94 protein-coding genes and 2 pseudogenes are annotated in these 101,042 nt (G+C 53.4%); 50 read left to right on the top strand and 46 right to left on the bottom strand.

Going from position 1 to position 101,042, the window contains the following annotated elements; all coding sequences use genetic code 11:
- Positions 1-218: pseudogene (locus ACIQ2T_RS00480) on the top strand (arylsulfatase); the annotation flags it as partial.
- A gap of 128 nt (positions 219-346) precedes the next feature.
- Positions 347-1,456 carry a hypothetical protein gene (locus tag ACIQ2T_RS00475; protein ID WP_397589083.1) on the top strand — a complete coding sequence of 370 codons (1,110 nt, stop codon included), beginning with the start codon at positions 347-349 and terminating at the stop codon, positions 1,454-1,456.
- Positions 1,457-1,471: 15 nt separating this feature from the next.
- Here the strand turns inward: ACIQ2T_RS00475 and ACIQ2T_RS00470 are convergent, their stop codons facing one another.
- Genes ACIQ2T_RS00470 through ACIQ2T_RS00455 form a run of 4 tightly spaced genes read right to left on the bottom strand, consistent with a single transcriptional unit; the run spans position 1,472 to position 4,857 of the window.
- Positions 1,472-2,374 (bottom strand): haloalkane dehalogenase, encoded by a 903-nt coding sequence (locus ACIQ2T_RS00470; RefSeq protein WP_397589082.1) that lies wholly within the window; start codon positions 2,372-2,374, stop codon positions 1,472-1,474.
- Positions 2,375-2,376: 2 nt separating this feature from the next.
- On the bottom strand, positions 2,377-3,267 hold the full coding sequence (locus ACIQ2T_RS00465; RefSeq protein ID WP_397589081.1) for a haloalkane dehalogenase: 891 nt from the start codon (positions 3,265-3,267) through the stop codon (positions 2,377-2,379).
- 58 nt (positions 3,268-3,325) lie between these two features.
- Positions 3,326-4,237: a formylglycine-generating enzyme family protein gene (locus tag ACIQ2T_RS00460; RefSeq protein WP_397589080.1), complete on the bottom strand. Its 912-nt coding sequence runs from the start codon at positions 4,235-4,237 to the stop codon at positions 3,326-3,328.
- Positions 4,237-4,857 carry a TetR/AcrR family transcriptional regulator gene (locus tag ACIQ2T_RS00455; protein ID WP_397589079.1) on the bottom strand — a complete coding sequence of 207 codons (621 nt, stop codon included), beginning with the start codon at positions 4,855-4,857 and terminating at the stop codon, positions 4,237-4,239. Before ACIQ2T_RS00455 ends, ACIQ2T_RS00460 begins: the two co-directional genes overlap by 1 nt.
- Positions 4,858-4,978: 121 nt before the next feature.
- Here ACIQ2T_RS00455 and ACIQ2T_RS00450 point away from each other — a divergent pair, with 121 nt between their 5' ends.
- The 8 genes from ACIQ2T_RS00450 to ACIQ2T_RS00415 all read left to right on the top strand — a co-directional run bounded on the left by ACIQ2T_RS00450 (position 4,979) and on the right by ACIQ2T_RS00415 (position 13,605).
- Positions 4,979-5,230: a hypothetical protein gene (locus tag ACIQ2T_RS00450; RefSeq protein WP_397589078.1), complete on the top strand. Its 252-nt coding sequence runs from the start codon at positions 4,979-4,981 to the stop codon at positions 5,228-5,230.
- Between the two features lie 4 nt (positions 5,231-5,234).
- Entirely contained in the window at positions 5,235-5,867 is a 633-nt protein-coding gene (locus tag ACIQ2T_RS00445) for a hypothetical protein (RefSeq protein WP_397589077.1), read from the top strand.
- 26 nt (positions 5,868-5,893) lie between these two features.
- The gene (locus ACIQ2T_RS00440; protein ID WP_397589076.1) at positions 5,894-6,256 is read left to right on the top strand and encodes a hypothetical protein; all 363 of its coding nucleotides are present in this window, start codon (positions 5,894-5,896) and stop codon (positions 6,254-6,256) included.
- Between the two features lie 42 nt (positions 6,257-6,298).
- Entirely contained in the window at positions 6,299-6,802 is a 504-nt protein-coding gene (locus ACIQ2T_RS00435; RefSeq protein ID WP_397589075.1) for a hypothetical protein, read from the top strand.
- Complete coding sequence (locus ACIQ2T_RS00430; protein WP_397589074.1) at positions 6,799-8,427, top strand: sulfatase-like hydrolase/transferase; 1,629 nt, start codon at positions 6,799-6,801, stop codon at positions 8,425-8,427. The genes ACIQ2T_RS00435 and ACIQ2T_RS00430 overlap by 4 nt, the downstream gene beginning before the upstream one ends.
- Before the next feature lie 165 nt (positions 8,428-8,592).
- Positions 8,593-10,590, top strand: coding sequence for a betaine-aldehyde dehydrogenase (gene betB, locus ACIQ2T_RS00425; protein ID WP_397589073.1), 1,998 nt, complete (start codon positions 8,593-8,595; stop codon positions 10,588-10,590).
- Positions 10,577-12,244 carry a choline dehydrogenase gene (betA, locus tag ACIQ2T_RS00420; RefSeq protein WP_397589072.1) on the top strand — a complete coding sequence of 556 codons (1,668 nt, stop codon included), beginning with the start codon at positions 10,577-10,579 and terminating at the stop codon, positions 12,242-12,244. The genes betB and betA overlap by 14 nt, the downstream gene beginning before the upstream one ends.
- Positions 12,241-13,605 (top strand): FAD-dependent oxidoreductase, encoded by a 1,365-nt coding sequence (locus tag ACIQ2T_RS00415; protein ID WP_397589071.1) that lies wholly within the window; start codon positions 12,241-12,243, stop codon positions 13,603-13,605. The genes betA and ACIQ2T_RS00415 overlap by 4 nt, the downstream gene beginning before the upstream one ends.
- A gap of 140 nt (positions 13,606-13,745) precedes the next feature.
- Here ACIQ2T_RS00415 and ACIQ2T_RS00410 read toward each other — a convergent pair whose 3' ends face one another.
- The 3 genes from ACIQ2T_RS00410 to ACIQ2T_RS00400 form a co-directional block, all read right to left on the bottom strand.
- Complete coding sequence (locus ACIQ2T_RS00410; protein ID WP_397589070.1) at positions 13,746-16,016, bottom strand: TonB-dependent receptor; 2,271 nt, start codon at positions 16,014-16,016, stop codon at positions 13,746-13,748.
- A 180-nt stretch (positions 16,017-16,196) separates the two neighbouring features.
- Positions 16,197-17,555, bottom strand: coding sequence for a peptide MFS transporter (locus ACIQ2T_RS00405; RefSeq protein ID WP_397589069.1), 1,359 nt, complete (start codon positions 17,553-17,555; stop codon positions 16,197-16,199).
- A gap of 247 nt (positions 17,556-17,802) precedes the next feature.
- The gene (locus ACIQ2T_RS00400) at positions 17,803-18,588 is read right to left on the bottom strand and encodes an enoyl-CoA hydratase-related protein (protein ID WP_397589068.1); all 786 of its coding nucleotides are present in this window, start codon (positions 18,586-18,588) and stop codon (positions 17,803-17,805) included.
- A gap of 228 nt (positions 18,589-18,816) precedes the next feature.
- On the opposite strand from ACIQ2T_RS00400, the gene ACIQ2T_RS00395 reads away from it, so the two are divergent.
- Together ACIQ2T_RS00395 and ACIQ2T_RS00390 are read left to right on the top strand one after the other, a co-directional pair.
- Complete coding sequence (locus ACIQ2T_RS00395) at positions 18,817-19,494, top strand: TetR/AcrR family transcriptional regulator (RefSeq protein ID WP_397589067.1); 678 nt, start codon at positions 18,817-18,819, stop codon at positions 19,492-19,494.
- Positions 19,495-19,516: 22 nt separating this feature from the next.
- Entirely contained in the window at positions 19,517-21,796 is a 2,280-nt protein-coding gene (locus ACIQ2T_RS00390) for an arylsulfatase (RefSeq protein WP_397589066.1), read from the top strand.
- Here the strand turns inward: ACIQ2T_RS00390 and ACIQ2T_RS00385 are convergent, their stop codons facing one another.
- Together ACIQ2T_RS00385 and ACIQ2T_RS00380 are read right to left on the bottom strand one after the other, a co-directional pair.
- The gene (locus ACIQ2T_RS00385) at positions 21,797-22,699 is read right to left on the bottom strand and encodes a formylglycine-generating enzyme family protein (RefSeq protein WP_397589065.1); all 903 of its coding nucleotides are present in this window, start codon (positions 22,697-22,699) and stop codon (positions 21,797-21,799) included. It abuts the gene before it with no gap.
- 31 nt (positions 22,700-22,730) lie between these two features.
- On the bottom strand, positions 22,731-23,585 hold the full coding sequence (locus ACIQ2T_RS00380; protein ID WP_397589064.1) for an SGNH/GDSL hydrolase family protein: 855 nt from the start codon (positions 23,583-23,585) through the stop codon (positions 22,731-22,733).
- Positions 23,586-23,748: 163 nt separating this feature from the next.
- Between ACIQ2T_RS00380 and ACIQ2T_RS00375 the strand changes: the two genes are divergently transcribed.
- From ACIQ2T_RS00375 to ACIQ2T_RS00365, 3 genes are all read left to right on the top strand, one after another.
- Positions 23,749-24,357, top strand: coding sequence for a TetR/AcrR family transcriptional regulator (locus ACIQ2T_RS00375; RefSeq protein WP_397589063.1), 609 nt, complete (start codon positions 23,749-23,751; stop codon positions 24,355-24,357).
- An 85-nt stretch (positions 24,358-24,442) separates the two neighbouring features.
- Positions 24,443-26,068, top strand: coding sequence for a GMC family oxidoreductase (locus ACIQ2T_RS00370; protein WP_397589062.1), 1,626 nt, complete (start codon positions 24,443-24,445; stop codon positions 26,066-26,068).
- A gap of 59 nt (positions 26,069-26,127) precedes the next feature.
- Positions 26,128-27,603 (top strand): aldehyde dehydrogenase family protein, encoded by a 1,476-nt coding sequence (locus tag ACIQ2T_RS00365; RefSeq protein ID WP_397589061.1) that lies wholly within the window; start codon positions 26,128-26,130, stop codon positions 27,601-27,603.
- A 64-nt stretch (positions 27,604-27,667) separates the two neighbouring features.
- Here ACIQ2T_RS00365 and ACIQ2T_RS00360 read toward each other — a convergent pair whose 3' ends face one another.
- Positions 27,668-28,762, bottom strand: a complete 1,095-nt coding sequence (locus tag ACIQ2T_RS00360; RefSeq protein WP_397589060.1) for a zinc-binding dehydrogenase — start codon at positions 28,760-28,762, stop codon at positions 27,668-27,670.
- 192 nt (positions 28,763-28,954) lie between these two features.
- Between ACIQ2T_RS00360 and ACIQ2T_RS00355 the strand changes: the two genes are divergently transcribed.
- Positions 28,955-30,028: a phosphotransferase family protein gene (locus ACIQ2T_RS00355; RefSeq protein ID WP_397589059.1), complete on the top strand. Its 1,074-nt coding sequence runs from the start codon at positions 28,955-28,957 to the stop codon at positions 30,026-30,028.
- Between the two features lie 147 nt (positions 30,029-30,175).
- Here the strand turns inward: ACIQ2T_RS00355 and ACIQ2T_RS00350 are convergent, their stop codons facing one another.
- On the bottom strand, positions 30,176-32,206 hold the full coding sequence (locus ACIQ2T_RS00350; RefSeq protein ID WP_397589058.1) for an FAD-dependent oxidoreductase: 2,031 nt from the start codon (positions 32,204-32,206) through the stop codon (positions 30,176-30,178).
- A gap of 14 nt (positions 32,207-32,220) precedes the next feature.
- The gene (locus ACIQ2T_RS00345; protein ID WP_397589057.1) at positions 32,221-33,027 is read right to left on the bottom strand and encodes an enoyl-CoA hydratase/isomerase family protein; all 807 of its coding nucleotides are present in this window, start codon (positions 33,025-33,027) and stop codon (positions 32,221-32,223) included.
- A 129-nt stretch (positions 33,028-33,156) separates the two neighbouring features.
- Between ACIQ2T_RS00345 and ACIQ2T_RS00340 the strand changes: the two genes are divergently transcribed.
- Complete coding sequence (locus tag ACIQ2T_RS00340; RefSeq protein WP_397589056.1) at positions 33,157-33,939, top strand: SDR family NAD(P)-dependent oxidoreductase; 783 nt, start codon at positions 33,157-33,159, stop codon at positions 33,937-33,939.
- Here the strand turns inward: ACIQ2T_RS00340 and ACIQ2T_RS00335 are convergent.
- Both ACIQ2T_RS00335 and ACIQ2T_RS00330 read right to left on the bottom strand, forming a co-directional pair.
- On the bottom strand, positions 33,928-34,572 hold the full coding sequence (locus ACIQ2T_RS00335) for a TetR/AcrR family transcriptional regulator (RefSeq protein ID WP_397589055.1): 645 nt from the start codon (positions 34,570-34,572) through the stop codon (positions 33,928-33,930). The two genes, ACIQ2T_RS00340 and ACIQ2T_RS00335, sit on opposite strands and share 12 nt — an antisense overlap.
- Positions 34,573-34,625: 53 nt before the next feature.
- On the bottom strand, positions 34,626-35,786 hold the full coding sequence (locus tag ACIQ2T_RS00330; protein ID WP_397589054.1) for an acyl-CoA dehydrogenase family protein: 1,161 nt from the start codon (positions 35,784-35,786) through the stop codon (positions 34,626-34,628).
- A 149-nt stretch (positions 35,787-35,935) separates the two neighbouring features.
- Between ACIQ2T_RS00330 and ACIQ2T_RS00325 the strand changes: the two genes are divergently transcribed.
- The 3 genes from ACIQ2T_RS00325 to ACIQ2T_RS00315 all read left to right on the top strand — a co-directional run bounded on the left by ACIQ2T_RS00325 (position 35,936) and on the right by ACIQ2T_RS00315 (position 37,514).
- The gene (locus tag ACIQ2T_RS00325; protein WP_397589053.1) at positions 35,936-36,718 is read left to right on the top strand and encodes an enoyl-CoA hydratase; all 783 of its coding nucleotides are present in this window, start codon (positions 35,936-35,938) and stop codon (positions 36,716-36,718) included.
- Between the two features lie 73 nt (positions 36,719-36,791).
- Positions 36,792-37,202, top strand: a complete 411-nt coding sequence (locus ACIQ2T_RS00320; protein WP_397589052.1) for a GFA family protein — start codon at positions 36,792-36,794, stop codon at positions 37,200-37,202.
- Between the two features lie 69 nt (positions 37,203-37,271).
- Positions 37,272-37,514, top strand: a complete 243-nt coding sequence (locus ACIQ2T_RS00315) for a hypothetical protein (protein WP_397589051.1) — start codon at positions 37,272-37,274, stop codon at positions 37,512-37,514.
- 150 nt (positions 37,515-37,664) lie between these two features.
- On the opposite strand, the gene ACIQ2T_RS00310 is transcribed toward ACIQ2T_RS00315, so the two are convergent.
- The 4 genes from ACIQ2T_RS00310 to ACIQ2T_RS00295 form a co-directional block, all read right to left on the bottom strand.
- On the bottom strand, positions 37,665-38,609 hold the full coding sequence (locus ACIQ2T_RS00310; protein WP_397589050.1) for an alpha/beta hydrolase: 945 nt from the start codon (positions 38,607-38,609) through the stop codon (positions 37,665-37,667).
- 43 nt (positions 38,610-38,652) lie between these two features.
- Positions 38,653-39,636: an alpha/beta fold hydrolase gene (locus ACIQ2T_RS00305; RefSeq protein WP_397589049.1), complete on the bottom strand. Its 984-nt coding sequence runs from the start codon at positions 39,634-39,636 to the stop codon at positions 38,653-38,655.
- A gap of 33 nt (positions 39,637-39,669) precedes the next feature.
- The gene (locus ACIQ2T_RS00300; RefSeq protein ID WP_397589048.1) at positions 39,670-40,623 is read right to left on the bottom strand and encodes an SDR family NAD(P)-dependent oxidoreductase; all 954 of its coding nucleotides are present in this window, start codon (positions 40,621-40,623) and stop codon (positions 39,670-39,672) included.
- A gap of 252 nt (positions 40,624-40,875) precedes the next feature.
- Positions 40,876-41,985, bottom strand: coding sequence for a helix-turn-helix transcriptional regulator (locus ACIQ2T_RS00295; RefSeq protein ID WP_397589047.1), 1,110 nt, complete (start codon positions 41,983-41,985; stop codon positions 40,876-40,878).
- 137 nt (positions 41,986-42,122) lie between these two features.
- Here ACIQ2T_RS00295 and ACIQ2T_RS00290 point away from each other — a divergent pair, with 137 nt between their 5' ends.
- The 4 genes from ACIQ2T_RS00290 (at position 42,123) to ACIQ2T_RS00275 (ending at position 46,068) form a co-directional block, all read left to right on the top strand.
- A complete protein-coding gene (locus ACIQ2T_RS00290; protein ID WP_397589046.1) occupies positions 42,123-43,133 on the top strand; it encodes an alcohol dehydrogenase catalytic domain-containing protein in 1,011 nt (336 codons plus the stop codon).
- A gap of 2 nt (positions 43,134-43,135) precedes the next feature.
- Positions 43,136-44,278: a sulfotransferase family protein gene (locus ACIQ2T_RS00285; protein ID WP_397589045.1), complete on the top strand. Its 1,143-nt coding sequence runs from the start codon at positions 43,136-43,138 to the stop codon at positions 44,276-44,278.
- Between the two features lie 13 nt (positions 44,279-44,291).
- Positions 44,292-44,771 (top strand): hypothetical protein, encoded by a 480-nt coding sequence (locus ACIQ2T_RS00280; RefSeq protein ID WP_397589044.1) that lies wholly within the window; start codon positions 44,292-44,294, stop codon positions 44,769-44,771.
- A 112-nt stretch (positions 44,772-44,883) separates the two neighbouring features.
- Positions 44,884-46,068, top strand: a complete 1,185-nt coding sequence (locus ACIQ2T_RS00275; RefSeq protein ID WP_397589043.1) for a DUF1214 domain-containing protein — start codon at positions 44,884-44,886, stop codon at positions 46,066-46,068.
- A gap of 18 nt (positions 46,069-46,086) precedes the next feature.
- Here the strand turns inward: ACIQ2T_RS00275 and ACIQ2T_RS00270 are convergent, their stop codons facing one another.
- Positions 46,087-46,887, bottom strand: a complete 801-nt coding sequence (locus ACIQ2T_RS00270; protein ID WP_397589042.1) for an acyl-CoA thioesterase — start codon at positions 46,885-46,887, stop codon at positions 46,087-46,089.
- 26 nt (positions 46,888-46,913) lie between these two features.
- Complete coding sequence (locus tag ACIQ2T_RS00265; RefSeq protein ID WP_397589041.1) at positions 46,914-47,627, bottom strand: 2-oxo acid dehydrogenase subunit E2; 714 nt, start codon at positions 47,625-47,627, stop codon at positions 46,914-46,916.
- 126 nt (positions 47,628-47,753) lie between these two features.
- Between ACIQ2T_RS00265 and ACIQ2T_RS00260 the strand changes: the two genes are divergently transcribed.
- The 5 genes from ACIQ2T_RS00260 to ACIQ2T_RS00240 all read left to right on the top strand — a co-directional run bounded on the left by ACIQ2T_RS00260 (position 47,754) and on the right by ACIQ2T_RS00240 (position 52,461).
- Complete coding sequence (locus ACIQ2T_RS00260) at positions 47,754-49,364, top strand: class I adenylate-forming enzyme family protein (RefSeq protein ID WP_397589040.1); 1,611 nt, start codon at positions 47,754-47,756, stop codon at positions 49,362-49,364.
- Positions 49,365-49,403: 39 nt separating this feature from the next.
- Positions 49,404-50,240 carry an SDR family NAD(P)-dependent oxidoreductase gene (locus ACIQ2T_RS00255; protein WP_397589039.1) on the top strand — a complete coding sequence of 279 codons (837 nt, stop codon included), beginning with the start codon at positions 49,404-49,406 and terminating at the stop codon, positions 50,238-50,240.
- 14 nt (positions 50,241-50,254) lie between these two features.
- On the top strand, positions 50,255-51,070 hold the full coding sequence (locus tag ACIQ2T_RS00250; RefSeq protein ID WP_397589038.1) for an acyl-CoA thioesterase: 816 nt from the start codon (positions 50,255-50,257) through the stop codon (positions 51,068-51,070).
- A gap of 111 nt (positions 51,071-51,181) precedes the next feature.
- On the top strand, positions 51,182-51,964 hold the full coding sequence (locus ACIQ2T_RS00245; protein WP_397589037.1) for an SDR family NAD(P)-dependent oxidoreductase: 783 nt from the start codon (positions 51,182-51,184) through the stop codon (positions 51,962-51,964).
- Entirely contained in the window at positions 51,964-52,461 is a 498-nt protein-coding gene (locus tag ACIQ2T_RS00240; RefSeq protein WP_397589036.1) for a VOC family protein, read from the top strand. The genes ACIQ2T_RS00245 and ACIQ2T_RS00240 overlap by 1 nt, the downstream gene beginning before the upstream one ends.
- Here the strand turns inward: ACIQ2T_RS00240 and ACIQ2T_RS00235 are convergent.
- Positions 52,458-53,009, bottom strand: coding sequence for a TetR/AcrR family transcriptional regulator (locus ACIQ2T_RS00235; protein ID WP_397589035.1), 552 nt, complete (start codon positions 53,007-53,009; stop codon positions 52,458-52,460). The two genes, ACIQ2T_RS00240 and ACIQ2T_RS00235, sit on opposite strands and share 4 nt — an antisense overlap.
- A 156-nt stretch (positions 53,010-53,165) precedes the next feature.
- Between ACIQ2T_RS00235 and ACIQ2T_RS00230 the strand changes: the two genes are divergently transcribed.
- Positions 53,166-53,423, top strand: a complete 258-nt coding sequence (locus ACIQ2T_RS00230) for a hypothetical protein (protein ID WP_397589034.1) — start codon at positions 53,166-53,168, stop codon at positions 53,421-53,423.
- A 363-nt stretch (positions 53,424-53,786) separates the two neighbouring features.
- On the opposite strand, the gene ACIQ2T_RS00225 is transcribed toward ACIQ2T_RS00230, so the two are convergent.
- Together ACIQ2T_RS00225 and ACIQ2T_RS00220 are read right to left on the bottom strand one after the other, a co-directional pair.
- Positions 53,787-54,611, bottom strand: coding sequence for an enoyl-CoA hydratase/isomerase family protein (locus ACIQ2T_RS00225; protein WP_397589033.1), 825 nt, complete (start codon positions 54,609-54,611; stop codon positions 53,787-53,789).
- Between the two features lie 64 nt (positions 54,612-54,675).
- The gene (locus ACIQ2T_RS00220) at positions 54,676-55,680 is read right to left on the bottom strand and encodes an NAD(P)H-dependent flavin oxidoreductase (protein ID WP_397589032.1); all 1,005 of its coding nucleotides are present in this window, start codon (positions 55,678-55,680) and stop codon (positions 54,676-54,678) included.
- 172 nt (positions 55,681-55,852) lie between these two features.
- On the opposite strand from ACIQ2T_RS00220, the gene ACIQ2T_RS00215 reads away from it, so the two are divergent.
- Positions 55,853-56,509: a nitroreductase family protein gene (locus tag ACIQ2T_RS00215; RefSeq protein WP_397589085.1), complete on the top strand. Its 657-nt coding sequence runs from the start codon at positions 55,853-55,855 to the stop codon at positions 56,507-56,509.
- 9 nt (positions 56,510-56,518) lie between these two features.
- Here the strand turns inward: ACIQ2T_RS00215 and ACIQ2T_RS00210 are convergent, their stop codons facing one another.
- Genes ACIQ2T_RS00210 through ACIQ2T_RS00160 form a run of 11 tightly spaced genes read right to left on the bottom strand, consistent with a single transcriptional unit; the run spans position 56,519 to position 65,179 of the window.
- Entirely contained in the window at positions 56,519-57,349 is an 831-nt protein-coding gene (locus ACIQ2T_RS00210; RefSeq protein WP_397589031.1) for an SDR family oxidoreductase, read from the bottom strand.
- 14 nt (positions 57,350-57,363) lie between these two features.
- Positions 57,364-58,176 (bottom strand): hypothetical protein, encoded by an 813-nt coding sequence (locus ACIQ2T_RS00205; protein ID WP_397589030.1) that lies wholly within the window; start codon positions 58,174-58,176, stop codon positions 57,364-57,366.
- Positions 58,173-58,904: a nickel insertion protein gene (gene larC / locus ACIQ2T_RS00200; protein ID WP_397589029.1), complete on the bottom strand. Its 732-nt coding sequence runs from the start codon at positions 58,902-58,904 to the stop codon at positions 58,173-58,175. Before larC ends, ACIQ2T_RS00205 begins: the two co-directional genes overlap by 4 nt.
- Entirely contained in the window at positions 58,901-59,569 is a 669-nt protein-coding gene (larB, locus tag ACIQ2T_RS00195; protein ID WP_397589028.1) for a nickel pincer cofactor biosynthesis protein LarB, read from the bottom strand. The genes larC and larB overlap by 4 nt, the downstream gene beginning before the upstream one ends.
- Positions 59,566-60,372, bottom strand: coding sequence for an ATP-dependent sacrificial sulfur transferase LarE (gene larE / locus ACIQ2T_RS00190; protein ID WP_397589027.1), 807 nt, complete (start codon positions 60,370-60,372; stop codon positions 59,566-59,568). Before larE ends, larB begins: the two co-directional genes overlap by 4 nt.
- The gene (nadD, locus tag ACIQ2T_RS00185) at positions 60,359-60,961 is read right to left on the bottom strand and encodes a nicotinate-nucleotide adenylyltransferase (RefSeq protein WP_397589026.1); all 603 of its coding nucleotides are present in this window, start codon (positions 60,959-60,961) and stop codon (positions 60,359-60,361) included. The genes larE and nadD overlap by 14 nt, the downstream gene beginning before the upstream one ends.
- A 2-nt stretch (positions 60,962-60,963) precedes the next feature.
- Positions 60,964-61,575: a hypothetical protein gene (locus ACIQ2T_RS00180; protein ID WP_397589025.1), complete on the bottom strand. Its 612-nt coding sequence runs from the start codon at positions 61,573-61,575 to the stop codon at positions 60,964-60,966.
- A complete protein-coding gene (locus ACIQ2T_RS00175) occupies positions 61,572-62,474 on the bottom strand; it encodes a molybdopterin-binding protein (protein WP_397589024.1) in 903 nt (300 codons plus the stop codon). Before ACIQ2T_RS00175 ends, ACIQ2T_RS00180 begins: the two co-directional genes overlap by 4 nt.
- 3 nt (positions 62,475-62,477) lie before the next feature.
- Positions 62,478-63,890, bottom strand: a complete 1,413-nt coding sequence (locus ACIQ2T_RS00170; protein WP_397589023.1) for a hypothetical protein — start codon at positions 63,888-63,890, stop codon at positions 62,478-62,480.
- Positions 63,890-64,501 carry a 4Fe-4S binding protein gene (locus tag ACIQ2T_RS00165; protein ID WP_397589022.1) on the bottom strand — a complete coding sequence of 204 codons (612 nt, stop codon included), beginning with the start codon at positions 64,499-64,501 and terminating at the stop codon, positions 63,890-63,892. Before ACIQ2T_RS00165 ends, ACIQ2T_RS00170 begins: the two co-directional genes overlap by 1 nt.
- 12 nt (positions 64,502-64,513) lie before the next feature.
- On the bottom strand, positions 64,514-65,179 hold the full coding sequence (locus ACIQ2T_RS00160) for a TetR/AcrR family transcriptional regulator (RefSeq protein ID WP_397589084.1): 666 nt from the start codon (positions 65,177-65,179) through the stop codon (positions 64,514-64,516).
- 125 nt (positions 65,180-65,304) lie between these two features.
- Between ACIQ2T_RS00160 and ACIQ2T_RS00155 the strand changes: the two genes are divergently transcribed.
- The 8 genes from ACIQ2T_RS00155 to ACIQ2T_RS00120 are packed head-to-tail and all read left to right on the top strand — an operon-like array spanning position 65,305 to position 72,601.
- On the top strand, positions 65,305-65,955 hold the full coding sequence (locus ACIQ2T_RS00155) for a 4Fe-4S dicluster domain-containing protein (protein ID WP_397589021.1): 651 nt from the start codon (positions 65,305-65,307) through the stop codon (positions 65,953-65,955).
- 2 nt (positions 65,956-65,957) lie between these two features.
- Positions 65,958-67,385 carry a hypothetical protein gene (locus ACIQ2T_RS00150; protein ID WP_397589020.1) on the top strand — a complete coding sequence of 476 codons (1,428 nt, stop codon included), beginning with the start codon at positions 65,958-65,960 and terminating at the stop codon, positions 67,383-67,385.
- Positions 67,385-68,272, top strand: coding sequence for a molybdopterin-binding protein (locus tag ACIQ2T_RS00145; RefSeq protein ID WP_397589019.1), 888 nt, complete (start codon positions 67,385-67,387; stop codon positions 68,270-68,272). The genes ACIQ2T_RS00150 and ACIQ2T_RS00145 overlap by 1 nt, the downstream gene beginning before the upstream one ends.
- Before the next feature lie 24 nt (positions 68,273-68,296).
- The gene (locus tag ACIQ2T_RS00140; protein WP_397589018.1) at positions 68,297-69,169 is read left to right on the top strand and encodes an SDR family NAD(P)-dependent oxidoreductase; all 873 of its coding nucleotides are present in this window, start codon (positions 68,297-68,299) and stop codon (positions 69,167-69,169) included.
- On the top strand, positions 69,166-69,639 hold the full coding sequence (locus ACIQ2T_RS00135; RefSeq protein WP_397589017.1) for a hotdog fold thioesterase: 474 nt from the start codon (positions 69,166-69,168) through the stop codon (positions 69,637-69,639). The genes ACIQ2T_RS00140 and ACIQ2T_RS00135 overlap by 4 nt, the downstream gene beginning before the upstream one ends.
- A gap of 9 nt (positions 69,640-69,648) precedes the next feature.
- Positions 69,649-70,674: an aldo/keto reductase gene (locus tag ACIQ2T_RS00130; protein WP_397589016.1), complete on the top strand. Its 1,026-nt coding sequence runs from the start codon at positions 69,649-69,651 to the stop codon at positions 70,672-70,674.
- On the top strand, positions 70,674-71,837 hold the full coding sequence (locus ACIQ2T_RS00125; protein WP_397589015.1) for an NADH:flavin oxidoreductase/NADH oxidase: 1,164 nt from the start codon (positions 70,674-70,676) through the stop codon (positions 71,835-71,837). Before ACIQ2T_RS00130 ends, ACIQ2T_RS00125 begins: the two co-directional genes overlap by 1 nt.
- Before the next feature lie 26 nt (positions 71,838-71,863).
- Positions 71,864-72,601: an enoyl-CoA hydratase/isomerase family protein gene (locus tag ACIQ2T_RS00120; RefSeq protein WP_397589014.1), complete on the top strand. Its 738-nt coding sequence runs from the start codon at positions 71,864-71,866 to the stop codon at positions 72,599-72,601.
- A 19-nt stretch (positions 72,602-72,620) separates the two neighbouring features.
- Here the strand turns inward: ACIQ2T_RS00120 and ACIQ2T_RS00115 are convergent, their stop codons facing one another.
- The 8 genes from ACIQ2T_RS00115 to ACIQ2T_RS00080 form a co-directional block, all read right to left on the bottom strand.
- On the bottom strand, positions 72,621-73,379 hold the full coding sequence (locus ACIQ2T_RS00115; protein ID WP_397589013.1) for an N-acyl homoserine lactonase family protein: 759 nt from the start codon (positions 73,377-73,379) through the stop codon (positions 72,621-72,623).
- A gap of 564 nt (positions 73,380-73,943) precedes the next feature.
- Complete coding sequence (locus tag ACIQ2T_RS00110; RefSeq protein ID WP_397589012.1) at positions 73,944-74,405, bottom strand: lipocalin-like domain-containing protein; 462 nt, start codon at positions 74,403-74,405, stop codon at positions 73,944-73,946.
- 23 nt (positions 74,406-74,428) lie between these two features.
- Positions 74,429-75,760 carry an MmgE/PrpD family protein gene (locus ACIQ2T_RS00105; protein ID WP_397589011.1) on the bottom strand — a complete coding sequence of 444 codons (1,332 nt, stop codon included), beginning with the start codon at positions 75,758-75,760 and terminating at the stop codon, positions 74,429-74,431.
- Positions 75,757-76,386, bottom strand: a complete 630-nt coding sequence (gene leuD / locus ACIQ2T_RS00100) for a 3-isopropylmalate dehydratase small subunit (RefSeq protein WP_397589010.1) — start codon at positions 76,384-76,386, stop codon at positions 75,757-75,759. Before leuD ends, ACIQ2T_RS00105 begins: the two co-directional genes overlap by 4 nt.
- Positions 76,379-77,809 carry a 3-isopropylmalate dehydratase large subunit gene (gene leuC, locus ACIQ2T_RS00095; RefSeq protein ID WP_397589009.1) on the bottom strand — a complete coding sequence of 477 codons (1,431 nt, stop codon included), beginning with the start codon at positions 77,807-77,809 and terminating at the stop codon, positions 76,379-76,381. The genes leuD and leuC overlap by 8 nt, the downstream gene beginning before the upstream one ends.
- On the bottom strand, positions 77,806-78,357 hold the full coding sequence (locus ACIQ2T_RS00090) for a MarR family winged helix-turn-helix transcriptional regulator (RefSeq protein ID WP_397589008.1): 552 nt from the start codon (positions 78,355-78,357) through the stop codon (positions 77,806-77,808). The genes leuC and ACIQ2T_RS00090 overlap by 4 nt, the downstream gene beginning before the upstream one ends.
- 1 nt (position 78,358) lies before the next feature.
- On the bottom strand, positions 78,359-79,393 hold the full coding sequence (locus ACIQ2T_RS00085) for a TauD/TfdA family dioxygenase (RefSeq protein ID WP_397589007.1): 1,035 nt from the start codon (positions 79,391-79,393) through the stop codon (positions 78,359-78,361).
- Positions 79,393-81,135: an amidohydrolase family protein gene (locus ACIQ2T_RS00080; protein WP_397589006.1), complete on the bottom strand. Its 1,743-nt coding sequence runs from the start codon at positions 81,133-81,135 to the stop codon at positions 79,393-79,395. The genes ACIQ2T_RS00085 and ACIQ2T_RS00080 overlap by 1 nt, the downstream gene beginning before the upstream one ends.
- Positions 81,136-81,393: 258 nt before the next feature.
- Here ACIQ2T_RS00080 and ACIQ2T_RS00075 point away from each other — a divergent pair, with 258 nt between their 5' ends.
- Positions 81,394-83,553: a TonB-dependent receptor gene (locus tag ACIQ2T_RS00075; RefSeq protein WP_397589005.1), complete on the top strand. Its 2,160-nt coding sequence runs from the start codon at positions 81,394-81,396 to the stop codon at positions 83,551-83,553.
- A 12-nt stretch (positions 83,554-83,565) separates the two neighbouring features.
- Positions 83,566-84,894 (top strand): MFS transporter, encoded by a 1,329-nt coding sequence (locus ACIQ2T_RS00070; RefSeq protein WP_397589004.1) that lies wholly within the window; start codon positions 83,566-83,568, stop codon positions 84,892-84,894.
- Between the two features lie 284 nt (positions 84,895-85,178).
- Here the strand turns inward: ACIQ2T_RS00070 and ACIQ2T_RS00065 are convergent, their stop codons facing one another.
- Positions 85,179-86,399 carry an MFS transporter gene (locus ACIQ2T_RS00065; protein ID WP_397589003.1) on the bottom strand — a complete coding sequence of 407 codons (1,221 nt, stop codon included), beginning with the start codon at positions 86,397-86,399 and terminating at the stop codon, positions 85,179-85,181.
- Positions 86,400-86,709: 310 nt separating this feature from the next.
- Entirely contained in the window at positions 86,710-87,603 is an 894-nt protein-coding gene (locus ACIQ2T_RS00060; RefSeq protein ID WP_397589002.1) for a LysR family transcriptional regulator, read from the bottom strand.
- A 103-nt stretch (positions 87,604-87,706) separates the two neighbouring features.
- On the opposite strand from ACIQ2T_RS00060, the gene ACIQ2T_RS00055 reads away from it, so the two are divergent.
- The 5 genes from ACIQ2T_RS00055 to ACIQ2T_RS00035 are packed head-to-tail and all read left to right on the top strand — an operon-like array spanning position 87,707 to position 93,492.
- Positions 87,707-88,921, top strand: coding sequence for a cytochrome P450 (locus tag ACIQ2T_RS00055; RefSeq protein ID WP_397589001.1), 1,215 nt, complete (start codon positions 87,707-87,709; stop codon positions 88,919-88,921).
- A gap of 12 nt (positions 88,922-88,933) precedes the next feature.
- Complete coding sequence (locus tag ACIQ2T_RS00050; protein ID WP_397589000.1) at positions 88,934-89,734, top strand: SDR family NAD(P)-dependent oxidoreductase; 801 nt, start codon at positions 88,934-88,936, stop codon at positions 89,732-89,734.
- A gap of 6 nt (positions 89,735-89,740) precedes the next feature.
- Positions 89,741-91,189, top strand: a complete 1,449-nt coding sequence (locus ACIQ2T_RS00045; protein ID WP_397588999.1) for an aldehyde dehydrogenase family protein — start codon at positions 89,741-89,743, stop codon at positions 91,187-91,189.
- A 12-nt stretch (positions 91,190-91,201) separates the two neighbouring features.
- Positions 91,202-92,806 carry a GMC family oxidoreductase gene (locus ACIQ2T_RS00040; protein ID WP_397588998.1) on the top strand — a complete coding sequence of 535 codons (1,605 nt, stop codon included), beginning with the start codon at positions 91,202-91,204 and terminating at the stop codon, positions 92,804-92,806.
- Complete coding sequence (locus tag ACIQ2T_RS00035; RefSeq protein WP_397588997.1) at positions 92,803-93,492, top strand: SDR family NAD(P)-dependent oxidoreductase; 690 nt, start codon at positions 92,803-92,805, stop codon at positions 93,490-93,492. The genes ACIQ2T_RS00040 and ACIQ2T_RS00035 overlap by 4 nt, the downstream gene beginning before the upstream one ends.
- A gap of 217 nt (positions 93,493-93,709) precedes the next feature.
- On the opposite strand, the gene ACIQ2T_RS00030 is transcribed toward ACIQ2T_RS00035, so the two are convergent.
- A complete protein-coding gene (locus ACIQ2T_RS00030) occupies positions 93,710-96,094 on the bottom strand; it encodes a TonB-dependent receptor (RefSeq protein WP_397588996.1) in 2,385 nt (794 codons plus the stop codon).
- 229 nt (positions 96,095-96,323) lie between these two features.
- On the opposite strand from ACIQ2T_RS00030, the gene ACIQ2T_RS00025 reads away from it, so the two are divergent.
- From ACIQ2T_RS00025 to ACIQ2T_RS00010, 4 genes are read left to right on the top strand one after another with little or no spacing between them, the layout of a single operon-like run.
- On the top strand, positions 96,324-97,124 hold the full coding sequence (locus tag ACIQ2T_RS00025) for an enoyl-CoA hydratase/isomerase family protein (RefSeq protein WP_397588995.1): 801 nt from the start codon (positions 96,324-96,326) through the stop codon (positions 97,122-97,124).
- An 18-nt stretch (positions 97,125-97,142) separates the two neighbouring features.
- Positions 97,143-98,216, top strand: a complete 1,074-nt coding sequence (locus ACIQ2T_RS00020; protein WP_397588994.1) for an acyl-CoA dehydrogenase family protein — start codon at positions 97,143-97,145, stop codon at positions 98,214-98,216.
- Positions 98,216-99,418, top strand: coding sequence for an acyl-CoA dehydrogenase family protein (locus ACIQ2T_RS00015; protein ID WP_397588993.1), 1,203 nt, complete (start codon positions 98,216-98,218; stop codon positions 99,416-99,418). Before ACIQ2T_RS00020 ends, ACIQ2T_RS00015 begins: the two co-directional genes overlap by 1 nt.
- 59 nt (positions 99,419-99,477) lie before the next feature.
- Positions 99,478-100,899 (top strand): MFS transporter, encoded by a 1,422-nt coding sequence (locus ACIQ2T_RS00010; protein WP_397588992.1) that lies wholly within the window; start codon positions 99,478-99,480, stop codon positions 100,897-100,899.
- Positions 100,900-100,930: 31 nt separating this feature from the next.
- Here the strand turns inward: ACIQ2T_RS00010 and ACIQ2T_RS00005 are convergent.
- Positions 100,931-101,042, bottom strand: a pseudogene (locus tag ACIQ2T_RS00005) (IS5/IS1182 family transposase); the annotation flags it as partial.

The raw sequence follows: 101,042 nt of genomic DNA, 5'->3' as shown, positions 1-101,042 counted from the left end.
AACGCTTTGTCGCCATGCAAAAGGATTATGCCGCATTTGCCAAGGCAAATAAAGTGTTGCCAATGCCTGAAGGTTTTACAGCGCCTGACCAGATTTTGGCCAACGCATTGCGTACTTTACTGATACCTCGGCTGCTCAGGTTATGGCCGGTGGGTGCGGCCTTGATGATGGCGACAGCAGCCTTGATCTGGTGGCGCAGACGGCGGACTCCCCGGTGAAGGGCTATTGGCCGAGCCCCTGGCCCAGCGAGGACGGCGGCCCTTGCCGGTTACAGTCGACTCCCGATCCTCAGCCTCTTACAGAACCTGGCAGTCTGCGGCTCGCGGCGACCTCGCGGCGGCGGTTGATGACGACGATGACCGTGCTCGGCGATCCGGGCGAGATTTTCGTGATGACCCATCAGGCGCTGCGATCGCAGATCGGACTGCCGACGACCGCGCAGGTCGAGCGTATCGATCCGTTGACGCTGCGCGCCCTCGCCCGCAGTCCCCGCCTTGATGGCGGACCGATGTGGCCGGGCGGGATGGCTATTCACCGCAATGGCGATCTATACACCGTCTATGGGCGCCACATCCATCGCCTAGCCCGCGCGGATCTAACTGTCCGCGCGGCAGCGAGATTGCCGATCAATCAACCCTATAACAGTTTCGTGATCCTCGATTGCGGGTTGATTGTAACGAAGAATCTTTCGGTTAGCACCTCAGCACAGCTTTGCGTGATCGATCCGGACGATTTGGCTCTGGTCTGCCCACCGCTCGATTGTGCCGAGCCATCGGTGGCGCGACTCAGCGCCGTTGGAAACACCGTCTATGTGGTCGGTGTGCGGACATTAACCCGCTATCGTTGGGATGGCACTGCCCTGCGGCGCGACGATAGCTGGTCCTGCCCCTATATCGGCGACAGCCAACGCAGCCATGGCTGGGATGCGGTAATCGGGGACCGGCACCTTTGGCTGATGGACAACGGCCAGCATCGCTATCGTACAAATATGATTGGGCGCGGCGTTGCGCAGGCACCCAACCGGCTCATCCGCGTTTCACTTGCCGATGCTGAAGACTGGCAGTCCATCGACGTCAGCGGTTTGCCGGGTGGCAGCGTCACCAACCCGCGGCTTTGGGACGAAGCACGGCAAATTGTCATCGCATATGACAGCGCCAATCGCGTCATCTGCGGCTTCCGCTTCGAGGAAGAGAAACGCGCGCTCGTGCCACTGTGGCGGCAAGATGGTTTGGGCTGCGCCAGCCACATGCTGCATTTCCCCGAAAGTGGCCTGATTTGCACTAATGATTATCAGCGCCGCGAAGCAATCGTTCTGCTCGATATCTCCAGCGGAGCGACCGTTGCGCGGGTTGAAACAGGTGGGTTGATGCAAGGCGTGGTGTTTCCCTCACCAGGCTGGAATCAAGATTTCTATTGGTGCTCGATGGATCAGCTGACGCGGATCGCGTTGACGTGATCCGCGCAGCCGAACTTATGTCTGTGCAGCGATAAAATTGAGGATGAGATCGACAAGCTGTTCCGGCTGATCTTCCTGACAAAAATGGCTGGCGTCAATCCGGCAATGTGGTTGCCCCTTAGCGCCCGGAATGCGCCGCTGAATTTCCGTATCAAGATGACCTAGCACTTTGTCCTGATCGCCAAAGCAAGTGAGCACCGGCTTTTCGAAGCGTTCGAGCTGTGCCCAAGCCGCAGAATTTTCGGCGACAGACAGATGGTCAGGGGTCACAGGCACGAGCAAGGGAAACTGGCGCGCGCCGGCCTTGAAACGCTCATCGGGGAACGGCGCATCATAGGCTGCGATCTCGGCGCTGGTCAGTCCGCGATTACAGCCGCCATCAACGATCCGGCCGATTTTGAATTCGGGCGTGGCCTGGCTGAATGCAGACCAGCCATCGAAACCCGAACCAATATTCTCGCCAACGGGCAGATAGGTGTTTGAAATCACTAACCGGGCAAAACGATCCGGAAAAGCGGCGACCAATCGCAGCCCGATCAACCCGCCCCAATCCTGACAGAACAGCGTGATGTTATGCAGATCAAGCTGCGTCAGCCAGTCGCTTATCCAAGCGACATGGCGTTCATAGCTATAATCGTCACGACTGGCAGGCTTGTCAGACTTGCCAAAGCCAATCAAATCAGGTGCCAGCACGCGATGGCAAGCGGCGGCGAGCGGTGGTATAAATTTGCGGTAGAGATATGACCAGGTCGGCTCTCCATGCAGCAGCAGGATTGGCGAAGCGTTGCGGGGGCCTTCATCGACATAATGAAGCCGCAAGGGTGGTGTGCCCTGCGTATTAACCTCAACATAATGTGCAGCGAAGGGATAGTCCGGAAGGTCCGCGAAAGCGGCCTCGGGGGTGCGCAAGACCTTCATCGCTAAAGCACTTTTAGGATGCAGTCGACGAAGCCTTGAGGATCATTTTCTTGGATGAAATGGCCGCCCTTCAACGTGCAATGCGGCTGACCCGCAGTACCAGGAACGCGGCCAATGAACCTGCTCTCGCCGCCGCGTGTCACTGGGTCGCCATCACTAAAGCAGCACAGGAACGGCTTGTCCCATTGCTCAAACACCTGCCAGGCGCGCTTCTGATCGGGGATCGCGACATTGTTCTCGAACGGAACGAAGGTCGGGAATATCCGGGCCCCAGCCTTGTAGCTGCTGTCCGGAAACGGTGCGTCATAAGCGGCAATCTCGGCAGCACTAAGCGCGCGCTTTGACCCAGCGTTGACAATTTTACCAATCGGAAAGAATGGGCTCCATTGCGAAAAAGCACGCCAAATGGCAAACGCGCGTGGTGCGGGGCCGCCTTCGGGCAAGCCGCCATTGGACAATACCACACTGCCAAAGCGATCCGGCATTTCCGCGACAAGACGCAGACCGATTAGCGAGCCCCAATCCTGACAGACGAGCGTCATGTTGCTAAGGTCAAGCGCCTCTATCCATTGGCGCATCCAGCCAACGTGGCGGGCATAGCTATAATCTTTTTTCTTGGTTGGCTTGTCCGATTTTCCAAATCCAATCAGGTCAGGCGCGACCACGCGAAAGCCTGCCGCGACCACCGGGCCAATCATATGGCGGTAGAGATAGCTCCAGCTTGGCTCACCATGCATCATCAGCACCACCGGCGCATCGCGCAGCCCTTCATCGACGTAATGCACGCGCAATGGCGTGCCGTCGGAGGGATCGGCAATCTCCAGATAGTTTGGCGCAAAAGGGAAATCGTCAATTGCCGCAAAGGCGCTTTCGGGTGTGCGAAGGACTTTCAAGAGATACTCCCTAAGATAATGTTATTGGCACTTTGAGTGCCATATTATAAGTGACGGGTCAAGAAGCCGGCCCAGCCTTCTTCGTGTCAACTAACCGAAACCCGATATGGTCGGTTCCTAGCCCGCGTTCCTGAAACTGGCGCGCGGCGGGACGATAGCGGGCGCAATAATTGGCAGCGCAGAGGTAGGAGCCGCCTTTAATGACGTTTACCGGTTCGCTGGCGTCGGCGCGCGATCCGCTGGCGCTCGTCCATTCCCAGACATTTCCGATCATATCATAAAGTCCAAATCCGTTTGGTTTGAAGCAACCCACGGGCGCACGACCGATATAGCCATCGGTGTTTACGTTTTTGACCGGAAAAACCCCCTGATAATAATTTGCTTGCGGCTGGCCCTTCGCATCAAGTGGCTCCGGCAAAGCTCCCGCGCCGCCGCGCGCGGCGTATTCCCATTGCGCCTCGCTCGGCAATTCCTTTCCGACCCATTGCGCATAGGCCTCTGCGTCCTGATAGGCGATCTGGACAACGGGTTCGCGATCTCGCCCGACAATACTTTCCTTCAACCCCGAAGGGTGCCGCCACTGCGCGCCCGGCACCCAGCGCCACCAGCGCGAGTCTGCGTCCGACGGAATATTGAATACAGCTGAACCAGGCACCAGCATTTCTGGCGGCGCATTGGGCAGATTGGGTGGATTACGTTCCGACATGGTCTTGTAACCCGTCGCCTTTACAAAGGTTGCGAATTCGGCGTTGGTCACTTCATACGCGTCGATCCAGAAGCCCTTGACCGTAACGGTCTGCGGAGGGCCTTCTTCAGCGTAATGCGGATTGTCACCCATCACGAAACTGCCGCTGGGTACCCACAACATCTTGTTGCCGGACTGGCCAGTGCAGACTGTTTTGGGCGGCCCAGATGCATCACCGCAAGCAGACAACAGCAGCAGAGCTAGAGCAAAGCCAAAGCGCTGCATCAATCCTCCGGCATTCCGGTCATAGCATCGCCGAGCAAACGCCGCACAACAGACTTGGCATCCTCAAAAGGCAATTCCTGATCATGCCGCAGCAGCCGCCATGTCTGGAAGCTCAGGATGACATTTAGACCATGGGTACCCGCAACATCGGCCTTTACCGTCGCTGGCAAATATGACCTAATGGTATCAGATTCGAGCCGCAGCATCCGGCGATAGTCCTGCATCAGATAGGGCGACTGGAAACGTTTGAGATTGGCTGAAATCCGATAAGGCAGAATGGTTTCGAAAACCATCGCTCGACGATCAGCGATGTCGAACAGCTTTTCCCGCCAAGTAGCGCCCGTTGGCGGCTGGAGGATGATGGGCATGACCTGCGCCTCAATCACCTCGCCCATTTCGCGGTAAAGTTCATCCATATCGTCAAAGTGTCGAAAAACCGAACGGAGACCGACGCCTGCCACCTCCGCAACCCGCGCAGCACTTGGTGCAACATCACCTTTACCGACAAGATCGAGCATCGCTGCGACAATCTTACTCCGGCTGGATCGGCTTCGTTCGCGCCGACCATCAGTCAGTGGCACTTCCGATCGTGATGTCATTTTATACGATACGTTGGTCATAGACCCCTGTTTTGCGGCAAATAGGCGCCGGCGCAAGCGACAAAAGCGATTGCAAATATATTTTGGCACAATTAATGCCAATAACATTCCGCCAAGCTATTTGGGAAGAATGAGGATAAAGATGCCAAGAATAGTGCTCATTTTGGGGGCGTCTGCCCTGCTTCTTTCTGCCGTTCCCGTGTCGGCGCAAGACAATGTGCGCGAAGCGTGCATGCCCGACATCGTTAAATATTGCTCCGCAGAATTGAGAACGTTTAACCGCGAAAATGTCCGCGCTTGTCTGATCAAGAATATCAAAAAAACATCACCCGCCTGCCAGAAGGCCGCAAAGGCGCGGCGCGATGCCGAGCGCGCCAAGAAAAGGAGCAATTAAAGACATGACTACATGGATAATCTGGGGCACCGCATTGCTCGCTTATGGCATATTTCGGCTCTGGTATGACAATTGGTCCGGTCCGCTGAAACCTGCCGAGATTGATGCGTTTCTGGCACAAGTGGCGGGTCGTTTCGAGGGCACAGGCAATCGCGCGGATGTTATGCGGGCTTTCCTTGAAGCCGATGACGGCCGCGAGTTTGTCATGCTCAATCTGGTCAAGGCGCAGATGGAGCAGGTTGAGGACCCAAAAACGGGGCAAATGGTTCAAGGCTTTGACCTGCTCAAGCGCTATTCGAAACGCTTCATATCGGTTCTGTTCCGCACGGGCGGCCATCCCGGCATGGTCGGACGCAAGGTTGGCGGCTATATTGATGCGTGGAACACCGAGGCGGATCCCGACTGGACGATCTTTGGCCTGATGCGCTACCGCAGTCGCCGCGACATGATGAAGCTGGTGATGGACCCCCTATTTACCGAAGGTCATTCCGATAAGTTACTCGGTACGCTTGCTACGTTCTCGTTCCCCACGCAGCGCATTGTGTCTTTTTATCTCAGTCCGCGGGTAACTGTCGCGCTGGTTCTGGCTCTGCTTGCGGCGCTGACACACATTGCACTGCTGACAAGCGCAGGATGAATGTGCGACCGACAGAGCCACAAATAATGCGCTGGACACGGCGATCATGGATGCGGCTTGCCACGATCAATGCTCTTATATCGATTACCGCACTTATTCTCTCCACTCATCTGTCTGAGCATATGTCCGCGCTCGTGCGCCTCGGCGCCCAAATTCAATTCATGCACAGCATGGCCAGCATAGCTTGCGCCACTTTTATGAATGTCGGGGCCAGTTCCGCGCGGCACGCCCCGGCCTTCTTACTGGGCGGATCGCTTTTGTTTGCGTTGCTTCACTATGGCGTCGCGTTGGATTTTTGGGGTTTGGCCAACTGGATGACCGCTATTGCAGGAGTCTTGATGGCAAGTGGCTGGGCGATCATGTTTTTTGCCGGACGGGATATCGATTAATAAAGTGAGGATTGGGAAGATATTGGGAATGCGCACACTCACATGGATAAAGGCATTGGCATCTATTGCCCTTACGGGCTTTGCAGGATGAGCGTTTTCCTACCTCCGAGTAACAACGAGCAGTATCATGGCTCGCGCTACTCTGCGTGGTTTTTGGCATTATATGGTATCGTATGGATCGTTCCGGGGATGATCCACAGTTTCCTGCCCGACGGTGGCGCGGGCGTTATTGCAGGGCTGGATCTCAGCCATAATCCCACAATGATTTTCGGCATGTTTGCGTGGGCGGGGGCAACTCAGATTGCACATGGCATCGTCACGCTGGTTGTCGCTTTGCGCTACCGCGCATTGGTGCCGCTGTTTCTTATTGTGTCTTTCATTGAGCGCCTGTTGCTCAGCTGGTCGGGTTGGATAAAGCATATACCCGTCAACGGCCATCACCCGCCCGAACATTATAGCAGCCTAGTTTTTCTACCCGTTATATTGCTGTTTCTGTGGCTTTCAGTGCGGCGCTCGAGCCTACACCAACCGGAGATTTCTGTATGAAAAAACGCACATGGATCGGGGCCTTAGTTCTATTGATCGGCGCGGGCTATTTGGGTTTTCAGCAGTATAAAATCTATCTGCCCGGTATCATTGGCGAATGGGTTGAACCCATTGCCGAAAATCGTCCAATTGAATGGGCGCAAGGCCCTGCGGTGGCACCCGCAGGCAAACGTCCGCCCAACGTCATCCTGATTGTCGCCGATGATCTGGGGATGAACGACATTTCGCTGTACGGCGGCGGCGTTGCCGGTGGCGCAGTGCCCACCCCCAATATCGATTCGATTGCCAAACAGGGTGTCAGCTTTGCCAATGGCTATGCCGCCAACGCCACCTGCTCGCCGTCGCGCGCGGCCTTGATGACGGGGCGTTATCCGACGCGGTTCGGTTTTGAATTTACCGCCGTTCCAGCGGCTTTTGTTTCAAGCCTGGCGCATAACAACGGCACGTCGCCTTATCCAACCATCTATCATAAAGAACTGAACCACGACCTGCCCGCTTATGCCGACATGGGGGTGCCCAATGCGGAAATCATGTTGCCCGAGATACTGAAAGCCAAGGGGTATCATAATATCCACATCGGCAAATGGCATCTGGGTGAAGCCAAACCATTGCGGCCAACGTCACAGGGTTTTGACGAAAGTCTTGGCATGCGTGCGGGTGGAGATTTGTTTATGGCTGAAGATGACCCTCAAGTCGTCAATGCAAAGTTGCCATGGGATCCCATCGATCGCTTTTTATGGGCAAATCTTCCGCATGCCATCTATTGGGGGGACAGTCAGCGCTTTCGTCCCAAAGGCCATCTGACTGACTATTTCACCGACAATGCACTGGCCGCGATTGACGCAAACAAGAACCGGCCCTTCTTCATGTACCTCGCCTATAATGCACCACACACACCATTGCAGGCGCTGAAATCGGATTATGACGCTCTGCCGCAGATTAAGGATCATACCCAGCGCGTCTATGGCGCGATGATGCGCCAACTTGACCGGCGGATTGGCGATGTCCTGCAAAAACTGAAGGATACAGGCCTCGACAACAATACGCTGGTTATCTTTACCAGCGACAATGGCGGCGCGTGGTACACAGGCATAAAGGACCACAACACGCCCTATCGCGGGTATAAAGGCACCTTCTTCGAAGGAGGCATCCATGTACCGATGCTGATGCGCTGGCCCGGCAGAATCACGCCGGGTACCGTGCGCAACGATGTCGCCCAGCATCTCGATATGTTTGCAACGATTGCAGCGGCAACTGGTGCAAGCCTACCCAGTGATCGCAAGATGGACAGCTTCAATCTATTTGGCACGGGGCCAAAACGCGACATCACCTTCTGGCGTTCGGGGCATTACCGCGTTGTCCGCGCGGGCGACTGGAAATTGCAAATTTCCAAACGTCCCGAAAAGGCATGGCTGTTCAACCTCGCCACCGACCCAACCGAGCAAATCAACTTGGCCGCCAAGGAACCCGCACGCGTGGCGGAACTGCGTAAGTTGATCGATGCACAAAATGCAGGTTTACCCACGCCATTATGGCCCGGCCTACTCGAGGGCGCGATCCGGATCGACGTTCCGCTCAACGCCCAATGGAAGAAGGATCAGGAATATGTCTATTGGGCGAACTAAGCGCGCAGTGATGTTGGGGTCATGTTGTTAGCCATTACCGGAGCCTTCCTCTCACGCCACGTATAATGTGCCGAGAATGGCTCCGGTCCAAAGCCTTTTCTAGTACGGTGGCGTGGATCTGCAGTCGCTATTGAATCAACGTTCAATATTTGATACACCTATGTTATGCCCCGACATTCTAACGCGCGTCACCAAAATATTATTGCTTCGGCAATCGTTGTTATAGCTGAATATGGAATAGTTGAATTCACGTTCAATAAGGTGGCGAGACAAGCACATGTCTCGGCCGCGCTGATTGTGCATTATTTTGGCAGTAAAGAAGCCCTTCTCGAAGCTGCCTTCCGATCCGTGGTGCGTCAGCTGAACAATCAGGCAACAGTGCGCATCGGGCTTGCTGCGGGGCCGCGTGCGCGCATAGAGGCACTGGTGGATTCGCATCTGGGGCATAATGTATATGCGGAGGATAGTGCCCGGATTTGGCTGTCCTTTTGGGGGCAGGCCCTGCATGTGCCGCAACTTGCCCGCGTGCAGCGCGCGCATCAAAAGCGCATGTTGTCCAACCTGAAATTTGATTTGCGTCAGCTGGTCGATGCGCGTGATGTATCGCCCATGGCGGACACCATAGCCGCGATGATTGATGGCGTTTGGCTGCGCGCAGCGATGAATGGCGGCGGGGCATTACAAAACGGCTTAGCGCGGGATCTTATCTTTGATTTCATCGCGCGAAATTTAGAATCCCCTCGACCTTTGCCGGTTGCATCGCATTTTGACACGATCAACCCGGCGACAGGGCAACTGCTTGCGACGATCCGGATAGACGGACAGGCAGAGGTCGACAATGCTGTGTGTCGCGCGGCCGAAGCACAAAAACTGTGGGCAAAAACGCCAGGTGTGGAACGTGGGCGTATCCTCCACCGCGCTTCTGCGCTGCTTGTTGAGCGCAACGAAACGCTCGCCCGACTTGAGACGCAAGATACAGGCAAGCCCATTCAAGAAACAATTGCTGTGGATGTTCTATCCGGCGCGGATTGCATCGAATATTATGCTGGCCTTGCACGGACGATAGCAGGTGAACATCATGATCTTGGCACGGGTGCATTCGGCTATTCCCGGCGCGAACCCTTGGGTGTGGTCGCTGGCATTGGCGCTTGGAACTACCCCATCCAGATCGCATGCTGGAAATCCGGACCAGCGCTGGCTTGCGGAAACGCTATGATCTTCAAACCGGCCGAGCTTACCCCGCTGACCGCGATTGAGCTGGAAAAGGCCTATCGCGATGCTGGCCTGCCGGATGGACTATTCCAAGTGGTGCAAGGCAAGGCAGACACCGGCCGCTTGCTGAGCCTGCATCCCGGCATTGCCAAAGTGTCGCTGACAGGCGAAGTCGGTACTGGCAAAAAGGTTATGGTCGATGCGGCAGGCACGCTAAAATATGTGACCTTTGAACTTGGCGGAAAATCCGCGCTGATCGTCTTCGAGGACGCAGATCTCGACGAAGCCGTTTCCGGCGCTCTGCTCGCAAATTTCTATTCTGCGGGCGAGGTTTGCACCAACGGCACGCGGGTATTTGTTCATAGAAATGTCCGTGATGCGTTTCTTGCAAAACTGAAGGCGCGCACTGAGGCGATAGTGATTGGCGATCCGCTCCATCCCGCAACCCAAATGGGCGCGCTGATTTCTCCGGCGCATATGGAAAAAGTACTGAGGTATATTGCGCTTGGTCAGCAGCAGGGCGCAACCCTGCTGACCGGTGGCAAGCGGGTGATAAATGGAAATCTTGCGCAGGGGTCCTTTGTCGAACCAACGATCTTCGCCGGCTGTACTGACGAGATGGCCATCGTCCGCGAAGAGATTTTCGGCCCCGTGATGGCAGTGCTCGATTTTGAAGATGAAGCAGAGGTTATTGCGCGGGCCAACAATACAGATTTTGGTCTGGCTGCAGGTATTTTTACGAATAACTTGCCCCGCGCGCACCGTGTTATCGCGGCGCTGGAGGCAGGCACCTGCTGGATCAACACCTACAATATTACGCCTATTGAAATGCCATTTGGCGGCAATAAGCAGTCCGGTCTTGGCCGCGAAAATGGCAAAGCGGCGATTGAACATTATACCCAGTTAAAGAGCGTCTATATTGCGATGGAGCCAATCGATGCCCCTTATTGAGGCTGCCGATTATATCATCGTCGGTGCAGGGTCTGCCGGTTGTGTGCTGGCGGACCGGTTGAGTGCCGATGGCACGCATCAAGTGGTATTGCTTGAATATGGCGGCAGTGACCGCTCAATCTTCATTCAGATGCCAGCAGCGCTTGCCTATCCCATGAATACCAAGCGTTGGAACTGGGGCTATGAAAGCGAGCCGGAGCCGCATTTGAATAACCGACGCCTGAACTGCCCGCGCGGCAAGGGTCTAGGCGGATCCTCTTCGATTAACGGACTTGTCTACGTCCGCGGCAACGCGCTCGATTTTGAACGCTGGAAAGAGGATGAGGGCGCCACCGGTTGGGGCTATGCCGACGTTTTACCCTATTTCAAACGCGCCGAAGGCCGCGCCGAAGGAGGCAACGAGTATCGGGGCGGCGATGGTCCACTGTCGACCAGCTATGGCCCGCTCGACAACCCGCTGCATCAGGCGTGGCTCGATGCCGCGCAACAGGCGGGCTATGCCCTGACCGAAGACTATAATGGCTATGCCCAAGAAGGCTTTGGCCGAATGGATATGACGGTGCGTGACGGCACGCGCTGTTCGGCGGCCAAGGCCTATCTTTACGAAGCCCGTAAGCGGCCCAATATGACAGTTATTGAACAGGCGCTTGTCACGCGCATCCTGTTTGAAGGCACGCGCGCGGTTGGCGTGGAATATGAACAAGCGGGGCAGATGCATCAGCTGCACGCTACGCGCGAAGTCATCCTGTCGGGCGGCCCTATCAATTCCGTGCAGCTGCTCAAGCTTTCCGGCATTGGCCCCGCAGACGAGTTACAAGCGAATGGCATAGAAGTGCGCGCTGACCGCCCCGGTGTCGGCGCAAACTTACAGGATCATCTGGAATTCTATTTTCAAATGGCCTGCACCCAACCCATCACTCTTTACGGCAAGGCAAATCTTCTCGGTAAAGCGATGGTCGGCGCGCAATGGCTATTTGGTCGATCAGGCTTGGGGGCGTCAAACCAGTTTGAAAGCTGCGGCTTTATCCGCAGCCGTGCGGGTATAAAATATCCTGATGTCCAATATCATTTCTTTCCAATGGCAATCAATTATGACGGATCGTCGCTGGCAACCGAACATGGCTTTCAAGCCCATGTCGGCCCCATGCGCTCGAAAAGCCGAGGCACAGTGACGCTCAAAAGCGCAGACCCGCACGACAAGCCCAAAATCCTGTTCAATTATATGAGCCATCCCGACGACTGGGCGGAGATGCGGGCCTGTGTGCGGCTGACCCGCGAGATTTTTCAACAACCGGCCTTTGCGCCATTCCGTGGACGTGAAATTCAGCCCGGCGCTGACACTGTCACCGATGCGCAGATTGATGCCTTCATTGCCGAACATGTTGAAAGCGCATTACATCCCAGCTGCACATGCAAGATGGGCAGCCCGCGTGATCCAATGGCGGTCGTAGACCCTGAATTGCGCGTCATCGGTGTCCAAGGACTTCGCGTTGTCGATAGCGGCGTTATGCCGACCATCACCACAGGCAATCTTAATGCGCCGACGATCATGATTGGTGAAAAGGGCGCCGATCACATCCTTGGAAAGCCAATGCTTGCCCCGTCCAACGCGCCTTTTTATGTCGCGCCAAATTGGGAAGTTGCCCAGAGATGATGAATACTATCCTCGAACCCGCTCGCAAAATTGATGTAATCCGCCAGACGGATGTCCTTGTCATTGGCTCCGGCCCTGGCGGCCTTGCCGCCGCGTTGGCATCGGCGCGGGCGGGCGTCGAAACGACGTTGCTGGAACGTTATGGCTGCTTCGGCGGCAATATCACCCAAGTTGGGGTCGAGGGTTTTGCTTGGTATCGGCATCCGGCAACCATCGACAGTGAAGGCATCGGACGTGAGTTCGAAGACCGCGCAAAGTTGATGGGCGCAGCCATGCCTGAGCCCCAATCCATCAGCCACAGTCTGGATGCCGAAGCCTTCAAATTTGTAGCAGACACGCTGGTGGAAGAAGCAGGCGTCATCCCGATGCTCCACAGATTATGCGTTGCGCCGATCATGGACGGAAACACGATCCGCGGCGTGATTGTGGAGAGCAAGGCGGGACGAGAAGCTATCCTCGCCAAACGCGTGATTGACGCAACGGGAGATGCCGACATTGCCCACCGGGCCGGGGCCCCGACGCATATGCATCCGGTCGACGAGATGATGTCCGTCTCGGTCATGTTTTCGATGTGCGGCGTCAATAAGACCCGGTTTATTGACGCCGTAAAGGCCGACCCGCAGACCTATGGTGACTGGGCTGTGGGTGGTGAGTGGGAAGTGATCACCAGCGGCAAAGAGGATGAGATGTTTTCGCCCTTTTTGCGTAAGCCGTTTCAAAAGGCATTGGAAGCAGGGCTGATCCCAGACAGCGTGAAAACAATGGCGGGCACTTGGGGTACAGTCTCGGATCAGGGGGACCTGACCTATCTCAACATGTGCCACCTCTATCTCGACGGTACCAACCCCGATGCGCTAACGCATGGCGAGATGGCAGGGCGTAAGCAGGCGATGCATGCCATTGCGGCGTTGCAGGCGTTCATGCCCGGCTGTGAGGAGGCCAAGCTACGAAACTTCGGTATGACGCTCGGCATTCGCGATACGCGCAAGATTGATGCGGTGTACAATATGACGGCAGACGACGTGATGGAACAAGGCCGGTTTGACGATAGCATTGGCATCTTCCCGGAATTTATCGACGGCTACGGCTATCTTATTTTACCAACTACAGGCCGCTATTTCCATCTGCCCTACCGGTCGATGTTGCCCAAGAGTGTGAAGCATTTGATTACCGCCGGCCGCGTGATTGGTGGCGACAAGGTCAGCCATGCGGCCGTACGAAACATGATGTGCTGCGCGGTTTCAGGGCAAGGCGCCGGCGTTGCAGCCGCGTTGGCGGTCAAGTCGGACCGGGATTTTTGTGACGTTGATATCAGCGCTGTGCAACAGGAACTGATCCGCCAAGGCGCGAGAATTGGTTAGAGCACTTTGAGAGTGATTAGCCAATCCTTGGCCCACCCCTCCTGTGTTCCGGCAAATGCAACGCTTGGCCAGCGTCTGCACTGGCCAAGCGTTTTTCGAAATCTACAGCACAAGCGTGATCGTTCCTATTTTATCACGCTTCAGAATTTTGCGCTCATTTTCAATCCATAGAACCGTGGTTCACCGGGGATAAAGCTAGGGATGCCAAAGGCTCCCCCGGTGTTTCCGGCGTCGAGCAAGTAGCGACTGTTGAAAATGTTGCGCGCAAAGGCAGAGATTTCGTAGCGATTATCGGCGAACCGAACGCCACCGACGATATTGACGAGCGTAACCGGTCCTTGGCTCCGCGCTTCAAGGTTAGGCGTTTCGAAATACAGCTTGCTGCGATACGTGATGCTAGGCGTTGCGAACACATTAACGTTACCGAGCGGAGCATCAATGATCAAACCTGCCGATGCCTGATAGTCAGGCTGCAACCGGAATTTGGCACCGCGGAAGTTTGCCGCAATATCTGCTCGGTTGTCGATGCCACCATCAATGTAAGCGCCGTTGGCGAACATTGTCAGCCATGATGTTGGGCGGACATTAACTTCTGCCTCAACGCCTTTGTTTGTCGCCGTGCCTGCGCTTTGCGTTACGCCGACAATGCTTGGTGGGATGATGATGCTCACCTGAAAATTATCATATGTCAGATAGTAAACACCGATTGATCCTGAAAGGATACCCACAGTGCCCTTTACCCCGAGCTCATAGTTCCAGAGAACTTCCTCTAGAACTGGCGATATATTGGCAACGGGGCCACCTGATGTAGAGCGCGCAGAGACATTGACGATTGCCGAGCGGCGTCCTTTTGATACGGTGGCGTAGGCATTGAAATTGTCCGAGAATTTATACAGCAGGTTAAAGCGCGGAAGCACGTCGGCATAACTATCCTCAGACTTGAATGTCTGCCCTGCCGTATCGACTTGTCCGGGTACAACTGACGCGCCCCCGGTCAATCCCGAACGCGGCACGCCAGCCCGGAACCCTGAGAGTCGTTTTTCTATCTGCACGCGAACACCTGCTGTAATCTCGAGACTTGGCGTCGGGATCCACGTGCCGTCGGCAAACATGGAATAGCTGGTGTTACGGCCCTGATTTTCGAAGAATGACCGATAGTCGATGCGCGGTTTGGCGGCGGCAGGAACGCTACCATCTGGAGCTACGCACTGCGCCCGCGTTGCGGCGGTTGCGGTGAGGCAAGCAAAAAACGTGTTTTCATTCGTTGAGAAGGGTACGTTTTGCACCCCGTTTTCGTGGAAGTAGTTAAATCCGAACGACCCGCGGAATTTGTCGCTGTTGTAGGAGAAACGGGTTTCCTGATTAAACTGGTCACCTTGGGCAAGCTCAGCGAACTCAAGATATTCGGCAGCTGTGCCATCCGCATCAAACACTTCTAGCGAGTCAAACTTGCGGTAGCCGTTGACCATAGTGAGCACCCAATCATCTGCGATATCCCAGTTGACCGTCAGATTGGCATCATAGACATCGCGCTTGAGACCAAGTTTGCTCAGCCCGAGATCCCGGAGTGCGTTGGGTGTGCCGCCAAGGGCTGCATCGCCAAAAGCGTTGGGCGCGCCCGACGCGGTTGGATACGTAAGGGAGATAAAGGGTGTGCCTGAATTCCGCTGACGGTCATAGGTAAGGATCAAGTCGGCGGTAAACGCGTCACTGGGTTTAAACCGCAGCGAACCGCGCGTACCAAACTGGTCTTGAGCGTATAAGTCGTCTTGGCTGGCAGCCAAATTGTTTACATAACCGTCACGCTTTTTGTAGGCAAAGGCAACGCGTCCAGCGACCTTTTCCGAGCCTGCGTTGATAAACCCAGTGGCTGAATGTTGATTGAAGTTACCATATGTGCCGCCCAATTCGCCGCTGAAGCCATCTTCTGGCCGCGCGGAGATCAAGCTGATCGCGCCGACCGCAGAGGCGGTGCCAAAGAGGGTCGCTTGTGGTCCCTTGACCACCTCAATACGCTCCATGTCGAATATGTCCTGATAAGAACCGCGCGAACGAGAGATATCAACGCCGTTATAATAAAGCGTAACGCGCGCGCCTTGCTGGGCAGAGCCGGAGTCAGATGTAATACCACGAATAACGATGCCAGGGTTGTTCGCACTCTGCTCCTGGATGTTGAGCCCAGGGACATAGTTTGAAAGCTCGTCTAGGTCATTAACGCCAATTTCGCGCAAGCGTGTTCCCGTAACCGCGGTAATCGTTAATGGGACATCAATCTGACGTTCTTCGCGCTTTTGGGCCGTAACGATAATTTCGTCTTCTCTCGAAGCCTCATTTGTCGGCACACCTTGGGCAAAGGCGGGCAGTATTGTGGTTGAGGACAATAAAATAGCAAGTAATGACAAACGGCGCATGAAAGAACTCCTAGTTAGAAGTTCATGCCCACTAACGAACGTTAAAGGCTACTAGGGGTCGGAACGGGGTCTACAGCAAGTCACTTTGATGAAGCCTTTATGATGGCCAGGGCGCGCGCATTTCTTAAAGCGGCCACGCATTCCGGCACAGAATTAGAATAAGGGAATTACGCGGCACTATTACGGCGCAAGATCAGGGTCCAGCGCAGCTTGAAGGCGCTTGCGGAACAGCAAAATGAGCATGCCGCCTACAAACGCGATGCCGGCATCCATCGCCCAGAAAACGGACGGGTGCATTTGGTCAAAATAGCTGCCAACCCATCCCGCGAGCACATGTCCGACAAAGGGAGACAGGAACGCAACTCCCATCAGGAAAGAGCCCATCCCCGCAGGCGCGGCCCTGCTAACAATGGCCAGCGTCGTTGGCCAATAATACATCCAGGCCAACCCCATGATCAGCCAGCCGGCGATAGCCCACCCCGCGCCCACACTATCCGGTTCACTCAGTCCTAAATTGCCATAAGCAAAAAGAAGTGCGGCAATGGCAATAATGCATGTTCCAATACCTACTTTGGTAACGCTACTTGGCTCGCGGCCACGCTTGGCCTGCCATGCCCAGAATGCAATCAACGCGGGCGCGGCAAGAATGGCGCCAATCGAGTCCATTGATGCAAACCAACTCGATGGCACCGCGCCAAGCGACGTGGCCAAGTTCACATATTGATCGACCCACAATATGCCGATGCTCCATACCATCGGATAGGCAATTTCAGCGGGTATGGTCAGCGCAATAACGAGCAAAAGCACCGCCACACGTTTCCGTTCGGCAGCGGTCATGACGGGCGCCTTCTCCCGTTTGCGGGCCACTGGGCGGTCATCAGGCAAATGCCGCTGGCCCAAAATGTAAGCGACGAGAGCAATCAACATCAAAGCTGCGGCAACTGCAAACCCTGCGTGCCAACCATAGATAGCGGCAACCAGCGCAGTCACCAGCGGCCCACTTGCAGCACCAATGCAAATCCCGGTCGAGAAAATGGTGAATCCCCGCGAGCGCATGGACTCATCAGACCGAGGATACAGCGCGCCGACCTGCGCGGAGATATTCCCCTTGAGAAATCCAGACCCGAGGATCAGCAGCAACAGCGCGAACAGAAAGGTTGAATAAAAGGACATGGCCACATGCCCAGCACTCATCAGGAGTACACCAATCATCACCGTGCGCTTTGCACCCAGTATACGGTCGGCAACCCAACCCCCAACCATAGGCGTGAAATAGACAAGGCCCGCATACCAGCCATAAATGATTGCCGAAAACGCCACATCGCTCATCGGCCCGCGAAATTCGAACATATTGCGGAGAGCGGCGAGACCAATCACCTGCACCGCATTTTCCGGCAGCAGTAGCTCTTTCACCATGTAAAGCGTCAGCAGCGCAGACATTCCGTAAAAGGAAAAGCGCTCCCACATTTCGGTAAAGGACAGATAGTACAGGCCCTTGGGGTGACCGTGAAGTTGGCCATCGGCAGTTTGTTCGACCATGCCCAAATTCGCTCCCCTATCGTTCCACGCCGCCGCGCCTTTGGACGCTTCTATCCCTGCTCGAGCGAAAGGCGCAAGGGAATGATGCGCTCTGCCCACGTATGCTCTTCACGCAGCGCTGGGGTTCTCTGCATTCGAGGCTACCCTGCATCAGCTAATCATCAGGTCGCTGGTTGGAACCCATCAGGGATCACCATCGTTATGATGGTGCGCCACAACGATGGCCCAATCTCGGCCAGTCCCCCGATCACTGCCCCGTAAACGCGGCTTTGCGCTTTTCAACAAAGGCTTTCGAGCCTTCTGCCGCGTCTAGTGAACTGCCAGCGATGCGCTGTCCTTCGGCTTCGGCAAGCAATTGTTCGGCGTAGGAGTTTTCCAGCGCGGTCAGGATATTTTTGCGTGTCACCGCATAAGCCACCGTTGGACCATTGGCGAGGCGGGTTGCAAGAGCGCGGGCTTCGGCCTGAAGCGCTTCATCTTCAACACATTTGTAGATCATACCCCAATCCGCGGCCTTTTCTCCGCTAATCTTCTCACCGAGCATCATCATTTCGGTCGCACGGGCTTTGCCAACCAAGCGTGGAAGCATCCAAGATGCGCCGCCGTCTGGCACAAGGCCGATGTTGACGAAAGCCTGAAGAAAATAGCCTGATTTACCAGCTATGACAAAATCACCGCACAGCCCGATTGAGCAGCCTACCCCAGCAGCTGCACCATTTATGGCAGTGATAATAGGGATTTGCAGACGCGCCAGATTAATCATCAGCGGGTTATAATGACGGGTAAGCGCAATATAACTACCCTCACCGCCTGAAATTGAACGCGCGCCGCGCGCTGATAGATCGGCACCTGAACAAAAACCGCGGCCTGCGCCTGTAATAACGAGGCAACGTGCGTCTTCTATACCACTGGCAAGCGCGTCGTTAATTTCACCCGCCATTTCCAGCGAGCAAGCGTTCATGCGCTCCGGACGGTTGAGTGTGATTGTCGCGATCTTATCGGCCACATCTAAGGTAATTGTTTCATACGTCATAAATATTCGTCCTCCTTCGACAAATCCATAATCCCGACATCCCTTCCCTGCAAATTTTTGGAATGCAACTTAAAATCTGTGTGTCCTCAACATCGTTGCCTCACTCATTTCATAGCCCAGTCTCCAATCTGGTGCGGGCTTTTCAAAATAGTTGGTGGACAAATTTGCGAACTGGCATATATTTAATATTATTAAATTAATTATGCTATTTTAGGAATTAGGTCAAACGTGCGCAGAATTGGATCTGTTACTGGGTTCGCAGGCAGAGTTGATGATCCTCGCGGGCGCAGTACACGGGCGCTATTGATCGAATGTGCGGAAAATATGGTTGCCGAATATGGCGTGCATGGGGCTTCAGTCCGGCAAATCGTAAAAGCTAGTCGTTCGGCCAACAGCAGTGTTGTTGCCTATCATTTTGGGAGTAAAGACGCGTTGTTGCAGGCGGTTATTAACCACCGCCTGCCTGGGATAGAGCAGCGGCGAACAGAGCTTTTGGCCGAAGCAAGGGGCCGCCATCGCGCGCCTCCTGTCTCAGATTTGGTTGAAGCCTTATATCGTCCATTTTTCGAACAACGCAATGCAGAGGGTCGACGCAGCTATGCAGCCTTTGTCGACGAATTGTCGCGTGCAAACCTGATTGATATTCGCACATCATTGGACAGCGACTATCCGGTGACAGCACAAATTCTGCGCGAAATGCTAAACGGAGCGAATGGCAATGGAACCAAGAGCTTCGGTCACCGCATCTTCCTTTCTTCGGCTTTGATCTTCGCCGCGATCAAACAGATCGATAAACTCGCCCTGGAAAATGATGAAGGTGAAAGCCAGTTTGTGGACGCTTTGGCTGCAGCGACATCCGTAATCGAAGCAAAAAAAGAGGCTCGCAGGGCAACGTCAACGATGTAAGCACGAGATCAGGAGAAGCAAGATGAGAAGTTGGGCATATCGGCCGATGATAACATTGGCAATATTGGCATCGATAGATGCATCTGCGCTTGCGCAAGTGCAGATGCAGGATTCAGGTCACACACAGCCAGCTCCGGCTAATGAAACACGACCGAATGTTCTTATTTGGATGATGGATGATGTCGGCTTTGCGCAGCTTTCCTCTTATGGCGGACTGGTACAGACACCTAATATCGACCGCGTTGCACAAAAGGGCGTTCGTTTTGCCAATTACCGCACTCCACCCATCTGTTCGGCGAGCCGGGCAGCCATGCTAACAGGTCGTAATCCGCATAGCGTGCATATGGGTGGCCATGCAGGCGCGACCTTGCCCCATCCAGGCTATGACGCCAAAGTTCCAGCCGAGGATGGCACGATTGCCGCGAACTTAAGAGCGGCGGGATATCTGACGCTTGCTCTTGGTAAATGGGATCATATGCCCAGCGGTGAAATGACGCAGGCAGGACCATTTACGCGTTGGCCAACTGGCCAAGGCTTTGATAAATTTTATGGCTTTATTGCGGCCGACGCTGATAATTGGTCACCTGTGCTAATCGATGGAACAAGCCCCATTAGCACGCCCCGCACAACCGATTATCACCTGAATAATGATATGGCCAATCAAGCAATCAAGCTTTTATCAGCCCGAAGCGTCAGGGAGACTGCTCCTCCGGTGTTTATCTACTTTGCGACCGGTACCGCCCATGCCCCTCACCACGCGCCGAAGGCATGGATTGACCGTTATAAGGGCAAGTTCGATATGGGTTGGGACGTCGCCCGTGAGACAATCCTGAAAGACCAAATCGCAAAGGGTATGATGCCGAAAAGTGCAAAGCTGGCTCCTCGGCCTGATGGCATGCCTGAATGGAAAAGCTTAAGTGCCGATCAGAAACGCCTCTATGTAAAACAAATGGAGGTGTTTGCCGCATCCCTGAGCCATGCGGACGAACAATTTGGCCGGATCCTTGACGCGTTGGAGACCCGAGGAGAATTCGACAACACTATCATTGCAATCACGTCCGACAATGGTGCGAGCGCCGAAGGCGCCTATCACGGCACTCACAATGAAACGCTGTTCATGAATGGCCATTATCCTTCGGCTGAAGAAAACATGCAGTTCATCGACAAATGGGGTGGTCCCGAGACACAACCCCATTATTCCTTCGGGTGGGCGGTGGCGGGAAACACCCCTTTTCGTTATTTCAAACAGACCACGCATGAAGGCGGAATTCGCGTGCCGCTTGTGCTTTCATGGCCCAAGGGCGTTGCCGCGCGCGGCGAAGTGCGTCATCAGTTCGCAGGCGCCGCCGACGTTGCCCCTACAATTCTTGATCTAGCGCGGGTGCCGCTTGCCACAATGGTCAACAATGTAGCTCAGTCCCCCATGGAGGGGATAAGCTTGCGTTATGCGCTGGACGCAAAGGACGCTCCGAACCGCACAAAGGCGCAATATTATGAGTTATATGGAAATAAGGGGCTCTGGTCCGATGGCTGGACGATTGTCACATCGCATCGGCTTGACCCGTGGCGGATGAATCAAAGTGGACCGATTAACGAACCGTGGGAGTTGTATAATGTTGATAAAGACCCAGGGCAAACCCATGATCTAGCAGCTAAATATCCCGATAAGGTAAAAGCGCTCAGTACGCTTTTTGATGCGCAGGCTGATCTGTATGGCGTCGGTCCGATATCTAACTTTGGCGATTCACGCGCTTTTGGCGCCAAGAATTTCATGGCTGAAATGGCACGGCGCAAGGGCCTGTGGGCCTATGATGGTGCGGTGAGCAATATAGGCTTTGGCGCGATGCCACCTTTGACAGCAAGGCCGTTCAAGATGGAAGCTGAGATCACTCTGTTGACAGGCAATGAGAGTGGTCCGATTTTTGCGGCAGGCGGTTCAAGTGGCGGCATGGCGGCCTATTTGATCGACGGTATTCCCGCAGTTACCTTTACCGATCTTTCAGGCCAGCAGACGGCGGTTAAAGCCAAAGCGACATTGCCTGTGGGACCAAGTCGGCTATCCGTCCTGATCGATCGCCCAGCGTTCAAGCCCATGACACCGGAACTGGTAACTGTGACAATCTCAGCAGGCGATCAAGTGTTATTGCAGGAGCAAGTGACAACCACTCTGCCCCTTCAGGGTTACGGTGTGGCCGAGACGTTTGATTTGGGCGTCGACCGTGGCAGCGCGGTCAGTTCGGCCTATTCCGCCGATCAGCCCTTTTCAGGAACGCTCGGCAAGGTAACGTTTCAGATGCGGTAGTCAGTCGTCATCAACCGATTGCGCACAGCGAAAGCCAACATGTGATGTCGAGGTATCAACCGGCTGGAACCATTTAGCAGCCGGTCGATATCGCTGACAGTAATTGGGGGCACACAAATGAGACCCGCCCTTCAGCACTTTGTGACTTTCAGGTGCGGGTACGAAACGACTGTCAACCGAATGGCAGCAACTGTTATTGCCAACCGGCCCGCTCGCGTCGCTCGATGTCCATTCCCAGACATTGGCGATCAAGTCATACAAGCCATATGAATTGGGGGGATAATGGGTGACTGGGCTCGTGTAGGGCGGCCGGGAGCGCTGCGGATGTTTGAAAGGGAAACCTTCAGACCAGAAATTGGCCATCATCTTGCCGCCGGGAAACAGCTCGTCCCCCCAAGCAAAGGCCGCCCCTTTGAGCCCACCGCGTGCTGCAAACTCCAACTCGACCTCGGTCGGCAGGCGTTTTCCCGCCCAAAGTGCATATGCGAGCGCATCGCCGTAAGCGATATGGACCACCGGATGATCGTCAGGGGCAATGGAACCATATTCCGGTCCATAAGGGTGGCGCCAGTCTGCGCCCGGAACATAGTTCCACCAGCTTTCCGGACCAAAAGGCTGTCCCTTTGGCGGCGCGGCAAAGACAATCGATCCAGCAACAATCATTTCGGGCAAAATACCGGGATAGTCAGCAGGGTTCGGAACGGTCTCGGCCAACGTAACATAGCCGGTATCGTCGACAAATGCGGCGAACTGGGTATTGGTAACCGGCGTAGTATTCAGAAGGAACGGCTTTACTACGGCCTGCTGAACAGGGGATTCCTCGGGATAAAAGTCCGCGCAGCCGATGGTGAATGTACCGCCATCAATGTGCATCATGCCGTTCAACGATTTTGCTGTTGGCATCGTCAAAAACCCTTATGCATTGTTGGTATAGTCACAAAGCTGATCCATTTGTGGCACGCATCGAATATGCTTTTATAACTAAATCCGCAGTTGCTGCGGCACCGACGGCATTGGGATGAAAGGCCGTTCCAGTTTGCACCGAAGCACCATTAACCCATGGCATTTTGGAACACACGTCATGCCCAATACTGGCCTTTGCGATATCAACAAGCTGCGCACCAGTCTCATCCGCTGCACGCTTCGTTGCCAGTGCCAATTGCTGCGCAAGGTCGCGACTGATGGCGGCTTGCGCTTTGCTGATACCTAATGCAGCGCAACTTCCAATTGGCGGAATAATCGCAGGATAATTGACGATGAGAATCTTAGCACTCGGAGCCGTTTGACGGACCGAGGTGATGATCGCGTTCAGATTAGCGGTTACGACATCATAAGGTCGTGCATCGGCGGACTTGATATCACCATGCCACCAAGCGCCGAACCATCCCATATTACCAGACGCAGCCATCAGGTCCCCGATATAGCCTACGTCATTGCCACCCGATGTAATAGTAACAAGTTTCGTTGCAGGTCCAATTGCTGCCAATTGCGGACCAAGCAGAAGTTGCCCGCCAGACAAAATATGCTTTGTCGTTGAACCCGAACAGGACATATCAACAAGCCGGAGCTCGGCTTTCTGTGCGACCAGCGCAGGATAACCTCCCGCCGTCCGAAAACAATGAACTGGGCTGCCGGCGATTCTGGGACCAAGCCCTATGCCGGCTGAAAATGAACTCCCAAGCGCAACATATTCACCCGAAACATCCGGAGTTTGGGCACCCTGCCAATAAAGAAAGCTGCTTAAGGAGACTACTCCCAAACCCGTTATAGCGAGTATCAAGAAAATCATACGCCTGAATATCCCGCGCCTCCGTGTTGCAGATCTATTATTTGTCTTCAATGCCCTGCCCCTCAATTTCAACTGGCAATAATAGTTTCGAATATGTGAACCACGAACATGCATCAATGCAAGACTGGACTTTCCAATCGTCTAAATGCGATATGCTTTAACTATGCCAATCACCAAACCTCTATCGTCAAAAGTGCGTGCCCCCCAACGGGCTAACGGAATCAGGCGCCGCGAAACAATTTTGAACGCGGCGGCAGCGATTATTTCAGAAGCCGGAATCGCTGGCTTAACACTTCACGCGACAGCCCGACGTGCCAAGTCTTCGATAGGTTCGATGTATCACTTTTTCAGTGACAAAGATGAGTTGCTGGAGACGTTACGCGAAAAACATCGCACCTGCATGAATGATATGATGGAAAATGTGGTGGCCATAAACACGGGTGAATGGCAAAAAATGTCAGCCTCCGAAGTGATCGAATCTCTATTTGGAAAGCCGATCCGCTACTATTCTGCCAATCCTTTTGCACTAGAACTGCATCAAATACATGAGGGCCAGGCTGTCGACACTTTCTTGGAGCTCTTGGAGTCAGTCATTACGCTCCGATTGGGGGAGCTACGTGGCCAAAAGGTAGCAAAGGTTCTCTATGCAATTTCCACGGGAACACTATCGTTTGCTTTGGACGTTCGTGACACACGTCAACGTCCAATAATTACAGAAATTCCATATGTTTTAGAGGCTTATCTTGCATCGCAGGAAGCAATCGACGAGTAGCTTCACTTGATAAAAATGGGAATTATCTCCCTTGCCATACTAGACAGTTTTTTCTAATAAATAATGGGTACGGGAGAGAAATAGGATGTCACAAAAGTCCGAGGAAATAACCCCGGTTGCTGATTATATCATCGTCGGTTCAGGTTCGGCGGGCGCTGTTCTTGCAGATCGCTTGTCGGCAGATGGCCGCCATTCGGTGATACTGATTGAAGAGGGCGGCGGTGATAACTGGCTAAGCCGGATGCCTAAGGGCTTTGGCAAATTGATTGCCGATCCAGTCCGTGCGCACTTTTACCAAACCAATCCTCGGCCCGATGCCATGGTGAACCCACAAGTATGGATTCGCGGCAAAATGCTGGGCGGGTCAAGCGCGATAAACGGCATGGTTTGGAATCGTGGTGTCGCCGAAGACTATGACGGCCTTGAGGCTTTAGGAAATCCAGGTTGGGGCTGGAAAGACATGTTGCGCTGCCTGCGCGCGCTTGAGGATCACAATTTGGGTGAAAGCGAATATCGCGGCGCGGGCGGCCCGATTGCGATAACCACAAACCCTAACCAAAATGCTCTCTGGGCAGCAACTATCGCGGCGGGTAACAGCCTGCAACTGCGGACCAAGGATGACCAGAACGGTCCCGATCTGGAAGGCATTGGTTACGCACAATGGAACATCGACAAATCCGGCCGCCGGATCAGTTCGGCGCGGGTGTTACTGGACAAGGCAAAGGGGCGATCTAATCTAGCCATACGTACCGGTACCCGCATCAACCGCGTGTTGATCGAAAATGGCAAGGCAGTGGGCGTTGTAGGTGTAACTGACGGCCAAGAGGTTTCCTTGTATGCGCGGCGTGAAGTCATATTGTCGGCAGGCGCGCTGATTTCGCCAAAAATCCTACAGTTGTCGGGTATTGGCGATGGTGCGTTGTTACAAAGCCTTGGCATTGAAACCATCCACCACAGTCCAAATGTCGGGCGCCGCCTCCGCGAGCATAATGTTATGGCTCTGCACTATCGACTACGCGACTGGAAATACAGCGATAACCGAGAATATAGCGGCGCGCGACTGTTCGGCAATGTGTTAAACTATATGGTGCGCGGCAAAGGGCCAATGGCACGCGGTGCAGCAGAAGCCATCGCCTTTGTAAAGGCGCATCCCGCGACCACCCGCCCAGATACGCAGATTATGTTCAACCCATATTCGATGGGCGATACCAGTAAAGGTATCGCATTTGAGAATGAGCCGGGCATGCAAACTTATTCCTATATTCTTCGGCCAAAAAGCGAAGGGCATGCGTTGATCACGTCGGCTGATCCGAATGCGCCGCTCGATATCGACCCTGCATTTTATCAGGCCGATATCGACCGCGAAACCGCCGTTGAGGGCACACGGGCCATCCGCAGAATTATGGAGCAGGACGCGCTGAAGCCCTATGTTGTTGGCGAAACCGAAAAAACCAGCTGGGCGAAAAGCGATAAAGATATTCTGGAACTTTACAAAACCACTGGCAACTGCGGGCAGCATACTGTCGGCACTGCTGCAATGGGTCCAGATGAAACCGATGTGCTAGATAGCCATTGCCGGGTACGTGGCATCGAGGGCTTAAGGGTGATCGACTGCTCTATTTTTCGGGAAATGCCGTCGGGTAACACCAATGCTCCAACAATGGCGGCGGCATGGCGGCTGTCCGAACTGATGCAAGAAGAAATACGATAATCCATTGCATGCGTGCGATTTTCTTTTTCTAAAGATCAAAATTATGAAGGATTAGAGATATGACATTGATTGACAGGCACAAAAAGGCCGCAGAAATACTGCCCGTAGTCAGCTCGGTAATTGGCGGCGAACGCTACACAGTTGGCTCTGTCGGAACATTCGACCATATCAATCCTGCCACCGCACAGGCGCAGGCCAGCATCCCTTTGTCCGGAACGGATTCGGTCGATGCGGCTGTCGCAGCGGCACGCGCTGCAGCCCCGGGCTGGCGCAACACACCCGGCCCGCGTCGTCGCGAAATTCTTGAAAAGCTCGCGGCATTACTTATCGAAAATGGCTCAGAGTTGGCTACAATTTCAACGCTCGAAAACGGCGCCACAATGGGTTTTGGCGCAAACCGGTTTGTCACTATGGCATCGGATTGGACACGCTATTATGCTGGATGGGCAGACAAGCTTGATGGTCTTGTTGTCGATACTGCCCGCGATGAGGCTTTCGTTTACACGATACCTGAACCATTCGGCGTAGTCGGAATAATCATCACATGGAACGCACCTTTACTATCGTTAGCGATGAAAATTCCACCGGCACTCGCAGCGGGCAACACGATCGTCCTTAAGCCCGCAGAGTTCACGCCGTTCACTTCAATCCGCTTCCTTGAACTGGCGAAAGAAGCAGGGCTGCCAGATGGCGTGCTTAATCTTGTGATCGGCGGCCCAGAAACGGGTGCGGCCATTTCGGCCCACCCCGGCATTAACAAAATCAGCTTCACCGGAGGGCCCGCAACAGCAACGAAGATCATGCAGTCGGCTGCAAACAACCTCGTTCCTGTCCTGTTTGAGCTGGGAGGTAAGGGAGCCAATTTAGTGTTTGACGACGCCAATTTGGCAGAGGCTATTCCATATTCCGCAACATTCTCGCTTGTCAACACAGGCCAAGGCTGCGCCTTACCCACTCGGCTTTTGGTGCAGCGTGGCGTTTATGACGAAGTGGTTGAGGGCGTAACTGCTGTGGTCTCGCAGTATATTACGGGTGATCCACTTGAATTAACTACTTTTGCAGGACCGCTCGTGAACGACGCCGCCTTGCAAAGAGTGAGTGGCATCATCGAAAAGGCAAAATCCGAAAAGGCTGGTCGTCTTGTCTTGGGTGGCGGACGTCCAGGCGGCGAGCTTGCCGATGGCTTTTTTGTCGACACAACGATTTTTGCGGATGTCGATCCGCAAAGCAGCCTTGCACAGAATGAAGTATTCGGACCAGTGCTTTCGATCATTCCTTTCGATACTGAAGAGCAGGCCGTAGAAATCGCGAACAGTACTGCTTATGGTCTGACCAACTATGTGCAAACGGCAGATATGCGCCGCGCACGCCGTTTGGCCCGTGACCTTCATTCCGGAACGGTCGGGATTAACGGTACGGGTAATATGCACGTCGGCGCACCGTTCGGCGGAGTTGGTATTTCTGGCTTTGGTCGCGAAGGCGGCCGCGAAGGCGTCATGGAATTTGTCAGCACCAAGACTGTGTTGATCGGATAAACTTCCGACTTAGCGAAAGTAGAAAGGCCGGAGATACACATATCGTCTCTCCGGCCTTTTGATTTTAGAATATCACTACCGTGCGGATTGCTTGCCCGGATTTCATCAGGTCAAAGCCGCTGTTAATCTCTTCAAGCGAAATCCGGTGGGTAATGAGGCGGTCAATAGCCAACCTACCTTGGTGGTAATGCTCCAGAATTTTCGGCGTATCGGTCACTGGATTGCAATCACCAATAAATGTGCCGCGTATCGAACGGCCAAAGTAAAAGGTCGCGGCTGGCAGAGTGATTTGTTCGGTTACCGGTGCAATGCCGACAGCGACCATCACGCCCCAATAGGGGTTCACCAAGCCAACTGCTTGTTTTACGATTGCGGGATGCCCCACACAATCGAACGCATAGTCAGCATAACCGCCAAGCAACGCTTTTATCCGCTTATCAAGCGGTACAACATCATCTGCAGGATTGATAAAATCAGTGGCACCAAATTCGCGCGCGACCGCTTCTTTGGCAGGATTGGTATCAAGCGCGACAATGACGGACGCGCCCGCCAGTTTGCACGCTTGCAAGACGTTTAAACCAATGGACCCCATACCGAACACCAGCACTTTGCTGCCCAGCTCAACCTTGGCAACATTGTTGACGGCACCAAAGCCCGTCATCACGCCGCAAGGGACAAGCGATGCTGTTTCGAAAGACATGGCCGGATCAATGTGCGTTAGCCGCGCAGGATCGATGATTGTATGCGCGGAGAAACTGGCTGACGGTCCCATTCGGCCAAGTGGCTCCCCACGCCACGTAAACGGCGACGGCGCGCGGGCATCCTGCCCCATGCTATCGCAGTAACCGGTCTTTTTTGAAAGACAGGGTGGGCAGGTTCCACAATGTGCAGTGTTGCTTAGGATAACGGGATCGCCAAGCTTAACAGAAGTGACGCCCGGACCACATTCCACGACAATTCCAGCTCCTTCATGGCCAAGCACTGCCGGCAGCTTCACCGGAAATTTACCCTCCATTGCGGAAAGATCAGTATGGCAAAGACCAGACGCCTTCATCTCTACCAATACTTCACCTTGACCCGGTGCACGCACCTCAATTTCATCTATGATAAGCCGCTCGCCATTGCCTGGCGCGATGGCTGCTCTAGTCTTAATGCTCATGCTGCGATTTATCTCCTTTACTTAGATGGATGGTAAGCAGCTAAATGGAAACAGACAGTTCAATCTCTTGCCTGACCGCGCGAGTGGCGTATGGAAGCACATGACTGGGTCTCGATCTGATGTCCAATCTCTGAATAATAGACAATTGGCAACTTGAAATGCCGGAGACATGAGGGAAAAATGGAAAATGCGGTGCGTAAAGTTGACATACCTTCTGAGGTAGAGGGGTTGACCGCAACGTGGCTAACAGCTGCATTTAACCTAAAGTTCCCAGGCACGATTGTGGACAGCGCCCTTCATGAACTGAGGATTGCCGGGGCGGGTACGAAGGTTAGACTGCGGCTCAGTTATACTCGTAATCCGCATGATCTTCCGAGCGTGGTCTGGGCAAAAGGGGGCTGGGAACCACATAGTGCCTCTGCCCGAGCAATGGGCATCTATGCCAGAGAAGCCCAGTTCTATTCAGAATGGGCCTCTTTGATTTCGATTAAAGCTCCGGCCAGCTACTTTTCCGCCTGGCAGGGTGATGGCGATGGCCTGGTGTTGATGGAGGATATCCCATATTCTGGCGGTACAATGTGGGACGGCCGTGTCACACGAAGTGTCGATGACGTTGCTTCCCTGATTGACAGCCTTGCTTCTCTACATGCCCTGCGCTGGCGTGACCCTACGCTAGCGGAAGACCACCGTGTCTCTCTGCCAGTCTGCTCTACGGGACCACTCAGTGAATGGGCAATAGCTAATGGTGGCGAGCGGGTCCGTCAAATTATGGCGGGACCACGTGCCGAAGGCTTGCCCCAAAGTGTTCGAGACGGTGGCCGGATCGAAGCCGCATTTTGGAAGATGGTGAGACAAGTTGAGGCGGGCACAGACTATTGCCTCCTTCACGCCGATCCGCATCCGGGGAACTGCTACACGACCGCAGATGGCGCTGCGGGTCTTTACGACTGGCAGACCCTTTCGCGCGGCCCTTGGGCACATGATATCAGTTATTCAGTTGTAACAGCCCTTGAACCTGCGGATCGCAGGATTGCAGAAAGAGACCTGCTTATCCATTATCTCGATTGCCTGAAGAAGCACGGCTGTCGGCAAGTGCCGAAGTTTACCGATGCCTGGGATGAATATCGCAGGTACATCGCCATGCCACTTTTTATCTGGCCAACTAATCATGTTTCGCACCAGCCTGAAGATGTAATCCGCGCGCTTACATTTCGACTCGGCATGGCAGCGGCAGATTTTGATTTTTTCTCTCTTTGGGATGTGTGAGTATATAGTTACACTCCTCTGATATGACAGCTAGCCTTCCTTGACTTCTGAGGTCGAACTAGACTCGACCCCGATCCTGCAGCCGCTTTGCTCTGAAGACTAGGGCGTCATTTCCTCTGCTAATCCACCTTGATAGAGGGATCTCTGTTAAACGACGACCGCCAGTTCAGTCGCCTGCTTAATCGCCCGCTTCGCATCAAGTTCAGAAGCTTCATATGCGCCGCCAATCAAATGAGTGCTTTGCCCCGTGGCCAGTAACGCATCATATAGTTGGCGCGCAGGTTCCTGACCGGCGCATATGATCACCGTATCGACGTCAAGTAAGCGTGGCGTGCCGTTCAGCCGGATATGCAAACCGGCATCATCGATTGCAACATACTCAACGCCAGCCAACATATGCACCCCACGCCTCTGCAGGGTGATCCGGTGGGCCCATCCCGTCGTCTTGCCCAAGCCCTTGCCTACCGTACTTGCTTTGCGCTGGAGCAAGAAAACTTCTCGTCCGTTGCTGGCTACCACAGGCTCTACGCCCGTAACCCCGCCCCGCGGATGGTTCTCAAAATCGATGCCCCATTCCTTTGCAAATATATTGATATCCAGCGCCGCAGACACGCCCGCATGGGTAATCAACTCCGCAACATCAAAGCCTATGCCGCCAGCACCTATGATAGCGACCTTTTGTCCAACAACGGCTTTGCCGGTAATCACATCAAAATAGCTGACGGCCTTGGCATGATCGATACCGTCTATTTTTAGACTGCGCGGAGTGATGCCTGTCGCAACAACAACTTCGTCATAGCCTGCGGCAATCAGGGCATCGGCCGTGACGCGGGTATTCAACCGCAGGTCCACATTGTGTACTTCGATCATCCGTCCAAAGTAACGAAGCGTTTCGTCAAACTCTTCCTTGCCGGGAATTTTTCGCGCCAGATTAAACTGCCCGCCAATTGCACTGCTGGCGTCGAATAAGGTTACATGATGCCCCCGTTCCGCAGCGATCGTCGCAAAAGCCAAACCAGCGGGACCGGCACCCACAACGGCAATCCGTTTGGCGGTTTTTGTGGGACGAATGTCGATTTCAGTCTCACGGCAGGCACGGGCATTGACAAGGCACGAGACCGTCTGACCAGTAAATGTATGGTCGAGGCAGGCTTGATTGCAACCGATGCATGTGTTGATTTCGTTAACTCGGTCCTCAAACGCCTTATTGACCAATTCAGGATCGGCCAGCATTGGCCGCGCCATAGACACCAGATCGGCGTCTCCGCGTGCAAGCACAGCCTCTGCTATATCGGGCATGTTGATGCGGTTACTGGTAATCAGTGGTACCGAAACCTCCTTGCGTAGCCGTCCAGTTACCCCGGCAAAGGCAGCGCGCGGCACCATAGTAGCAATGGTGGGTACCTGGCTTTCATGCCAGCAAAAATGGGTGCTAATTGCATCTACGCCCTCGGCCTCTAATGCTTTGGCAAGGCTCACCACCTCATCCCAAGCCAAGCCGCCTTGCAACATGTCCATTGCGGCAATGCGAAAGATTAAAATCATGTCCGGGCCAATCGCAATGCGTACCCGGCGGACCACTTCGATAGCGAAACGCATACGGTTTTCCCAGCTACCGCCCCATTCATCATTACGCTGGTTCGTTTTTTCGACGAGGAAAGTAGAAATGAGATAGCCGGCAGAACCAATCACTTCGACGCCGTCATAGCCTGCTTCTTTCGCCAACGCGGCACAATTGGCAAAGGCAGCAATCTGTTCTTCTATACCATCCGCATCGAGTTCAACCGGCGCTTGCCTTGCTATGCGGGACTGAACCGGCGATGGGCCAACAGGTTCATCAACATTGGCGATGGAACCCGAATGCAGTATTTGCATGCAAATTTTGACCTGCGGGTCAGCGGCATGCACTGCGTCCGTAACCGCGCGGTGCATGGGGACTTCGGACAGTTCGCTTAATTTTGCGCCCTTGCCGCCGCTCGCATGCGGCGTAATGCCCCCTGTAATGATCATGCCAACGCCGCCGCGGACGCGTTCAACAAAGTAAGCGGAGAGCCGTTCCGCAGCATTTGGCACGTCTTCAAGACCGGAATGCATAGATCCCATGATGATGCGGTTCTTGAGCAGGTGATGCCCAACCTGAAGCGGTGCAAAAATATGCGGATATTTCGAATGAGCCAATTTGGTATCCTAGGTTAATCTGGCGTGTATTGCGGACGGCGCTTTTCCAGAAATGCATTCATGCCTTCGTTGAAATTGGGGCTGGCGGCCGTCATCAACTGGTTGCGGTTTTCTATCGCCATCGCTGCTTCAAGATTACCGGCATCGACCGCGAGGTTCAGTCCCTCTTTCGTCATCCGTAGCCCCATAGGCGAAGCAGCAATCAAATCATCAACATAGGATTGGGCCGCCGCTTCTAATTGATCGTCTGGCACCACCTCACTAACGAGGCCCGTCGCCAGAGCACGCGGGGCATTGATGAAACGGCCCGTGAGCATTAATTCAGACGCGACCGAAAGTCCGACAAGCCGCGGCAGAAAATAGCTAGTGCCCATATCGCAAGACGAGAGGCCAATCTTGATAAAGGCCGCATTCATTCGCGCGCTTTCCCCCGCAATACGAATGTCCGAAGCCAGAGCAAAGGCAAAGCCGCCGCCGCATGCTGCTCCGTGTACAAGGGCAATGATCGGCTGCGGACAACGGCGCATCTTCACATATATCTCGGCAATATGGCCTTGAAAGCCAAAGCCACCACCGAAAGGCGCTTCTGACGGATCGCCTTCGCTGCGGTCTTTGATATCCAACCCTGCACAGAAAGCGCGCCCTGCCCCGCGCATGACCACCACTCGGGTAGAACGGTCATGAAAAAGCTTGCCGAAATAATCGTTAAGTTCATCGACCATTTCAAGTGAGAGCGCGTTGAGTGCTTCTGGCCGATTAAAAGTCAGCCAGTCGGCGTCGCCTCGTTTTTCAATGATGATGTTGCGATAATCACTGGACATGGAATTCCACTCCTATCTCATGTTTCAACTTGCGTAGCGAACAGTGTTTAGTATAGCAACATCTCTGTGCTTGGTGAACCAACCAACTTGCGCAAACAACTCATTTTTTAGTTTTTGGAGGCGCAGACCATGACGGATTTTGATCTCACGGGTAGGGTTGCACTTGTAACCGGCGGAACCAGTGGAATTGGACGGGGTATAGCGCATCAGTTTGCGCGCGCGGGTGCCACCGTTGCAGTGTGCGGCAACCGCAATGTCGAGGCGGGAGCGCAGACCGCGGCTGAGCTCGAAGCCCTCGGGGTTAAGGCCAAATTCTACCAATGTGATGTCCGCGATCCCGAACGCGTCGATGCCATGATAGCCAGCGTTGTCCAAGATTTTGGCGGACTTCACATTGCTGTTAACAATGCCATGCAGCCTGCCGGGGCTTCAGGGATTTTCGATGATCGTGCGGTTGATGGATGGAAACGCTCGATCGACGGCTTTCTCTCGGCACCATTCTGGTGCTGTCGCGCCGAAGCTCGACATATGAAGGATAATGGCGGCGGATCGATTATCAACATTGCATCGATTGGCGGCCACCGCGTTGGTCGGTTGCGCGCAACCACTGGTTTGGTAGCGTACGGTACCTCGAAAGCTGCTCTGCTGTTTATGACCAAGGCGCTTGCCCGGGATTGGTCGCGCTATGGCATACGCGTCAATTCAATCAGCCCAGGCTTGATTGAAACACCCGCCACTGAAGTGCTCACGAGCAAACCGGAATCGGTTGAGCGTGAAGTAAAACAGATTCCCCTAGGCCGGGTCGGCGCCCCGGAAGATATTGCCGGGGCCGCGCTGTATCTAGCGTCGGATGCGTCATCTTATACGACCGGAATTGACATATTGGTCGATGGCGGGGCGTTAATCGGCTGATATCGCAACGACAACAGATACTTTATCATCCCGCCCTCCCGCTCGCACTCCCCGCATTACCATTCGTACAGCGGCGTCGCGCAGCACATCGAACGATGGAGAATCGTCGAGTTTTCCGGACATCCGGAGGACCACCAACCCGTGCATTGCTGCCCACCACGCATGGGCAATAAGTTCGGGATCCCCTTCTAAAAGGCCTTCGCAAACCATATCGCGCACATAAGTCGTGAGCGTTTTTTTCGACCGATACTCGGCTGTTTTTAGCTGCGCTGATTTGTGCGCATCCTCTTGTTCATAAGCAAAAATCAACTGGTACGCTGCAGGCTCAGTTTCAGCAAAATTGACATAGGCGTCGCCAATTGCGCGCGACCGCTGCCACAGGTCGCTGCTGCTGTTATATGCTGCTTCAATTGCCGATGAAAAACGATCGTTTGCAACCGCGCGCACAGAATCAAGTAGCTCGGCCTTGCTTGTAAAATAGCGGTACAGCGACGCTGCAGTCCAACCCATTTCGCTCGCGATAGAACGAAGCGAAACAGCGTTAACCCCATGCGAGACGATTTGGCGCTCGGCAATGCTGCGGATGCGATCACGCACATCAAATAATTGCGCTTCGGTAAGAAGGACGGCCATACCACCTAATTACCAAACGGCGTTAAGCATGCAACCGCAGTTATTCAGTTTCGTTAAGCAAGCATGCTTTGATATTTCTGCGAGAATACGTCACGCCCGATAATCAACCGCATCACTTCGCTGGTTCCGGCATAGATCCTGTTGATACGGGCATCGGTAAACATCCTGCTGATCGGATATTCGTCCATATAGCCGGCACCGCCATGCAATTGCACACCAAGGTCAAGCATCTTCCATTCGATCTCTGAGCACAGCATTTTCGCCTTTGCTCCCATTGTCGATGTTAACCGACCAGCATTATGTTCGGTAACACAGTGATCGACATAAACTTGCGCCATATCAATCTCAGAATCCATTTCGGCCATTTTAAACTGCGTGTTTTGCTGTTCCGACAGCGCCTTACCAAATAGATTGCGCTGCATGACAAAATCACGCGTAATGTCGAATGCACGGCGCGCGTTTGCAATATAACCAACTGCGCCAATCAGGCGTTCCTCGGCCAGTCCTTCCATTAAATAATAAAAGCCCTTGCCGGGCTCGCCCAAGACATTTGCCTTTGGCACCTTTACGTTGTTAAAGAACAGCTCCGCTGTATCCTGCGCTGGAAGGCCCATTTTCTTAAGTTTACGGCCGCGCTCAAAGCCCGGCATTCCCCGCTCAACGATTAAAAGCACCATGGCATGTTTGCTGTCCGCTCCAACTTGCTTTGCGGCGACGATCACAACATCGGCATTGATGCCGTTGGAAATATACGTCTTCGAACCATTCAGGAGGAAATGGTCACCCTTATCTTCAGCAGTAGTCCGAATTCCGGCAAGATCTGATCCTGCCCCCGGCTCGGTCATAGCTACGGCCAAGATTGTTTCACCGCTGACGCATTTAGGCAGGAAGCGCTCGCGCTGCTCGGGCGTTCCAAATCGCTCGAAATAGGGACCAACTAGACGGCTGTGCAATGTGTTGAAGAATTCAAGGCAGCCTACGCGGGCGGTTTCTTCGATGATAATCTGTTCATAGCGGAAATCATTGTCCCCCATGCCGCCATATTTTTCGTCGGGCCACACCATAAGAAAACCGAGATCACCGGCTTTTTTGTAAGCCGCGCGGTCAACAATGCCTGCTTCCCGCCACTCTTCCATATACGGAGCGATTTCAGTTGCCAGAAACTTGCGATAGGCATCGCGGAACATGATTTGATCTTCTGTAAAAGTGCGCATGATTTCCTGCCTCTTTGGTCGTGACTTTTGATTGCTTGCAAAAGATTTTGCCGCAACCTGCCAAAAAGTCTGTAGCGTAAAAACATCATAATAGGATACAGGATTAATGCGCAGTTTTTGCAAACACACCGGGCGTCTGGAGGTTATTCATGGCAGAAAATATCGTCGAAATCGAATATGATGGTGCCGTAGCCGTCGTCACGCTCAATCGCCCCCATGCAATGAACGCTTTGTCTGTTGCATTAAGGGCAAGCCTTTACCACGCGATCAAAGCGCTCGATGCCGACGAAGCGGTGCGCGTCGTGATTTTGACGGGATCGGGTGACCGCGCCTTTACGGCTGGGCTTGACCTCAAAGAATTAGGGTCAACTGAAGGGGCGCTGGGCGCAGCAAATGCGCAAGGGGCTGATGAAAATCCGGTGAAAGCCATCGAACTTTGCCGCAAGCCCCTTATCGGCGCAATTAACGGTGTGGCCATTACTGGCGGGTTTGAACTTGCCCTTGCCTGCGATATCCTCATAGCTTCAACGCATGCCCGCTTCGCCGATACCCATGCCCGTGTAGGTATAATGCCCGGTTGGGGACTATCTCAAAAACTGTCCCGCATTGTAGGTATGAGCAGAGCGAAAGAATTATCATTCACCGGCAATTTTCTCGATGCGTCAACTGCGGAACGTTGGGGGTTGGTCAACCATGTCGTTGCACCCGAAGAACTTATGCCATTGGCCCGCAAAATGGCTACTGACATTGCGTCCATCGATCCCGTATTTTTGATCGATTACAAGGCGCTGATCAATGATGGATATGCATCGAATCTGCGCGAAGGGCTTCAAACCGAACATGAGATTTCGTCTGCTCGAAACGCGGCAGTACGTCCCGACCAAGTCGAAGCGCGTAGGGCGGAAGTACAAGCGAGAGGTCGAAGCCAATAGCAGTCGTCGTTGACACAAACGTTCAGTGATGTAAGTTTTAAGTGTATAAAGTTTTGATAAGAAATGGATTGATATGATTGTCACTGGAGGATGCTATTGTGGCGCACTGCGTTACGAGGCGACGGGCGAATTTCTAGCCAAAGGCATGTGTTTCTGCCGGGAATGCCGACACATATCGGGCGGTGGAGCTAACGTTATTTTGGGCATGCCAGCGGCTGGTTTTACCTATATTGCAGGACAACCGAGCGCGTTCACTCGTGATGATTTTGAAGGCTCAGTAACACGTGAATTCTGCGGGACATGTGGGACACACATCCTCACAAAAAGCCCGCGCATGGTCGGTGCAGTGCTCATCAAAGTGGGTAGCCTCGACGATCAGAATGTCTACGATATGCCGAGCATGGCTGTCTATTGTTGTGAGAAAAAGCCTTATCACGTTGTACCCGACGGTGTTGCTAGCTTCGATAAATTTCCTACGCGCTAAGGCGAGGTAAAACACATCATGTTGGCCAATCAACTGGCTGACATATCATGCAAAATCGGATACATTCAAATGAATATAGCGCTATCATTATTGGTCGCATTTGTGATTATCGCTGGCAGCGCTGCCCATTTTGCAAAGCCTGCCGATTTTGCAGCACTCGTGCCTTCTTTCTTGCAAACAAACTTGGTCAATTATACCACAGGTGGGCTGCAAATCATCATCGGCATTCTCGCCTTGTTTCCGCTTACGCGCGCACTGGGAGGCCTGGCTTTCGCAGTTCTTTGTTCCGCGTATTTGCCCGTTCTCCTATAGGATTATTTTCGGCCTAGCCCAGCCTTCGCGCCGCCGGTTGCCGCAACTATCCAGGCCGTGATAAAACTGTTTTGATCTTAGCAGGCTTCACCTTATGGAAGCGAGCGAGCTTAGCAAAGGCTTGGCCGATCGGGGAACTGGGTACTAGGTTTAAACCAAGAGCCGCACCAAGGCTGAATCAAGGTTGGCGGCAAAAACCTTAGAAACAGCTGCTTCAGTGAAAAAGTTAAAGCCATGAAATCCACCAGCGTAGCTATGCAACTCGGTTTTTACGCCAGACTGACATAGCCGTTGAGCATAATCCAGGCTCTCATCGAAGAAGAGGTCGAGTGTTCCTGTAGCAATGTATGCAGGCGGCAAGTCTGCAAGATCCGACGCCAGCGACGGCGAAAACCAACCAACGCGCTCATCATCCACCCCATAATCACCCTTTAAGCAAGTCCAACCGAACTGATTTTTCTCTCGCGTCCAGACAAATTCACCAACACTGGGGTTTTTGTAGGGGTCGTCGCTGCCTCCGGTTCGATAGTCGATCATCGGATAGACCAATATTTGCGCGCATAAATTGTGAGCGCCCCGGTCCCTGACCATCTGCGCCAGTGCGGCAGCAAGGCCGCCGCCCGCGCTTTCGCCCATGACAGCGATGCGTGCAGGATCAACCCCAAGCGACCCCGCCTCCGCCATCAGCCATTCAAGAGCTGCGTAACAATCTTCCTGCGGCCCGGGAAACGGAGCTTCAGGCGCCAGCCGATAATCAACAGACACGATAACAACATCGTGCTTGGCTGCAAAACTGGATGGTCCAGAGCGCAGGCCATAAGCCGAGCCCATCACCATGCCGCCGCCATGAATATGCAGGATAGCCGGACGCTGCTTTTCGCCTTCTGGCTTGAATACTAGCACTGGAACCGAAGGTGCACCATCGCGCCCTGCCGCCAAATGACGGACTGGTTCGATCGGTGGCGGAGGGTGCATTTCCGATAGTGCATTACTTTCGGCACGCGCCTTCTCCAACGTCGCATGCGAAAGATCTATATTGGGAAACAGACCTAGTAAGGGAACCAACTCAGGATCAACGAGGTGCAGTGTAGACATGCTTTTTACCTAAAGACGCTTTCAGTTTATGGAAGGCGTGACCCTAACCCCAGCTATCACGAATGCCGACTGCCCAATTTTCTAGCCGCTTCCATAAAATTTCCCTTGTTCCCGCAAAATTATGCATGTGCGACGAACGCGGCAGCACCATAGTCGTGATGTCGGATGACATTGGATAAGCCTCTGGTTCGGTACGTGGGTCGGGTGCCACATCAATCTCGCCATTACCAATGAACACGGGGACATCGATCGCAGCGGCTTCATCGGTAACCACGCCGGGGCCCAACGGACCGCGCTCAGGGGCAAAGTTGGGGCCACCCGGCATGAACGAGGCGCCCCAGACCGGCACGGGCACTCCGATGCGTGCAGGATATCCAAGCAGGTCCTCCGCCACGATATCTTCCGGAACATCATCAAAATGAAAGGAACGACGATAAGGATGGTTCAGGCCGTCTCGCAAAGCTTCTGTGCCCTCGAGTTCAGCAGGAGGGGCGACATTACCCTGCCCGCTGACATCTTTGACCATTGTGCAGATGCCACTCCAGCCAAGCATTGCGACGCCTTTGAACAAGCCGTGCTCTGCCTGCAAATGCGTCAGCAGCAACCCGCCATAGGACTGGCCCATCGCAACGGGGAAAGGATTATCAATTGCAGGCAACTCGGTCATCAAGCTGCCATCCCGCAGACCCGTCAAAACGGAACGAGCGACGGCAGCGTTAATGCGCGCAATGTCCGAATGATTAAAGGCCCCTTCGGGTATGGAAGAATCGCCCACGCCAATATGATCGCAAGCTACAAAGATAGAGCCCTTGCCCACATGAAACTCGGCTTCGCTATATCCCGAGCGACCCGGCAGTTGGAGATCGAAATAGTGCCGGTTATAGCCTCCGCCAGGCCAACCGAACCAAACCAAAGGCCTACTAGCCAACAATACAGGATCGGGCGTAACAACTGTAACCATTGCGAAAAGTTTTTCACCTTTGGCTTCGGCAGGTTCAACGTTGATCCGAATGTCCTTACGCAACATAAATTGTTACCTCTCTGATGCTCATATCAGTATTCAAGCGGGGTTCACTGAGTTAGCAATCACCGCTTCGCTCCAATCCCAAAGTCGCGCGGCAAGCTCAGGATCAATAGCCCAAGGTTTCACGCCGTCATGCATACCAAGCTCGTTCGGCGCCGCCTCGGCAACATCTTCGAGATATAGGCCACCGGTTCCGTCAAGCTCCCGGCCCAGCGCCGCCCAGATCGTGGTTGCGCTGCCCTGCTCAATTGTTTTCCAGCGGATATTTTTTGCACTCACCGGGTCTACACCCAGTTTCGTCCTGACGTCATCGGTCATTGATCGGCCGAGATTGGTCATAATGCCGCCTGGCATAAGGGAAAAGGCACGGATTCCATCCGCGTTATAACGCCTATCCAATTCAACCGCGAACAAGGCGTTGGCGCTCTTTGAGCGACCATAAGCAACTAACGGATCATAGGTTACATTTTCAAAATTTGGATCATCGAAATCAAAAGCCCCCCAATGGTGACCAGAAGACGACACAGACACCACGCGCGAACCGTTTGCCGCCTTGAGCGCGGGAAGCAGCGCCTTCGTGAGATGAAAGTGGCCCAGATGATTGACCCCTATCTGCAATTCAAAGCCTTGTTTAGTAAGTCCAAATGGACATGCCATTATGCCCGCATTGTTGATAAGTAGATGCAGCGGCAAGCCGCCCTCTGTAGCAGCAAATGCTTCTACAGAGCGCAGATCGGCCAGATCCAGCGCAACCGCATAGGCCTTGCCGCCTGCTGCCGTAATTTCTTCGACAAGCGGCTTCGCTTCACTGATGTTACGCCCCGCCAAAACGACCTGCGCCCCGCAGCCCGCCAAGACGCGCGCAGTTTCAATGCCCAACCCGCTAGTAGCACCCGTCACGATTGCCCGTTTGCCGGACAGGTCATATCCAGTAGCAACTTCGGCAGCCGTTGAGCTCCATCCAAAAGCAGAGATGATACGTTTATTCATAAACCAACGCTTTCCATGTTTATTGAGTATATACCGCCCAGACGCATAAAAATAAGTGGGCAAAAAAAAGGCTTTCGGTCAATCCAAATCCACAAAAAGGGGCAACCTAACACGCCCCGACTTTCTATGCCCTTTAAAGCAATATATCTAAAACATTAAGATGATTAATTTAACTATTAGCAAATCTTACTGGCAAAATTCCCTAGAGGGCCTCGTTAGGTAAAAATCTTCCTCAGGTGCCGGCATCGCTCATCAACAAACTGCGCCTATGCTGCCATGGACGTGAAGAATGAGTTCCGATTGCCTGCTGATGCCAGCCTTCTGGAATATCTGCTTTAGATAGGCTCGGCCTGTTTGCTCCGAAATACCAAGATCTACGGCGGCTTGGCCGATCGTCAACCCTCGGGCAATCAGGATTGCGAGGGCCGCTTCACGCCGTGTCAACCCGAACTTGACCCGCAAGCGATGAGGAGAAGGAAGCAATTCCTGCCCTTTCATGCGCATATAGGCTATTGCGCGTGGTACATGTGTCCAAGCAGGTTCAAATGGCTCACTCACTTTAAAAAGCAGAACCTCCAAGCTTTCTTCGCTTCCGGCCTTCAAAACGAGAAACTCCTCGTCAACTTCGCCCGTCATAATCCTCGAAACCGCTTCTTTAAGAGTTGCTTCGTCCGAAGGATCAACGGCACTAAGACGGTTGGCAAAAATCCGAATAATGCGCCCTTCATCCAGCCACCTCTGTGCTATGGAATCGACGTGAATTACTTCTCCGTCTTTGTCGAGCCTAGCCATCCCAGAAGCCCCAGCATGAACAACCCGGGCATATGCGTCGCGGTCGTCCTCAGCTTCTCGGAGACGCCCAAATAGATCAAGCGCCAGGGCAAAGTGCCGGGAAATCCCGGTTAAGCTGCTGTGCTCCATTGCAGAGAATCCATGGGAACCAGAGCGCGTGACAGAGAGCCATGCTTGCATTCCACTCGGAGTTTTGACGCGACAGATCGAGAGTTGCTCCATCCCGATGGGACGAAGAAAGTTCTTAACGAACGGGTGTTCTTCAGCTTTCTGTCCGTGAAGAAAATCCTCAATCTCGTAACACCGGAAGGGCTGCATTTCAAAATACGGGATCGGATCTGTTGTAGCATCGTAGAGCTTGGTCAGATCGCCATGTTGTTTTATTTCTGCACTAGACGACTGCGCCATAAAAACCTGACTGGAACCATTCGTCCGAAAGATCAGGTTTGCATGCGTAGCTGCGAACATATCTCGCAAATTTTCTGTAAACGCCGTCCATGGTGGATGAGATGTGATACCTTCGACCATTGCAGCGTAGAGCGCGTCATGCGGGGCAAGCAGTTCTGCCATTCCTTCTCCGGTTTGCCCTCAAATGAGGGTATAAAGCTCAGCCAATTATGCTTAGTCTGGTTGACCAAGCAGTGGGTGCAGCATTAAGTCAACCATCAATACTGGAAAGACATCCGCGCTGATATGGAGAGAGATGCATGAAAGCCTTGTTGTTCAAGGCGGCAGGAGAGCCGCTTGTTGTGGAAAACCTTCCAGATCCCGAGCCTGAAGCGGGCGAGGTGATTATCCGCGTTTCGCATTGCGGTGTATGTGGGACCGATCTGCATTCCACCAGCGGGCATGGCATGCAGCTTCCGGCTGACAGCCAGCTTGGGCATGAATATGCCGGAGAAATTGTTGCTCTGGGCAAGGATGTAGAGCGCCTTAAAGTCGGCGATAATATTGCCGCAATTCCTGTCGTAGGTTGCGGTCAGTGCGAGGCATGTAAAACCGGAATCGACGTATTGTGCAGCCATTGGAAAGGCTATGGTGCTGGACTGGCGCAATATGCTCGTGTGCATGAACGCGGCGCTATCCAATTACCGAAAACGGTTAGCCTTGCAGATGGGGCCTTAATCGAACCGCTGGCAGTAGGTGCACGCGCCGTTCGTTTGACCAATCCAGGGCGCCACGCACGTGTCCTCATCATCGGCCCCGGCCCCATTGGTCTTTCGGTACTTTTCTGGCTGCGTCAGAGGGGAGTGGAAAACATAGTTTTGCTTGCGACGAGCAACCGCAGGCAAAAGCTGGCGGCAGGGGTAGGCGGAACATCGTTCGTTATTGAAAGCGATGCCGCGGCCGAAGAAATAAATGCGGTACTTGGCGGCACACCCGACCTCGTGTTTGAAGCGGCAGGAACACCCGGCGTCTTTTCCCGCGCAATTGATCTGGTTAAGCCGCAAGGGACGATCATCGCGTTGGGCTTTTGCATGCAGCCGGATACCATCGTGCCGGCGATGGCATTGATGAAAGACGTCACTATTCGTTGGTCTATTACCTACACGCGCGAGGATTACCAAGCATGCGCCGATGCTCTGGACCGCGATGGCGACGCCGCGAGCGCCATGGTAACCGATATTGTTGGGCTTGATGCAGCGCCGATTGCTTTCGAAAACTTCCGCGGCGGCAAAGGTGGTGGCGGCAAGCTCTTGATCGATCCATGGGGTTGACGATGACTGACCCGCAATGGACATTACGCTTCGACGCCTTGCATGGATCAGCAAGATCGCAGACAGGCTTAGCAGATTTTGGCGACACTGCCTATGAGGACGGGCTTAGAGCGCTTTTGTTGGCGCTTGATACCAACCCACCAGCAGGTCCCGGCAAAATCGCGACGGCGGAATCCCTGATCGTCTCCGCGCTCGCTGCACGGCTGCACACCCAAGCGCAATGGCAAGCAAACCCCAAGTTCCAATTGCGCGAGATTGTAGCTCCCCTGATTGTCATTGGTGTGCCGCGAACTGGCACCACCGCTTTGCATAACCTGCTCAGTCAGGACCCGCAATTTCAAGGCATGGAGAAATGGCTTACCGCCGCCCCGATAGTGCGCCCTCCGCGAACTGAATGGGAGGCACATCCGCAATATCAGGCCAGCGCCAAGGCGGTTAAGCAAATGATCAACTTCGCTCCAGAAGTCATGCAGGCCCATGGCGTGATGGCGGATGAGGTTGATGAATGTCTCATGCCGATGGCACAAGATTTCACAAGCAACTGGTTCCCATCCCAGCTGGATGTTCCGCAATATGACCAATGGCTATTGAAGGCCGACGAAACCGCTGCGTTCAAGCGGTACAAAGATGTGTTGCGATTGGTGGGACTGAATGATGATCGGCGTTGGCTGTTGAAGAACCCCAGCCATGTCTTTGGTGTGGAAGCAATGATGGCGGTCTTTCCTGATGCCTGCGTGGTTCAAACGCATCGCCATCCTGCGGCGTCGCTAGCATCATTAGTTAACATTCTGGCTAATATAATTCGGCTTTATACCGGCGAAGAAATTGATCGTTCTGCTCGCCTTGCGCGCGAAACCGCATTCTGGGCGGAAGCAATGCATCGCACTATGAAGGTGCAGGATCGCTTTCCGGACCGCTTTGTTAATGTCATGCAGCCCGATATACGCCGCGATCCAATCGGCGTGGTCCGCAAAATATACCACCAATTCGGCCTGCTACTCTCGGCCGAAGCCGAAACCGCGATACTCGCTTGGTCAACAAAAAATGCCACAAAATCAAACGGTGGCCATAACTATGCGGCCATTGATGAAAAAGGCCCGATCAACGAGGCATTTGCGACATACATTGCGCGCTACGGACTTTGAGGAGATTAGGTCTATGACGATTTTGTTCAAACGCCATTTTCAAACTGCATATGTGGTTGACGATGTTAAGCAGTCGGCAGCCGTTTTGGCAGCAAATTATGGCATAAAGCATTGGGACATCATGGACATGGTCGCGCTGGTGGGGCCCGGCCAGCCGTTAATGTTTATTGCCAATGCGTGGGTGGGCGACATGATGATTGAGTTAATGCAGCCCGATGAAAATGTGACCTCAATTTATACCGGCTGGCAAAAGCAATCTAACGCAACTTTTCGACTGCATCATTTGGGTTTTCTCGTCGACAGCGATGCGCAAATGACGGAGCATAAGCAGCAGTTGATCGGTAACGGTCAGCCCATTGTTTCAGAAGGCAGCTTTGGAGATGTGCTCGATTTTGCGTACGCTGACACAACGCTTGAAATGGGCCATTTTTACGAACTTATCCACCTAAAAGCGGAAGGCAAAAGCTTTTTCGATCGAATTCCGGTCAACTAGAGCAACGATGGATTGGACAGAAGCCAATCGCCGTTACTTTATTCGTGGGGCAGCTGCCCTGCCCGCAGCTCATCTTTTATTTCCGTTCGATGCCATTGCAAAGGAAGCTAATATGTCAACCGGCCCCGCAGTCCCCATGGAATGGGAACATTTTATTGATCTGATCCGTGGTATCGACAAAACACTGGAGCACGTCATCGACCCCGATGATGCTTGGCTGAAACAAGAGGCCATTCAGCAAATGGCAATGAGCCTCGCACAAGGCTATACCGCAATCTTCCATTCGGACCCTCAGCATCCGGTGTTCTACTCTTTCCTGAACCCAGTATTCAAATCTGCCGCACCCAATCCAGACTATATGTACCGAAGCGCCTTTGTCGAAGGCTCTGGCACCTATCGATTGTCGGGCAAACGCGGCACAACGCTTTTTGTCCATATCGGCGTTGGGTCGGGCTACATCGGGGTGGACGATGTACCGGGCCCAAGCGTCGGTGACATTGATCTGGACAGCCTTACAATTGATCCAAAAGGCGAATTCTCGATCATTCTGTCGGCGGAACGCCCAGCTGGGTACAAAGGGGATTTTTACAAATTGGACCCACGTGCCCGGACAATCGGTATTCGCGAGGCAAGCTATGACTGGCTGAATGAAGTGGATAGCACTATTGCCATCGAACGTCTGGACGGCCCTGCAACCTATCGTCGTTGGCCGATGGAAGAAATCGCGTATCGTATGGAAAGATTAGCAGGTTTTCCAGAGCGTTATGCAAAGTTATTCGTCCATTTTGTTAAAAGCTTAAAGCAGAATCCAGTGAATACCGTAGCGCTTAACGATTGGGCCAACATTGGCGGACTAGCCAAGCAAACTTATTATGAAGGCTTGTTTGAATTCCACGACGGAGAATGCCTGTTGATTGAGACCGATGTGCCCGATGAAGTGCGGTACTGGTCGATCCTGCTCGCAGACCAGTTGTTCAACACCATCGAATGGGAAAAATGTCAGTCTAGCTTAAATGGTCATCAGGCCACTCTGGATAGTGACGGAAAATTCCGGGCAGTCATCTGTGATACCGACCCTGGTGTGCCTAACTGGCTCGATACGGCGGGACGGTTTAAGGGGGTTATTCAGGGCCGCTGGTTCGAAGCTTCATCAGCGCCGATACCCAATGTGAAGCGAATCAATCTGCGCGATTTGAAAGATCATCTGCCTGCCGACACGAAAGTCATCGACGAGGATGAACGCAAGCACCGGCTTCTAGAACGTTTCAGGGGAGCACAATTCCGCAAAAAGTGGTGAATGTGATCAGATGCGCACTCACTCAGGCTTGGGATGAACCCGCATAATCATCGATTGGCTGGCGGTGGCCATCAAGACCCCATCGGGCGAGTAGAGGCGCATGCGGCCATGCACGATACCCCGCACGAGTGCTTCGATCTGAACGTCGCATAATATCCATTCGCACGGGACGATGCGGCCGTAACGGATCGTATTGTCTAGACTGTTACCACCCGCGTGAAGTCCGGTCGCGCTGGCAATCCCCGAAGCGACGTAATCAGCGGCAATAGCCAGCATACGGGCATCAGCCTCATGCCCTTCGCGCGAACGGAGCCAAAAAACCAATCGCCCATCGCTTCGCTCGTTGATCGTTTTATCGCCATGAAAATGCCCTTTCGCAACGCGGATTTCCAGACGTGCGTTCAAGCCTGAGCCGTCACCACGCCAATAATTGGCCTCTGGGCAATCATCCGGCTGATTAACAACCGGCATATGCACCCATTGATCTAATTCCGGAGCATCTCTCGCGCCTAATGCAGCATTAACGGTAATGATTTTCTGATCGTCAATATGGAGCAGGACATTGGCCTGTGTTGTCATTCGACCAGCGACAGGAACAACTACGTCCAGATCAACAATCTTGCCCGGACGAGCGAAGGACAAATATTGCGCAGTTGCCCAAATAACAGGGCGCTCGCATGTTTGCTCCATAGCTTGGATCGACGCGGCCATACCAACGCCGCCAAACAAAAATTGCCTATCAGATGGGCCGGTGCACAAATTGCGCTCAACCCGAATATACCAACGGTGCGGGTTATGTGTCGCGTTTAACTCAAACATTTTAAATTCCGGATTGAAGTGTGTATTTACAACGCAGCCGGATCATTTAGGAGCGCTTCGAGACGACGAACGAAACGTGCAGCGTCGGCGCCGTTAATCACGCGATGATCATAACTAAGTGATAGCGGCATCATTAGCCGCGGTTGGAAGGCAGCGCCATCCCAAACAGGCATTATGCGCGATTTCGTAACTCCAAGAATTGCAACTTCAGGTTGATTAACTATCGGCGTGAACCCGGTTCCGCCAATCCCGCCCAGCGATGAGATAGTCATACAGCCGCCGGTCATCGCGCTCATGGGCAACCCCTTGTCGCGCGCAAGTGCGCTCAATTCAGCCAATTCAGCACTTAACGATTGCAAGTCTTTCGTGTCCACATCGCGCAACACTGGCACCAAAAGACCCAGTGGCCCATCTACAGCTATTCCGATATTAAAATATTTTTTGAGCACCAGCGTCTTGCCGTCATCCGCTAAGGAAGAGTTAAAGGACGGGAATTCACCCAGCGCTATCGCCAACGCTTTGGCAAGGAATATCAGTGGCGAGAGTTTGACATCTTTCGCAAGTGACTTTCGAAATACCTCTAACGCCGTGACATCTACGTCATCATTATGCGTGACGTGGGGTATCTCCGTCCAGCTTTTCGTCAAACGGCGCGCCACGACTTTTTGGAAATTGGTTAAAGCCACGCTTTCAATCGAACCAAATGGAGCAAATTGGTCCTCAAATTTTGGTTCAGTCATTGTCTTCCTTTCAACAGTCGTCATAGTTTTACCTTTTGCGCAGCTGCGCTTGCAACACTTGCGTACATACATCATAATCATATACACTTTAAATTCAAACGAAGATGACAAGGATCCGGGAGAGTGATGACAGATAATGAGTATGCCGCGCTTGGTCTCCAGGCGCCGCTATCGCGAATCGACCCTCCCGGTGCGCCCCGGGACGTTGCGTCCTTGATCGAGCGAGCTGCTAAATTGTGCCCTGATGATGAAGCTCTCGATGACGGACAATTAAACTATACATTTAGACAACTTAATAACGCTGTAGTGTCCGCAACGTCACTTTTGAGTGCAGCAGGCATTCAAAGCGGTGACCGCGTTGCCGCTTCACTGGGCAACGAAGCAGGTTTGATTATAGCGTTTTTCGCTACCATGCGTCTTGGGGCTGTTTGGGTCGGGATCAACAAAATCCTGCCGCTCGACGATAAGCGCTATATTCTCGACCATAGCGGCACCAAATTGTTGCTCACCGATACATCGCTTCAAGACCAAGTCGAAAGTATAAAAGCGCAAATCCCGTCGCTGGAAGCAATATGGTACCTGGACACAGATGATCGCAACGGCGGTTGGGCAGATGTATCGAGAGGTAATCCGAACGAAAATGCTCTGAGACCGGGGATAGACCCGTTCGCACCCGCAGCTATCATGTATACGAGTGGCACTACTGGGGTTCCCAAAGGCGTCGTGCATAGCCAGCATAACATGGTCACGTACCCAGCTGCCACATTTGCACATGGCCTTATGCAGCCTGACGCGAGGCGAGGTTCTTGCCTGCCATTAACCATAACTAATGTGATGATCCTTGGTCCTATTTCGGCATATCTTGTAAACAAGCCGTTTCTGTTTGGTGTGTCGCCCAAAGTTGATCCCTTAATCGACTGGTTCTTCGCTAAAAATATTGAGCAGATCGCTTTGGTACCAACTATGGTTTATGATTTGTTACAATCGGATCGGGATCTGCCCGAGAACCTAAGGCTGGGTTGTGGTGGCGCGCCCCTCCCTCATGTCCTGCGCGAGGCGTTTTTTAAGCGATATGGCTATCATATCATGACGAGTTACGGACTGACTGAAGCTCCCACAGTTGTAGCCCACCCAATGGACGAGGTTGCGCCGGAAGGAGCAAGCGGAAGGGCGTTACCTCATCTAGAAATTTCCATTCGCAATGAAGAAGGAAACATCCTGCCAACAGGTGAAGTGGGTGAAGTCTGTTTCGGTGCAGTATCCACCGGGCCATGGGCGAATGTCTATACGCCACCGCTTGGCTACTGGCGTGATTCCGAGAAGACCACGGCTCTTTTACGCGGAGGCGTCGTTCATTCCGGCGACCATGGCAAGCTGGATGATAATGGATGGCTGAGCATTGCCGATCGTAGCTCGGAACTTATCTTGCGAGGAGGTTCTAATGTTTATCCGGCAGAGATTGAACGCGTTTTGCACACTCACGATGGTGTCGCAGATTGCGCGATTGTGGGCAAACCCGACATTCGGATGGGCATGTTGACCGTGGCTTGTATTCAACCCGCTACAGGAAACATTAATGTCGACGATCTTCAGAACGAACTGCGGGCTTTGTGCTCAGAAAAGCTAGTCCGCTATAAAATGCCTGACGAATGGCGCTTTATGGAAAGCCTTCCCCGCAACGCCATGGGCAAGGTGATCAAACCAAAACTGCGCGAAATCATTGTTGGTTCAGACTGACGATTTGAAGCAAATAATTAATCAGCGTAGGAGAATACAATGCCTCAGCCTCAGACATTTCACGGACGTATGCGCGGCTGGCGCGCAATCGTCACCGGCGCGGGAACTCTTGGTGAAGGCGTAGGCACTGGCAAAGCAATCGCCACACTCTTCGCCGCCGAGGGTGCAAAGGTTGCCCTGTTCGATTTGGATGAAGCCCGCGCTCAAACCACTCTCGACCTTATCACCGGCATGAATGGCGAAGCCCGTGTTTTCACCGGGAATGTCGCTGATCCGCAAGACGCGCAGCGAATGACAAAAGAGGCGCTTCAATGGCTAGGCGGACTAGATACACTCGTCAATAACATCGGTATTGGCGCCGGGGCCGGTCAGTTGCACTTGGTGCCCTCTGCCGATATTGACAAGGTGCTGTCCGTCAACCTTGGCACGGTAATAAATATGTGCCGTGAGGCGATGCCTGCGCTTCTTAAAGGCAATGGCAGATCGATCATCAACATTGCATCTGTTGCCGGGATATTGGCGCATGGCAACTCAGCATATGGCCCAAGCAAAGCTGCAGTCATCCAACTGACCGCTGAGCTGGCAGTGATGTACGGTCGCGATGGCATCCGCGCTAACTGTGTTGCACCAGGCCACATTCTGACGCCGATGGTCGAAGCCTATGTCAAGGGCGAGGGCCGACGAGTTCGTAGTGCCATTGCTCCAATCGGTGTCGAAGGCGATGCATGGGATATCGCGCAAGCCGCGCTTTTCCTCGCGGGACCAGAAAGCCGTTTTATCACCGGCATAACTTTGCCCGTTGATGGCGGCGTAACAATTGTTGGACCACTGGCCGCATATGAAAGCGTTACACAGGAAGCCTCGGCGCAAGGTTGAACAAAGCGGACCCGATGACCAAAACAATAACCTTTCCGCAACTTGAACAGGATGATGGCAAAGAAGATCTTCAAGCCGTAATTCCAGAACATCTCTGCGTCGGTGGAACAACTGATCCGTTCCTATATGGCGGAAGTGGTTTTGCCGCCTGCATTGCAGCCATGGAGCGCCTGACAGGGCTACCCGCGATCTACGCAACGATCCAGTTTGTCAGCATGGGAAGGAGCGGTGAAACAATCCGTTTTACTCTTGAAAATGTTTCCGGTGGGAACAGTATCAAACAATGCAGATTGTCGGCTAGCATTGGCGGCAAGCCCTTTGCCACACTCATGGGCGCAGCAGGTGATCGTTCGGATCCGACGGTGCATCAAGGTAGTCATGCGCCAATTGTGCCGCCTGTCGATCACTGTGTGGAACGATCCGTAGCTCGGCAGATTTCGAGCAACCTAAATGATCTTTTTGAATTCCGTATGGCCAAAGGGCAAATGCCCGACCGGCGGGACTGGAAAGGAGAGGTTGGTCTGGACACCGCTTTCTGGATACGAAAGCGATCAGCCTTGACCTTGTCGAAGTTGGATTTGTCCGTGATTGCGGATTTGGCAGCGATGGCGCTACCAAGCGCACTTGGCAAACCTGCTAGCGGCAACAGCCTGGACAATATGATACGATTCATCGCAGAACCAGACGGAGAATGGGTGCTGTCCTGCACGCAGGTAGCCTCGGTTTATCGGGGGATTACGCACATCAACACGCACATCTACTCCGAGAGCGGAAGCTTGTTGGCGGTCGCAAGCCAGTCGATGGCATTAAGGGTTCGACCGCCCTCTTGAGGGTTGACAAATTTGCCTTCAAACAAGGGTAGTCTGCTATTCTGGTTTGGTATATTCGTCGGATGAACAGTCGGCTATTTCACGAGTTTGCAAAAGTAGGAGAGCGCAGCAATGCTATTTGGAAAAGTGGCTTATGTTACTGGAGGCGCCAGCGGGATTGGCTTGGCCATTGCTGAACGCTTCGCCGCCGATGGGGCGTCTGTTGCTATTGCAGATCTCGCCCGTTCAAAGGGCGCGCAATTGGCTAAGCAGATTACTACCAAAGGGTCTGGCAAGGTAATCTTCGTCGAATGCGATACGACCAACGAAGAGCAAGTCGAGTCGACAGTTTCAGAGACCGAACAGTCACTTGGTCCAATCGACATTGCAGTCTGTTCGGCGGGACGGGGTCACAAGCCAGAAATGTTCCATGAATCAAGCGCAGATACGTTGCGTAAGGTACTGGATGTCAACCTTATAGGCCCCTTCTTGGTCGGCAAGGCTGTCACTAATCGGATGCTTGCGGCGGGTCGGGGTGGTTCCATCATCAACATTTCGTCAGTCGGCGCTGTCCTGGCTGTGCCGGAAACCTATGGTTATATGGTAAGCAAGGCCGCCCTTTCGATGCTCACAAAAACACAAGCTTTGGCGCTGGCCGACAAGGGGATTCGTGTGAACGCGATCGGCCCGGGCCCTACACGCACACCGATGACCGATGGTTTTACCGACGATACGATGAGCATGATCCTATCCCGCACACCGCTCGGTCGACTCGCTGAACCTTCGGATATCGCCGGCGTCGCGGCTTTCCTCGCAGGTCCAGATTCAGCTTATATCACAGGACAGACCATCTTTGCGGATGGCGGCCGTCTTGTCCTAAACTATTTAGCAGGCAACAAGATTGAGAGGGCATAATGCTAATCAACACAGGCTCATTGCCCGTTGACGGATCAATCTACCAGATTGGCGTGGTCGTTCCAGATCTTGAAAAAGGCATAGATAACTATAGCCGCTTACTCGGCCTGAAGAACTGGAAACGGCTCGATACCGATTACATCGGACGATACCGTGACTGGGAGGGCCGCATCGCCAACCATAATGCTTTCGCGCAATGGGGGGCAATTCATCTAGAGATGATCGAACCGTGCGTCGGCGAAACCAATGCGATGGAATGGCTAAGGACAAAGGGCACCGGAATGTTTCATATCGGTGTTGCTGTAGACGATGTCCGTATTCGGCCCGAAGATTTTGAGGTTGTTTTCGAAGTCAAGAGCCAGACCCAGCCGGATGGAAGCCCCGCTATCATTCATCTCGATACGGTAAACTTGCTGGGCTACTTTATCGAACTAACTTATCGCCCCTTGGCCGACGCGCTGTCATCCAAGGTCGCATCATCGGCTCCGTGGGATTAGGGTTCAACTTTAATCAAACTGCCGCACAATAATGCCGTGTGTAACCGGATCATGCGGCCAAACTCGCCCGAACTTTGAGCTACATTCCGCAATCCGCGCGCTCCGTAAAGCATAACCCGCGCAATTTCGACCGCAGGGGCTGTGCCTATCACTCCTCCCTCAACGAGTATTATTGAAAAAAAATCGACAAACATGGCGTAGATTTCTCGGACTACCGGAAAGGCAAGATCATCCATATCTCGTGCATCAGGAGCAGCCCTTTGAAGCTCGTACACATTTACGAGTAGCATCTCGCACGCCAATGTCAGCTTCTTTTCCACTCCTTCACAAGACGAGACTGCCGCTTTTATCTCTTCCAATCGTTGCTTTGCCAGAAACAATGTTGCAGCAGCAAAAACCTGTTCCTTTCCAGGAAACAGAAGATACAAAGACGGTCGCGATATGCCTGCCGCCTTGGCTATGTCGCCCATAGTTGTGCGAGCATATCCATAACGGAGAAAAACTTCACCCGCTGCAATTACTGTCCGCTTTAGTTTCTGGTCTGACATCGTGCATCCGAAATTTTGTTGCCTAGCGCAGGCAGGCTTGGACTCCAGAATACAACAAGACTAATTTTGTCAAAACGTCAATTGTCGTTTCAGTGCGCAGAAGTCTTCCGGCGGTAGATGATCCTCGGCCAAGCATGATCAAATATATGTAACTACATGAACGCTATCGTAACTGAAAAGGATGCCGCTGCTGCAATCCGCCTTATGACAGAAGCTCCCGCATCCGATTGCCCTATGGATCTCGGTGTCAAGTTGTTGTGGTATCAAGAAGAAGCAGCCAGAGCCGCAGCCGCCTTTTGGTCGCCAATGGTTCTGGAGCAGCACGCCGTTGCGGGAGCTGGCTGGCATGTATTCCCCAACCTAATCTTCTTACCAAGCGGCACGGGTACGATGGCCTATCGCTCTCGCCCATGAGGCGATGGGACGGACCCCGACTGGTGCATGTTTAACGCCTGGTCGTTGGAGCAATATACGCCTGTCGCCGAACTACTAATCAGCCACAATCTAATCTACAGCGTGGGTGGCTGGAGAGCGATTGGCGGGGTTAGCGAAATCCTTGAGCAGGACTTTTCAATATGGAGCAGGTGCTGCGCGGTATTAAGCAGGCTGGCTTCCCGGGAAGCCAGACGAGCCCTGTGCAAGAAGTTGCCATATCGAACATGCACAGCGTGCTGCACGTTTATTTGAATAGCTGAAACGTACAACAGACCGTGCACCAAAAAACGGGTGCACGGCCACGTTGCCATTCATCTGCAAAACCGGGAAGGCAGAGTGCAATCATTCGCCCGTAAATGTTGGCTTTTCTTTTGATCCAAATACGCGGATGGCAGCAACGTTATCTTTGGTCCGCGATGTCCGCCCAACGGCCTGCGCTTCGGTTTCAAAGGCAGAATGCAAGTCAATCCGCTGCGCAAGGCCAACTATCTGCTTAATTTCAGAAAGTGCAATCGTCGCATCATTGGCAATTTCCAACGCGACTTCACGAGCGCGGGCCGCGAACGCATCCGTTGACGCAACCTCACTCACCATGCCCCAATCGAGAGCAGTGGCTGCATCGATGCGTTCGGCACGCATCAAAACCCGTTTTGTCCGCAGAATGCCGATATTGCGGGACAGAAGCCAACCAAGGCCTGAATCGGTAGCCGATGCAAGATTCTTGAATGGGGCCTGGAACCAGGCTTTATCCGAAGCGATTACATAATCAGCTGCAAGACACATTCCGAGACCAATTCCAACGGCGAGTCCATTCGGTGCCGCAATCACTGGAATGGACACGGCGTGTAATCGGCGAAGCAAGGGATGGAAGAAAGTCTCCACCCCTCCCATCACGGGAAGTTTGTTGTTACCTTCGGCCAAAGCCTTACGATTACCCATCAGATTTACGCCAGCGCAGAAAGCGCGGCCTTCTCCTGTAATGAGCAAAGCCCGACAGTTGCGGCGCGGCTTGGCTATTTCATTCAGCACAGTAGCGATGGATTCCCCCATATCCGGCCCCATCGCATTCAATCGTTCCGGGTCATTTAGTGTCATGACCGCCAATGGGCCATCAAACTCCAGTCTGACAAAGGGGTAGTCGATTGTTTCAACTGCTGCGTTTTCCAAAGCTTCAATCCTTCATTAGTTTTATCTTGCCGGCATTTAGTATTTTATTAGGCTAACGGCATTTTCAATCAACAGGCTTAGCGTCAAGGACCTCATCAACCAGACGGGCGACATCAGCATAACTTGGTCCTTCGCAAGCTGCGACATATTCGCGGCGCAAGCGTCTGATCAACTCAGCCACAGTTGGAATGTCGTCAATTAGTTCAACCCCCTGCCCCGCGCTCCAGATCGTTACCCATGGCAGCGCACCTTCGGGGAGGACGGGGCGTATTGCTCCCGGTGGTATCTCGGGAAGGTTGTCGGGATCGATGCCGACCTTCACCAACGATTTCTTAAGCCAGTTTGCTGCACCGCCGGCAACTTGCGGCGTAAAGATCACGTCATTGGACGCACTTGAAACCAACATAGCCTTATAATCGTCAGGTGCGTTCGATTCCTGTGTCGCAATGAAACGGGTACCAAGATAGGCAAGGTCAGCGCCAAGAACCTCCGCTGCGCGGATTGCCGCCCCGTTGCCAATGCAGCCAGCCATAATGATCGTACCATCAAACATTGCGCGCACCTTGGGAATGAAGGCCAAATGGTTTATCTGTCCCGAATGGCCGCCACCGCCCGAGCCGATACAAGTCAGCCCGTCCGCCTTCGCTGCGATCGCCTTTTCAGCAAAGCGGATGTTGGTGACATCGTGAAATACCTTCCCGCCCCAGTCATGCACCTGGCGGATCAGTTCAGTGGGATCGCCCATCGCGCTAATGATAACTTCCACCCCATGCTTCGCGCATACCTCAAGATGCCTCACCATCTCGTCATCTGGAAGGCGCGAAAGGTTTACCGCGACTGGCCCAATACGCGCATCCGGATGTTCCCCTTGATGGATTTTCAGCGCTTCACTAATCTGCCCCAGCCATGCCTCAAAAGTTGCGAAGTCCTTAGCATTCTGCCTGGGCAGCGCGCCGACAAGCCCCCCCTTGCACGCTTCGCGCACCAACGCCGGACTTGAGACCCGAAACATCGGCGCGCACACGGCAGGGAGTGTCAGACGGTTCCGCATTGACTGTTCAATGGCCATATGCTCGACATTCCTTCCAATTACTAATCTGATTTATTCGGCTTAATTATATAGATAATTACACATCACTATGGCAAGTGAATATGAAATGCATGGAGCGCGTGCATCAGATTAAAGGAGAATAACATTGAGCTCTCAATCGGAAATCGCTTTAGCTTATCAGAGCGTGGTGATGGGCCGCCGAAGCATTCGCGGCTACAAGCCTGATCGTGTTCCCCAAAAGTTAATACTTGAAGTGCTGGCAATGGCGATCCGATCACCCTCCTCACTCAACACCCAGCCCTGGAACTTTACCGTCGTCAGTGGTGCAGCTCTTGATGCCATCCGCAAAGGCAACACCGAACGCAATCTTGCTGGCGTGCCATCGTCGCGGGAATTTACCGCCAGCGAAGGCTATGAAGGCGCGCACCGCGAACGACAAATTGGCGTAGCCAAGCAATTATTCGCGGCAATGGACATTGCCCGCGATGACAAAGTTAAACGCAAGGAATGGGTGTTGCGGGGTTTCCGTCAGTTCGACGCCCCGGTTTCAATCATCGTAACCTATGACAAGGTGCTAAAAGGCAATGACATCGCGCCCTTTGACTGCGGCGCGGTGATTAATGCTCTGGTCAACGCAGCATGGTCACGCGGACTAGGCTGCGTCATCAACAGCCAAGGCATCATGCAATCACCCGTCGTGCGCGAACATGCGCGCATTCCAGACGACCAACTGATCATGATGTGCGTTGCCATGGGCTGGCCAGACGATAGTTTTCCGGCGAATGCGGTTAAATCAGAACGCAAATCCTTGGAAGAAGCTGTTACATTTATCGGCTTCGACGAGTAAATACCTGCTTCAACCTTTTGGTATGAAATCGGAAAAGGCCTGCTTATAATCCGGATGCCAGCGTGAGAGTGCGGGACGGTTCTCGGTTATATCGCCAGCGTTCCACAGAACGCGTGCGTTATCAACCTCGCGGGTTGTTTCGTTGTCGAGGCACCACAAATAAAAATCGCTGCGCGAAAGACCCGCCATCATGACATCGACGACTTCCTCCGGCGCCCACGCTCCATCAGGCTTCGTAGTAAAATGGGCCTTCATCATGCCCGTATAGGTAAATCCGGGGACCAGCAGATGTGCACTCACTCGTCCCTGCGTTTCTTCGCGCAAGCTGTGTGCCAGCCCTTCAGTCAGAGCTTTAACGCCTGATTTGCTCACATTATAGGCGGTGTCACCGGGTGGTTGAGTGATACCCTGCTTCGATCCGGTATTGATGACTAAGCCGGGGGCATGCCCTGCGACCATCGCAGGGACAAACGCTTGCACGCCATATACAACACCCATCAGATTGGTGCCGATCACCCGATCCCAACCTTCAGGATTGGAGTAAGCGTTTCCGCCCCGCCCGGTTCCAGCATTGTTCATCAGCACAGATACAGGCCCCACATTCTGCGACACGTGCGTCGCCAAGGCATTGACCGCATCACGGTCCGACACATCGGTGGCTATGGCAACCGCGTTACCGCCTACCGCATCCCGCGCTGCCGAGAGCTTGTCAGCATCGCGGTCTACAAGCACGACAACCATGCCCAGACCGGCGAGCCGGTGCGCAGCGGCAAGGCCAATGCCATCGGCGGCTCCGGTAATGACGGCTATGTTGTGGGGGGCAATGGCGGGGTGGTTCATGGCTAGATCCTTTGTCAGGCAGGGTGCTTGGAAACAACGCGAAGGCGCAGGTCGAGCAAGGGCGCATCCAATATCGCGCGGCCGACATCGACTGCATCGGCCCCTGCCTCTGCCGCTGGCACCAGATCCTGCAGACGGACACCGCCGCCAAATGCGAGTTGCACGTCCCGCCGCAATCCAAGCCGCGTGAGTTCCGCGTGCACGTCGGCTAAATCAGCTAAATCGGCGGTATCAACCATGATGATCCCTGCGCCCGTACGCACCGACGAAACGGCTTCGGCGACTGATTTAACCTGCACGGCCACCGGACCATGACCAACGGCCACGCCCGCTTTAATCGCGGCATCCACACCACCCAGCATGATAACAGCGTTTTTGCCGACATAGACAAAATCGCCGGCAACAAGCCGCGGTAAGATACCAGAAACAGCAAGCCCGGCGCGCAGCAATGGCTTCAACGCCAACGGCAGTTTCTTCCACCCGCCGCAAGCAATGGAAAGGCCGGCAGGCGCGGCTTCCCGAAAGGTCTTCGCGCGCGTCGCAATTCCTGACGCAAAACCGAGAGGCCCAAGCACATAGTCTTCCGCAACGCCCAAATGCGCTGCCTCACCGATCAGTTCGATAAGTGGTTGCCCTGCGGATATGGCATCTCCTTCCACTACCAGCAATCTCCACGATCCGTTCGGTCCTAACGAGCCCGATGGGTCGACAAAGCCAGTGCCCGCAATGATGCCATCCTCGCAGGCTTCGACAATGGCAAGATAAAGGCCCGTTGCGCCGCCAAGCAGGCTTCCGGCAATGTCTGCTGCCGCAGGCGCTGGGTTCACATTGTCACCAAAAAGAAATTCGCCCCATTGGGGAGGTTTTCAAACACCTTGCCGCCATAAGCACGCGCAGAGGTGACCACTTCACATTGCGGCCACTTGCCAAAGCGCGCACCAGCCGCTTTCAAAAATGCCAATGCCGTGGGCGTGACCGTTTCGCCGCTAGCGTCCGCTCCGTATACAGGAACGCCGTTGAGCATCTCCTGAACCGCTGGTGGCGGACTGGAAAGTAGCCCATGTTCACAACGGATTATGCCATCACACATCGGCAGAGGGCTGCAATGGAACTCAGCCGGATCAATTTGGGTGAACAACGCAGCCGCAACGCAAGTATCTAAAATAGAATCGAGCGCGCCAACTTCATGGAAATGGACTTCGTCCACTGAACACCCATGCACTGTAGCTTCTGCTTCGGCCAATATCGCAAACGCTTTTGTCGCGAGTGACTTTGCCGCATCGGTTAACCCGCTGCGTTCTATGATGTCATAAATCGTTTTTGGCGTGCGGTGATGGTGCTCATGCGGAAGAGTGATCCGCGCCTGAAATCCGGTGATCCAATTCACATGATGTGGCTCAATTGTTACACAATCGTGCAGCGCCTCGACGCCGATGCTATCCACCATAGCTGAAAGTTCTGCGTTGCTGATCCCCGCCAGACGCGCGAGGCCGGTCAGCAACATATCGCCGCTAATCCCCGAAGGTGTGCGCAAAACGATCGATTGGCGCTTCATGTCGTGTTCCTTGAAATCATATTGAGTATCCGGATCGCGCCGCACGCCGCACCAAAGCCGTTGTCGATGTTGGTCACCAAAACGCCCTGCCCGCAGCTTGATAACATGGAATGCAATGCGCTCGTTCCGCCTGCTGCCACACCATATCCAGTCGAAGACGGAACCGCGATAATTGGTTGCCCAGTTAATCCGCCCATCACAGAGGCAAGAGCAGCATCCCATCCAGCCACAACGATCACAAGATCGAATGTTTTAATATGGTCTATCCGCGCCAACAAACGGTGGATACCCGCGACGCCAACATCGGCAATACGTTCCGCATGGATACCCGAAAACTGCAATGTGCGCAGCGCCTCACCCGCCACGCGCAGGTCCGATGTTCCTGCTGTTACAACAGCAACTGAAAATGGCCGCTTTGGAAGAGTGCCATGCAAATAGGCTGTATGCGATTGCACATCATAATCCAAAGATGCCGCGCTATTGATAGAGAGATCTGAATATTGATCAGGCAACAGCCTTGTAAACAGAACTGGCGCGCTGCTGTTCTTCGAAAGCTCCTGATAGATGGCCTTTAACGCAATTGGGTCTTTACCCTCGCAAAAAATTGCTTCTGGCATTCCCAATCTTGTTAGGCGGTCTTCATCATGCACAAATCCGCTATTCATTTTGCCCCCACAAAAGCCCGGCCAGGCTTATACGACTGCGCATCCAAGTTCGCCAATTGAATGCTTGGTTCGAACGTTGCCGCAAGTTCGCCCAATTCGCGAAGCAATAGCGCCGTTATCAAACTCTGATCATCATCGGTCACTTCAACGATAAGCTGATCATCTTTCACGCGGCACCTTACGACACTGATACCTGTCACTTCTTTCACCCGCTTTTCGCAAGCGTGCACGGCACGCAGGCGTTCTGCGGTCACCCTTGTGCCTGTATACAAGCGACTGGCAAGGCAAGGCGACGAAGGAAGCTCGGCAAAGGGCACGCCAAGTTCCCGTGCAAGTGTCCGAATATCTGTCTTCGTAAAGCTGGCTTCTATCCATGGATGCCTGACACCACGTTCTGCCGCGGCGTCGAGTCCAGGGCGATATTCGCCCAAGTCATCCAAATTAGCGCCACTTAGAACTGTACCACTGTCATGCGCCAGAACAATCTGTGTCAGGCTTTCATAAAGATTGGACTTACAGAAGTAGCAGCGATTGACGGGGTTAGAGAGGTAGTTCTCGTCCTGAAACTCACCCGACTGCACAATGGAAAGCGCCCAACCCTCCTGTCCCGCCAGCATTCGTACCCGATCGGTAGCCTCAGGCGGCACTGCAGGGCTCACTGCATGCGCAACGGTCACTTTGCCCGGGGCTCGGCGATGCGCGACGAGCGCTAGCAAGGTAGAGTCGATCCCGCCGCTACATGCAATGATTGCATGACCGATGCTATCCAACTTATCATGGATCTTCTGGTTAATTTTGGACACGGGCGCGCTCCGGGTGTTTTGTAAAAAGATGATGGCGATCAATATACTCCGCGACATCCGGATGGAGCAAGGCTGCTGGAGGCCTTTTGCCTGATGCAAGCGTTTCCCTGATTTGGGTTGAAGACACCGCTACACGAGGAATATTGATAAAGATCATGTTTTTATCATGAATATCTAACATGATTTCTAATCTCGGCAGTATGGCGAAGCGCAGCAATTGGTGGAGTTCTTCGATGCCTTTCCAGTGCGGCAGGCGCTTGATACAATCATCGCCCAGCAGAAAAAAAACCTCTGTATCTGCTTGAAATGTCTTTCTTAATGTACGGACTGTATCGACAGTGAAACTAGGGCCATCCCGATCAAGCTCGATATTTGAGACACTCATGCCAGGTTGGTTCGAGATTGCTCGCTCGAGCATAGCAGCACGGTGAAATCCATCGGCAAGGCCATAGTTACCCTTAAGCGGTGGATGCCCGGAAGGAATGAAGATCACTTGATCCAGCTGGAGAGCCTTTTGAGCGCCGCGCGCCACGGCGATATGGCCTTCGTGCACGGGGTTAAAACACCCCCCATAAAGACCTATACGCACAATCAGGCGCCTACGAGCCAATAGCTTCCCATACCGATGGCGAGCACTGCCACACCGCCGCGCAGTGGCCTCACAAAAGCCTGTCCGCGCTTTGAGATCAATGTCTGGATCCGGTCAAAACCATGACCAAAGCCCATCATTCCCACAAGCACGCCAAAGGAGAACACGAGTATGTAAAACACACCTTGGATCGGCGATAGCATTCCGATTGGAAGCAGGGCAAAGACCGCGGCACTTCCTGCTGTTCCGTGGACCATGCCGATCAAGAACGGCGCCCTTGTTCTAGTCGCTGATGGCTCCGGCGTTGAGCCACGCCAGAGTGCCAGTGCCAGACTGCCTCCTGCCGCGATCAGAATTACCCCAACTATCCGTTCAGCGCCCTTTGGTAAGGTCTCTGGCATGGGCGCTTCAAAAACCAGCAACGCAAGCGCGGCAATTACCAAGATGCCTCCGTGGCCGATGCCCCATGAAAAAGCATAACGCTTTGTTGCTCCGCGCGAGTCAGGCCGAGCGCCGAGCGACGACATGGTCATCACGTGATCTGGATCAAAGGCGTGCAAAATGCCCATACCTAAACCAGCAACCAAAACCGACAAAAATCCGAATGACATCATGTGTGAGCATGCCCCATCTTATGGGCTTTCCAAAGCGCGCGGATGGGCGTGGCTATTTCCTCAGCCAGCACTGCCGGCGGCAGCCCTTTGGATATGGCGTCGATCAAAACAGGCAACGCGGCCAGCACTTCGCGGGTCGGGCCAGGCAGGGCAACAAGCAAAATATCACCAATGCGTCCGCACGCAACGCGGACATGCGGTTTCACATGCCGCCCGTGCCCAACTTTATATTCTGCCAGAATCGCAGTTGTAAGATCCGGGACAAGGCGTTGCATGGCTTCGATGGTTTTGTCTTTATCTTCGGCGCCAACGCCGCCTGTGGTAATGATCATACCGTAGCCTTCTTCAAGTAAATGGCCGATCCGTGCCGCGATTAAAGCTTCGTCGTCTTCGACCACACCCGCATGCTCGACCAGATACCCATGGCCGCTCAATATGGATTTAACCGCCGCGTAATTTGTATCTTCAATCTCGCCGCGCGCCACTTCGCCGCCCGTCGATAAGACAACAACCGATCGCGCAACATAGGCTTGCAAGCCCGCCTCCAGCTTGGCGGCATTCGCCAAAATGTCTGCCGCTTGTTCCGCTGGCGCCCCGATCACTCCTAGCACTCCGAAGCTATGCACTGACGCACGGGCGCCCAAGGTGACACCAGAAAATGCCGCCAATTTGCTGAGCAATGCAGCTTCCTTACCGGCGATCGCTTCTAGACTAACGCTCTGGGAAACAACATCAAATACCACCCGCCGTTCGCGGACATCGGTGACAAAAATATCCTCCGTCCCTAGGCCCAGAACGCCCCCCGCACAAATTGCAAGCTGGGTAAGGTCTACATCATCGAGCAGTATGTCCTCAACCCAGAGTTCGGTCTTGGAAAGAAGGTCGAGGTCTGTTGCCACCGGTCAGGAAAGCCCACGTTGGGCCAGCCATTTCGGCAGCAGTTCATCACCGACCATTTTATCCACTGCAGGCGCACGTTCCTTTAGCAGGTCGGCCAGTGCCTGATTGCAGGTCAAATGGCCGTAGCTTCCATCAAACACGATCAGCTTGTCCGTCTGCCCCTTTTCGCATGCCATTGCGACGCCCTGCTGAAGACTATCAACAACTTTGGCGCGATCCATCAATAAAGGGTTGGTTGGATCTTCGCGCCACATTTGGGCCTGCTCCTCACCAACAATATACATTGGCGTGGTAAAAGGCATCGTCACATACGGGATCCCTGCCCCTACCCAAGCCTGATTGACAACAATCCCACGCAAATTCCTATTCTTTGAAAAGTTCACCGGAGCGGAGGGAGATTGCAAGAAACCAGCAACAACTGGCTGATCAAGATCAAACGCATCTGAATGATTGGTCAGCAGCGTGCCAAAAATCAAACCTCCGCCATGCAGATAATAGCCCCACCGGCCGCCATCCCAGATCGCGACGCAATCCTTGATTTCGGCAAACAGCCGCTGCATCCTGCCATAGGTTTCCAAATGGCTTTTGGTTATCCGCCGATCGATCGCATATAAATCTGTTGTCGCATCAACACCGATTACTCCCATCGGAGTCGTGCACAGAACAGAGCTGAATGTGTAACGCTGCTGGATGAAGTCTGAATCGAATAAAGCCCGGGGGATCACGCTGCCGCTACGATTGCCGAAAAGGCTGTGATAAACCGAACGTGTTTCATAGCGCGCATAAGACATGCAGAACGATTTAAATGACTTGTAGAGCAGCCGATTAAAATACATTTCGCGCGGATCATCATAATATGCGTGGATGAATTTCTGGGAATCAAATGCGCGCTTTATAAGATACATTGGGCCAACTGCGGTTTCGACTTCAACGCCTTGGTCGAATGGGCCTAGACCTTTGACCCGGCCTTCAAATACTTCGTTGAAACCGAAATGCTCCGCGACCTCGTCCGCTTCTTTAAATCCACGGTAAATGGCTAAGCGCAGATGGATTTTGCTGCATCCGGTGCGCTCCATGACCACTTCGCGGATTGTCTTGATCATCTCGGCATAGGGCCAACCGCCCATCAGTCCGAAGCCGTGTTCGGACGCAAGAATGTTAACACTGTCAGTGACTGCAATGTTCGACATATCAACAAGCGCCAACGATTTGCGGGTTTCCGCGCGCACACGCTCGAGATCGGCTTCAAGTGTTTCTGGATATCCCGAAGTGATAGCAGGCGCAAAATCAGGGAAAAAATCAGTCAACGGCACCGAAATCATGGAATCAATCGTCTCGGAAACATGCGGCTGAAGCGCCGGCCCGTAATCCGAGTGCATGAATGCAGGAGGTTTGATCGCGGTATGAGCGTTCATTACAATGTCTCCTTTGAAAGTGGGCCATATTTATGTTCAGGATCAAATACCGCCCTGTCTTCTGCAATATAGGCGTCAGGGTATTTCGCACACACTTCATCGCTTAGATCATAAAGCGAAAGCGTCGAGGGATACCATCGGTACTGACCCGGCGGCGTCATATCGCATCCTGCCGCTTCCAGCAGGCGGAGTGCAGGAGCAACGCAATAGATGCCACATCCAGAACGCATGCCCGTGGCTGCACAGACCTCTTCAAGGTTTTTCGCACCTTTGATAATAGAAGCTGCGATTTCCGATCCCGGCGTCAATGTGCACACACATACTGACATGGCGGCTTCAATACCCGCTTTCTTGAGTAGAGCGGTCACAGCTTCCTGATCCACTTCGTCAGGATGAACGGTTGTCACCAGTGGTTCGGCACGCAGTTTCATCCACATGATATCTTCGGGGCAGCGATCAACGCAGCGTCCACAGCCAATACACAAAGCCTCGTCAATAACAGGCTTGCGCGCTTCCATTTTAATGGCGCCGCTTGGGCAGACGATGTCACATAATTTGCAACCAGTACATGGATCCGCGTCATAATCTGCGACAAGCTTAATCGTGGCCACTTTCGCTCTCCCTTACAATTTCTCGGGCGTTCGAAGCGCCTCTAGCAAAACATGAATTTGTTCGAAGGCGGCAGCTATAGGCTTGCTACCTTTCGGATTTGCAAACAAAGCCTGTGCCAGTCCCCATATGGAGTGAACATGCAGGATTGCCAACGCATGAGGATCGGAGTTAACCGGAATAAAATTTGCTTTGCGGCAAATTTCAAACAAGCGTTCTATCCGCGCGATTAAATCAACGGTCAGATTATGCACGCGGGCAGACAAAACGGCATCAGCATGCATAAGCGCCGCTGCATGCAAGGCCATTTCGCCGCGTACAACAATACTGTGATCGCATGCCCCATGGAGCTTGCCATAATATTCACTGACAGAATCCAGATGGCGTATGAGGCAATCCCAAGCTCCTTGCGCGCTTAAACCATCGGCGCAATTCAAGAGCTCCAAATGATTGTCACGCCGAATGCGTTCATCGAGAAGTTCTAGAGCTAGGTCGGATTTCTCAGGATAATGATATTGTGCAAGCGTCCGGCTAAATCCTGCTTTTAGACTGATGGCCGCTAATGTTGTCGCATCATATCCGTTTTCACCAAATAACAACAATGCAGTGTCGCGAATCCGCTCCTTTGCAGCTTCTGTGCGCTCTTCTTGCGTACGAGAGATAACGGCAACACTAACCATATTCACCTGACCCGAATCCTCTTGCTCTCATCAACCTACAAACTTACTGTCAGACAGTAAATAAAATTGATTGATTCCTTTTTTGGCTGCATCAGCCAAATTTAGGACTTTGACAGGAGTAGCGCTTGCCCAAACGCGTTCGCATGGTAGCACAAATCATTGTCGATAAATGCACAGGCTGCCGACTGTGTGAACAGGTGTGTCCAACGGTAGCGATTGGTATGCGGCCCCGTCGAGAAGACGAACCCGGAACAAGCCGCAACATTGCTATTTTGGAACCAGAAGCCTGCTACAACGCACAGGCTTGTGTTGAAATCTGCCCAGATGACGCCATTGAAATGATAGAACTGCCAGAACCGTTTGAAGTTGGCTTTGACTTGCCCTCAGTCGATACTGAGGCAGTAAAGGCGCTTTGCCGCAAGGCAGGATTTGGTCGTAACATGCAGTTGTGTGTTTGCACCGACACCAAGGCGGGAGAAATAGCGACCGCCATCATTGCGGGGGCGCATTCGCCGGAAGCCGTGTCTTTGGCCACTGGGGCCCGCACGGGATGTGTTGAGATGTGTTTGCAGCCGATACTGCATCTATTGGCTTGCGCGGGACATGGGGATGCCCCGCGCAATCCCAAAAACGGGTTCCAATGGTACGGTGAATCCGCAACGTTATGGCAGCATGTGCAGCCCGATGGAACGCTGCCTGACGCAATCCGCAATGCCTTCCCAGAATATCCGCTTGATAAGGAATTTGGTGATATGGCTAAGTTGAAAAGGCGATAATCATGGCGATGCTCTCTCCCTTCATGGATGCTCTGCGTCCGCCCGCTTTTCACCGCACATGGAATAAGCGTGAACCTGCAAAGGTAGTCGCGATGCGCGCTGCCGATCTTCCAGGTATGACCGCACTTCCCATCCGCGCCCTGATGCCGGACCTGCCCCAAACAATCTGGTCCGAAGATGCATTACTTGGTCCGACTAACCTTGATGAAGTGCGCCGCCAAGCACAGGCAAAGGCGGACACCATGGATTGGTCAAAAATTGAGCCTGGCCGCATGGTCAATCTTCTCGCGAATCCGCATGGATTACAACTTTGCGGCGAAGCATATGTAACTATGCTCGAAGTAATTGCCGAACATGTTAAAAAAACTTGTGGCGCCAAAGTCAGGCTAAGGATCGCGGAATCCATGGGCCACATCGAAAATCCCGACTGGGTTAAAATCTATCGGTTAGAAGAACGCTTCGGCGACGTAGAGGAGTGCCCGCAAATTGGTGCTGGGACCAAGGTAGGCACCAAGCTTGGCGATATGTATGTTACCAAAAAGCTTTTTGACGCCCCATATTTTATACACACCCATGTGACCGAAATGCGCGAAGGTTATCTACATCGCATGATGGACAGACTAATGAAGCCTTTCGGCATGGCATATGCCCGTTTGGAATCTCGCTCGGCCTATCATTTCGGATTTGGTCCACGGACCGGCCAGATTGTGTCGCGCTGCATTTTTGAAAGCGACTTTATCCAGCAACGATATGTCGGCACGATGGTACTAGACACCACATCAGAAGGGGTCGTCAGTGTTGAGGCCGATAATGATCTAAAAGCGCTTGATCGTCGTCTCGCCGCCGGAATCATGCGCAATTATGCAATGGCGATGAAAATACTGGGCGAAATTGAAGATTGCGTAGTGGTTTTCGACGACCATGGCTGCGGCGTTTATTGCTACGCCGGCGGCATAGCGTTTGACAACATGTTATGCGCCGACATCGATTTCATGGATCTAGATAATCTTTCTCTGTTGGCAGCAGATCGGCACGAAAGTTCGGAGCCGGGGCTAACAATGGGTAAGAATAACGCAATAAAAGCTATTGTTATCAACTATATGGCAGGCGGTGTACCTCAGCCATGGCTGTGGGATAACTATCCGATCCATGTCGTCGGTGACACAGTCAATCGTTGGATGCTGAATGATCCGTCGAACTATCATTTCGATCGTGCCAAAGCGCCCGTCTGGTCGACTTTAAACGAAGCGGTAGCAGCAGCTTGCCGCGATGGCGGCACAGAAAACATCATTGTGTTTGACCGTACTCCCGGGGCATTCCGTGTCAGCCGAAAATTAGGTGAGCATCTAATGTCACGTGCGCCCCAGGTTCGCGACAAGGTCGAAAATGAATTTCTGCCTAAATGGTTGCGGCAACGCGGACTGACCTGATGACATCAGTTCAACTGCTTGAGAAGACCGAAATCTGGCTACACGGCATTAGCTTGGATAGCGCCAATCTCCCCAATCTGGCCAACGTGGTGGCCGATGTACTGATGCTACCTCGCGAGAAAGTCTTTGTTACCGATGTTCGCGAAAATCTTGTGGTGCTCGATATTTTGGTACCACGAGTTGAGCTTGAGAATGTGACAGGCAAACAGGATGAAATTCTTGGCGCAATCGGCGATTTAATAGGCGTCACCGTGGCTAAGGATGCGACAATTCATTCCGAGGGAATTTTGGGCGTTATCGGGACACCGCGCGCGCAAATCGAACGCTATCTCGCCGATGCCCGCAAGCTGGAAACCCAGATCGCAAACTACGCATCGGGCCGCGTCGCAGTTGTGAGCACCGGCAGCGAACTTCTGGCAGGCGAGATCGAAGATACAAATTATCAAGCTATCCGTAACGCCATGGAAGCAGCTGATTTCGAAGTTGAGTTCGGCGGCATTGCGGGCGACAGTGAAGCGGAAATCGCGGGCATCGTTGCGCGGCTTTCGGGTGAAGGTTTCGGCATCATTATCACGACCGGCGGTGTCGGAGCAGAAGATAAGGACCACACAGTCGAGGCATTAGAGCGCCTTGACCCTAAACTTTCAACTGCAGTTCTGGCCCATTACAAACGAGGCCATGGCCGGCACGTTAAGGACTCGGTTCGCATCGCTATCGCAAGGCTTGGTTGGTCAACCGTTTTTGCACTTCCAGGTCCCACGCATGAGGTAAAACTAGCTCTTCCAATTATCATCGAGGGTCTGGCTGCAAAGACCGATCAGGCAGATCTGGTGGAGGCTATTGCTTCTCCGCTAAGATCAACCCTTCCCCATCATCAACACCATTGATTCCGACAGACACAGGAGGCGCATATGTCATTAAAGCTAGAGAACACCCGAGCCGTCGTTACTGGCGGAGCGTCCGGTATTGGCCGGGCTATTGCGCAGGAACTTTCAGCATGCGGTGCAAGAGTTATCGTGGCAGACGTAAATGAAGCCGGGCTTACAGAAACGCTCGCCAGTTTGAACTCCGGCTGCAGCAGCTTCGTCTGCGACGTTTCCAAGCATGAACAGGTTGAAGCTTTAGCGGCGTATACTTCAGAAACGCTCGGCGGATGCGACATGCTATTTGCGAACGCGGGTGTCATTGCCGCCGGTCGCTTCACCAAAATGACAGTCGCTGAAGCTGACTGGATATTGGGGGTCAATGTGCGCGGCGTTTGGGATACCACCGCAACTTTTGCACGAATGATGGAGCAGCAAACAGAAGGTGGACGCATCTGCTTCACTGGATCAGAGCACTCGCTGGGTTTCCAACATGCCAATGCCGCCGTGTATACGGCATCAAAGCACGCCGTGTTGGGTTTAGCTGAAGTATTGCGCGCCGAAGCGCCTGAGAAAATCTCCGTCAGCATTTTCTGTCCTGGCCTGGTGGGAACGGCGCTGGGCGGCGGTCCGCGGCCTGATGGGCTCCCAGTGCAGGAACGCAATCTTGATATGAGTGCTCGCATTCAAGCACGCGGCATGTCGGTCGAAGAGGCCGCACGCGACGCTGTTGATGGCGCATTGCGCCGCGATTTCTATATCGTGACCCATTCTCACACCATTAAGGCCGCCGAAAAGCGACTGGAAGAAATGAAAGCGGCTTTTGCAAAGCAGGCACCTTGGGAACGGAACGAGGACCGTTATGAGGTTAACAGCGTGATTGCCGCGGTGGTCGCAGAAATAAGCAGCGAGGCAAAGTGAGTCTGTCAGAATTGGAAAGCCGCACGCCAATCAATCCTATCTGGTGGCAGGCCATTCGGCCTCGGCCTGAAGCGCTCAATCTGCTGGGTGCCAGTTCGATGCAATCCATTCTGGGAATCGAAGTAACGGATGTTGGGGACGACTGGCTGGCGGGGCGCATGCCTGTGGATAACCGCACGCATCAACCCTGGGGCCGCCTGCATGGTGGCGCATCGCTTACACTTGCCGAAACGCTCGGTTCGCTCGGCGCAGCGCATACGATTGACCTTGAACGTTTTATAGCCGTCGGGATGGAAATAAACGCAAATCACATCCGCCCCGCCCACACTGGCTGGGTGACCGGTACCGCACGCCCAGAGTCAATCGGCAGAACAACCCAGATCTGGTCAATACGTATCAACAACCAAAATGGTAAACTGGTTTGCATTTCGCGATTTACGGTCGCCGTGATCCCGCTCGAACGGAAATAAGGAAAATTTATGCAATATAGTAATTTAGGCAAGTCAGGCCTTGTTGTATCCAGGCTTTCGCTAGGCTGCATGAGCTTTGGTCGGCCCGACGCAGGCCGTCATGAATGGACCGTCGATGAAGACGCCAGCCGGGTCATCATCCGGCAGGGTCTTGAGTCGGGGATCAATTTCCTGGACACTGCCAACGAATATTCTGCTGGCGATTCTGAGAGCATCGTTGGCCGCGCCATTGCCGATTTTGCGTATCGTGACGAAATAGTTCTCGCCACAAAGGCTTTTGCGCCATGGCGCAGTGCCCCCAACACTGGCGGCCTTTCGCGCAAGGCATTGTTTCAGGCAGTTAATGATAGCCTGAAGCGACTTGGGACCGATTATGTAGACCTGTTCCAGATTCATCGCTGGGATTTTAATGTACCTATTGAAGAGACGATGGAGGCACTCAACGACATTGTTAGGGCTGGAAAGGCACGATATATCGGCGCCTCATCCATGTACGCATGGCAGTTTGCCAAAGCGCAATATGCCGCAGAACGCAATGGCTGGACGCAGTTCATCTCTATGCAACCGCAGGTGAATCTCGTCTATCGTGAAGAGGAGCGTGAAATGATCCCGCTTTGCATTGATCAGGGAGTCGGCGTCCTGCCGTGGAGCCCATTGGCGCGCGGCATGTTAACGCGTGACTGGAATGAAAAAACGGCTCGTTCGGAAACCGATATGTTTAGCACTTATCTATATCGGGCAACTGTAGAGAATGATCGCCAGATTGTAGAGGCAGTTGCCGCGGTAGCAAATGAACGAGGCCTGCCACGCGCGCAGATTGCAATGGCATGGCTGCTCGGTAAGCCGGGCATCACGGCCCCTATCATTGGGGCAACCAAGCCTTCACATTTGCAAGACGCAATTGCAGCCTTAGAGGTCACTCTATCAGCGGAAGAAATTGCCCGTCTGGAAAGTCCCTATGCGCCGCATCAGGTCGTCGGACTTGCAGGCCCAATGCCGCTGGGTGGCAAGTTGACGTTGAAGGATGCGACTTAATGTTCGGTGATTCAACTGAAGCGGCGACATCTGTCAATCTGGACATATTGTTCCAGCCATATACGCTGCGCGATTTAGTGTTACGGAACCGGATTGTAGTCTCTCCAATGGCGACATATTCAGCAGTCGATGGTTTTGTTACTGACTGGCACGTGCAGCATGTCGGTAAATTAGCAGCGGGCGGCGCTGGGCTTGTTTTTGTCGAACAAAGCTCCGTCAACATGCAGGGACGCATTACTTATGGCTGCCTTGGCATTTGGAAAGACGAACATGTCGCCGGCCTAAAAAAGCTGACCACTCTTATCCGTGATTTAGGTGCAGCGTCGGCAATCCAGATAGCCCATTCAGGGCGCAAGGGATCTTCGCAGCGACCTTGGGAGGGTGGTGGTCCTTTAGGGGATGACGATTTTGCTGCACGCGGCGAAGGACCTTGGGACGCATGCGCGCCAAGTCCTACAGCCTTCGATGACAACTGGCCGGCTCCGACCGAAATGAGCATTGATGCCATCGAACGGGTTGTCGAAGATTATCGGGCCGCCTTCATCCGAGCCCGCGATGCAGGATTTGACATATGCGAATTGCATTGTGCCCATGGGTATCTGATGCACAGCTTTCTCTCGCCATTGGGTAATGAACGCACGGATGAATATGGCGGCGACCGCGCCGGACGCATGAATCTGCCCTTGCGCATAGCGGCCGTAATGCGTGAGGAATGGCCTGATCATTTGCCCTGTATGGTTCGTGTATCCTCAATCGATGGGGTTGGTATTGGTTGGCAGGTTGAAGATTCCGTCGCCTATGCAATCGAATTGAAAAAGCTCGGTATCGACATGATAGATTGCTCATCCGGCGGTTTCAAACTGCCCGCTGAAAACAGCCTGGTTGCAAGGACAACCGGATTTCAATTGCCTTTCTCGGAGAAAATCCGACAGGAATCCGGGTTGCCTACGATGGGTGTAGGGTTGATCCGGACGGGCGAACAGGCGGCCATTGCTTTGCAGGACGGCCGCGCTGACCTTGTTGCCTTAGGCCGTGAACTGCTTTGGAATCCCAACTGGCCGATGCAGATTGCGACCGAATATGACGAAGCAAATGGATGGAAGCTCATGCCCCCGCAATATGGTTGGTGGCTGCGCCGACGAAAAGCACAGCAGGGCAAGTGACCAACTGCTAGACCGGAGAGACCAATATGACTTCGCTTATAAACTTTGAATGCGCAGATGAAATTGCCGTTCTGACACTAAATCGCCCTGCCCAGCGCAATGCCCTCAGCCTTGCGCTCTGGCAGGAGCTTGAGGGCCATCTGGATAAGATCGAAGCGGCAGGTCGTGATATTGCCGTCGTCGTTCTGCGGTCAACGGGTCCAGTGTTCTGCGCGGGCAATGATCTAAAAGAACGCGGGGCCAAATTTCCCCGTCCCTTCTATCAACCCCACATCGTAACCAGGCTCGCCAATCTGCCTCAGCCTATTATCGTTGCCGTGCAGGGCGGATGTTATACGGGCGGGCTCGAACTTGCGCTGACAGGCGACATTATTCTCGCATCCGAAAGTGCAAGCTTCGCCGACACACATGGCAAGTTTTCCATGGTGCCAATGTGGGGTATGAGCCAGCGCCTTCCGCGCCGTGTCGGTAGTTTCAAGGCCAGAGAGATCAGCTTTACTGGCCTTCCGGTTTCAGGGCATGAAGCAGAAAGGATCGGCCTTGCTAACAAATGCGTGCCAGACGATCAGCTTGAAACAGTGACGATGGAAATGGCGCAAGCCATTAGCGGACAAAGTCGCCACAGTGTGTTTGCCTATAAGGAACTCTACATAGCGCAAGCCGATCTGCCGCTTGATGCGGGTCTGGCTCATGAGGTTTTCAACACCAAAGGGCGTGGCACCGATCTGGAAGAGCGCGTGGCGCAAGGTTTTGGCAAAAGGTAACCCTACCCTTAAATCCCCGTCAGAGCGTGAATGGCACACCTTCGATCACGCTTTTCCATTGCAGGCCGTCATGACCAAACAAGATGTGCGTGCCATTTTTCCTGAGTGAATCGAGGCGCCGATAGGTTTCCATGCCCTGTTCCATATTTGCAGTCGCATTGGGTAGCACCATCACATCTAGGTTGCGCTCGGTATAACAACAGTCGCCTGCTAGCAGCACTTCGCCGCCTGCCAGTCTAACGATCAGACTCTGATGCCCTGGCGTATGGCCAAATGTAGGGACGATACGCACCGTGCCATCGCCGAACAGATCATGTTCGCCTGAAACGGTCTTAACCGGTTGGCCTGTATCATAATCATCGGTGGAATAGAGCATCGGTTGATTGCTATTGCGTGCTGTTTCAAACTCGATAGCCTGCACGATAATCGTAGCATTGGGAAGGTGCGCATTGCCTCCGCAATGATCGATATGCAGATGTGAATTGATGACCCAGTTAATACTGCCAGGATCGACATCAATTGCCTTTAACCGCGTGGCAATATCCATGCCCTCGAACCACTCCAGACCCATTTTGTTGTCGGGCAGTGCGTCGGCTTTTTCCCGCCTAAATCGAACTCCCATGCCTGTATCAAATAGGGCCCGGCCTTTGGGATGCTCGATAAGATATGATGGCACAGGTGCCCTCATATGAGGGCCTTCGTCGCCTTCAACATAATAGCCCGGCTTACATTGGAACCAGCCTGTGTTGAAGGCATAGAGTGTTACCTGATTAGTCATCAATTCCCCCTCGGTGCATCAATGCATCCATTATGTATATAATCTATACTTTTCGATTGATTTAGGCAAGGAGTTGGCGCGATTTATGGTGGATGTCCGATGATGCATCAAAGGCTATTTTCACAATACAGGAAAACCGCCACCACATATTCCGGCAGGGATCATCCCCGACAATAGCTAGGCGACTTTTCCGGGTGATACCCCCATGCGCAACATGCCAGTATGGTCAACCCGTCCAACCGTTGCCATGTTACCAACGATACAAGAATGCAATCAGCGGCGGATCCGCATGGGTTACCTGCCGAAACTCTGGAAGCTAATTAAGATAGCACCCGCGTCCGGGATGCCAATGGCACCGAGCGCAGTTTTACCGTGGACGACGTCAGCTTCACTCGGATCCAGAGCCCCAGCATTCGCGAAAGCCGAGCGGATTATGCCAAGCGCCGATAGTAGGCAGGAAGATCATTGTCGTGTTCGACGGCGATCATGCCGAAACGTTGCGGCGAGCATCAGGGAACTGAACCGAAAAATGGGTTGGCTCCCCTGCGCAGCCGCACTTCAGATTCAAGGCAGACGTTCGCCCGGGGCCATGCGTTCCCATTCCAGACACCATTGCACGAACCCATTGTCAGTCGAATATGCCGGTATTTTCAGTGTAAGCCGATTGCCCTTTAAAACGGGAATGCGGATATAGTCTGAGCCTGTGTCATTTTCATAAAGGCAAATGTCGAGTTGATGCACGATGACATCCTCTTTGACGGTGTAAAGCCCACCGTAAGCTGTAAATGATTTGGCTGAATCAGCTGTTTCTTCAATCCCTGAGTTATATCGCCCACTCGACATTGGTGTCCGCCCGCCGTTGGCCATCATCACATACATGCGGTTATCGGGTAGGTAATGGATTATGCCATAAGCCCCCGACCCTAATGGAATCCGGCTGCTTTCGACACCATCGATAGTTTCATACGTACGGATAAGGCGCCAGCTCCCAAGAATGGCATCGCGGGTCACGGGGACTTCGTTCATGATCTTTATCCTTTTTGGGAGGCTTATATGGGGCCGACCATCGCGAGCAATGCGCGTGCCGACAATTCGGCGCTATCGCCCATAATTTGGGTAAGACATTCTTGTGCTGCGCGGTCTCCGATTACCGGTGCGGCCAGGCTGATAAACTTGCTTGAAAGCATGGTCGTAAGTTCTTCGCTATCGCTGACGAAATCAAAGCCGCCCCTTCTTTCAAACTCTTGTCCATCAGCCATTTCGAACTTCAAAGCCGTCATTCCCAGTTCGAATTCGGGCGCCAGTTTCACCTCAGTCCTCGCAATCAAGGCTTTCAGTGCGGGATTTTCCACCACTGCATCGGTGTAGCTCAATGGGTTTGCAGTATCGATGCCCAGCAAAGTCATTGCGACGACAGCACGGATACTGAATTTCAGTTCTAGGCCAGATCGAGGCAAGGCAATGTTGCAGATGCTGTCTGCGCCCGGGGCAATAACAATGGATATTTTTTCTACAGCTCCATCTGCCAAATGGCCTTCACGCAGCAAAGCCGCCGTTGCATCAATCGCTGGATGGGTAACCGCACAGGCTGCGTGCGCCTTGAACGTTACAATGTTTACAAAAGCGGTCTCGATTTCGCCAAGACCGCGACCAGCATCCGCGTCAATACTAAATGGCCCTGAAAAACCTTGTGGACTACCCAAGATATCAACCGCGCCTGTCATTCCGTTTGCTGCCCATTGCGCGGATGTCAGCGCAATCTGCGCCGCCCATCCGGCATGAAGCGGCTTTGCATCGCTGCCAAATGAAGCCCTTAGTCCTGCGGCGCGGGTCCCGGCCAATCCGAGTGCGTGTGCCGTTTGGGCTGAAGGTAGATCGAGTAGATACGCAGCCGCCAATGTTCCGGCCAGCGCGCCAATGGTTCCCGTGCAGTGAAACCCACGCGCATAATGATCAGCGCCCATCATATGACCAATCCGTCCCGCCGCCTCATTCCCGGCGACGATTGCTCGAAGCAGCCGATCTCCGTCCGCGTGCAGGTCAACGGCCAATGCCAGAAGCGCTGGCAGAATGGCAACAGAGGGATGCCCCATCATCACCGGCATGCCATCATCATAATCCAGCGCATGCCCTGCGGCACCGTTCACCAATGCAGCATCGCGCAGACCTGTGACTTCATGCCTGCCAATCAATCGTTGCCCGCGGATCGAGGGGTCGGGAGCGGCATCAGCTGCGAGAATTGCAACGACCGGTTCTTGCGCTCCAGCGATAGTCACTCCCAACCAGTCGAGCAGGCACAATCGCGCACGACCGATTTCATGCGCTCCGGCGGTGTCGCCTCGCAGGAAACACAGTTCAGACAAGGTAACGGTCGCCGTCATGCGAAATCCTTCACTTGTGGCCTGAGCCAAGGATGGGTTGCCAGATAATGTTGCGAGAATGCATCGATCCTGTCTGTGGCCGCTAAAGTTATGCCGATTGAGTCCAGACCGTGAAGCAGCCCGTGCCGAGCACGCGGTTCCGCCAAAAACCAAAACCGCTCAGAGCCCGCAGTCACGGAGCAATTCATTAAATCTATCGTCATGACTGCGGTGTCTGGCGTTCCTGCCATATCCATAAGGCAGTCCACTTCCTTTGGGGCCAAACGGACCGGAAGGATACCATTGATAAAGCAGTTTCCATAGAATATGTCGCCGAATCGAGGCGCAATAACGCATCTTATGCCCCATTCCTGCAACGCCCAGACCGCGAGTTCACGTGAAGATCCACAGCCAAAATTGTCGCCGCCAATTAAAATACGCGCGTTGCGCCAAGGCTCACGGTTCAGAATAAACTCAGGTCTCTCGTCACCCTCTGGTGCGAAGCGAAGCCGACGGAATGCCTGCCTAGCCTGTTCACCGCGCACCATGGTCGCTCCCGACGTCGCAGGCCAGATCATGTCTGTATCAACGTTATCGATCGGTAGTGGTGCCGCAGTTGCAGTCAGTGAAATGAATGGCTCAACCAAGTGCTTTCCTCCATTCTCGAATGTCAACAAAATGGCCTGCTATACCGCAAGCGACCGCCATCGCCGGACTAACCAAATGTGTTCGGACGTTCCGTCCCTGTCGATGTTCGAAGTTACGGTTTGATGTTGCAGCGACGCGCGTGCCGGCTTTGGGTGCATCCCCTCCGCAACACATGGAACAAGCCGAACTGCGCCATTCAAACCCTGCTTCGATGAAGAGTTTATCGAGCCCTTCCGCTTCTGCCTGCTGCTTGACTAGCGTCGAACCTGGAGAGATGAATCCTTCCACGCCTTTAGCCAGACGCTGCCCACCAATCATGCTGGCCGCGTGACGCAAATCGGAGAGACGGCTGTTGGTACAACTGCCAATGAATATCTGATCCACTTTGATTTCACGCAGCGGCGTACCCGGCTGCAACCCTTGATAATCAAGGGCCCGTTCAATCTCGGCGGCCTCTTTTGCGGATGCTGCGTCCGATGGAGACGGAACGACGCCAGTAATCGGTAAAACATGCTGAGGGCTGGTTCCCCAACTGACATGCGGCGCGACGGCGGTGGCATCCATGTGGATTGTAGTATCGAACGACGCGTATGTGTCGGAATTCAATGCATACCAATCTTGCTGCGCCTGATCCCACTCCATACCAATGGGTGCAAAACGCCGTCCTTTCAAATATGTCAGACACCGATCATCAGGCGCAATGATGCCGCTCCGCGCGCCAGCCTCAATCGCCATGTTGCACAATGTCAGCCGAGCATCGATGTCAAGTGCAGTAACAGCAGGGCCGCGAAATTCTATCGCATGGCCCGTTGCGCCCGCCGTTCCAATCTGTCCAATTATTGCGAGGATCAAATCCTTGGCGGTCACTTCTGGTGAAAGCAGACCGCTAATTTCAATCACCATCATCTTGGGCTTGGCTACGACCAGTGTCCCAGTCGCCATAACATGCGCCATTTCCGTAGTACCGATGCCAAATGCGATGGCACCCAGCGCACCCAGTGTGGAGGTATGGCTGTCACCACATACTGCAATCATTCCAGGCAAAACCAAACCAAGTTGGGGCGCTATCACATGGCAGATTCCTTGATCCACGCTTCGAAACGGGATGTAAGGCATCCCGAAATCTGCACAATTGCGTTCCAATCCATCGATCATCTCCTTTGCCCTGCCAGGGGCGACGGGTTGCTCTCTGTTGATCGTCGGAACGACGTGGTCAGCGACCGCAACATGCATGGGCGGACGTGCAAGCGGGAGACCGCGTTTACGCAGTTCATCAAATGCCTGTATGCTTGTGCCTTCATTGACCAAGTGGCGGTCAACCCATAGCAGGCTGGTTCCATCGCCATGATCTTCAATTTCATGTGCCAGCCAGATTTTCTCAAAAAGCGTGCGAGGAAGGTCGGTCGAGGTCAACATAGTCATGCCATTGTGCCATCGAGGCGCTTCAAAAGTCTAATCAATGTTGACCATTCCTTTTGATTGAATTCGGCATGAAGCCTGTTGTTCCTCTCCTCCGCGCTAGCATAAAGCTTCTCCGCCAGAGCTGTGCCGGCGTTGGTCAGCTGGACCCGCCACGCGCGCCCGTCTTTAGGATCTGGTATTCGTTCCACCAGTCCGCTCGACACCATACTGTCGAGACGTCGGGTCATTCCTCCGGCGGTAATTCCCAACCCATGCTGAACGTCGGCCACATGCGCTATATGATCGTCCGTTGTTCTATAGATCAGCCCCATGACAAATAGATCAGTCACATGAAGACCTGTCTGGGCGGCATGCGCCGCAGCGATCTTTTGCAGCCTTGATGAAATAGCCTGAAGCAGAGCCATTGTCTGGCGGCGATATTGCTGTCTCGCGTCACCAGTCTGCACCTCTGCCCCGGCAAGCAGCGTGTAGAACCGCCCGGGGACAGATACCGCTGCCCTCAGCTTAACCGCACCAGATTTTTTAGGGCCAACCGGCGCATTGCTCACGTCAAGCTGCCTGCACTGCCGCCTTGGGCCAGATACCTAAATTTCCATCTGGATTATGTATCACGCGCATATCCTGTGGAATTGGTCGACAAGGTCTACCCTGCAGCCAGAGACGAAGTAGCAGCCTCTTGTCGAAAGGCCCTTCACCATCTTCAAACGCAGTTCTGCTGTGCATCATTTCCATATTGTTTATGAAAACCGCTTCGCCCGGCTGGAGCATTTGGTGTAATTGTAATTCGGGTCGATTGACCACCGAGTCCAGAAAGTTCAACGCCTCGCGATCAGCATCCTTAAGTATCTCGGCAAAACGACTTTCCTGATGCACAAGCATCGCATTTCCGCCGAAGTAACAGCTCCGCAAATTGCCGACTTCGCCAAACACAGGCACGCGATACGGCGTCACAGGGCTGCACCCTTCGGGCTCTTCAAAATTGCGGTGCGCCGGATAACCACGCTTTAGCAGAGCCAATACATCCGGACGTTCTGCTTCAATGATTTCCCATACCTTCAGGGCGTTAACGAAAACATTCTCTCCACCCGCCTTCGCTTTATTGATGCATAATAATGCTAATATGTCGATCCGGTCAGCATGCAAAGGCGCCATGTCTGAAGTGCCATAAACACGCGCACCAACCATCCCAGGCTGAACGGCCACTGTACCCATTAATTTGCCGTGCGTGTCTTGGGAAACGCCAATGCCAAAATGGGCGCCGATACCCCAATACATTCTCCAGATGTCTTCTAAAGGCCGGTCGCGCACAGGAAAGCCACGTAGCACCAGCAACCCAGGGCCATCCTTGAAGGCGCGCACCCATTTTACAAATACTTCCGAAAGCTCGGGGTCGTAAAATTCATCACGCGTAATCTCGGTGACATGAAGCCCTTTTGCTTTTGTAGCATCGACGAGTGCGAGCAAACGACCAAGCTGCTCTGCTGTTATGTCAGCAGACCCTGCATCTGCGTCATATTCGGCGGCAGACCATCCCTTCTTGGTAAATGTTGGCCAACCATCTTCGCGTTCGAAATTACTTTCCATTATGCAGCTCCGGACATGGCGGGTTGTTTGGTCGCTGGACGAATAATTCTGCCAGATAAGACATTGGTTACTTCATCATCGCGATGGACGATTTGCCCATTGACCATGGTGGCCACAAACCCAACCGCGTTTTGAACCAAGCGAAGTCCGCCTGCGGGCAAATCATGCGTCGCATGGGGTATACGAAGATTGATACGATCATAATCAATCACGTTAATGTCCGCGCGCTTGCCAACCGAAATTTGTCCACGGTCAGCGAGTCCCAAGACATTTGCGCAATCTTGCGTCATCCACTTGATGACCCAAGGCAAAGCCAATTTGTCACCAAGCGTACGGTCGCGCGTCCAATATGACAGCATATATGTCGAAATGCTGGCATCGCAGATAATTCCGGAATGCGCACCCGCGTCCCCGAGCCCAGGAACACTGTGTGGGTTACGCATCATTTCGAGTGCAGGTTCCAGACTGTATTCAGCAAAGTTGCCGCCAGCTAACAGAAGGATACGACGCCCCTCCTCCTCAAGAAGCAAGTCATAGGCATATTCCATGGCAGGCATATCTTTTGCCGCCGCCAGGGCATCAACGCTTTGGGCTTGCGACGGCTCATAATTGGGTGGGTCAAAAAATGGAAAAACAAGGCTGAAGCCGCGGACGCGCTCGGGCAAACGCAACTGGGCCTGCTCTGCCTCCGACAGGAGCTGAGCGCGAAGTTCAGGTGTCCGCATTGCGGCGACCTGATCCGCGATCGGCAGGTCTAAATATGACTTAAAGCTCGGGCAGCGCGAAAATGGATGAAGACTTGTCTGCAGCCCCATTAACGCCCCCGTTGGGCGTCCAAGGACCTGCGGATGCATCGCAGTCCCCTCGGCATTTGCACGATCGCTGATCGCCATGAGCGCGCGCCAACCATCTGGCGTACGATTTGTTTGTTTTAGTGAATACATGATTGGACGTCCGCTCGCCTTGCCTACCCGCGCGAACAACTCCAGTTCTTCACAGGCCAGCGGAAACTGGTTAAATTCAATTGCAACCTGAAATACGCCAGCGCCTGCACGCGCCATTCCCTCGGCTAAAGCGTGAAACTCTGCCTCGTCAGCCAGTACGCTTGGGATGTGGTAGCCGTCACTCGTTTTTTGATCTCTCAAAGTGGACGTCCCGACACCAATCGCGCCAGCCCGAATGGCATCGCACACTATTGAGGCCATCTGCTCGCACTCTTCCGCAGACGCTGAGTCCGTGAGGCACCGTTTCCCCATGACAAAAGCGCGCAATGTGGAGTGGGGAACCAGAGTGGCAATATCCATATTGAAAGCGCGCTTTGACAAAACGTCCAGATAGTCTGGAAAACTCTCCCAATTCCAAGGCAGGCCAGCCGAGAGGTCTGCAAAGCTGATATCTTCGACGGTTTCCATCAGCTTTATCAAGGTGTCCCGGTCTTCCGGCCGACACGGTGCAAAACCAACTCCGCAATTGCCCGTAACGGCTGTTGTTACGCCATGACCGGTGGCGGGGTGAAGCACGGACTCCCAGGTAATATGACCATCAAGATGCGTATGAAGATCGATAAACCCTGGCGTGACAATCTTACCTTCTGCATCGATTTCTTCTGCGCCAATGCCTTCAACTGCGCCAATCGCAACGATCAGGCCGTCGCGGATGGCGATGTCACCGTAAAAGGCCTCCGCCCCAGTTCCATCAAAAATGGCGCCGTTACGAATGATGATGTCAAATTGCTCTGTCATGAATGGCTTATCCTGCTGATGATCATTTCAATCACAAATGCTCCGTTCCCGCCATAACGCAGCAAAGTTCAGAAATCGAAAAGTTCCCCAATTTAGTTGATGAGTCAACTAAATTCGAAAAGCTATTGCAGCTTTCATGACAATCACGTCTCCGCGAAAGCATTGTAAACGTAACGTAAGGTGCTTGCATTAGGTATAACTTGTATATACGTTTAAAAAAACACGGCAGACCATCGCGTGTGATCAGGGAGAAAGAAGATGAAGAAAGTCATGGTGATGCTTGCCACGACGACGTGCTTAGTTACGCAAGTCGCCCACGCACAATCAGAGAACAATTCCGATGTACCCCAAGCCGAAAGCGGCGAGATTGTCGTAACAGCGCAACGCCGAAATGAGCGGCTGGTTGATGTTCCAATCTCCATCTCAGTGTTGACTGGTAACGCGCTAGAACAGGCTGGCGTTCGCAGCACCGAGGATCTGACAGCAACGGTTCCGGGTTTGAATTTTGCCACAAACGGCGCATTCGCACAGCCCACTGTTCGTGGCATTGGTACAACGGTGACATCAGCAGGCAATGATGCCAATGTCGCGATCTACATCGACGGCGTTTATCAACCAAACCAGATCAGCAACTTTAGCGACCTTGTCGACCTTGAGCAGGTTGAAGTTTTGAAAGGCCCGCAAGGCACGCTATTTGGACGAAACGCCACAGGTGGTGCAATACGCGTAACCACAAAACGTCCGTCGTTCAGTCCAGAAGCAAGAGCCACAGCATCGTATGGCAGGTTCAATGACATACGCTTGACAGCATTTAGCACAGGGCCACTGTCTGATAAGGTAGCGGTAAGCTTTGCGCTTCTTTATGGCGATGATGACGGCTATGTTCGCAACCGTGGAACCGGCAACAAGGTTGCAGATACCAACGCGCGATCAATGCGTGGCAAAATCCTTTTTCAACCAAGCGATGCTGTCGAACTTCTCTTCAGCGGAAGCCATTCTAAACGCAGCAGCAATCCGGCTTTCACGTTGGGCGTCCTGAATGGCAACAGTACGGCTTTACGGTTACCGGGATCGATCCAGCCAACAGGTCCGCGCGAAGTGTCGCTAACTTTCGATCCTTTCATCTCAATCAACAGCGATCAGCTAAGCTTGTCTGCTAAAGCTGATTTGGGATTTGCAGAGTTGTCGTCTATAACGAGCTACGCTAAAATCAAAACAAACTTGGCTACAGACGTAGACCGAACAAACTTGGCTCAGGTTCGTGCCGAAATTCCAGGAAAAGAAAAGACTTGGAGTCAGGAATTCAATCTAGTTTCGCAAGGTGATGGAAACATAAAATGGTTTCTGGGTGTATTTTATTATAACGACGACTCTTCAAATGCCACTATTATTAATAACGGTTCCCTCTTCAACTTTATCCGCCTGAAGACAGAAGCTTTTGCTCCATTTGGCGAAGTCAATGTAAATATGGGTGATTTAACCCTCATTGCAGGCGCCCGTTATAACATTGAAAAGAAAGATTACAGCATAGTTCGGGGGGCAGCGTCGGTTCTGAGGGACCGAACTTACAAAACTTTTACCCCTCGAGTAGGACTTCGGTATAGCCTTTCATCCAACTCAACCGTTTATGGTACGTTCAGCAAGGGCTTCAAAAGCGGGGGATTTGATGGAATTCTCGCAGCGGGCGCTCTAGCGGTCAATCCGGTCTTCCCGGAAAAGGTGGATGCTTTCGAAGCTGGTTTTAAATATGGCAAAGGCAGCACAAGCTTCGCCGCATCGGCTTTCTATTACGATTATTCAAATATCCAGTTCCAAGCGTTTAACCCAAATGCTGGTGGGCTGACGCAAGTCTTCAATGCCGCAGCAGCAGAAATCTATGGCGGCGAGATCGAAGGCTCAGTCAAGCTATCCGAGGGCCTCACTCTCCGTGGGTCGTTGGCATACACGCATAGCCAGTATGACAACTTTCCCGGTGCAACCATCTTCTGTCCACGCGGCGCGCCTTCCTATGGCAATGCTGCTATTGCGATTGGCGCGCTCAACCCATGCACTGGAAAAGTTAACAGCGATAGCGCGACCGGCAATCAGTTAATCCGTACACCTGAATTCACCGCTTCACTTGGTCCAAGCTATCGGACACGATTGAACAATGGCGGCACTTTGGAGATGTCGGGAAATCTTTTCTATTCGGGCAAATTCTTCTGGGATCCGGGCAACCGTTTGAAGGAAGACAATTACATCTTACTGAATTCAGAAGTGGGATATACGTTTCCAGGGGATAGACTCAAATTGGCGCTTTGGGGTCGCAACCTGACAAACAAACTTTACTCAATATATTTGACCGAGGCTGCTGCCGGCGACTCCGTCGCCTATGCACGACCGCGAACATATGGCATTAGGGCCGAACTTCGTTTTTAAGGTACATTAGAAATGACAATTAGTCTGCCGCACGGTTCCGTCCGTCTTCGCTCGGCCGAGTGGCAGACTATAATCATTCTTCTACTCATCTACACGCTTGCCTATCTTGACCGACAGATACTCACACTGCTGGTTGATCCTATACGTAACGATCTTGGCGTCAGCGATGTCCAAATGGGTTTCCTTCAGGGTTTAGGCTTTACGTTGTTTTATGCGCTTTGCGGGCCATTTATCGGATGGATGGTTGACCGCCATAACCGACGATTAATCATTTTCATTGGTATTCTCATTTGGTCTATCGGCACTGCAGCAAGCGGATTTGCGAATAGCTATAGCCATTTGCTTCTCGCGCGATTTGGCGTGGGTGCTGGGGAAGCAGCATTGCTACCTGCCGCTTACTCGATCATCAGCGACATGGTTGAAAAATCACGCCTTGGACGGGCCATGGGTGTTTTTTCACTGGGCGGCATAGCGGGTGGTTCACTCTCTTATGTCGTCGGTGGTTTGCTCATCAGTTATGTTGCACGATACGCCGACATCGACTTGCCCGTGATTGGGATGATGCATGATTGGCAATTGGTGTTTCTTGCAATAGGCGCGCTTGGCATTCCCATGGCCTTTCTTGTTTTTGCATTTCCGGATCCGGGCCGCCGCGGCCGGCAACTGATGACTGAAGGCAAGGCAGCCGCCGTCCGGGGACATTTCAAAAAGCACTGGCGTTTTTACGCTTGCCACTTCTCCGCATTCTCACTCTTTTGTTTCTTAGGCGCGGCTACAACGGCTTGGTCGGCGACGTACATGATGCGGGAATTCGACTGGACTGTCGCAATGGTAAGCACATTGCTTGGTATAAAATCTATGGTGGCTGGTGCGTTGGGCATGGTGGGCGGCGGAATGCTGGCAGATTGGCTAACGAAGCGTGGCATTCAGGACGCGCATTTGCGCATGTACATTTTCATCATGCCGATTTTCGCGGTGGCGGGCATAACAGCATTTACGGCAGGAAATATGTGGGTTGCATTTGGTGGCCTGGCTTTCCTGGGCGTTATCGCTCCGTTTATCGCGGTGGCGGCAGCAGCCTTGCAGTTGGCAACAGTTCCAGAACGCCGGGGTATCGCGTCTGCAAGCTTTTTGCTCGTCTATAATCTTGTTGGTTTTGGTCTTGGTCCTGCACTGGTCGCACTGGCATCAACCATGATATTTGGTGAGGATGGCAATCTTGGCCCCGCACTTGCACTTGCCTTTATGGTCATTCCTCCATTGATCATGTTGCTTATGGCGCTAGGTCTGCGCCCGATGCGAGAGGCGGTAGCTGATGTCAGCGAAAGCGAAATGCGATAGGTTTAGATTACCGCTTCAAACGCTTTTTGGTAAAGTCTCTGATGCAACAAAGCGTGTGCCGCTGGCGTGAGCATCGGCCATCCTTTTTAACAACATATCGAGTTGCAGCCATTCGTGCTTCTCCAAAACATCAAGCATTCTGATACTAGACCGCGACCGGGCCGAATTCTCTCCTCGGGCATACTGCTCTCTTTAATCGTTATGAATGATATCAAATCAATAGGGCTTGACGTCGCCAGCTTTTCCAACACGCCTGCGCCACACTCAGGCTTGGCGGATCTCGATCATTGCGAGATACGATATTCTTCGGGCGGACGGCCTAATGACAATATTAGCACAACTGCCAAACCAACCCCGATTAAGAGGGTAACCAGCACACTGTCATAGTGGCCGCTTGCATCATAAGCCTTGCCGACAATCCAGGAGGATGTTCCGACAGCAAAGCCATATATGCTGATGAGAACGCCAAAAACAAGTCCGTAATGGCGCGTGCCGAAATAGCGGCTGCTGAGATAGGCCACCACGTCGACCTCGCTACCCATGCCGATGCCAATCAATATCGCGAGTGCTTTCGCGCTGCCATAGTCGAGCGGGAGGGCGTAAAGCCAAGAACATGCAAGCGCGGGTAGAAGGAATGCAACCGTCGCGACAAGTCGGGTCGGCAATATATCGAACAGAAAACCCGTGCCGAGCCGCCCGACAATCATAGCCGGGCCAATAAAGAGTGCCACCGTGGCAGCCTGCTCGCGCGTTAGCCCTGCATCTGCGAGCATAGGTTGAAAATGCACGATAAATGTACCGACGCAGGAGGCTACGAAAAGAAACGCAATTGCAATGCGCCAGAGCAAGGTCGAACCAACAATGTCCCGCCATCCTGGCCCCCCATATTTCAAGGCAGCGGCCGGCGGATTAGCTCTCGTTGCTGAACGCGGAAGCACAAACCATGCGGGGATGAACATCAGAATAAATGCAGATAAAGCCAACATTGGAAAAACGCCGTGTAATCCAGCCAAATGTTCAAATGCCAGAACGATTGACGGCATCGTACTGACCAAGATGCCTGTACCGGCCAGGGATATCGCAAGAGCAAGCCCGCGGCGTTTGGTAAAATGCTGTACGACCAGTTTGGTATAAATGATGCTACTAACACCGGCCCCTATCACTGCAAACACGGCGTATAAGGCATACCATGTCCAAATTTGTCCACCTGCAAATCCCAGAAGTGCTGTTCCCACCGAAAAGCCGAGTATTCCTGGGAGGGCAACTTTTCTAGCAGGATATCGGTCGACAAGCATGCCAATGACGAGATTGGTAAAGGGGTGTATTGCGCTGGAAATGGTCAGAGCAAATGCGATATCGCCCCTGCTCCAACCATATGCATCGCCCAATGGCTTCACCATGGCTCCAACGACATGATAATGAATACCGCCTATAGCAATGCAGATGGATGCCGTAAGGAGGATCGCTAATTTATAGGAGGTGCTGACATCCTGTTCTTTTTCCATTAAATGCTCGCTCCATTCAGGTATCTCAGTGCAGCTTTTCAACCACAATATTGCCTTGGTCTATCCGGCATGAATGCGTGTGCCTACAATTAGTTTGTTAAATCTGAAAAATCTCGCCACGATTTGCTCAAGCATCGGGCAATTACCCAATGCCGATGCGTCCTTCGTTGCAGCTTATAAAAGAACCCGCTAAACGCAGGAGGGTAACCTGAGGGCTAATGTTATAGCGCGGCTTCGAAGGCCGCGTTGCGAGAGGCACAAGGACGTGTCTTTTGCAGTTCTCCAGAGGCACTTTCTTTTAACGTTTAGCTTAACGTTGCAAAATCTCGCGCGCCAGATTGCCGAGTTGAAGAGAGGCCGGGCTGAGGGTCCGGTTGCGCAGCTGTACAAGCACGATGTCAGTCTGCCGCTGATCCTTTTTGATCGCTAGTGGGAGTTCGGCGATCTTGCCTGAGGCAAGCTCGTTCACGACCAAGCGTTCGCTTGTCAACCAGATGGCATCCGTAAGAAGTGTGATTTGCTTCAGCGCGCCGAAATCATCACATTCAAGTGTGGGACCCAAGGCATCGAACATGTTTGCGGACCATGGAGATGTCGCCGTAGGAGAGCGGCCAGTCGCTCTGGGAAATCGGGCGAGGTCATCACGCGAAGGTAAAGCGCTGCTTGTAAGGATTGGATGGCCAGCACGCACGAAATAACCCATCCGGAACTGGGCAAGGCGGAAGATCGAAAGGGCTGGATTCGGATCGAGCGTATTTTGCGCGCAAATGCAGAAGTCTAGATCCGCTGCCAGAATTCGTTCTACCATTCGAGATGTTGGAGCCACTGAAACGGAAACGGACAGCATTGGCCAACGAAGAAGGCTTTCTGACAACAGCTGCTGTAATAGAGCGCCTGCGGAAAGTGGACCGATTCCGATCGAGATGCGCCCGGTTTCACCCAGGCCTTGCATCATCATGTCCTGCTCAAGACCTGCTGCATGTCCCAAGACGCCGCGCGCTTTGCTAAGGAGGTCAAGGCCAATCATTGTGGGGGTCACGCCCGACCTGCGCCGATCAAAAAGCCGCATGCCGCACTGCGCTTCCAATTGGGCAATGCTGCGGCTCAAGGCGGGTTGCGTGATCCCTAGGCGAATTGCTGCCCGGGAGAAGTTTGCTTCATCCGCCAGCACGACCAAATTGTTCAAGACCCGTAGATTGAGCATTATAAATTTTAGTTATAGATATAGTTAGTAATATGCATTGGACGTTCTATCAAAAATCTGGTGCTATGGGAACTCATAATGGAATGTTCCCTAGGAGAGAGAATTGACTGACGCTGTTCCTGCTCTAACAGCCACGCCGGCCCATGTTCCAGACGAGCTAGTCACAGATTTTGATTATGTGAACCCCACAGGCTTGGCGGAACTTGGCGTTTATCGCGCCATGAAGCGCCTCCATGATGGGCCGGACATCATCTGGTCGCCGCGTTACGGCGGCCATTGGCTCGTCACGCGTGCCGAAGACGTTCGTTTCGTTCAGAATAATTACGAAGTATTCAGCCACGAAGAGTTCATGATCCCTCGCCAGCTCATGGCATATAAGCCTGTGCCACTGGCGGTAGATCCACCCAATCACGCGCGTTACCGGGCGGTGCTCAACCCAGCGTTTGTGCCGTCAGCTATTGCGCGGATGCGTGAGGATGCTCGCGCAATGACGATCGAGTTGACCGAAAATCTGCGGCCTGCCGGACATTGCGAATTCATGTCCGCCTTTGCTCGGATCATGCCCGTAACCATGTTTTTGCGGATGGTCGACCTGCCAGTTGAGCGGCGGGATCAATTTGTCGAGTGGGGCATCGCAATAATGTCCAGCTATTCGGTCGATGAGCGCAAGGCTGCCATGTTCCGCGTGCGCGAATATCTAAAAAACGTCATCGATGAACGAGAGGGCGGCGATGGTCAGGATCTGCTGACACGGGTTGCGGGATGGCGGCAGAACCCTCGCTTTGAAAGCGACGAAGAAACGCTGTCTATGGCCATGCTGCTCTTTGTCGGAGGACTGGATACTGTTGCCTCCATCTTAGGGTATATCGTGCATTATCTCACGCAGAATCCCGAGTTTCAGCAACGTCTGCGTGATGACAAGAGCATCATTCCGGCGGCCTGCGAGGAGTTTATTCGCCGTTTTGGTTTATCGAATACCGGCCGAATTCTGACCCGTGATTTTGAGTATAAGAGTGTCCAATTCAAAAAGGATGAGATGATCATGGTTCCCAACAGCCTGTCGGGACTGGATGAACGGTTATATCCTGATCCGTTCGAGGTAAAAATCGATCGTGGTATAGGCCCCATGGATCACAACACCTTTGGCAACGGGCCGCACAAATGCATCGGCGCTGGTCTTGCGCGTGCGGAAATCCAGGTCTTTTTGGAAGAGTTTGTTGGCCGCCTTCCCGAGGTCAGGCTCGACCCGGGAAAAATGAATAAAGAACATTGCGGATCCGTTCCCGGATTTGACGAATTGCATCTGCGCTGGAACTAAAGGAAGAAAATAATGACCATAGTTGCTGGGGCGCTTGCGCCCTTTTCACTGGAAGGCAAAGTCGCGCTGATCACAGGCGCCGCACAGGGCTTGGGCATGGAGATTGCGTCGCTTTTTCTCGATGTCGGCGCGTCGGTGGTTTTGACCGACCTCAATGGGGATGCCGCACGTGCAACCGCAGAGGAACTCGCCGCTCAAGGGCCCGTCCTCGGACTTGCCGTGGACGTATCAAACGAGGCGGCTGTTGCGGCCGGCTTTGAGGCGGCCGCCCGCCAATTTGGCGGCGTAGATGTCCTCGTGAACAATGCTGCCTACAGAAACAAAGCCAACACCATGGACATGCCCGTTGAAGAATGGGATTTAATGCATGCCGTGTGTACGCGTGGGACATTCCTGTGCCTGCGCGCAGCGGTGACGCAGATGCGCAACCGCGGCGGCGGTTCCATTGTAAATATTTCGTCCATGAGTGCACAGCACCCGACCATCTACCCCAATATGCACTATGATTCCGCAAAGGCTGGTGTCGACGCTATCACCCGGCTATCGGCGGTCGAGTTCGCCCGCGATGGTATTCGTGTCAATTCTGTGCTCCCGGGCGGAATGGCGACACCAGGCCCGGACAAGATGCGCGCCATGGCGGCCGCAGGTGGCCCAAAAATCGAAGGCCCTGCGATCATTCCCGGACGCCAAGTGCTGGGCCGAATTGCCCAGCCGATTGAAATGGCGCGAGCTGTCCTGTTTCTGGCTAGCGACGCCGCCAGCTACATAACGGGAGCAGAGCTTCTCGTTGATGGTGGCTTCACCAAGGGTTGATGTAATATGGATGAGCGACTTTCGAACAACCGCCCCGTCATCGGAAGTAATCGTCCGGCAACCACTAGTTTGGGCACAAAAGATCATGTGAACCCGGCGACTGGCAAAGTGCAGGCGGTGGTGCATATTTGTGGGCCAGCGGAAATCGATGCCGCCGCCAGTGCCGCGATTGCCGGGCAAAGAGCATGGTATGATATGGGCGGTGCGGGTCGACGGGATGCATTGCTCCGTCTTGCTGACCTGGTCGAACGTCATGGTGACGAACTGGTCCACATGGCCGCGCTTGAAGTTGGAACACCCGTTTCGACGAGTAGCGCCGCTCTGGCCCTGTCGTGGATCCGCTATTATGCGGGTTGGGCTGATAAGATTGAAGGAACGGTCAGTGAACCCATTGGTGCACGCGGACTGGCTTATGCAAAGCATGAGCCAATCGGCGTCATCGGCGTGATCATCCCTTGGAACGGCCCATTGGTCGCCATCAGCATGACAGTGATCCTCGCGCTCGCCGCCGGCAATGCCGTTGTGCTAAAGCCGCCGACCCAGACACCGTTCGTTGCAATCCGTTTTGGTGAACTGGCATTGGAAGCCGGCATTCCAGCAGGCGCCCTCAATGTGGTGCCAGGTGATGGCGCAGCGGGTGAAGCGCTAGTTGCGCATCCTGTTATCGGAAAAGTGAGTTTCACGGGGGGCGACAGTGTCGCACGGTCGGTGATGCACACGGCCTCCGAACATCTTAAGCCAGTTGCCTTGGAGCTCGGCGGTAAATCCGCAAATCTGGTCTTCGCCGATGCCGATCTGGACACGGCTGCCCAGATGGCAGCAACTTGCTCGCTGATCCCACTGTCTGGCCAAGGCTGCGTTTTACCGACAAGGGTCTATGCCCACACGACCATATTCGACGATCTCGTTGAGCGGATTGCCGCACAAGCCAAGGCCTTTCCCATGGGTGATCCTCTATCCCCCTCCACGATTATTGGACCAGTCATCCACGAAGGTGCCGCGCAAAGGATCATGGGTGTGATCGAGCGTGCAAAGTCAGAATCCGGTGGGCAATTGGTTGCCGGTGGCAAGCGCGGCCAAGGCGATCTCGCCGCCGGTGCCTATGTAGAGCCCACTGTTTTTGCAGGCGTCGCGCATGACAGCCATGTCGCACGCGAAGAGGTTTTTGGCCCGGTTCTCTCGATCATCCGGTTTGCCGATGATGCAGAAGCGGTGGCGATGGCCAATGACTCGCGCTTTGGCCTTGGCGCCTATCTACATACCCGGGACTTAGCACGGGCGCACATCGTCGCAGGCCAACTGCAAGCGGGGTGTGTGGCGATCAACGGTATGCTGCCGATGGCACCCAACCTTCCTTTCGGGGGGTATAAGCAATCAGGTTTCGGGCGTGAAGGCGGCCGCCCCGGATTAGAAGAATTCATGCAGATTAAACAGGTCATGCTGCATCTTCCTTAAAGGACATCATGCGTGATAAAATCAGCAGACTATGTGATAATCGGAGGCGGTAGCGCAGGATGCGTAATTGCCGCGCGCCTAAGCGAAGATCCTGGCATCAGGGTCATTCTGCTGGAAGCAGGCGGGGAGAACGATGCCTTTCTAGTCAACATGCCTGCCGGCACTGCAAAGTTGATGGGGCATAAAGACTATGACTGGTGCCTGCCAACCGAAGCCGATCCAACGATCGGTGGTCGGGAAATGCAATGGTCGGCCGGTAAAGTTTTGGGCGGCAGTTCATCCATCAACGGCCAAGTCTATATGCGCGGCGAGCGGTCGGATTATGACAATTGGGAAAAGCTGGGCTGCGCCGGCTGGAACTGGAGCACGGTTTTTCCTTATTTTTTGAAGTCCGAAAAATTGCATGACGTGCCATCACAGTCTCATGGCAATTACGGACCTCTTAGTGTTTCACCAGTTCGGCAGCCGCACGCCATCGGCCAGCATGTCATTGATGCCTTTGAACAGATTGGCGTACCGATAAACGACGATTATTGCGACGGCAGCCAATTCGGGGTCTATCGAGTTTACGCCACACAGAGAGACGGCAGGCGCTGTTCAGTCGCTAATGCCTATCTCGATCCGGTGCGTTCACGCGCCAATCTCACCGTTATCACTGACGCACAAGTTGACCATATCTTGGTCGATGATTTCCGCGCAACTGGTGTGGTCTATCGGCAGAATGGCCTGGTTAACCAAGCGAATGCAACCCGCGAAGTGATACTTTCCGCTGGCACAATACATTCCCCTGCAATCCTCATGCGATCGGGCATTGGACCAGCAGCACATCTGCAGGAGCATGGCATTAATGTTTTGGTCAACCTGCTTGGAGTAGGGCAGAATTTGCGCGAGCATAATACGATCAGCGTCGCCAAGCTCGTATCCATCCCAACGATGAGCGCACAACTTGGGCCGTTTCGCATGGCCGGGCATTTGCTCAATTACCTGTTACGTAGCAAAGGCTTGCTGACCACACCTGCTGTTCAGGTCATGGCAGCGCTTAAGAGCGAAGCAGACTTGCCCGATCCCGATCTTATCCTTTCGATGCTGCCGGTCGCTGTAAACTTCGATGCCAAGGGCAATGCAGTGATTGAGCAACGCGGATCCTTTAGCTTTGGTTTCCATGTTGCACGACCACAGAGCCGCGGCGAAATCCATTTGCGCAGCGCCAACCCGCAAGACAAACCGATCATCGACCATCGCTTGCTGGGCGATGAAGGCGACGTTGCAAAGCTGGTTAAGGGCTTGAGGATTTTGGAGCGGCTTTGTCACGCGCCGGCGCTGGCGGGCATTATTACCGGCCCGCTAAAGCCTAACCCCTTTCCAGACAACGACGCCGACCTAGAGGACTATGTGCGTGCGTCAGGCGGGATCGGCTACCACTCTGTCGGCACCTGTCGCATGGGACCAGACGGCGATCCGCTGGCGGTGCTCGATCCCGAACTAAAAGTCCGTGGCGTGGCAGGACTGCGCGTTGTTGACGCCTCCGTCATGCCAGAACCCGTATCTGCAAACACTAATGCGCCGACAATCATGATCGCGGAGCGCGCAACCGAATTTATCAGGAGGATACAATGACCTTAGATCGTCTTTTCGGGCTTCAGGGCAAGTGCGCATTGATTATTGGCGCGACACCCATTGGACTGGCCACGCAATCCCTCTTCATTGAAGCGGGCGCCACCTGCGCACTCGCCAACCCCGGTTCAGAGCCCGAAGCCATCGCCGCTGCCGTTGATCAGTTTGCGGCCGAACATAGCAAAATCGACATCTTGGTCTATGCGGCGACACGGACGGGAACCTATCCGCTGGCGGACACGACACTTGATCAGTGGGACGGGATGCAGGATCATAATGTCCGTGGTGCATTTGTTGCCGTCCGCCAGGCCGTGCGCCATATGCGCGACAGCGGCGGCGGCGCGATAGTTGCGGTTTCGACCATGGGTTCAGTCCACCCAGTCTTAATGGGTAATGCGGCTTATGGAGCCAGCAAAGCGGGTCTGAATGCCATGATCCGCGCCGTAGCGCTTGATGAAAATTGCCATAACATCCGTGCCAACACCATTTTGCCCGGTGCCGTTCCAGTCGGCGATCCGGAAGCAGGTGCTGTCCGGCTAGGCGGCCCCGCCATGCAGCCTGGACGGCTAATGATGGGCATGGGCAGCTGCGAAGATATAGCAGCCGGAATATTGTATCTGGCGTCACCAGCCGCCCGTTTCATGACTGGGCAAGTTCTGACACTGGACGGCGGATTCTTAATCTCTTGAGTTTCTGAACACAGGTCCAATTTGTAACGTCACTCTGGAAACGCGGGCCCTTGACCACCTGCAGCGGCGGTGAGGTTGGCGACCTACTCAATCAGGTTGATTGGTGCCCCGCTGTTGCGCCCAAGGGTCAGTGGGCGGGGGGCGTGCAACGGGATATTCAAAAAAGAAGGGGCGGCGAATGATCGCCACCCCTTGCGAGTTTTCCTTGGAGAGAAGTTTACTTGCCCCCGAACCTGTAGGTAGCGCGGACCCCGTACATGGCTGGCGTACCAGGCGAATATGCTGTTACGCCAAGGCTGTTTTCGATCGCAAGAAAGCGCGTAAAATACTTCTTGCCGGCGATATTCTGACCATAGACGGCCAACTCAAGGTTCGGATTTTCAAGCTTCCACGCAATCTGGCCGTTAAGCAGGCCGTAGCTTGGTATAATGGCCGTGTTCTTGAAATCCTGATTGAAACCTGGCCCGACTAGTGGGCCTGTGGTTGCTTGCTTGGCCCGCCAGGCGTAGTCTAGGCGGACATTGATCTCCGACGATGCCAGAGGGATAGTGTAGTCACCATAGACAGAATAGGATGTTTTCGACGCAAACGCATATGGTGTCTCGCGCACATCCTGCGTCGTGGTTAGCGTCAGCGGAATGGTGAAATCCTTAAACTTAGGGTCAAGGAACGTCGCGGAAATTCCTATTTGTGAATTCCGGGTTGGTTGAACAGTCAACTCCGCTTCCAGGCCACGGATTTGAGCACTCGCGGCATTGATAATGGTATTTGAGAGAACGCCCCCAATAATGGCAGGGACAGTGCGCTGAATGCCATCATAGTCGGTCTGAAATAGTGCTGTATTCAAGCGAACCTTGCGATCCATGAGATCCAGCTTGAAGCCGATTTCATAGTCCTTCACCGTTTCTGGATTAAACTGCAGCGGTGTGGTTCCGGTCGCGCGCGGGTTGAAACCGCCCGCACGGCTGGCCTTGTTGGTCTTGATGTAGACAAACACATTGTCAGTGGGCCGCCAGTCAAATCCGAGCGTATACGACCAATAATCAAACGTTGCCTCGGTGAAGGCTTCGCATGGCGCACCAGCGGCAACTGCTAGGCTGCAAACGAACGTGCCGTTGGGTACACCGGCAGTTGTGTTTTCTTGCCTATTCCGACGCAGAATTGAACGCTCGTCTTTCGTGTAACGCAAGCCGCCTGTTACGCGAAGCTCTGGCGTGATACTAAAGTTCATCTGCCCAAAGCCGGCATAGCTCTTGTTGTTTATGTCGCCATCATTGTAGCCGAGACGCGTACCTAAAGGAAAAGCCGAGTAGGACCTTGACAGATCGTTCCCGCTTTCAGTGAAGTAGAAACCACCAAGGATAACCTGCAGCCGGTCTTCCATTGCCTTGGCTGACAACTGAACTTCTTCGGAGAACTGGGTCTGGCTAATGATGTTGCCATCACCAACAAACCGTCCGCCACTCAGGTGGAACGGAGTGCCGTCATTGTCGCTCAGCGATGCTGTGTCGACGCCACGCCAGGCGGTGATGGATTTCAAAGACAGTGAGCCGTTAAAGTCATATTCTGTTATGACACCAACGCCCCAACTTTCAGCTTTGCTGTAAGGAATTAGGCTCAAGGCGACATCGTAGAAGTTATCTTTGCCGCGGACGTCGACGGCATAGTTGGCATAAGAAGAGCCTGTCACCGGTCCGCGCACGGGGCACAGAGCATTTGGAGTGGCACCCGAGCAAACACCGAGAAGTCCCTGAGCCGTTGCGTTCCGGTTGTTGCCGGTCACTGGATCCCGGTAATAGCTCTTCAGGCCGACGATCTGGCCTTCTCCGGTGCGATTGGAATAATCGCCCATGACGGTGACGGACAAGCCGCTACCTTCGGGCGCGACTTTCAATGTGCCGCGCACGAAGTCCACATTATCCCCACCAAGAGATGTACCAAAGCTTAGGTTGCGGCCATAGCCATTGTTTTGGACGTGCTGGGCGACAAGGCGAAGACCAGCCTCCTCGCCCTTGATAGGCAGGTTGAGAACGCCCGTGGTCTCCCAGGTGCTGTAATTGCCATAACGGAGGCGGACACTGCCTTCGAGATCGCCGGTTGGCTTGTTCGACATGATGCTGACGGCACCGCCCGTCGTGTTGCGACCGAACAACGTGCCCTGCGCACCGCGCAACACTTCGACGCGCTCTACGTCAACGAAATTGAACAACGCGCCTGACGAGCGTGCGATATAGACGCCATCGAAATACTGACCCACGGCTTGATCTATCGCCAAGAGAGCATCGGAGGCGGCTTGACCACGAATTCCGATAAAGGAAGAAGCCGGCTGACCAGTAGATGCTTGCACGACAAGTCCAGGGACAAGTCGCGGAAGATCCTGAACGGAAACTACCTGCGCCTTCTCAAGGGTTTCACCGGTGGGCGCTGTCACCGCAACTGGCGTCGATTGCAAGCTTTCAGAGGTTTTGCGCGCGGTGACAACGATATCGGCAATGCCGTCTGTTTCGTCGTCTGGAGCCGATTGAGCAAAGGCCGGAGTTGAAACGGCAAGCAACGCGGCGACTGCGGCTGATGAGTATAGACTGCCAAATGAGACTTTCATGTGCAAACTCCCCTGATAAATTATTACGAACCATCTTTATGATGTATTCTAGTTAGATGATTAAAGCTGTGGAAGATATTGTCAATTCAAATTTGCGCACCATCCGGCTCGCCCATAAGGGGGCAGATCAAAACCCATTGCGCTTTTCTCTCCAAGAATTACAAAACAAGGCTTGCTCACCCGCTAGCTTCAATGCAAGGTAATCAGATAACCTATTAGGAGGATTAAAGTGCCGTCACGCTATGCGTCATATTCAGGCCTGACCGTGACACTGAACGGAAACGTTCTCACGGTGATGCTTGATAACCCTCCATTGAATGCAATGACGAGTGATGCCCATCGCGAATTAGGGCAAATTTGGGCAGATGCGGCAAAAGATTCCGATGTGCGCGTCATTGTTATAACAGGCGCTGGAGACCGAGCATTTTGTGCCGGCGGCGATCTCAACCGAATGGTTGATGGTTGGCCAGATCACGACCGCTGGCAAATTGGCATGGCTGAAGCACGTGCGATTGTTGTTGGTATGCTGGAATGCCCCAAACCTGTAATCTCGCGCATTAATGGGCACGCTATGGGCCTTGGCGCAACGATAGCCCTCGCTGGAGACATTACAATCATCGTCGATGATGCCAAAATCGGTGATTCACATGTTAGTGTCGGGTTGGCAACGGGCGATGGCGGAGCATTGCTCTGGCCCAATCTGGTAGGATTAGTCGAAGCACGACGCCACTTACTGTCAGGAAAACCACTGTCTGGCGCTGATGCCAAGGCCAAGGGGCTAGTTACAGAATCGGTCTCGCGTGATGCATTGGACAATGTGGTTCAGCATTGGGTAGACATGTTTTTATCGCAATCGCCCGAGGCTGTGCAGGCCACAAAACAAACCCTTAACCTCGATATTCTCGACAAAGCAAAGCGCTATATGGACGAAATGCTTAGGCTGGAAACAGTGTCATGGGTGTCACCCAATCACCCCGAAGCGGTTCGCGCCATCCTTGAAAAGCGCCCCCCCCTATTTATCAACAAATGAACAGCGGAACATTTCAATATGTCTGACGGAATTGACATCGGCGTTCTGGCCGAGAGCTTTAATGAGTTTTTAAGTGCTGAATGGGCGCGGGAGAAAGCCGTTGCTTATGCTAAAAGCAATGCATCTTATGCCGCCGACCTCTGGTCTCAAGTGAGCGCGCTTGGTTGGCCAGCTTTGACGGTAAATGAAACAATGGGTGGTCTTGGTATGGGCACTCAAGCGGCGGCGGCGTTGCATGAAGCTGTGGGTTATGCTGCGGCACCATTGCCTATGCTTGGAACTATGTTGGCCGTTTCGTTGATAGAGGCATCAGGAAATGACGCCCAAAAGCAAACTTTGCTCTCCGTTCTTGCGGACGGATCAACCCGCGCATGCGTATCGCAGCCGCTGAATAGCCGCCTCAACGCTGATGGCCAAATGTTGAACGGTACAGCAGCGGATGTTTTAGATGCGCCTTCTGCGTCTATTCTGTTCCTGCGCGGCGATCGCGCCGGCCAGGCAGTCTGGCTTGCGGTTCCTGCCGATGCGCAAGGGGTGTCGGTTGAGCGCGTGTTATTGGCCGACACAACACGTTCCATCGGGTCGGTTACCTTGAAAGATGTGTCGGTAGATGCGGTTCATATCCTTGTGCCGGCTGATCCGATCGCCTTGGATGATGAATTGCTGCGTCTCGCCGCTATCGCTCTTGCGGCTGACGCACTTGGCGGCGGGAATGCGGTGTTGGTTGCTACAATAGAATATATGAAAATACGGGAACAATTTGGTCGGGTCATAGGATCTTTTCAGGCACTCAAACATCGCGTTGCCGATCATAAGGCCTCTCTTGAAGCGGCGCGCGGGCTCGTGGAGTATGCGGCTGGCCTGGATAAAGATGCCCCCGATGCGTTGCTCGCCGCATTGACGGCAAAGCAGCATGTCACAAGCGCCGCCGCGGAGGTCGCCCGGGATTGCATCCAGTTGCACGGCGGGGTTGGTTTTACGTCCGAATATGTCCCGCACATTTATCTGAAGCGCGCGAAGTTAAATGAAGCACTATTCGGAACCCGATCAGTGCTCCTTGATCGCATCGCAGACATGCTGGAGGCAGCATAATGAGCCGGACATATGATATCCTTGGCAAAGTAGGCGACGAACAGGCATTTCGTCAGGAAATGCGGGACTGGCTGGCAGAAAAGGCGCCCAAAAATTGGCGCCAGATATGGCAGAGCGTCCGCGACAGCGCGTTAAAGGCGGAAGTTGTAAAGTGGCTGAATGAACGCAGAGCTGTTGGACTTGGAACACCCCATTGGCCAAAAGAATGGGGCGGCCCCGGCTTGCCATTTGCATATCAAATCATGGTCTATGAGGAATTTTCCCGCGCTGATGCCCCTGAGTTGGAAATGTTTGGAATTTCTCTGTTCCACACACCAGCAACACTGTTCGAGCATGGCACGCAGGCACAAAAGGACAAGTATCTTACAGGCATTACCGAAGGCACAGATATCTGGTGCCAGGGATTTTCGGAACCCGGAGCGGGCTCCGACCTTGCCAGTCTGCGCACCAGCGCAGTCCTGCAAGGTGATCACTACGTTATCAACGGCCAAAAAATTTGGTCGTCTGGCGCTTATCATTCCGATTATTGCCTTTTGTTGGCGCGTACGGATGCAAATGTCGCTCGCAAGCATGATGGCATCTCCTATTTCATCATGGACATGAAAACGCCGGGCATTGAAGTCCGTCCTATAAACCAAATCAATGGCGAAGCACATTTTGCCGAGATGTTCATGGACGATGTCAAAATACCCATAGCGAACCTAATCGGCGCAGAGGGTAATGGCTGGAACATCGCGCAATCAACGCTGTCCACAGAACGCGGCTTGCTTATCTTCGGAGAAGTTGAGCGGCTTGCCCGCTCATTCGAACTTGATGGGCAAGACGCTCGTGATACGTGGATGCGTGATGTCCAATTCCGCCGTGAATATGCTGCTCTTTATGGTGAGCTTAAATCTGTTCGGTTGATGATTAAAAAACTGCTCATCGAGTTAGAAGCGAACCCAGACAAGGCATCACCGACCTTACCGACCTATATCAAGGTAACTTGGGGCCCATTCCTGCAACGCTATACCGAATTCCTTCTCCGTGCTGAAGGACTGCAGACACAAAAATGGCAACCAGCCATTCCCGGGACCAGCCACAGCAGTCGCCTCCGAATGAACGATTTCTTGAATAGCTATGGCTGGACAATCGCTGGCGGATCAAACGAGATCATGCGTAACATCATTTCGGAGAGAATATTGGGCCTTCCGAAAGGCTGACAGTTGGTATCCTAATTCGCCCCGTAACGACCGAAAATGGTCCAGAAGGAGATTGATACATGCAACCACTGGATGGAACGGACGAAGAGAACAAGATTTTTTACCGGCTCGTTATTCCGCTGATGGTGGCGGAACTGGTTGCTGCACTTGAACTCACGATGATCTATGCAGCATTGCCGACGCTTGTTCGCGAATATGGCGGTACATCGGAAGCTGGTTGGTTGGTTACGTCGTTCATGCTGTCCGCAGCCGCCGGCGCAGCACTTTTTGGACGGTTGGGCGATTTGTTAGGGCGGCGCAATGTGTTGTTATGGGTGCTAGCATTATCAACGCTAGGATCCGTCATCAGCAGCATGACAAAAGATCTTGAATTGCTCATTCTCGGGCGCACTCTGCAGGGTTTTGCTGGTGCTATCGTTCCGTTATGCTTTGGGATTATTCGAGAGCGGGTAAGCCTAAAAAAAGTCCCACTTGGTATAGGTCTGATTTCCTCGACAGTCACAATTGCCTCTGCATCAGGGCTAGTGATCGGCGGTATCATCATTGATTATGCAGACTGGACAATGATCTTCAAAATCACCACAACGCTGGGCTTGTTCGCATTTTTCACGATCTTTTTCTTTGTCGCGAAGGACCGACTGTCGGGCAAGGCGGGTGCACTCGAAGACATTCTTGGCGGGCTTCTGTTCATACCCGCAGTTGTCAGCTTGCTTCTGGGCATCACTCAAATTGCTAAGCATGGTTTGTTTGAAACCACTTCGATTTTGTGGATCATGGCAGCGGCGATCTTCCTCGGCGCATGGATCTGGCGCGAACTGAGCGTCAAGAACCCTTTGCTTGATGTGCGCCTTCTTGCAAAGCCCGAGATTGCTTGGCCAAATATAGTAATGGTTTTTATTGCTTTGGGGGCTTATCAGAGTGGGCATTTGATGGCCCTATTCGGACAACAACCGTTGGCAACCGGGATTGGACTGGGCTTGACAGCAACGATGGCAGGTTTCCTGCTGCTGCCTGCCAACATCCTTGCTGGACTGTCTACTCCATTTGTCGGCGTAGCGGTCCAACGTTATGGGCCACGGCTGCTTGCGCGGATTAGCTGCGCCTTAATATGCTCGGCGTTCCTGTTGCTTACATTTTTCAACAGTAACATGATCGTTGTGATCCTGCTATTGATCTTGCAAGGAGTGGGCTTGGGCGCGCTTTATGTGATTACCCCCGTCGTAATCGTGCATGCGACACCACCAGATCGAACTAGTGAGGCATCCGGCATGATGGGCGTGATCCGTTCAACCGCTATGGCGGTAGGCGCGCAGACCATTGCTGCTCTGCTCGCAACAGGTGGCGGCAATCACGGCGGAAACGATGGGCACGCATTGCCCAGTGCCGCGGCTTATCAAACGGCATTTCTCTATGTTGCAGGCATGGCGTTTATCGCCCTCCTGTTATGTCAGATGCTGCCGAAAAAACTCAGCGACAAATAGTCTGGATAAATGGGCCTAGGCTCAGGATTCATTAATTGATCCAGAAGGCGCAGATAGCGGCGATGGTGATAGCGGACAGGAAGGTATGTGCGCATCGGTCATAGCGGGTGTGGATACGCCGCCAGTCTTTGAGTCGCGCGAAT

The organism is Sphingorhabdus sp., assembly GCF_044357595.1.
Taxonomy (GTDB): Bacteria; Pseudomonadota; Alphaproteobacteria; order Sphingomonadales; family Sphingomonadaceae; genus Sphingorhabdus_B.
This window is presented reverse-complemented; position numbering and strand designations above follow the sequence as displayed.

Coding starts and splice junctions, on each gene's coding strand:
- ACIQ2T_RS00375 (WP_397589063.1), top strand. CDS start 23,749: ATGCCAATCACCAAACCTCTATCGTCAAAAGTGCGTGCCCCCCAACGG.
- leuC (WP_397589009.1), bottom strand. CDS start 77,809: ATGACTATGTTGACCTCGACCGACCTTCCTCGCACGCTTTTTGAGAAA.
- ACIQ2T_RS00075 (WP_397589005.1), top strand. CDS start 81,394: ATGAAGAAAGTCATGGTGATGCTTGCCACGACGACGTGCTTAGTTACG.
- ACIQ2T_RS00160 (WP_397589084.1), bottom strand. CDS start 65,179: ATGGTTAGTGTTGCCGTTATCTCTCGTACGCAAGAAGAGCGCACAGAA.
- ACIQ2T_RS00380 (WP_397589064.1), bottom strand. CDS start 23,585: ATGATTTTCTTGATACTCGCTATAACGGGTTTGGGAGTAGTCTCCTTA.
- ACIQ2T_RS00330 (WP_397589054.1), bottom strand. CDS start 35,786: ATGCGCACTTTTACAGAAGATCAAATCATGTTCCGCGATGCCTATCGC.
- ACIQ2T_RS00245 (WP_397589037.1), top strand. CDS start 51,182: ATGCTATTTGGAAAAGTGGCTTATGTTACTGGAGGCGCCAGCGGGATT.
- ACIQ2T_RS00045 (WP_397588999.1), top strand. CDS start 89,741: ATGGATGAGCGACTTTCGAACAACCGCCCCGTCATCGGAAGTAATCGT.
- ACIQ2T_RS00010 (WP_397588992.1), top strand. CDS start 99,478: ATGCAACCACTGGATGGAACGGACGAAGAGAACAAGATTTTTTACCGG.
- ACIQ2T_RS00450 (WP_397589078.1), top strand. CDS start 4,979: ATGCCAAGAATAGTGCTCATTTTGGGGGCGTCTGCCCTGCTTCTTTCT.
- ACIQ2T_RS00265 (WP_397589041.1), bottom strand. CDS start 47,627: ATGACTGAACCAAAATTTGAGGACCAATTTGCTCCATTTGGTTCGATT.
- ACIQ2T_RS00170 (WP_397589023.1), bottom strand. CDS start 63,890: ATGAACGCTCATACCGCGATCAAACCTCCTGCATTCATGCACTCGGAT.
- ACIQ2T_RS00125 (WP_397589015.1), top strand. CDS start 70,674: ATGTTCGGTGATTCAACTGAAGCGGCGACATCTGTCAATCTGGACATA.
- ACIQ2T_RS00065 (WP_397589003.1), bottom strand. CDS start 86,399: ATGGAAAAAGAACAGGATGTCAGCACCTCCTATAAATTAGCGATCCTC.
- ACIQ2T_RS00440 (WP_397589076.1), top strand. CDS start 5,894: ATGCGCTGGACACGGCGATCATGGATGCGGCTTGCCACGATCAATGCT.
- larC (WP_397589029.1), bottom strand. CDS start 58,904: ATGAAGCGCCAATCGATCGTTTTGCGCACACCTTCGGGGATTAGCGGC.
- ACIQ2T_RS00130 (WP_397589016.1), top strand. CDS start 69,649: ATGCAATATAGTAATTTAGGCAAGTCAGGCCTTGTTGTATCCAGGCTT.
- ACIQ2T_RS00305 (WP_397589049.1), bottom strand. CDS start 39,636: ATGTTGCGTAAGGACATTCGGATCAACGTTGAACCTGCCGAAGCCAAA.
- ACIQ2T_RS00180 (WP_397589025.1), bottom strand. CDS start 61,575: ATGATGTCATTCGGATTTTTGTCGGTTTTGGTTGCTGGTTTAGGTATG.
- betA (WP_397589072.1), top strand. CDS start 10,577: ATGCCCCTTATTGAGGCTGCCGATTATATCATCGTCGGTGCAGGGTCT.
- ACIQ2T_RS00115 (WP_397589013.1), bottom strand. CDS start 73,379: ATGACTAATCAGGTAACACTCTATGCCTTCAACACAGGCTGGTTCCAA.
- ACIQ2T_RS00435 (WP_397589075.1), top strand. CDS start 6,299: ATGGATAAAGGCATTGGCATCTATTGCCCTTACGGGCTTTGCAGGATG.
- ACIQ2T_RS00275 (WP_397589043.1), top strand. CDS start 44,884: ATGTCAACCGGCCCCGCAGTCCCCATGGAATGGGAACATTTTATTGAT.
- ACIQ2T_RS00475 (WP_397589083.1), top strand. CDS start 347: ATGACGACGATGACCGTGCTCGGCGATCCGGGCGAGATTTTCGTGATG.
- ACIQ2T_RS00110 (WP_397589012.1), bottom strand. CDS start 74,405: ATGAACGAAGTCCCCGTGACCCGCGATGCCATTCTTGGGAGCTGGCGC.
- larB (WP_397589028.1), bottom strand. CDS start 59,569: ATGAATAGCGGATTTGTGCATGATGAAGACCGCCTAACAAGATTGGGA.
- ACIQ2T_RS00260 (WP_397589040.1), top strand. CDS start 47,754: ATGACAGATAATGAGTATGCCGCGCTTGGTCTCCAGGCGCCGCTATCG.
- ACIQ2T_RS00105 (WP_397589011.1), bottom strand. CDS start 75,760: ATGACGGCGACCGTTACCTTGTCTGAACTGTGTTTCCTGCGAGGCGAC.
- ACIQ2T_RS00120 (WP_397589014.1), top strand. CDS start 71,864: ATGACTTCGCTTATAAACTTTGAATGCGCAGATGAAATTGCCGTTCTG.
- ACIQ2T_RS00445 (WP_397589077.1), top strand. CDS start 5,235: ATGACTACATGGATAATCTGGGGCACCGCATTGCTCGCTTATGGCATA.
- ACIQ2T_RS00470 (WP_397589082.1), bottom strand. CDS start 2,374: ATGAAGGTCTTGCGCACCCCCGAGGCCGCTTTCGCGGACCTTCCGGAC.
- ACIQ2T_RS00030 (WP_397588996.1), bottom strand. CDS start 96,094: ATGAAAGTCTCATTTGGCAGTCTATACTCATCAGCCGCAGTCGCCGCG.
- ACIQ2T_RS00300 (WP_397589048.1), bottom strand. CDS start 40,623: ATGAATAAACGTATCATCTCTGCTTTTGGATGGAGCTCAACGGCTGCC.
- ACIQ2T_RS00255 (WP_397589039.1), top strand. CDS start 49,404: ATGCCTCAGCCTCAGACATTTCACGGACGTATGCGCGGCTGGCGCGCA.
- ACIQ2T_RS00060 (WP_397589002.1), bottom strand. CDS start 87,603: ATGCTCAATCTACGGGTCTTGAACAATTTGGTCGTGCTGGCGGATGAA.
- ACIQ2T_RS00340 (WP_397589056.1), top strand. CDS start 33,157: ATGACGGATTTTGATCTCACGGGTAGGGTTGCACTTGTAACCGGCGGA.
- ACIQ2T_RS00430 (WP_397589074.1), top strand. CDS start 6,799: ATGAAAAAACGCACATGGATCGGGGCCTTAGTTCTATTGATCGGCGCG.
- ACIQ2T_RS00385 (WP_397589065.1), bottom strand. CDS start 22,699: ATGCCAACAGCAAAATCGTTGAACGGCATGATGCACATTGATGGCGGT.
- ACIQ2T_RS00280 (WP_397589044.1), top strand. CDS start 44,292: ATGACGATTTTGTTCAAACGCCATTTTCAAACTGCATATGTGGTTGAC.
- ACIQ2T_RS00315 (WP_397589051.1), top strand. CDS start 37,272: ATGAATATAGCGCTATCATTATTGGTCGCATTTGTGATTATCGCTGGC.
- ACIQ2T_RS00460 (WP_397589080.1), bottom strand. CDS start 4,237: ATGCAGCGCTTTGGCTTTGCTCTAGCTCTGCTGCTGTTGTCTGCTTGC.
- ACIQ2T_RS00050 (WP_397589000.1), top strand. CDS start 88,934: ATGACCATAGTTGCTGGGGCGCTTGCGCCCTTTTCACTGGAAGGCAAA.
- ACIQ2T_RS00400 (WP_397589068.1), bottom strand. CDS start 18,588: ATGACGTATGAAACAATTACCTTAGATGTGGCCGATAAGATCGCGACA.
- ACIQ2T_RS00325 (WP_397589053.1), top strand. CDS start 35,936: ATGGCAGAAAATATCGTCGAAATCGAATATGATGGTGCCGTAGCCGTC.
- ACIQ2T_RS00240 (WP_397589036.1), top strand. CDS start 51,964: ATGCTAATCAACACAGGCTCATTGCCCGTTGACGGATCAATCTACCAG.
- ACIQ2T_RS00080 (WP_397589006.1), bottom strand. CDS start 81,135: ATGACAGAGCAATTTGACATCATCATTCGTAACGGCGCCATTTTTGAT.
- ACIQ2T_RS00345 (WP_397589057.1), bottom strand. CDS start 33,027: ATGTCCAGTGATTATCGCAACATCATCATTGAAAAACGAGGCGACGCC.
- ACIQ2T_RS00210 (WP_397589031.1), bottom strand. CDS start 57,349: ATGAACCACCCCGCCATTGCCCCCCACAACATAGCCGTCATTACCGGA.
- ACIQ2T_RS00035 (WP_397588997.1), top strand. CDS start 92,803: ATGACCTTAGATCGTCTTTTCGGGCTTCAGGGCAAGTGCGCATTGATT.
- ACIQ2T_RS00290 (WP_397589046.1), top strand. CDS start 42,123: ATGAAAGCCTTGTTGTTCAAGGCGGCAGGAGAGCCGCTTGTTGTGGAA.
- ACIQ2T_RS00335 (WP_397589055.1), bottom strand. CDS start 34,572: ATGGCCGTCCTTCTTACCGAAGCGCAATTATTTGATGTGCGTGATCGC.
- ACIQ2T_RS00015 (WP_397588993.1), top strand. CDS start 98,216: ATGAGCCGGACATATGATATCCTTGGCAAAGTAGGCGACGAACAGGCA.
- ACIQ2T_RS00320 (WP_397589052.1), top strand. CDS start 36,792: ATGATTGTCACTGGAGGATGCTATTGTGGCGCACTGCGTTACGAGGCG.
- ACIQ2T_RS00145 (WP_397589019.1), top strand. CDS start 67,385: ATGACATCAGTTCAACTGCTTGAGAAGACCGAAATCTGGCTACACGGC.
- ACIQ2T_RS00230 (WP_397589034.1), top strand. CDS start 53,166: ATGAACGCTATCGTAACTGAAAAGGATGCCGCTGCTGCAATCCGCCTT.
- ACIQ2T_RS00370 (WP_397589062.1), top strand. CDS start 24,443: ATGTCACAAAAGTCCGAGGAAATAACCCCGGTTGCTGATTATATCATC.
- ACIQ2T_RS00295 (WP_397589047.1), bottom strand. CDS start 41,985: ATGGCAGAACTGCTTGCCCCGCATGACGCGCTCTACGCTGCAATGGTC.
- ACIQ2T_RS00235 (WP_397589035.1), bottom strand. CDS start 53,009: ATGTCAGACCAGAAACTAAAGCGGACAGTAATTGCAGCGGGTGAAGTT.
- ACIQ2T_RS00215 (WP_397589085.1), top strand. CDS start 55,853: ATGGGCCGCCGAAGCATTCGCGGCTACAAGCCTGATCGTGTTCCCCAA.
- ACIQ2T_RS00220 (WP_397589032.1), bottom strand. CDS start 55,680: ATGGCCATTGAACAGTCAATGCGGAACCGTCTGACACTCCCTGCCGTG.
- ACIQ2T_RS00270 (WP_397589042.1), bottom strand. CDS start 46,887: ATGTTTGAGTTAAACGCGACACATAACCCGCACCGTTGGTATATTCGG.
- ACIQ2T_RS00285 (WP_397589045.1), top strand. CDS start 43,136: ATGACTGACCCGCAATGGACATTACGCTTCGACGCCTTGCATGGATCA.
- ACIQ2T_RS00150 (WP_397589020.1), top strand. CDS start 65,958: ATGGCGATGCTCTCTCCCTTCATGGATGCTCTGCGTCCGCCCGCTTTT.
- ACIQ2T_RS00390 (WP_397589066.1), top strand. CDS start 19,517: ATGAGAAGTTGGGCATATCGGCCGATGATAACATTGGCAATATTGGCA.
- ACIQ2T_RS00405 (WP_397589069.1), bottom strand. CDS start 17,555: ATGGTCGAACAAACTGCCGATGGCCAACTTCACGGTCACCCCAAGGGC.
- ACIQ2T_RS00415 (WP_397589071.1), top strand. CDS start 12,241: ATGATGAATACTATCCTCGAACCCGCTCGCAAAATTGATGTAATCCGC.
- ACIQ2T_RS00365 (WP_397589061.1), top strand. CDS start 26,128: ATGACATTGATTGACAGGCACAAAAAGGCCGCAGAAATACTGCCCGTA.
- ACIQ2T_RS00310 (WP_397589050.1), bottom strand. CDS start 38,609: ATGTCTACACTGCACCTCGTTGATCCTGAGTTGGTTCCCTTACTAGGT.
- ACIQ2T_RS00410 (WP_397589070.1), bottom strand. CDS start 16,016: ATGCGCCGTTTGTCATTACTTGCTATTTTATTGTCCTCAACCACAATA.
- betB (WP_397589073.1), top strand. CDS start 8,593: ATGCCCCGACATTCTAACGCGCGTCACCAAAATATTATTGCTTCGGCA.
- ACIQ2T_RS00455 (WP_397589079.1), bottom strand. CDS start 4,857: ATGACCAACGTATCGTATAAAATGACATCACGATCGGAAGTGCCACTG.
- ACIQ2T_RS00085 (WP_397589007.1), bottom strand. CDS start 79,393: ATGGAAAGTAATTTCGAACGCGAAGATGGTTGGCCAACATTTACCAAG.
- ACIQ2T_RS00250 (WP_397589038.1), top strand. CDS start 50,255: ATGACCAAAACAATAACCTTTCCGCAACTTGAACAGGATGATGGCAAA.
- ACIQ2T_RS00140 (WP_397589018.1), top strand. CDS start 68,297: ATGTCATTAAAGCTAGAGAACACCCGAGCCGTCGTTACTGGCGGAGCG.
- ACIQ2T_RS00360 (WP_397589060.1), bottom strand. CDS start 28,762: ATGAGCATTAAGACTAGAGCAGCCATCGCGCCAGGCAATGGCGAGCGG.
- ACIQ2T_RS00020 (WP_397588994.1), top strand. CDS start 97,143: ATGTCTGACGGAATTGACATCGGCGTTCTGGCCGAGAGCTTTAATGAG.
- ACIQ2T_RS00070 (WP_397589004.1), top strand. CDS start 83,566: ATGACAATTAGTCTGCCGCACGGTTCCGTCCGTCTTCGCTCGGCCGAG.